We start from the raw sequence: 115,343 nt of genomic DNA on the forward strand, positions 1-115,343 counted from the left end.
CCCAGGAGGGTCAGGGGTATGGCCAGCATCAACAGAACCGGCACCGTGAACGAGCCGGTCTGCACCACCAGCAGTATGAAGATGCCGATCAGCGCCGCTCCGAAGGCCAGGCCCAAATCGCGGAACACGCGTAGGGTGATGTGCCACTCGCCCTCGCCGTCCCAGGCCACCGACACCCCGGGCGGAAGCTTGACCTTTTCCATGCGCTGTTGCAGGTCCAGGATCACCGTGGCCGGCGAGCGCCCGGCCAGCTCGGCGTAGGCCATTACCACGGGCCTGAGGTCCTTGTGCATCACCGGCTGTTCGGTAGGTGCTTGCACGAAACGCCCCAGCTCGCCCAGGGCCACGTGGCCGCCCGAGGCCGTGGCCACGGGAAGCTGGTTCAACTCCTCCAGGCTGCTGCGGCTCACCCGCGGCAGGATCAGGCGTATGGGCAAGGGTTGGCGTTCGTGGGCCAAGTGCACCGTGGCCGGCTGGTCGCCGCCCAGGGCCAGGCGCAGGGTGGCGGTGATGCGCGCCGCGCTGATGCCGTGCAGCGAGGCCTTCTCCTTGTCCACCACGAAGTCCCAGCGCGGGCGCTCTGCCTCGGAGGAATCGTCGATGTCCACCACCTTGTCCTCGGCGTGCATCACCCCGCGCACCTGGCCCGCGGCCTTCACCAGGTCCGCGTAGGGCGTGCCCGGCTCGCCGTAGACCTCGGCCACCACCGTGGCCAACACCGGCGGGCCGGGCGGCAACTCCACCAGCTTCAGGTTGGCCCCGTGGCGGCCGGCGATTTTCTCCAGGTCGCGGCGGAGGCGCAGGAGAATCTCGTGGCTTTGCTGCTCGCGCCGGTCCTTGGGGGCCAAGTTCACCCGGATGTCGGCCACGTTGCCTCCCTGCCGGAGGTAGTAGTGGCGCACCATGCCGTTGAAGTCCATGGGCGAGGAACCGCCCACATGGGAGGTGTAGTTCACCACCTCGGGCACCCCGGCCAGATAACGCTCCAGGGCCCGCACCGCCCGGTCGGTGGTCTCCAGGGTGGTGCCTTCGGGCAGGTCCAAGACGAGCTGGAACTCGTTCTTGTTGTCAAAGGGCAGCATCTTCACCGGCACCTGGCGCAGGGCCACCAGGGCCACCGAGGCCGCCAGGGCCAGCACGATAGCCCCGGCCAGCCCCCAGCGCAAGGCGCGATGCTCCAGAAAAGGCTTCACCGTGGCCTGGTAGGCCCTTCGCAGGCCGGGCGGGGTCACCTCTTTCGCCTCGCCGGTGATCGTCTCGCCCTGACAGTCAACGGCCGGGGCTCGGTTCTTTAGCAAGCGGTAGCAGAGCCAAGGCACCACGGTAAGGGCCCACACGGTGCTGAAGGTCACGGTCAGGGGCACGTTGATGGCCATGGGGGCCATGTAGGGGCCCATCATGCCGGTGATGAAAAACATCGGCGCGAAGCTGACGATGATGGCCAGGGTGGACATGATCACCGGCGGCATCACCTCGTTGACCCCCACCAGGGTGGCCTCCAGGGGGTTGCGCCGCCCCAGGCGGATATGGCGCTGGATGTTGTCCACGTTGGTTATGGGGTCGTCCACCACCAGGCCCAGGGAAAGGATCAGGGCGAACATGGTCACCCGATTGATGGTGTAGCCGAAAAGGTAGTTGACGAACAGGGCCATGGCAAAGGACAGGGGCACCGCGATGGCCACCACCAGAGCCTCGCGCCAGCCCAGGGTGAAGGCCAACAGGGCCACCACGGTGAGCACCGCGAAGAACAGCGAGTTCATCAGTTCGTCGCTCTTCACCTGGGCGGTCTGGCCGTAGTTGCGGGTCACGGTGAGCCCCACCCCGGCGGGCAATATCTGCCCTTTGAGCTTGTCGGCCCGGGCCAGGATGTCCTCGGCCACGCTCACCGCGTTGGTGCCGCGCTTCTTGGCCAGGGCGATGGTCACCGCGTTGAGGCCCTGACGGTCGGTGGGCAGGCCCTGGCGAGCCAGCCAGCCCCGCCCGAAGCTCATGCGGGTGTAGGCGGTCGCCTCGGCCGGGCCGTCCAGGATGCGGGCCACGTCGCGCAGATATACCGGCCGGCCCTGATGCACCCCGACCACCAAGGTGCCCACCTGCGCCGGGGTCTGCAAATAGGCGTTGCTGGTCACCTGAAACACCCGGTCGGCCTGATCCATGCGCCCGGCCAGGGCGGCGGCGTCGGCCCCGGCCAGGGCCCGCCGCGCAGCCAGGGGGCTTATGCCGTAGGCGGCCAGGCGCTGGGGGTCCAGCTCCACCCGCACCTGGCGGGCGCGGCCACCGTAGATGCCGGTGCGCGAGATGTCGGGCACCCGCGAGAGATGGAAGAGCATCTCCTCGGCCATGCGCCGGAGCTCGTAGTCCGAGTAGCGCGACGAGTGCAGGGTGAGATTGACGATGGGTACGTCGTCGATCTCCACCGGCTTGACCACCCAACCCCGCACCACGGAGGGCACCTGGTCGGCGTTCATGGCGATCTTGTTGTAGAGCTTGATCAGGGAGCGCTCGCGGTCCTCGCCCACGAAGAATCTTACCGTGACCACGGCCTGACCCCGCTGGGCCCGGGAGTAGACGTGCTCCACCCCGTCGATCTGCCAGAGCAGGCGCTCCAGGGGGGTGGTGACCAGGCGCTCCACCTCGGCGGCGCTGGCCCCGGGCGCGCTGACCATCACGTCGGCCAGGGGCACCACGATCTGGGGCTCTTCCTCGCGGGGGGTGAGCATCACCGCCGCTGCCCCCAGGCACACCGCCAGAATCATCAGCAGCAACGATAGCTGCGAAGTGACAAAGGGCCGCACCAGCCGGGCCATGAGGCCCAGGCGCGGCTCGCCGTTTTGGCTGGGATCAGCGGGCATGGCCCTCGGCCGGAATCAGCACCGTCTCGCCGCCCTTGAGGCCTGAAAGCGCCTCGAGCATGTCGCCCTGTCGGCGGCCGGTGGTCACCATCACCTTTTGCCAGCGGCCGTCCTGCTTGACCATGACCATCTCCAGCTGGCCCACCCGGCTCACCGCCGCGGCGGGCACCAGCACCGCCTTGCGCTTGCCCACCGGCACCAGCAGGCGGCCGAACACGCCGGGGTAGAGCCCGGCCTCGGTCGGCAGGCCCACCTTCACGATGAAGGTGCGGGTGGCCGGGTCGGCGGCGGGCACCACCTCGCGCACCTCGCCGCTAAGCACGCGGTCCAGGGAAGGCAGCTCGACCTGGAGCTTCTGGCCGGGATGCACCCGCGCGAAGAGCCCCTCGGGCAACACCGCCTCCAAACGCAGGCCGCCCTTGGCCTCCATGGTGAGCAGCGGCCTCCCGGGCTGGGCGCTGTCGCCGGGCTCGGCCAGGCGTTTGATCACCCGGCCGTCGGTCGGGGCGCTCACCGTGGTATAGCCCAGAGCCACCCGTGCCTCCTGCTCCATTTCGCCCGCGCGGGCCACCTGGGCCTGGGCCCGCTTGAGCCCTTCGGTGGCCATCTCCATCTGGCGGGGAGTGGCGGCCTGGCCCTTCAAGAGCTGGGCCACGCGGCTGTGCTCGGCCTTGGCCCGGGCCAGCACCGCCTGTGCCTCGGCCATGCCTTGCCGGGCCTGGGCCAGGCGGGCGCGGTACTGCCGGTCGTCCAGCTTGACCAGTTCCTGCCCCTGCTTGACCATCTGCCCGGCGCGCGCCTCCACCTTGAGGATGCGCCCCGGCACCTGGGCCTCCACCCGTATCTCGCTCACCGGCTGCACCGTGCCCACGGCCTGGTGGTTCACCGGCAGCTCCACGGCTTTGGTCTGGGCCTCGCGCCCCGCCGGAGCGGCCTTTTCCCGGGCCTCGATGCGCCCAGGCCCGATCTTGCCGAAGTCCAGAAAGCCGCCGGTATAGGCGATGAGCAGGGCCAGGGCCAGGCACCCGGCCACCAGGCCGATGAGGCGGATCGTCTTAGCGGGCATCTTTGGCCTCCTGCCTTGCATAGCGGGCCCACAGCCCCAGGGACCGGGCCAGGTCGGCCTCGGACTTGGCCTGGTCGTAGCGGGCGGCGGCGGAACGCTGCCGGGCCCGGCTCAGGTCCAGCTCGGCCTCCAGATAGCGGGTCACCGTGGCCGCGCCGCCGTCGTATTGCCGCTGCACCAGAGTGAGCGACTCGCTGGCGCTACGCACGCTGGCCGTACTCACCCGGCCCCGCGCCTTGGCCTCCTCCAGGTTCAGGTACGAAGAGCGCACCTCCAGCTGCACCTGGCGGGTGGCCTTGCTGTCCGCGGCCAGGATGCGCTCCAAACGGGCGGATGCCGCGCGCACCTCGGCCGGGGTGGAGAAGCCGGTGAACAGGTCCCAGTTCAGGGTGAGCCCGGCCACCCAGTTGGCCTTGTTGGCCTCGAACTCTCCGGGCGTGGCCGCGTCCATATACAAACGCCCCCGGGCGTCCAGGGTGGGCAGATAGCCCGCTTTGGCCTGGTCCAGGCCCATGCGTGCCTGCTCCACCTGGCGGCGGGCTTTCTTGAGCTCGGGCCGAAGCTCCAGGGCCACGGCCAGGCCGTCGCGGTAGGCGGGCGGAATCTTCACCCCCGGCGATTTGCCTTCCACCGGGGTGAACTCCGCGTCCGGGTCCGCGCCCATGAGGTTGGCCAGGGCGGCCAGGGACAGGCGGTAGTTGTTGCTGGCCCGCACCAGGGACTCGTGGGCCGAGGCCAGGCGCACCTCCAGGGAGAGCACGTCGGACTTGAGCGCCCCGCCCGCCTCGTGGCGCACCCGCATGGCCCTAAGCTGCGCGCCCACCGTCTTTTGGCTGTCCTTGGCGATGGCCGCGAAGTCGCGCGCGGCCAGGGCGTTATAATAGGCCTGGATCACCGAGGCCACCAGGGCGTTCTCCACGCTCTGGCGGTCCAGGCGGCTTATCTCGGTGCCGGTCTCGGCCATGCGCCGGTTCAGCAGGTCGCGGCCGCCGCGATAGAGGTTCCAGCCCGCGTTCAGGCCCGCCTCGAAGTTCTGGAAGGTGCCCGGCTGGTTGAAGTTGACGTTGTTGCCCAGGTCGCGCTGGTCGATGGTCGAGAAGAGATAGGCGCTGGGCGCATCGCCGCGCTGATAGGAGCCGCTCACCCCCAGGCGGGGCCAGAAGGCGGCCTGGGCCCGCGCCACCAATGCCTCGCTCTGGCGGATGCGGGCCAGGGCCATCTGCTGGTCCGGGCTGTGGGCCAGAGCCAGGCCGATGGCCGCGCGCAGGTCCAGCTGGGCGGGCAGCTTCACCTCAGGCGGGACCGTAGGGGCCTCGGCCTTGCTCGGCGTCGCGGCCGGAGCGGCCGGGGCCACCGCCGGAGCTTGCCGCTCCTGCTTGATGGCCTGATAGGTGTACTTGTCCCCCGTGGCGCAGCCAGCCAGCAGCGCGCCGCCCAGGAGAATTAGAAGCAGGGAGCATCCCCGCGTTTTATTAGTGCATCGGCGCATGGGCTATATTCTGGTGTGTGAGGGATCGCCGTTTCAAACCCTGATAAGACTATAGCATTTTCGGCAACCCGCCATTTTGCAAGTAGAAACTAAAATCATTATTCCCCTCGCCCATTTGGGCCCATGCTGGCGGCCCCTTGCCGGCCCACCGGGGCCGCGTTCTCCACGTTGAACGTCGCCACCCCGAAGTTCTCCTCCACCCGGCCATCCAATATATAAGGCCGCGACCAGTCCAGCATCATGGCGAAGCGGCGGTAGGCGCGGGGGAAAAAGGTGGTCTCCACCAGGCCGGTCTCGTCCTCGAAGGTGAGGAACTGCATGGGCTCGTCGCTCTTGGTCCACACCGTCTTGCCGGTGATGAGCCAGCCGGCCAGGCGCATACGGCGGCCCACGTAACGCGCCAGGTCGCGGGCCTTGGCGATGCCCTTGCCCTTGAGCGCCCGGGCGAAGAGCACCATGGGGTGGCGCTCGGGCAAAAAGCCCAGCACCGCGTACTGGCGGCGCAGGCGGGCCAGCTCGTCGCCCGGCGGCAGGGGCGGGGCCACCGGCGGCGGCGCGGCGGGAAACAGGCCCTGGTCGCGGCGGGCCAGGTCGCGCTCCCGGCGGGTCCGGGCCAAACGCCAGAGCAGCTCGGCCGGGTCCGCGCCGGGATGCAATTCCCCGAAGGCCCCGGCGTGGATCAAGGCCCGGGCCTCGTCCTCCTCGGGCCGCGCCCGATGCAGGAAGTCCTCTATGTTGGCGAAGGGCCGCGCCTCCCGCGCCGCCAGGATGCGCCCCATGCTCTCCCGGCCCAGGCCCTTGAGAGCCATGAGTCCCACCCGCAGCCCGCGGCCATGCCCGCTCCAGGCCACGCCGCTCTGGTTCACGCAGGGCGGCAGCACCCTCAGCCCCAGGCGGCGCGCCTCGGAGACATAGGCAAAGGCGGAGTAGAAACCGCCCTGGTTGGAGATCACCGCGGCCATGAACTCGGCCGGGTGGTGCGCCTTGAGGTAAGCCGCCTGGAAGGATACCCGCGCGTAGCTCGCGCTGTGGGGCTTGCAAAAGCTGTATCCCGAGAAGCTCATCATCATGTCCCAGATGGCGTCCAGGCGCTCCCGGCTCACTCCCCTCTTTCGCGCCCCGGCCATGAACTTCTCCTTGTAGTCCAGAAGGGTGCGCCCCTTGTCCTTCCAGGACATCACCTTGCGCAGGCGGTCGCCCTCCGCGTGGCTGAACCCGGCCAGGGCCACCGCCGCCTGGGAGACCTGCTCTTGGTAAACCATGATGCCGTAGGTCTCGTTCAATATCGGCTCCAGCAGGGGATGGATGGGCTCCCAGGACGCGCCGTGCAGACGGTGCAGATACTCCTGGATGTAGTCGTTGGCGGCAGGACGGATGATGCTGGAGTGGATCACCAAATGCTCGTAGTCCCCGCGCGCCGCCTTTTCCTGCAACAGGCGGGTGGCCGGGCTCTCGATGTAAAAGCAGCCCATGGTGCGGCCCCGGGCCACCAGGGCCTGGGTGGCCGGGTCGTCCTCGGGCTGCCAGCCCGCCTCGTGGAAAGCTCCGCCGCCCGCCCGCACCGAGGCCACCGCGTCGCGGATCACGGCCAAAGAGCGGTTGCCCAAGAGGTCTATCTTCACCAGCCCCGCTTCCTCGGCCCCGTCCTTTTCCCACTGGATGATGGGCACGCCCTTGGGCGCGGTTTCCAGGGGGGCGTAGGAGTCGATGGGGCCGGGGGTGATCACCACCCCGCCCACGTGCACGCTGATGTGGCGGGGGATGCCCACGATGGCCTGGGCCGCGGCCAGCACCTCGGGCCAGGGCGCGGCCAGATCGGCCTTGGCGCCCGGCGGCAGTGCCTGGCGCTTGGGGTAAAAGCCGGTGTGCCCCTCCGCCGGCCCACGCAACCAGGGCAGATGGCGCATCACCCGCTTGATCTCCTGCGCGGGCAGGCCGTGGACCTTGGCCACCTCGCGGATGGCCATGCGTCCCTGGAAAAAGATGTGGGTGGCCACCATGGCCGCGCGGCCCGCGTATTGCGCGAGCACCGATTCGATCACCCCGTCGCGCTCGTCCCAGGCGAAGTCCACGTCAATGTCCGGCGGGTCGATGCGCTGGGGATGGATGAAGCGCTCGAAGTAGAGGTTGAACTTAAGGGGGCAGACGTTGGTGATGCCCAGGGAGTAGGCCACCAGCGAAGCCGCGCCCGAGCCCCGGCCGCAGATGCGGGGCGAACGCTTAACGATGTCCTCCACCACCAGGAAGTAGGAGGAAAAGCCCTTGCCCGCGATGATGGCCAGCTCGTGCTCCAAGCGGGCCCGGGCCGCGCCGGGCAGAGGCTCGCCGTAGCGTCCGGCGGCCCCGGCATAGGCCCGCGCGCGCAACACCTCGTCCGCGCCGCGTCCCTGGGCGTCCTGCCAGGGCGGCATGATCACCCCCGGCGCGGGCACGAAGGCCAGGCGTTCGGCCAGGGCGGCCGCCCCGTGCAGCGCCTCGGACAAGGGCGCGAAGCGCTCAGCATACTCATCCGGCCCCGCCAGCAGGGCGTCGGGCGGGGCCAGTTCGCCGGGCTCGAGCCGCGACAGAGTGGTGTTGGCCGCGATGGCTTTTAGCACCCGGTGGCGCTCGCGGTCGTTGGGCTCCAAAAAGCAGGCGTCGCTAATGGCCGCCAAAGGCGCGTCCAAGCGGCGGGCCATGCGGCGCAGCTCCAGGGAAGCGCCCGTCGGGCGGCGGGGCAAGGCCGCCCATGCGGGCACGCCCTGCCCTTGCCAAGCGGCCAGCAGGGCCGGGTGGTCGGTGAGCACCGCCAAACCCTGGCTTTCCTCGGCCACGGCTTGCGCCAGCCTGAAGCCCTCCTCTCTATGCCGCCGGGTGAGCAAACGGCAGAGGCTGGCGAAGCCCGTCGCGTTCTCCACCAGGCACCAGGTCCGCGCCCCGCCGCCGGGTTGCGTCACCTCGGCTCCGATGACGGGCCGCAGGCCCTCCTCTCGGCAAGCCCTGCGGAACTCCCACAGGCCGTAGAGGTTGTCCCGGTCGGCCAGGGCCAGGCAGCCAAAGCCCAAGGCCTTGGCCCGCCTGGCCAGGGCGCGGGGCGAGGCGGTGCCGTGCATGAGCGAATAATGCGAGCGCACCAGAGGCAGCACCATCAGGCCGCCTCCAGGCCGCGCCCCAGGCGGATCTTGTCCGCGCCGTGACGGCCACGGATGGCGTCCAAGGCGGCCAGCAGGGCCTCGCCTTGGGGCGGCGGCGCGTCCTCGGCCGCAAAGGGCAGCTCCATCTGGGCGGGCGGGAAGGTCAGGCGCGCCAGGCTCAGGCGCAGGTGGCGGATGCGCACCCGCCGGGTCCAGGCCGAGGCCAGGCAGTCTCGGGCCAGGCCGAAGAGCACGAAGTCGTTGGCCGTGCCCGGCGCGTGGGCCCGCTGGCGAAAGACCCGCGCCCCGTCGCTGTAGTCCAGGGACAGCACCAGCCGCCGGGCCACCCTGCCCTGCCTGCGCAGGGCGGCCCCGCCCCGCTCCACCAGCCGCCACAGGGCCGCCTCCACCGGCCGCACCCGGTTGGTGTCCTCGCCGAACTCATGTCCCAGACGCACCACGGGCGGCTTGTGCCCCAGGGGCAGCACGGGCGAATCGTCGCGGCCGCGCAGGATGCCCTCCACCTGCCCGGCCCGTGGGCCGAAGACCACGGCCAGGTGCTCCCGGCTCCAGGCCAGGGCCTGCTGCACCCGGTGCAAATGGTAATCGCCCAGGGCCAGCAGATCGCCGCGCTCCAGGCCGGGCAGCAAAAACAGGGGCAAAGGCCGCAGGAAGCTTTCCTCATCGCCGTGAGCCACGATGTGCTCGCCGCGAGGCTTGACCACCCGGGTGGCCACCTTGGCCACCAGCTTGTTGGCCGCCAGCCCCCAGATGGGGTCCAGGCCCAGCTCGCCGCGCACCGCCCGCCGGATGCGCTGGGCCACGTCCTGGGGCGGGCCGAAGAGCCGTCCCGTGCCGGTGAGGTCCAGAAACAGATGCCCGCTGTCCTCCTCGGCCTCCACCAGGGGCGAGAAGGGCGCGGCCCGGGCCAGCAGCTCGGCCATGGCCCGCTCGTAGCGGTGGGGCCGGGGCGCGGCTACACGAGCCTCGCGGCACAGGCGCGAGGCCCGAGCCAGGGGCATGTGCTTGCGCACCCCGGCCTGAAAGGCCTCCTCGCTCATATCGAACACCCGCGCCCGGGCCGCACCCTGGGGGGCCACGATCACCGGACGCTCGCGCAGCGAGGCGTCCTCCAGGCGCTCCACGGCCACGGCGAAATCGGCCACGTTTAGGTGGATCACCGCGCGGGGGCGGTCGGCTGACCATACGGGCGGCATGGCAGGCTCCGGCGGAAGAGAGTCACATGAGGTCTGGGTTATGACTCCAGGTTACCGCCGGGCGAACAATTAGTCAACACGTGTATAGTTTGTATTGCGAGGCGGAACCCGCCTCCGGGGGGCCTCCCCTGGCGGGGGGTACTCAGGTTAAGGAGTGGTAATAATTAGATGTTACCGAAAGGCCTCGCCGCCGGGGCCTCACTGCGCCGCGCCAAAGGTGCGCTTGGCCGTGCCGTCGCTGGGCCAAGGCTGATCGGTGAGGCGCACCGGGCCCAGTCCCAAGCCGCCGGCGGCCATCTCGGGCAAGGCGGCCAGGGCCTCGCGCGCCCGTTCCGCCAGGGTGGAAGCCGCGCTTGGCGATGCCCGCAGGATCAACTCCAGACGGCGCTCTGCCCCCTCCCCCACCAAGGCGGCGCGGTAGTCCAGCAGCCCGGGCAGGGCGAAGAGCGCCTCGTCCAAGCGCCACAAGGGCAGGCGCGCCCCGTTCCCCAGATCAAGCACGTTGCCCAGGCGGCCGGGTACCCGGGCCAGGCGGGGCGTGAAGCCGCCGCAAGGGCAGGGCTCGTCCAGCAGGCGGCCCAGGTCGCCGGTGCGGTAGCGCAACAGCGGCATGGCCTCTCGGGTCAGGGTGGTCAGGACCAGCTCGCCCTCCTCGCCCGGCGGCAGCGCCTCGCCGCTGTCCGGATCGATCACCTCGTAGTAGAGGTCCGCGCCGCGCAGGTGATAGCCCTGGTGGGCCGCGCACTCCACCCCGCCGCCCAGGCCGCTCTCGGTCATGCCGTAGTGCTCGAAAACCTCGCATCCCCAGGCCTCATGCACCCTGCGGGCCAAGGCTTGGGGCACGTAGTCGGTGGTGAGCAATACATTGCGCAGCACGCCCCGCAGGCAAGCGGCCTCGGGATGCTCGGCCATGGCCAAGACCTGCACCGGGATGCCCACCATGCAAGCGGCCCGCGCCTCGGCCGCAGCGCGCAGGGCCTGGCCCGCGTCGCCCACCGGGCCATGGTGTACCCCTCGTGCACCCAGAAGGCTCAGGCCCCGGGCCAACAGATCGCCCACGCTGTCCGGAGTGCGCCCGGGCAGGAGTATCAACACGCTGTCCCCCGGCCCCACCATGGTGCTCATGCCGTGGTGAAAAAAGTCCACGGTCAGCTCCAGGTCAGCGTCGCTGAAATAGACCCGCTTGGGCGCGGCGGTGGTGCCCGAAGTGCTCAGGGTCACCACCCGGGCCACCTGGCCCTGAGACACGCAGAGCATGGCCAAATGATGCTCGCGCAAATCCGCCGCCGTGGTGAAGGGCAGAGCGGCCCAGTCCTCCAGGCGCGGCGGGATGCTCATGGGCAGGTGGGCCAGGCGCTCCCGTTGCCAGGGGCTGTGTTCACGCGCGTGGGCCAGCACCGCGCGCAATTTGGCGAGCTGATATTCTTCCAGCGCGGCCGGGTCTGGATCGCGCCCCTCCGGCAGGCCCAGCTTGGCGGCCAGCCAAGGGTGCAGCGGAGTGCGGGCCACGGTCATGGCCGGTAGAGCCGTTGCCCGCGGGCGCTGGTCAGGTTGTACAGGCAAAAGGGCACCCGGCGTCCGTCCGGGGCAATCTGGTGAATGCAGCAATCACGCACCCGCTCCAGGTCCAGGTTCCAGACGTCCTGAAAGGCCATGGCCGATACGGACAAGGTGCGCTGCCGGGCCAGGGAGATGAAATCGTCCAGGGCAATGGGGCCGTCGCAAGCTGCGGGCTCCGACGCGGCCTGGGGCGACAGAGGGCCGGCGGGCGCGGCCCAGTTGCGCGAGACCCGGGCGATGGTGCGCAGCGCCCCCTGCTCCGCCGGCTCGGGGCGGGGGCAACAGGCCGGGTCATGCCCTTGGCTGAGCGCCTGCACCCGGCCGTCGGGGTGCAACAGGAAGTTGCCCTGAAAAGAGCACAGAGAGTTTTCGCAGCCCGGCGGCCGGAAGCTCTCCACCGGAAAGCATCCTTCGCTCTGCTGGTCAATGGCCCGCATCAGCTCGGGCAGGGTGAGGCGCTCGCCGCCCTGCAGGCCGCCGGGGTAGCGCCCGAAGCGGCTCATAGGCTGGAAGTGCACCGCCCGCACCACTGGCGTGCGCTCCTGGGCCAGGGTCAGGATGGGCCCCACCTGGTCCAAGTTGATGCCCGGCACGATGGTGGGCACCAAGACCACGCCCAGACCCAGCTGAGCGCAGGCATCCAGGGCGGCCAGCTTTTCAGCTAGCAAGGGCCGCCCGCGCAGCTTCTGGTAGGCCGCGTCGTCCACGGCGTCGAACTGCAAAAACACCGAGGCCAGCCCGGCGTCGGCCAAGGCCTGGCCATAGGCGCGGTCCCGGGCCAGGCGCAGGCCGTGGGTGTTCAATTGGATGAAGCCGAAGCCCAGCTCACGGCCCAGGGCCACGATGGCGGGCAGGTCGTCGCGGGTGGTGGGCTCGCCGCCCGAAAGCTGGATGTTGCAACCGCCGCCGCTCTTCAGCAAGGCCCGGTACCAACTCTCGATCAGCTCCAGGCTGGGCTCGGGGCCCTTGGCCGGGGCGTCGGCGTAGCACACCGGGCAGCCCAGGTCGCAGCCCGTGGCCACGTCCATGACCGCGGTGCAGGTTCGCTGGCGATGCTCGGGGCACAGGCCGCAGTCAAAGGGGCAGCCCGCGTCCACTCGGGTCTCGCTGTAGGCCAGAGGGGCCGGGGTCTTGGGGCGTTGCCAGGTGGCGAACTCCGGCGGGCCGCGCCAGATCAGGGTGCGAAACTCGCCGTGCTCGGGGCATTGCTTGACCTGGTAGACATCCTGCCCCGCGAACTCGCGGCGGGCCGGGATGCGGGCCAGGCACTCCGGGCACAGGCTTTGGCCCTCGGCGGGGTCAGTATTCATCCACATGCCCCGGGTCGGCTGGGTCGAAGCCATGGGCCACGAGCAGCTCCATCACCTTGGCAAAGGCCTCGGCCACCATTTCGCCGCATTTCTGCTGGGGCTGGCGAGGGGCGTCAGCCCCCAGGATGGCCTCGCAGGTGGTGCCGCCGTTTTCGCCTTGGGCACGCGCGGCGAACCACTCGCCCAGCTCTTGCAGCATGGGCATGAAGGCGGGCGACTCCTCCTCGCCTTGGCCCCCCTTGCCCGCATACAAGGCCAGCACGCAGGCCCCGCCGCTGAGCACCCCGCAGGTGCCCGCGCCCATGCCGCAGCCAAAGGCCAGCCCGGCCAGGGCGCGAATCATATCCGGGTTCTCGCGCCCCTGGGTCTCCAGGGCCAGAGCCATCATGATCTGGCTGCAATAGAGGCCTTGCGCGGCCAGGCGCATCACCCTGAGCATGGTGTCGTCCATGTCTAATCCTTTCGCCGGGCAATGAGCAGGAAGTAGCCGGGCCGTAGGGCTCTGGCGCGGGCGGCCAAGTCGCAGCCCGCCTCGCATTCGCCCCAAAGGGCGGCGGCCGAGCCGTGGGCCCAGGCCAGCTGGGCGGCCAGGCGGGTCAGCAAGGGGGAATGGTCCTCCCAGATGACCGGCTCCAGGCCTGCCTCCTGGAGCAGACTCTCCAGATGCCCTGGTGTCATGGCCCCTCCCAGGCAGCCGGGCAGGGGCGCGGCGGTGGCGTCTTGGGGCTCCCCGCGCAAATAGAGGTCGCTCAGGGCCAGGCGGCCGTTGGGGCGCAACACGCGGCGGCACTCGGCCAGCGCCGCGCCGGGATCGGGGCACAGGGAGAGCACGCATTCGCAGAGCAGGCCGTCCAGGCTGGCCGGCGCGACGGGCAGGGCCTGGGCATGGCCCCGCAGCAGGGTCAGCCCGGCGTGGACCTCGCGCGCCTCGCCCAGCAGAGAGCCCGACAAATCCACGCCCAAAACGCGCAGCCCGCGCGAGGCCAGGAAAGCCGCGCTGGCGCCCAGGCCGCAGCCCAGGTCCAACACCCGGCTGCCGGGTGGCCAAGCGGCCAACTCCAGGGCCCGCTCGGTCAGTTCCAAGCCGCCGGGGCGCAGGCACGGCCCGGTGACCGCGCGCAAATCAGGGGATTCAAAAGGAGCGAGCGCCTGGCTCACTTGTCCTCCAGGATCTGCTCCACCTCGGCCATCTTGCCCAGGGCCAACTCCTCGCTGATCAGGACCAGGCCGCAGCGCGGGCAGCGAGGCAGCTCGGCGGTGAACTCGTTGCCCAGATACTCCACCACCACCGGGGCGGGTTCCAGCTTGCCGCCGCATTTGCAGCAGGTCCACTCCAGGTCGCCGGGGCGGATGTTGTCGGTGTTCATGCTCACGGCCTTGCCCTCCCCTTCACCTGCATGCGGTGGGCATAGGCGTTGTGCACCCTATAGCCCTCGCCTTCTGGGGTGTACTCCACCCAGAAGACCGCCTTGTAGGGCTGATAGGAGGCGAGGAAATGACCGCTCTCGGGATGGCAAAGCTTGTCGCCCTGGGCCTCGGCCTCGAAAATGACTTTCTGAATATCTTCAATGAGGATGCGCCGCTCTTCCAAAAGAGGGGCCACCTCGGGCGGAATGATCAGCTTCACTTGGCGATGAGCCTCCATGGCGGGCGCTTCCTCTCCCCACAAATCTCGCAACAACCCGGCCTTTAGCCGGGCCCGGTTCTCCCGCCGCTGGGACCAGCCCGGATTGGGGCGGGCGGCCGGGTCGTCCTCGCCCTGGGGCGGGAAGAACAAATCCAAGGCATGCAGAGCCCGCTTGCCCACCGAGGCCAGGCGGTCGCGGCACACCGCGCAATAGGCCAGGTAGTCGCGCTCGCTCTGGCCGGCGCGCCGGGTGATCACCTCGCGGGCCAGGGGCGGGTTGGCGGTGCTCATCAGCCCGCCGTAGCCGCAACATTCGGTGAGCTCGCGGCCCAGCTTCAGCTCCTCCAGCTCCACCCCGGCTTTGCCCACCACCCCCCGCACCGCCTGCTGGGCGGCCTTGTCGTGGCGGGTGGTGCAGGGGTCGTGCATGGCCAAGGCCCCGGCGGGCGGGGCTTGCATTGGGGCCCCGGTCTCGGCCAGCACCTCCCACAAAAAGCGCTGCTCCACTTCGGGCAGATGGCGGCGAAACACATCCACGCAGGAGGGGCAGGCCATGATCAGCGGCGGCGAGCCCAGGGCCTGCCAATCCTCTTTCCAGGCGGCCAGAGCCTCGGCCAGCATGGCTTCCTGCCCGCCCCAATAGGCCGGGGCCCCGCAGCAGGCCAACATGAGCCCCACCCCGCCCGGCAGCGAGGCGCAGAGGTGTTCGTACACCGCGCGCACCTGGCCCGGGGCCGAGGCCGGTAGCTGGCAGCCGGGGTAGAACAGATAGGCGCTGGCCGCGTGGCCGGGCTGGTGCTTGGCCAGGCGGAACTCTTGGCCCAAGCTGAAGCGCATGTCCAAGAGGGCGAACTCGTGGGCCGAAGGCGGCATCTTGCCCTTGGCCACCATGCCCTGGCGGGTGGCCAGGCAGAGATCCTGCATGGCGAAGTCCTCGGGGCACACCGCCTCGCACAGGCCGCACAGGGAGCATGAGTTGATCAGCTTGTTGGCCTGGCGCGCGCCCATGACAATGGACTGGTTGTTGTATATTTCGCGGGCGTACTTCTTGGGGTAGGCCCCGAAATTTTCCAGATAAGGGCAGACCTTGACGCATTCCAGGCAGTGGCATTGCAGGCAGCGCGCCGCCTCGGTGGCCGCCGCCTCGTCGCCGTAGCCCTCCGGCCCGGCGGGCACCATGGGCAGGGACTCCACCCCCTCCAGGCTGGTGAACAGGCGGGTTTCCTGGGGGCCGTCGTTCTCGCGACTCATGCCCGGAGCAACTCCCTGCATCAGGCGGTCCAGGGAGGCAGCCCCCCAGCGGCCCTGGGCCGCGGCCCACACCGGCGAGAAACCCTCGGGCCAGGCCAGGCCGCCCGCGAACACGCCCTCGCGCGCGGTGGCCTGCACTGGCCGGGCGGTCACGGGCCGGCCGTCCTCGCCGCGCTCCAGGGGCCAGGCCTCGGGGTCCAGGACATCCACGGAGAGGAACACCCCGTCGTGGTTATCCAGTAAATCATCCAGGATGCCGGGGTCGTCCACTGGAGCCTCGGCCTTCACCTTGAGGCCCAGCTTGTTCAGCAGCTCCAGTTCCTCGTCCCAGGCCTGGTCCGGCACTTGTCCGGCGTAGTGCTCCCTGAGGCCCTGGGCCAGGGCGGCCCCGGGTTCGTACAGCGTGACCTGGTAGCCCTTGCGGAGCAGATCGCCGGCGGCGGTGAGGCCCGCCAGGCCGCTGCCCACCACGGCCAGGCTCTTGGGCTTATTGGGCACCGGGGCGGGCTTGCGGCGGGGGCGGGGGTGGGAGACGCAGGCCCGCTCCAATAGATGAATGGCAATGGGGTCGCCAACCTCGCCGCGCTTGCACTGGTCGCGGCAGGGGGCGTCGCAGATGCGGCCCAGCACGGCGGTCAGCGGCATGGTGCGCAGCAGCACCTGCCAGGCCCCGGCCCAGTCCTGGGCCGCCGCCTTGGCGCAGAGGGCGCGGCCGTCCACGTGCAGGGGGCAGGCGGCAATGCACCAGGGCTGTTTTTCCTCGATGCAGCGCGCCTCCCATTGGCGCAGATCCAATTGCTCCATGGCCGCTCCCCTTGCCTGTAAACCAGCCTCCGGCCCGCCCCGGTCCGCCTATTTCAATGATACAACAACGGGCCGCAAAAAAAGCGCGGCCGGGGCGGCTCGGCCCCGGCCGCGAGGGTGGTTGACGCTAGGCCGGCATGGCGGCCAGCACCTTTTCGGGCCGCGCGGGCAGCTTGGTCACCCGTGCTCCGCAGGCGTTGTAGATGGCGTTGATGATCGCCGCGTGGGGGCAGGTCAGGGGCAGCTCGCCCACCCCGGCCGCGCCGAAGGGACCGGCGGGACGCGGGGTCTCCACGTAGATGATCTCCATATCGTCCGGGATCATCTTGGCGTAGGGGAAGCCCGCGCCCACCATGGTGGAGTGCTTCTGAATGTCCTCGAAGTCCTCGGTGAGGGCCAGGCCCACGCCCTGGGCCAAGCCGCCGTAGATCTGGCCGTCGGTGACCAGGCGGTTGTTCACCTTGCCGATGTCGGCCACCAGGGTCATCTTCTCCACCGTGGTCTTGCCGGTGGCCACTTCCACCGCCACCTCGGCCAGGAACACGCCGTACATGTACACCGAGAAGGGATCGCCCTGGCCGTTCTCATCGCAGTTGGAGGCCGGGGCGGTCCACTTGCCGTCGTACTTCACCGGGATGCCGTCGCCCATCATCTCGTCGAAGCTGCGGTAGGTGCCGTCTTCCTTCTTCATGGCCTCCAACAGAAGCTCACAGCCCACCTTGATGGCCATGCCGGTCATCACCTGGGAGCGGCTGCCGCCGGAAGGCCCGCTGTTGGGGGCCAGGGCGGTGTCGTTCATCACCAGGTGAATCTGTTCCGGGGACAGGCCCAGGGGCCGCAGGGCCTCGTGGGCGGTGCCCAGGGCGCCCATGTCCGCGCCCTGGCCGTGGTCCTGCCAGCAGGAGTACACCGTAACGCTGCCGTCCTGGTTCAGCTCCACCTGCACCTCCGAGGCGTCGGGGCCGTCCAGGCCGCAGCCGTAGACCCCCACGGACACGCCCACCCCGCGCTTTACCTCGGGGGTGGATTCCGCCTCGGCCTTGGCCTTGGCCGCCTCGTACTTGGGCCGGATGAGGTCGATCATCTCGGGCAGGGAGTAGACCTCGGGGTCCTGGCCGGTGGGGGTGGTGGAGCCGGGGCGGTAGACGTTCTTGTAGCGCAGTTCCAGGGGGTCCATGCCCAGCTTCTCGGCCAGCTCGTCCATGAGCACCTCGGAGGCGAACTCGCTCTGGGGCGAGCCGTAGCCCCGGAAGGCCGAGCCCCAGGCGTGGTTGGTGCACACGGTGCGGCCCTCGCCCCGGATGGCCGGGATGTCGTAGCCCGCTCCCATGAACTGGGCCCCGCGCAGGGTGAGGAGGTCACCGAACTCGGAGTAGGGGCCGTGGTCCACGGACCAGTCGGTCTCCAGGCCCAAAAGCTTGCCGTCGTTGTCGGCGGCCAGGCGCAGGTTCATGAAGAAGGGCGAGCGCTTGCCGGTGTAGGTCATCTGTTGGTAGTAGTCGTAGCGCAGGAACACCGGCTGGCCGGTGGCCAGACAGGCCGCGCCCACCAGGGCCTCCATGGTGGGGCTGAACTTGTAGCCAAAGGTGCCGCCGGCCGGGTTTTGCACCATCACCAGGTTGGCCAGGTCCACCCCCATGCCTTCGGCGATCATGGCCGCGTGCAGATGCAGGCCGATGGACTTGGAGTGAATGTAGAGCTTGCCCTCTTTGTTGAGGAAGGCGAAGCCCACGTCCGGCTCGATGGGCATGTGGGGCTGGCGGCCCACGTAGAAGTCGTCTTCCACCACCGCGGCCGCGCCGTCGAAGATGGGCCCGGTGTCCTCGCCCTTGGCGATCTTCTGGATGTAGTAGATGTTGGGGGTGCCGGGGTGGATCTCCATGGCGTCCTCGGCCATGGCCTCGGGCGCGCTCATGTAGGCGGGCAGCTTCTCCAGCTCCACCTTCACCTTTTCCGCCGCCGCCTCGGCCTGGGCCGGGGAATGGGCGCAGACGATGGCGATGGCGTCGCCGTATTGATAGACCTTCTCGTCGCAGAGAATGGGCCGGTCCCAGCCGTCGCCCAGGTTGGTGGGGAAGGTGATCAGGCCGGTGATGCGGTTCTTGCCCTTGATGTCCTTGGCGGTGATGACCTTTTCCACCCCGGGCATGGTCTCGGCCTCGCTGGTGTCCACCGAAAGGATGTTGGCGTGGGACACATCTGCCTGCACCAGGGCCAGGTGCAGGGTGTTGGCCGGCATCTTCAGGCCCAGGTCCGCGCCGTAGTCCAGGGTGCCGGTCACCTTGGCCAGGGCCGAGGGGCGGGGGTATTTCCCGCCCCAGATGCGGCCGTCCTCGGGCAGCTTGTAGGACAGCTCCTTGAGGGTCATCTTGCCGTTCAAGACTTTGGCCGCGTCCATCACCGAATCCACCAGCTGCTTGTAGCCGGTGCAGCGGCAGGCGTTGCGGTGCACCTGGAACCAGGAGCGGATGTCCTCGCGGCTCGGGTCTGGGTTGCTTTCCAGCAGGGCCTTGGCCGAAACGATGAAGCCCGGGGTGCAGAAGCCGCACTGGGCGCCGCCGTGCACCATCCAGGCCACTTGTAGGGCATGGGGATGGCTGGGCGTACCCACGCCTTCGATGGTAAGGACGGAAGCGCCGTCGGGAACCTTGGACATTTTGGTGACGCAGGAGCGCACCAGCTTGCCGTCCAGGATCACGTTGCAGGCGCCGCACTGGCCTTCGCCGCAGCCGACCTTGGTGCCGGTGAGGCCCAGGCCTTCCCTGATCACGTTGGCCAAGGACTCGTCGGCGTAAGCCACCACGGTCTTGGGCTGGCCGTTGATCGTCAGAGTTCTTTTAAGCATTTTTCATCCCCTTTGGTCTAATGTGGGCTTTCCTTTTGGCCTTCTTGGGCAGCGCCCTGAAATAACTAGCAAAACATGCACGCCAACGCATACGCGCCGGCAATTACTCGCCTACACCACGACCGGCGATAATGCGCATCACCATTCCGAAAGCCAATTTTCGTCGGGCAGGTGCGTTGCCGATGAAACCGCGAGTGCGATTCCGTTGAAGCCAAGGTTGTGGTGATGATGTTGCACATTTACCGGATGTGCGCCCCAGGGCCCAGCTGTGGCCGAGCCGCCTGAATTAACTTTTTCGTGCGGGTAGCTTCATGGTGACGCGCCGGGTTCGGCAAAGTCAAGCCGCGTTTTGGCGGCGCACTGGCGGCAGTGCGCCGGGGCGGCCGGCCCGATTATGCTCCGGCCGGCCGGCTGCTCTGGAAGCGCCCGGACAAGCCTTAATATTTGAGCATTTCCAATCAACGGGGCTGACGGGGAAATCGGTCACCAGCTAATTTCATACGATGCGCCCCGCTTGAGCTGGCCCAAAATCACGCCGCCAGCCACGCCTTCCGGCGAGGCTCATTGCTGGGTCAGCTTGCCCAGAGCCTTGCTGAAGGGGTTGTTAAATGGCTGCGGCTTTTCGGGGGCCTTTTTCTTGGCCATGGGCTTCTTGCCGCCCCGCCGCTCCCCGCCGCCTCCCGGCGCCCGGCGCGCCCGCTCGGCAAAGGGGTCCTTTTTCATGGACAGGGAGATGCGGCCCCGGGCCAGGTCCAGGTCGATCACCGTGACCTCCACCTGCTGCTGCACCTTTACCTCCTGGCGGGGGTCCTTTACGAAACGGTCGGCCAAATGGCTGATATGCACCAAGCCGTCGTTGTGCACCCCGATGTCCACGAAGGCCCCGAAGTTGGTCACGTTGGTGACCACCCCGGGCAGCTTCATGCCGATCTGCAAATCCTCGGGCGCATGCACCCCCTCGGCAAAGGAGAAGGCCTCGAAAGCCGAGCGCGGGTCGCGGCCCGGCTTGGCCAGCTCGGCCAGGATGTCGTTCACCGTGGGCAGGCCCACCCGCTCGCTCACATAGTCCTTGGCCTTGATGCGGCCGCGCAGCTCCTGGTCCTTGAGCAGGTCCTCCAGCTGGCAAGCCAAATCCCGGGCCATCTGCTCCACCACGGGGTAAGACTCCGGGTGCACCGCCGAGGCGTCCAGGGGGTTGTCGCCCTGGTTGATGCGCAAGAAGCCCGCCGCCTGCTCAAAGGCCTTGGGCCCCAGGCGGGGCACCTTCAGGAGATCCTGGCGGCTGGCAAAGGGCCCGTTCTCCTCGCGGTGGCGCACTATGTTCTGGGCCAGGGAGGCGCCCACCCCGGAGACCATGGCCAAGAGCTGCGGGCTGGCCGTGTTCAGCTCCACGCCCACCGCGTTGACGCAGCTGACCACCACGTCTTCCAGGCTGCGGGCCAACGAACCCTGGTCCACGTCGTGCTGATACTGCCCCACCCCGATGGCTTTGGGGTCGATCTTGACCAGTTCGGCCAGGGGGTCGACGAGACGGCGGCCGATGGACACGGCCCCGCGCACCGTGAGGTCCAGATCCGGGAACTCCTGGCGGGCCACCTCGGAGGCGGAGTAAACGCTGGCCCCGGACTCGCTGACCATGACCACGGTGACGCCCGCTATACCCAGGCCGCGCACCAGTTCCTCGGTCTCCCGGCTGGCTGTGCCGTTGCCGATGGCCACTGCCTCGATGCCGTAATCCTTGATCAGGCGACGGAGCTTTTCGCCGGCGGCCTTGCGCTGATTGTCGCTCATTAGATTAATCAGATCGTAGTGCTTCAGGTCGCCCTGCTCGTTGAGGCAGGCCACCTTGCAGCCGGTGCGATAACCCGGATCGATGGCCAGCACCCGCTTGGCGCCCAAGGGCGGGGCCATCAACAGCTCACGCAGGTTCTCGGCAAAGACCCTGACCGCCTCTTCCTCGGCCCGCTTGCGCAACACGGTGCGCAGCTCGATCTCCATGGCCCGGCCCAACAGGCGTTTGTAGCTGTCGGTGACCGCCAGGCGCACCTGCTCGGCGCAGGGGCCGTCGTTGCGCACGAACATTTTTTCCAGGATGGCGATGGCCTCTTCCTGGGCAGGCTCCACCCGGAAAATGAGGTGCCCTTCCTTCTCACCCCGGCGGATGGCCAGGATGCGGTGGCCGGCGGCGGCCGCGGCGGGCTCGCTCCACTCGAAGTAGTCCTTGAATTTCTGGCCCTTCTCCTCCTCGCCGCTCATCACCTGGCTGCGCAGCACCGCCTTTTCGGCGTACAGGGCGCGCATGGCCGCGCGGGCCTCGGCGTCCTCGTTGATCTGCTCGGCGATGATGTCCCGCGCCCCGGCCAGGGCGTCCTCCGCGCTCTCCACGCCCTTTTCGGCGTCCACGTACTGGGCCGCCTCCCCGGCGGGGTCGCCCGTGGCGGGCTGGGCCATAACATACTCGGCCAGGGGCTCCAGGCCCTTCTCGCGGGCCATCATGGCCTTGGTGCGGCGCTTGGGCTTGAAGGGCAGGTACACGTCCTCCAGCTCGGCCATGCTGGCCGCTTCGCCCACCTTGGCCTCCAGCTCGGGGCTCAAGAGGTTGCGCTCGGTCAGGGACTTGAGGATGGCCGCGCGCCGGGCGTCCAGCTCCTTGAGCTGGTCCAGGCGGTCGCGGATGGCGATGATGGCCACCTCGTCCAGGGAGCCGGTGACTTCCTTGCGGTAGCGGGCGATGAAAGGGACGGTGCTCCCCTCTTCCAAAAGGGCGGCGGTGGCCCGCACCTGGGGCAGAGAGATGGAGAGTTCCTCGGAAACTTGGGACAGGTTGGCCGCGCTTGCCGGCTGGGTTTCGCTCAAGGTGTAGGCTCCGGAAAGGTTGCTGGTTTTTTTATACGATCGCGTAGGGGTGAATTAGTGGCGGATCATTAGCGGAGAAGGGTTGGTACAAAAACAGAACATTGCTAAGCGAGAATTACCATGCGTTCAAAAAACAAGCAAGCCGGTCATAGTTTATTTGCCATGCACACATACTCAACCAATTGGCCTCCCACCCACGGCCCGAAGGTCAGAGCTTCGCATTGACAATGCGTTTTACCCGTTGCCCTTCCCGGAACTCTTTTTCCGCTATGCCAAGCAGCTCCAAGGCATTTTCCAGGGTTCTGACCACCTTCACCTTAATATCCGCATCACTCATGTAAGCCTCGAAAAGCCGGGCCATGCCAAAGCTGAAATCCGAGGGGGTCACAAAAACGCAATGCTCTCCACCCAGTTCATTTTCATAGAATGAACCCAAGCGGACGAAATCATCCATACTATAGGCAGGCATGGGGGCATCTTCGAGGTCAGTAAAATCCACGATTTTTTTCATGGGTGGGACATAGTGTTCGTCAGCGGCTAACTCTCTTAAATGACAAATCAACTCTTCAATGGAGAGAGCCTTGGACATTTTCACGTAAACCAGACGCAAACTAGGTACTATTTGGTAACTTACAGACATGGTATCAACCTAAAACCATGAGGCAGGGGGAACGATGAGGCGCCATGCGCCCACCGACGGAGATCTCTGCGCGAAATCGGGGACCCAGGTTTAATGATCCCGCGGGTCAGCCGCTCCATGTAACGTTTAGTTTGCTTGCCGTGCAAATGCCGAATTGATCTTTTTGCCTTATATCAAAAGATCAGCATCGCCTGAAAGCCATTTTTCGCTGTCTCTCGCACAATTTGTGCTAAATATCACAAGCCAGCCCCAGGAGCAAGCACTTAGAGCAAACAAAACACTGGCCCGGCATGAGCCCCAAAAGACCAGGGGCGGGGATGACCCCCGCCCCTGGCTGGTTTAGCAAGTAAGAACCTAGGCTTCGCCGTCCTCGAAGGGGTTCTTGGTCTCCCCGTCCCAGGCGGTGACCGCTGGCTGGGGCTTCAAGTTCACGTGCAGCTGGAACACGTCGGGACGGGCGTAGTGGCCCGGGGTGTCCAGGTCGAACTTGCCCCGCACGATCTGGTCCAGGTCCAGGTCCGCGGTGAGAATGCAGGGACCGTCGAACTCCGGCCCGGCCAGCACCTGGCCCAGGGGGTCGATGATGCAGCTTCCCCCACGCATCATCACCGTGGCCGGGTCGTCCTCGGGCATGGGGGTGGAGCATTCGGGGTAATCGCCTAGGTGCACGTATTGGCAGGAGCTGAGCACGAAGCAGCGCCCCTCCAGGGCGATGAAGCGCATGGTGGGCAGGTTGGTCTCGCGGTCGTCGGCCGTGGGGGCCAAATAGAGCTGCACACCCTGGGAGTACATGTACATCCTGAGCATGGGCATGTAGTTCTCCCAGCAGATCACCGAGCCGATCTTGCCCACCTCGGTGTCGATCACCGGCATGGTGGAGCCGTCGCCGAAACCCCACACCAGGCGCTCCATGGCCGTGGGCATGAGCTTGCGGTGCTTGCCCAACATGGAGCCGTCCGGCCCGAAGAAGAGCGCCGTGCAGTAGAGGGTGCCCCCCTCGCGCTCCATGACCCCGATGGTCAGGTAGACCCCCGCCTCCTTGGCCGCCCGCCCCAGAGCCTCGGTGGCCGGTCCGGGCACCTCGATGGAGCCTTCGTAGTACTTGCGGAAGTCCTCACGCCCCTCGGGGAAGCGCATCCCCACCCGGGCCCCGAAGTCCCAGCCCTTGGGGTAGCCCGAGATAAAGGCCTCGGGGAACAGCACCAGGCGCGCTCCCTTGTCCGCCGCCTGCTTGGTCAGATCGGCCACCTTGGCCACCGTGGCCATGGCATCGAAAACCACCGGAGAATCCTGGACCACCGCGACCCGCACCATGCTCATGTGACTATCTCCTTTATGCAACGCACCCGCCCATGGCCGGTGTTGAACTGTCTCACGCGCTCGGGGGCTCCTTGCCGATGCGGCCGCGCCTGGCGGCCAGGACCGCGGCTCATGCCGGCAGGAACCCGCCTGGCTACACCATCAGGTATTTCTCTTTGATCTGCGGCCGGCTTTCCAGCTCGGCCATGCTCCCCTCGAACTTGACCTCTCCTCCTTCGATCACATAGGCCCGGTCAGCTATGGAGGTGGCGAAGGCCAGGTTCTGCTCGGCGAAGAGTATCGCCAGGCCCAGGGATTTCAGGTACTTGATCTGGCGGGAAAGCTCCTGGACCACCACCGGGGCCAGCCCCTCCACGGGCTCGTCCAATAATAGCAAAGTGGGGTTGCCCATGAGGGTGCGGCCGCAGGAAAGCATCTGCTGCTCCCCGCCGCTGAGATATCCCGCGTGATTGCCCGCCAGGGGCTCCAGCTCGGGGAAAAGCTCGTAGATGCCCTCCAGGGTCCATTTTTTCATAGCGTCGGAAATGGGCGGCTTGGCGCCGATCTCCAGGTTCTCCCGCACGGTGAGGTCCGGAAAAACCAGGCGCTCGTCGGGCACGTAGCCGATACCCAGGCGGGCGATGCGAAAAGGCGCCAGGCCCAGCAGCTCCGTCCCGCCGTAGGTCACCGAGCCCTGTTTGGCGGGCACGATGCCCATGATGGTTTTGAGAGTTGTGGTCTTGCCCACCCCGTTGCGGCCCAGCAGGCAGACGCACTCGCCGTCATTCACCTCCAGGGACACCCCGAACAGGATGTGGCTGGTGTCGTAGAAGGTGTGGATGTCTTTTACGATAAGTTTGGCCATCAGCTGTGCTCGCCCAGATAGATCTTTTGGACCAGGGGATTCTCCCGCACCTCCTGGGGGCTGCCGGTGAACAGCAGCTCGCCCCGGTGCAGCAGGGAAACCTTGCGCGCGTGGCGAAACACCACGGACATGTCGTGCTCGGTGAACAGGATGGTCACCTTCAGCTCCTGGTTGAGCCGGTCCACCAGGGCCATGGCCTCGCGGGTCTCGTCCAGGGACATGCCCGCAGTGGGCTCGTCCAGGAGCAGGAGCTTGGGCTTGCCCGCCAAGGCGATGGCCAGCTCCAGCTTTTTCTTGTCGCCCTGGGAAAGCTCGCCGGCCACCACCTTGCGCCGCTCGGTGAGGGCGCACCGCTCCAGGATCTCGCCGGTCTCGCGGTTGCCCACCCGGCGGGCCAGCTTGTAGAGGTTGAACTCCAGGCCGCGCCGCGCCTGCACCGCCGAGCGCACGTTCTCCCACACCGTGAGCTGGGTGAAGATGTTGCTCACCTGAAAGGCCCGGGTGATGCCGTCCATGGCGATGCGGTGGGGCGCCCGCCGGGTTATGTCCCGGCCCATGAACTTCACCTGCCCCGAGTCGGGCACGTGGTAGCCGGTGATGAGGTTGAACAGGGTGCTCTTGCCCGCGCCGTTGGGCCCGATTATGGCCGACTGCTCGCCGGGCTCCAGACGCAGGCTAAGGTTGTTGGTGGCGTGCAGGCCGCCGAAGCTCTTGTTGAGTCCCTCTATCTCCAGGATGCCTTGGCTCATGAGGATTCTCCGGACCGCGCGGCCTCTGGCGCCGCGTCCTCGGGGAGGTAGTCATGGTGCTTGAGCGGGGACAGGCGCTTGTCCAGCAGGGAGAGCACCCCGCCGGGCAGATAGAGCACCAGGAAGAGAATGATGAGCCCGATGGTCAGGGGCCAGTACACCGTGAACTGGGTTATGTAGGCGTTCAGGAAGGTGTAGATGGCCGAGCCCACCAGGGGGCCGGTGAGAAAGCCCGCCCCGCCGATGAGCGACATGAACACCGCCATGCCCGACTGCACCCAGCCCAGGAGGAAAGGCGACACGCTGCGCTGGAAGGGCCCCCACAGCGCCCCGGCCACCCCGGCGAAGGCCCCGGCCAACACGAAGTTGGCCAGCATGACCAGGCGCACGTTGATGCCCAGGAACACCGCGCGCCGCTGGTTGTCGCGGATCATGCGCAGGGTGTAGCCGAAGGGCGAGTTGGTGATGCGCCAGAGCAGCACGGTGCACCCGGCCACCACGATCAGCACCAAATAGTAGTAGTTGACCACCTCGCTGAAGATGCCCGGCGGCATGATGCCCTGGATGCCGTCGTCGCCCTTGGTGAAGCTGTACCAGGAGAAGACCAGGTAGTAGAGCAGCTCGCCGAAGGCCAGGCTGAGCAGGGCGAAGTAGATGCCCGTGAGGCGCACGCAGAAATAGCCCACGACAAGGGCACACAGGGCCGATACCGGCATGGCGATGAGCAGGGACAGGAAAAAGTCCAAGTAGCCCACCTGCCCCACCGGGGATTGCAGGGCCCGCATCAAGAGGGCGGTGGAATAGGCCCCCACCCCGAAAAAGGCGGCGTGGCCGAAGGTGATCTGGCCCATGTAGCCGTAGATCAGGTTGAAGCTCATGGCGAACAGGCCCAGGATGAGTATCTCGGCGGCCACGATGGTCGGAAACTCCCCGGGCAGCAGGGGCACCAGCAAAAAGGCCACCCCCAGCACCAGGGACACCGGGCCGGTGAGGCCGTAGGTTTGGTACAGGCGGAGCCAGAAGCCTCTCTTGGTTGCGTTATTCATTGCAGCACCTCGAAATTTTCTAGAAACGCATCTCGGTTCCGAAGAGGCCCCAGGGCCGCCAGATGAGCACCCCCACCAGGATCAGGAAGATGATGGCCAGGGAGCCGTCGGGCCAGACCAGGATGGAGAAGGCGTAGACCACCCCCACGATGATGGAGGCCACGAAAGTGCCCAGGATGCTGCCGAACCCGCCGATGACCACCACCGCGAAGCACTGGATGATCATGTCCATGTCCACCCCCAGGCCGATGGGCATGATGCCCAGGAACAGCCCGGCGCAGAAGGCGGCGATGGCCACGCCCATGCCGAAGACCCCGGCGTAGATGTTGGGGATGTTGATGCCCAGGGCGCTGACCATCTCCCGGCTGAAAACCGCCGCCCGCACGATGCGGCCGTAGCGGGTGCGTTGCAAAAACCACCACAGCCCGCCCGCCACCACCATGCCCGAGATGATGATCACGAACAAATAGGGGCTCACGTAGGAGCCCATGATCTCCATGGGCTCGATGGGCAGGAAGATGCGCCGGTTCTCCACCCCCCACCCCAGCTTGATCACGTCGCTGATGATCAGGATCAGCGCGAAGGTGAGCAGCACCTGCTCGGGCAGCTCGCGCTGGTACATGCGCCGGATGATGAAGCGCTCCAGCATCCAGCCCACCCCGAACATCACCGCCGTGGCGGCCACGATGGCCGGGACCAGGAGCAGACCGAAGGGCCCGGCGATCCCGGTGAGGAAGCTGTAGAAGGAGTAGGTCACATAGCCCGCCAGCAGCCAGAGGGTGGCATGGGCGAAGTTCAGGATGTTCATCACCCCGAAGATGAGCGACAGCCCGGCCGAGAGCAGGAAAAGCATCATGGCCCGGGACAGCCCGCTGAAGAGCTGGATCAACAGGGCGCTGGCGTCAAACGGCATGTGAAAAACCTCCTGGTGCGAATCCCTCCGAGCGCCCCCACGCGGGGCAAGGCGGAAAGGCTCCGGGGAGAGCGCGCCCCCCGGAGCCTTGGGGATCAGCTACGTTTCTTCTGCACCTTTTGAACCTCGTCGCAGCTGGGCATCCAGACCTTGTCGCCGGGCACCACGATCAGGGTCTTGGGATCGAACACCGGGATGGGCCATTCCTTGCTGTTGGCCACCTCGCCCACGTAGGAGGGGCAGTCGAGCTGGTTGTTGCACTCGCGGAACTTCAGCTTGCCCCGGCAGGTGTCGATGGTGGCGCCGGTGAGGGCCTTGCGCATGGCCTCGTTGTTCACCGAGCCGGCCTTGGCGGCCGCCTGATCCAGGCCGTTGAGCGCGTCGAAGTACATGCAGGCGAAGTCGTCGGGGAAGTCATCCTTGCCGAACTTGGCCTGATAGATCTTCATGTACTCCTGCATCATGGGGTACTGCATGTTGGCGAAGAAGGGGCAGCGGTTGATGCCGATGATGCCCCTCGGCAGGGTCTTGGCCTGCTGGATCAGCTCGGTGACCGGCAGGAACACGCCGGGATAGGCCACCTTCTTCAAAAGGCCCATGGCCTTGGCCTGCTGCAGGAAGGTCTCGTTGTCCTTGCCCGCGATGGCCCCGAACATGAAGTCCGGCTTCATGGCCATGATGGCGGTGATGTAGGAGCTGAAGTCGGTCTCGCCCAGGCGGCACCACAGGGCCTTGATCAGCTTGGCCTCGGGCGCGGCCTTGGCCAGCTCGCTCACGAACACCCGCTGGGAGTCGCGGCCCCACTCGTAGTCCTGGCCCAGGGTGACGAACTTGTTCCAGCCGCGCTTCTTGATCATCTCGGCCACGGCCACCACGGTGGCCCCGGACTGCATGCGGCTGTTGGGGCCGAACATGAAGGAATACGGAGTGTAGTTCTCGTTGACGATCTTGGAGCTGTTGCTGGTGGCGGCCAGGTGCAGCACCTTGTGCTCGTGGATGATCTCCTGGATGGCCATGGCCACGGCGCTGCTCCAAGTGCCGATGATGCACTGGACCTTCTCGTTGAGGATCAGCGAACGGGCCTCGCGGGCGCCCACGTCGGGCTTGGTCTGGGTGTCGCGGAAGTAGAGCTCGATGGGATGCTTGCCCAAGAGGCCGCCGCGCTTATTGATCTGGGCGGCAATGAGGGGCAGGCCCTTGATGGGCCGGGCAGAGTAGTTGGCCCCCGGTCCGGTGGTGGGCAGGCACACCCCGATGCGGTAGGGCTCGGCCGAACCGGCCCGCACCCAGCGGGGCAGCAGGGCGATGGTCCCGGCCGCCACGGAGGTGACCAGGAAGTCGCGCCTGCTTATGCCGTGCAGTTTCTTTGTAAGGTCGTCCTTCGCGCCGCTCATGATTCCTTCTCCTCCTCGCTTTGCTGCGATGGTGCGCCGCTCGTCAATCCCCCCGGTCTCATGGCGCCGGGCAAAATCCTTGAATGCGGCTATGGTTCTTCATAACCTTGCAAAATGCAGTTCAACGCCGTCTGCCAGTGCTCCTTGGCGATCTTCTTGGCCTTGCGGGCGTCCTTGGCCTTGATGGCGTCGTATAGGTCTTGGTGGAAATCACGGAACCCCGGGATCTGGGGGGTGAGATAGGCCACCTGAAGCCCCACCCAGGCCGTCTCGTAGAAGTTGACCAGCATGTCGGTGAGAAAATCGTTCTTGCCCATCTTGGCGATGGCCAGGTGGAAGCCAATGTCCAGTTGGAAGCGCTTTCCGTCGTAGACGATGTTGGCGTAGTCCAGGTAATCCTGGTGCGCCTGCTCAAGCTGGGCCAGCCCCTCTTCGTCGCCGTTGCTCACGGCATAGTCGATGGCGATGGCCTCCAACTTGTCGCGCAGGTCGTACATCTGCACCACTTCTTCAATGGTGAGCTGCCGCACGAAGTAGCCACGGTTCACGTGGTAGATGACCAGCCCCTCGTTTTCCAGCTTGTTCAAGGCGTTGATGATGGGGGTCTTGCTCATGCCGAGCTGCTTGGCCAGGTCGCTGTAGATGATCTTCTGCCCGGGTGAGAGCTTGCGGGCAAAGAGCAATTGCTTGATGCCTACCAGTGCCTGGTGGTCCTTGGACACGGTGGGTGGGTTGGGCATGGAGCTTCCTTACAATTATGTGATCTTTTATTTGATCCTAAATGTGATCACATTTTAAGTGGCACCCCTGGCGGCGTCAAGCAAAAAACGCCCCGCCCCGCCACGGCCGGCGCCCGGCGTGGCGGCTGCGGGTCAGTTGCACGGAGTTTTCGGGATTAAATCAGGCGCTTACCAAAAATGCCAAGCCAAGCCCCCCAAGAGCTTGGCTTGGCCGCATTGAAAAGGATGCCGTGTTCAGGTCCGAGCCGTGACCGTCTTCACCGCCGAGCCCAGCTTGTCCAACAGCAGGGCCATCTCCTGCTCGTCGATGACAAAGGGCGGCGCCACCATAAAGGCGTCGCCCTGCCCCTTTGCAAAGCCCACCGCCTTGTACACGATGACTCCGTCGTGGAACAGATGCTCCCACAGGCGCTCGGCCATGCGCTCGTTGCGGGGATATGGCTCGAGAGTCTCGCGGTCTTGCACCAGCTCCACGCCCCAGAGCATGCCCAAGCCGCGCACCTGGGCCACGTGGGGCAGGCCGCCCAGTTGTTGGCCCAGGGCCTGGCCCAGCCTGGCGCCCATGTCCGCCGCCCGCTCCACCAGGCCTTCGCGCTCCAGTATGCCCACCGCGGCCAGAGCGGCGGACGCGCCCACCGGGTGGTGTGAGAAGGTGCCGCCGTGCACAAAGCCGCCGCCCTTGACCACGGCCTCGTAGTGTTCGGTCCGCGTGCCCACCGCCGACAGGGGCAGCGCCCCGCCGGTGAGGCCCTTGCCCAGGGTCACCAGGTCCGGGGCGATGTCCCAGTGCTCGCAGGCGAACCAGCGCCCGGTGCGGCCCATGCCGGTCATCACTTCGTCGGCGATGAGGAGCACACCATATTGGCGGCATATCTCCTGGATGCGATCCCAATAGCCATCCGGCGGCACCACGGCGGCCAGGGTGGCCCCGCTCACCGGCTCGGCCAAGAAGGCGCTCACCGTGTCCAGCCCCAGTTCCTCGATGGTCTCGGCCAGGGCGTCGGCGCAGCGCAGCCCGCAGGCGGGATGCTCCAGGCCGTAGGCGCAGCGCAGGCAGAACGGCGGCGGGATGTGGGCGGCCTGGGGCAGCATGGGCTCGAAAGGACCGCGCTCGGCCGGGCGGCCGGTGGCGGCCAGGGCGCCCAGGGTCAGGCCGTGATAAGAGCCCCAGCGCGCGATGAGCTTGTGGCGGCTGTCGCGGCCATGGACCAGGTGAATCTGGCGGGCCAGCTTCACCGCCGTCTCCACCGCCTCGGAGCCGGTGGTCATGTAGTAAAAGCGCTCGATCCCCGCCGGGGCGTGGGCGGCCAGGGCGGCGGAGAGCTCCTCCACCGGCTTGGTGCTGAACATGGTGGGGTGGGCGTAGTAGCCCAGGCGGATCTGCTCGGCCACCGCCTGGGCGATCTCCTCCCGGGCGTGGCCCAGGTTCACCACCACCGCTCCGCCGCTGGCGTCCAGATAGCACTTGCCGTCGCTGTCCACGATGCGGCAGCCCTGGGAGCGCTGCAACAGGGGCAGCTCTCCCTTGAGCTTGCGATGGAACACGTAGCTATGGCGCTGATCGACCATGGACATTTTCCACGCGGGCCTAAGCCTCGCGGCCTGGCTCAGGCTATTTCAAGCAGGTCCTTGACCCTCTGCACCTTGTCTTCCAGACCGGCCTGGCGGCTGATCATGATGCGCTGGGCGGTGGGCGGCCCGGCCCCGTGCATGGACTCGATGAGATAGCCCACCGCGCCGGCCCCGGCCACCAGGTTCTCGATGAGCCGGAGCACCTTCATGCGGTCCACCACCGGGTAGTCCGGGTTAGCGGCCAAATACTTCTGGATGTAGGGCCCGGCCACCGGGTCGTTCAGGTCCGCGGCCGAAGGCAGGGTGCCCAGCAGGCCGCCGGCCACGTCGGTGGCCAGGCGGGCCAGCTCATAGGGGAAGCGGGTCACGTTGAGCTTGCACACGTTGGCCAAGAGCAGGTTCACCAGGTAGTTGCCCGAGGCGGTGGCCTGGCCCTCGTGGGAGCAGGCCAGGCCACAGGAGTAGATCGTCTCGTTGAGATGGATCATCTCCACGATCTTCTCCTTGATGTGGCTGGCTTTTGCCACTCCGTTCATCTGGGCGATGAGCGCGGTGGCCCCGATGAGCGCGTCGCCCACGCCCACCTTGCAGCCGCCGTAGGACTGGCGGTGGTAGGAGGCGAAGCGCTCCACCAGGATTCCGGAGAAATCCACCTCGCCGTCCAGGAACACCCGCTCGTCGGGCACGAACACGTCCTCGAAGACGGTCATGACCTCCTGGCCGCCGAAGCTGTTGCCCACGTCCAAGAGGTCGGCCTCCAGCTTGCGGGTGTCGCTGGCCTGGCGGCCGTAGATGTAGCGCACGTTGGGGTCGTTGGTGGGCACCGCGCAGCACACCGCCCAGGCTTCCTCGCCGGGCCGCATGGTCAGGGTGGGCATCACCAATATCTCGTGCGAGTTGAGCATGCCGGTCTGGTGCAGCTTGGCCCCGGAGATGACGATGCCGCCGGGACGCCGCTCCTTTACGCGCAAGAACAAATCAGGATCGAGCTGGTCCTTGGGCCGCTTGCCCCGGTCGCCCTTGGGGTCAGTCATGGCCCCGTCCACCACCAGGTCGTTCTGCTGAATCCAGGTCCAGTAGGCCCGGAAGCGCTGGTGATAGTCGGTGCCGTGCTTCTGGTCGCAGTCATAGGTGGTGCTGAAGATGGCGTTGGCCGCGTCCATGCCCACGCAGCGCTGGAAGCAGCAGGCCGTGCCCAGGCCGCAGTGACGCTGCATCTTCACCTTGTTCACCAAGTCCTGGGGGCTCTGGTGCAGATGGGCGAAGCGGTTGATCACGTCGCCACACAGCGAGGACTCCACGCAGAAGAGCTCCTGGGTGGCGGGATCGTGGGCCGCGTCATAGGTGAAGGCCACCGCCTTCTGGGAAGGCTTGACCAGGCCGTGCTGGTCCAGGCCGCCCTGCTTCTTGCCCAGGACGTGGGCCTCCAGGCCCAGCTCCTCCATGGATTGCAGATATTGTTTTCCGGTCTTGAGCGCCACGGCTCTCCCCTTTCCTCGGCCCTAGGCCGTTTCCCGTTCCACCACCAGGGCCGTGCCCATGCCTCCACCGGCGCACAGAGCGGCCAGGCCCAACTTTAACCCTCGCTTGGCCATCTCGTAAAGCAGGGTGGTGGTGATGCGCGCCCCGGTGCAGCCCACCGGATGGCCCAGGGAGACGCCGCTGCCGTTGACGTTGGTGATCTCCCGGTCGAGGCCCATGGCCTTTTCGCAGGCCAGATACTGGGCCGCAAAGGCCTCGTTGAGCTCGATCAGCTGCATGTCCTCCAGGCTCAGCCCCGCCTTGGCCAGGGCGCGGGCAGTGGCCTCCACCGGGCCGATGCCCATGACCTCGGGCTCCACCCCGCTGGTGGCGGTGCCCCGAATGACGGCCATGATCGGCGCACCCAGCTCCTGGGCCTTGGCGCGGGACATAAGCAGGAGCCCGGCCGCCCCGTCGTTGATGCCCGAAGCGTTGCCCGCGGTCACGGTGCCGTCTTTCTTGAAGGCGGGCCCCAGCCCGGCCAGGCTCTCCAGGGTGGTGTCGGGCCGAGGATGCTCGTCAGTGTCGAAGACCACGCTCTTTTTCTTTTGCTTGATCTCCAGGGGCAGTATCTCGTCCTTGAAGCGGCCCTCGGCTATGGCCTTGGCCGCCCGCTGCTGGCTGGTGAAGGCCAGCTGGTCCTGCTCCTCGCGGCTGATGCCGTAGCGCTCGGCCAGGTTCTCGGCGGTGATGCCCATGGCCGGCCCCACCCCCAGCTCGGTGAGCGAGTCCCACATGGAGTCGCGCACCTCGGCGTGGCCCAGACGAGAGCCCCAGCGCAGCTTGTCGATGGTGTAGGAGGCGTTGCTCATGCTGTCGGCCCCGCCGGCCATGATCACCTCCGCCTCGCCCGCCTTGATCTGGTAGTAGCCCAGCTGGATGGAGGACATGGAGGAGGTGCAGTTGCGGTGCACGGTGATGCCCGGCACGCTCACCGGCAGGCCGGCCTTTACCGCCGCCACCCGGGCCAGGTTGTTCTCGCGGAAGGTCTTCTGGTAGTTGCAGCCCCAGATAACGTCCTCGATCAGGGCCGGGTCCACCCCCGCCCGGCGCACCACCTCCTGCATCACCGGGATGCTCAGGTCCAGGGCGCTCATGCTTTTGAGTCCCCCGCCGTGGCGGCCGATGGCCGTGCGGCAGGCGCTGACGATAACCACGTCTTGGCTCATGATGCTTCCTTTTTCAGAATGGCCAATGGGATGGCCTCGAGAGCCCGCTACTTCACGAAAGCGGCCAGACGCTTTTTGGTGTCCGGCGAGTCGAAGCAAAGGCTGATGAGTTCGTTTTCGTATTCATAGGCCGCGTCCAGGTCCACCCGCTCGGCCATCTTCTTGAGGGCCTTGCTCAGGCGCACCGCGATCTCCGAGCGGCTGATGATCTCTTGGGCGTAGCCCATGACCGTGGCGTCGACCTCCTCGGCGGGCAGAGCCCGGGTGATCAGCCCGATGCGCTCGGCCTCGGCCGCGTCGATCACCCGGCCGGTGACCACCATGTCCCAGGCGCGGCGCGCCCCGATGAGGTAGATCAGGCGCGGCAGGCCGCCCAGGATGCCGAAGTCCACCTCCTGCTGGCCAAAGCGCGACTTTTCGCTGGCGAAAACGAAGTCGCAGTTCATGGCCAGGATGTTGCCTCCGCCGAAGGTCACGCCCTTGACTGCGGCGATGTATACCTTCTCGCCGCCGGTCATCACCTTGGCCAGGCGGCGCAGATAGCCGGTGTAGCCCCGGAAGTCCAGGGGACCCATGCCCGCCATCTGGGCGATGTCCGCCCCGGCGATGAAGGCCTTGTCCCCGGCGCTGTCCATGATGATCACCCGCACCTCGGGCTGGAGGTCGAGCGCCTCCAGGCAGGCGCAGAGCTCCTCCAGGACCTCCAGGCTCAGGGCGTTGTATTTCTCGGCCCGGTCCAGGGTGACCTTTACGATCCCCTCTCCCGGCCGGTCCACTTTCAGATGCTGATATGCGGCGGACAAGGATGTCTCCTCTGGATGATGAGCCAAGCGGGCCCTAGACCCCCAGGTACTTCTGCTTGGCGTGTTCGTCGGCGTCCAGCTCCTGGGCGGTGCCTTCCAGCACCACCGCGCCCTGGTCGATGATGTAGCCGTAGTCGATGAGGTCCAGGACGAAGCGCAGGTTCTGCTCGGCCAGGAGGATGGTGGTGGTCTTGCGCACCTCCTGGATCAGGTTCTTGATCTCGCGCACGATGAGCGGAGCCAGGCCCTCGGTGGGTTCGTCCAACAGCAGCACCGAGGGGTTGATCATCAGGGTGCGGGCGATGGTGACCATCTGCTGCTCCCCGCCGCTCAGGTCCATGCCCCGGTTGTCTTTCAGCTGGGCCAGCTTGGGGAACAGGTCGAATATCTTCTCCACGGTCCAGCCGCCTTCGGACTTGGGGTTCACCTTCTGCATGATCTCCAGGTTGTCCAGCACGGTCAGGTCCGAAAATACCCGGCGGTCCTCGGGCACGAAGCCCACGCCCAATTTGGCGATGCGGTGGCTGGGCATGCCGCAGATGTTTTGGCCCCGGTAGGTGACGCTTCCCTGGCGGGGTTGCACCAGGCCGATGATGCTCTTGAGGGTGGTGGACTTGCCGGCGCCGTTGCGGCCGATGAGGCCCACCACCTGGCCCGGCGCCACCGCCAGCGACACCCCGAAGAGGATGTGGCTCTTGCCGTAGTAGGAGTTGATGTCCTTGACTTCGAGCTCGTTCATGCCTCTTCTCCCAGATAGGCTTCCTTGACCTTGGGGTTGGCCCGAATCTCCTCCACCGAGCCATCGGCGATGACCATGCCGGTCTGCAACACCAGCACCCGGGTGGATATGTTGAAAACCATGTCCAGGTCATGCTCGGTGAACACGATGGTCACGCCGGTCTTCTTCCACACGTCCTTGATCAGCGCGATGGACTGGGCGGTCTCCTCGGGCCCCATGCCTGCGGTGGGCTCGTCCAGAAGCAGCAAGGCCGGGTGGTTGGTCAGGGCCATGCCCATCTCCAGGCACTTCTGGTCGCCGTGGGAAAGGGTGGTGGCCACCACGTCGGCCTCGGCCTCCAGGTGCACCAGGCCCAGGATGCGCTCCACCTCCTGGTCCACCTGGGGCATCTTGTCCACATTCTTGAACAGGCGCAGGGTCTGTTTCTGGTGGGCCAACACCCCGATGCGCACGTTGGCGGCCACGGTGAGGTCGGGGAAGAGGTTGACCACCTGGAAGGAGCGGCCGATGCCCTTGTTGATGATCTCCGGCCGGGAGAGCCCGTCGATGCGTTCGCCCTTGAAGAACACCTGCCCCTTGCTGGGCTTGTACTTGCCGGTGATCACGTTGAAGAAGGTGGTCTTGCCCGCGCCGTTGGGGCCTATCACCGCCAAAAGCTCCTGGGGCTCCACCGTGCAATTGACTTCGTGCAAGGCGTTCATCTTGCCGAAGCTCATGGTCACGTTGTCGATGCGCAGTATCTCCATCTGTCAGGCCTTTCTTCCTTGCCGCGCCCTAGGAGGCCTTGAAGGACAGGATGAATTTTTTGGCGTAGCCGGTTATGCCCATGGGGAAGAGCATCACCACCAGGATCAGGATGGAGCCCATGACCAGCTGCCAATACTCGGTGATGGACACGATGTAGCTGTGCAGCACGTAGTAGAACAGGGTGCCCACCCCCGGGCCGATGAGGGTGCTGATGCCGCCGATGAGGCTCATGAAAATGGGCTCGCCGGACTTGGACCAGTGGGAGGCCAGGGCGTCGATGGTGCCCGCGAAGGGCGCGAAGAGCGACCCGGCCACTCCGGTGAACACCCCCGCGATGATGAAGGCGATGAGCTTGTACTTCTTCACCGGCAGGCCCAGGAACTCGGTGCGGGTGGGGTTCTCGCGAATGGCCAGGAGCACCTGTCCGAAGGGCGAGTTCATGATGGTGCGCAGGATGAAGTAGCACAAGGCCACCACCACCAGGATGAAGTAGTAGTTGGCCAGAGGACTGAGTATCTCCAGCTCGGTGAAGCCGAACTTGAGCACCGGGCTGGGGATGCCCGAAAGGCCGTCCGCCCCGCCGGTGAGCGAGTTCCACTTGTAAATGATGCTGTAGAAGAGCATGGCAAAGGCCATGGTGAGCATACCGAAATATATCTCGCTGCGGTGGATGCTCATCAGGCCGATGACCACCGCCACTCCGGTGGAGATGGCCAGGGCAGCCGCGAAGGCCAGCCACCAGTTGGTGGTCACGTGGATGAGCATCAGGGCGATGGCGTAGGCCCCGGCCCCGAAGATGGAGGCCTGGCCGAAGGAGAGCATGCCCGTGAAGCCGAAGAGCACGTTAAAGCTGATGGAGAACAGGGCGAAGATCATGATCTCGGCCAGGAGATAGGTCCAGTACTTGGGCAGGGCCAGAGGCGCGAAGGCCAGCAGGGCCACTACCACCAGGGAGCTGAAAAGAGATAGCTGGGTGGCTGATAGTTTTTTGAAGGCGCTGGCCACCGTGCCCAGGTAGGGCACCACCGGCACGTGCATGGTCTCTATCTCGCGGCCGAACATGCCCCGGGGGTAGAGGGTGAGGAACACCACCAGGAGCACGAAGATCAGGCTCATGGACAGCTCGGGCAAGAACACCCCGCCCAGGACGCTCATCTCGCCCACGATCAGCGAGGCCAAGAGAGTGCCCCGGAAGCTGCCCACCCCACCGATGACCACGATGGCGAAGCTGTAGATCAGAAACTCCGCATCCACTCCCGCGGCGATGGAGAGCTTGAGCGAGCCCAAGACCCCGGCCAGCCCGGCCAAAAGCGCCCCCAGGCCGAAGGCCAGGGTGCCGCGCCGGGCTACGTTGAAGCCAAGGGCCTCGGAGATTTGGCGGTCCAGGGAGATGGCGGTCAAAATTTTCCCGAAGGTCGTCTTCTTGAACAGGAACCACAGCCCCCCCGCGGTTAGCAAACCCACCAGGATTATGAATAAGGAGGTGATGGGGATGATCTCGCCGAACAGGCTGATGCTTCCCTGGAGCAGAGGCGGCGTCACCACGGTCTTGACGTCGGAGCCCCAGATTATTTTGATAATGTCGTAAATGACCAGGATGAGGCCGAAGGTGAGAAGAATCGTGTAAACATGATGCCGCTTGTACAGGGGGCGCAGGAATACGAACTCGATGACCATGCCGAACAGCCCCACCACCAGCGGCGCGATCAGCAGGCCGAGCCAGAAGTCGCCCAGGCCCTGGGCCACCGAGTAGGTCACGTAGGCCCCCAGGATGAACAGGGCCCCGTGCGCGAAGTTGAGCACGCCCAAGAATCCTAAAATGATGTTCAAGCCCGCCGACAATACGAAAAGCATCATCGCGAAAGTCAGGCCGTTGATGACATAGGCCATCGGTCGCTCCCAGGTGTTGAGTCAGGGGTCGCCGGCGCCCGGCCGAAGCCGGGCGCCGGAGGCTGCCTGAGAAATCAGGACTTGAAGGGAATGGGCATGCCGTAGAGATCCTTGGCCTCGCCGTCGGTGACCATGACCTCGCCGTAGGGGATGGTCACGATCTCGGTGGCCAGCCAGTAGGGAGCCTTGGGCACCGGGCCCATGTAGCCCATGTGGTAGGCCTTCTTGATGGGCAGATGCGACATCTCGCGGATCTTGAGCCAACCGGCGTAGCCCGAGTACTCCAGGCCCTCCATGGCCTTGGCCATGTCCATGGGCTTGGTGCTCTTGGCCTTCTCGATGGCCTTCTTGAGGATCATCAGGGAGTCGTAGTAACAGGCCGCCGTGTCCTCGCTCACCCACTCGCCGTAGGCCTTGACGTAGAGCTCGTTGAACTTCTTACCCGGAGGCAGGGAGGGATGGCCCTGGTCCATGCCGCTCCACAGGGGCTCCATCTGGTCGCCCATGGCCTTGCAGATGCCCACCGAGTTGCCGTAGTGGAAGCCCACGGTCTTCTCATAGAGCTTGTAGGGCTTCTGCTGGCGCAGGAAGGTGACCATGTCGCCGGCCCAGGAGATGGTGACCAGGCCGTCGGGCTGGTAGTCGGAGATCTGCTGGATGATGCCGGAGAAGTCGGCCTCGCCGAACTTGTGCAGGAAGGGCTTCACCTCGCCGCCCTTGAGCTTGGAGTTGGCCAGGGCGTACTGGAAGTCCTTGAGGCAGTCATGGCCCCAGGCGTAGTCGGGCACCAGGACGGCCCACTTCTTGAAATTGGGATACTTGCGCTCGGCCAGGCGCACCACGCCGCGCATCTGGGTGGGGCCGTCGTCGCCCAGGCGGAAGTCCAGCTCGTGCATCTCCTTGTAGGCCGAAGTGCCGTCCACCTCGTAGTCCCAGTGCAGGATGCCGTACTTCCTGGCCACCTGGGAGAGCACCTTGGTCACGCTGGTGCAGGTCTCGCCGTGCAGGGCCACGATGCCCTCTTCCAGGATGAGGCGCTTGGCCACGCGGGCCGCGTCCTGGGCCTTGCACTGGGTGTCCTCGTAGATCACCTTGAGCGGGCGGCCCATGATGCCGCCGTTGGCGTTGATGTGCTTCTCGGCCAGCATGGCGCCCTTCTGCTCGGCGGTGCCGATGCCCGCGAACAGGCCGCTGAGCACCTCGCAGAACCCGACCTTGATGGGCTCCTTGGTCTTGGCGTGGATGAAAGGCGTGCCCAGGGGGCTGAACAAGGTGGCCCCCACGGTGCCGGCGGTGATGAGGCCGGATTTCTTAAAAAATCCGCGGCGGTCGATGCTGCCGCCCATCAAAGAGCTATTTTTGTCCTTCTTGGCCATTTGTCCCTCCTGTTAGATCGTCATTATGATCAGCGGGGCCGAGCCATGGGCCGGGCCCTGATTACTAGGCGTGGTTGTGTTTCCCCGAACGGCGCGAACCGCATACGCGCCGCCCTAGGCCTTGGCCTCCTCCGCCTCCCGCAGGATGCGCCGGAGCAGCTTGCCGGTGGTGCCCTTGGGAAGCTCGTCCCGGAACTCGATGACCCGGGGGTACTTGTAGGCGGCCATCTTGTCCTTGGCCCAGTCGATGAGCTCCTGCTCGCTTATCTTGCCCTTGTACTCCGAGGCCAGCACGATGAAGGCCTTCACCGACTCGCCGCGCTTGGGGTCGGGGACGGGAATGCAGGCTGCCTGGTTCACCGCGGGGTGGCGCATCATGAAGCCCTCCACCTCCTCCGGAGCGATGGCGTAGCCCGAGGCCTTGATCATTTCCTTCTTGCGGCCTTGGAAGTACACGTAGCCGTCCTCGTCGAAGCGGCCCATGTCGCCGGTGTAGAGGCGGCCGTCGCGCAGCACCTCGGCGGTGGCCTCCTCGCGGCCCCAGTAGCCCTTGAACACCGCCGGGCTCTTGACCGTGATCTCGCCCACCTCGCCCGGACCCAGCTCGCGCTCCGGGTCGTCGAAATCCATGATCTTGAGGTCCGTGCCGGTGTGGGGGATGCCCACCGAGCCGAAGCGCGGCTTGTCCAGGGGGCTGAAGGTGTCGCCGGTGTGGGTCTCGCTGAGGCCGTAGGCCGCCTCCACGATCACCCCGCCCTTGGTGATCTCGCCCCATTGCCGGGCCACCTCTTCGGTGAGGAAGATGCCGAAGCTGGTGGCCGGGTTGATGCGCACCGAGCTCAGGTCGTAGTCGGCGATGTTGGGCAGGGCCATCATCTCGGTGTTCATGGACACCGTGCCGTAGAGCTTGGTGACCTTGAGGTTGTTGATGGCCGCGGCCATGGCCGCCGGGTCGAAGCGCGACATGATGACCATGGTGCAGCCGGCCAGCACCGGGGTGGTGAGCCCCCAGAGCATGCCCGCGATGTGGTAGATGGGCATGGCGGTGAGCATCACGTCGTCGGCCTGGTACTGGTACATCTGGGCCTGGGCGGCGGATTTGTACAGCTGGTTGCCGTGGGAGAGCATGGCCCCCTTGGGCAGGCCGGTGGTGCCGCTGGTGAACTGCAACAGGCACACGTCGTCCAGGGTGATCTCCGGGGAGGCGTAGTCCGCCTGGCCCTCGGCCAGGGCGTCCAGGAGCTCCACCGCGCCGGCGCAGGCCAGCCGGGGCGCGGTCATGGACTCGTGCAGGGGATAGGCCGGCTCGGTGGGCAGGTAGTCCGCGAAGCCGGTGACGATGATCCGGTCAAAGGCGCACTTGGGATTGGCCTCGTCCACGTTGGGGAACAGCTCGTCCTGGCACACGATGATCTTGGTGCCGGTCTGGGTCAGCTCCTCTTCCAGTTCCCATGCCTTGAACATGGGGCCGCAGGGCACCACGATGAGCCCGGCCTTGTGGGCCCCGAGCTGGCAGATGACGTACTGGGGGCAGTTCTGCATGTACAGGGCGATGCGGTCGCCCTTTTTGGCGCCCTGCCCTTCCAGGTACGACGCGAAGCGGTTGGTGAGCTGGTCCAGCTCCGCGTAGCTGATCTCGCGGCCGTAGAAGTTGATGGCCACCCGCGAGGGGTTCTCGGCGGCGTGGATGCGCAGGTGTTCGCAGATGGGCTTGTTGCCTTGAGGATAGCTCAACTCAACCGGTATGCCCTCGGGCCAATTTTTCATCCAAATTTTGTCCAACTTCCCGTTCTCCCTATGCTGACTTAATCCGGTGCCTATCCTAGAGGTCGCCTCCCCGCAGGCCGTTGACCACGAAGTGAAAGAAGAACTCGCCCACCTGGTCGGGGTTCAAGCCGCCCCGGGGCGAATACCAAACGCGGCTACGGGCAACCATGGAGGCGATGCCGTAGGCGGCCAGCTTGGCGTTGGCCGTCTGGAAGATGCCCTTGTCCGCGCCCGCCTGGATTATGCGGACCAGGATGCGGTCGTATTGCCGGCGTTGGTCCACGATGATCTTGCGTTTGGCCGGGGACAAATGGCCCAGCTCGGTGTCGAAGAGCATCTTGGCGCTGCGGCGGTAGCCCAGGGTGACCCGGGCATGGTTCTGCATGAAGAAAAGGAGCTGCTCCAGGGGGTCGTCGATGGGTTCGAACTCCAGATGGGCCACCGGGTCGACGATCTGCTCCATCTCCTCGTGCAGCACCTCGAAGAGCAGGTCTTCCTTGCTGGCGAAATAATTGTAGATGTTGGCGGGCTTGCAGCCGAAGGCCTCGGCCAGGTTTTTCATGCTGGCCCCGGAATAGCCCAGGCGGGTGAAAAGCACCCGGGCCTTGTCCATCATTTGCTTCTTTTTGATCTTGCTGTCAGCCATGCAATCATCTGCCCCCAGAATCGAAATGCGCCGCCGCCCGCCCGCATACCGGCGCGCCCTCGGGCGGGCTGAGCCGGGCAGGTGGACTGTTTCTCATAGACCATCCCTTTGCGTGGGACTCGAGGCGGCGAGACAAGCGCGGCGGAAGCCGAATCCATACACCCCCAAGTAATCCGCCAATCGCTGTCGGTTAATGAACGTTCATTAATCTAGGAAATCGGGGGAAGCAAAGTCAAGCCCAAATTTGGCCGCCCCGGAGCGCCCCCCAAGAAAGCGGCCGCCCCGCCCTGGCGAATGGCCAGGGACCGGGCGGCCGGAAAAAAGCGGGAGCACGGACGGCTCTCGGCGCTTGGAGCTGCCGCTAGGCTTGCGGTTCTATCCAGGCTTGGATCTGCTCGCGCATGTACAGGGGCACGTAGTAGTAGCCGCCCGCGTTCTTACCCGAAGAGCCGGAGCCCTTCCAGCCGCCAAAGGGCTGGTAGCCGGGCCAGGCCCCGGTGGTGGCCCCGGTGGGCCGGTTGGCATAGGTCACGCCGCCGTTGATGTTCTGGAAGAACCAGGGCACCTCCTCGGGCGCGCCGTAGAAACCAGCGGTGAGGCCGTAGGCGGTGTCGTTGGCCAGGGCCATGCCCTCTTCCAGGTCGGCCACCGCGTGCACCATGGTGATGGGCACGAACATCTCGTGCTTCCACAGGCGGTGGTCCAGGGGCACCTTGGCCGCGATGGTGGGCGCGCAGAAATAGCCCTTGGCCAGATCGCCCTGGGTGAGCGCCTCTCCGCCGCAGAGCAGCTCGCCGGCTTGCTTGAGCTCATCGGCAAAGCCCTGGTAGCTCTCATAGGCCTTTTGGTTGATCACCGGGCCCAGGTACACATCGGCCCGGGAGGGGTCTCCCGCCACGATCTTCTGGGTCAGCGCCTGGAACTTGGCCATGAACTCGTCGTAGGCCCCGGCCTCGACGTAGACCCGAGAGCCGGCCGAGCACTTTTGTCCTTGCGCGCCGAAGGCCGAGCGCATCACCCCCAGGGCGGCCAGGTCCAGGTCGGCCTTGCTGGAGACGACGGTGGGGTTCTTGCCGCCCATCTCCAGAATCACCGGCCGCACGTAGTCGAAGTTCAGAGCGCGCTTTTTGATGCTCATGCCCACCCCGAAGGAGCCGGTGAAGGTGATACCGTCCACCAGGGGCGAGTCCACCAAATAGTCGCCGATGGCCCCGCCGGAGCCGGTGACGAAGTTGACCACCCCCTCGGGCAGCCCGGCGTCGCGGAAGCAGTCCACCAGCAGGCGCACCGTCCAGGGGGTGTCCGAAGAGGCCTTGATCACCACGGTGTTGCCCGCCACCAGCGCCGCCCCGGCCGGGCCGCCGCTGAGCGCCTGGGGGAAGTTGAAGGGCACGATGACCAGCCACACCCCGTAGGGCTTGAGCACCGACATGTTCTTGGCCACCAGGTCCGGGAAGGGGTCCGAGCCCAGGGGCTTGATGTAGCCGCCGTTGGCCTCCATCTGGTCGCAGGAGTAGCGCACCAGGTCCGCGGTCTCGGTGACCTCGCCCAGGCACTCCATGCGGTTCTTGCCCACGCTCATGGTCATGGCCGCGCTCATTTCGAAGGTGCGCTGGTCGATCAGGTCGGCCGCCTTGCGCACCAGGGCCACGCGCTCCTGCCAGGGCATGGCCGCCCAGGGGCCGGACGCCTTCTTGGCCGCCTCCAGGGCCGCCTGGGCCTCGGCTTGGCCGCCCGACTGGAACACGGCCAGCTCCAGACCGGTGTTGCTGGGCGAGGTCTCGGTGATCTTTTTGTCGCAATAGACCTCGCGGCCCCCGATCAACAGGCCGTACTCCTGCCCCAGGCCCGCCTTGACCTTTTCCAAGGACTTGTCGAAACCGTCGTGCAACTCCTGGGGCGGGTTGAACATGGTGCCGTAAGTGAGCTTGAATTTTTTTTCAGTCATGGGGCAATTCCTCAATTCAGACCGGACAATGGTCATGGATAGTGTTGCGGGGTGGGTCGGCCGGGGGGCTTCCCTGGCGGGTGGCTTTTGCTGTCTTCATGCCGCTGTATCGCTCAGTTGTGCCATAAAGGGGCCCCAATATACCTTGTCCGGCGCCGAGCCGTCCAGAATGGAGTAACGCGAGCCTGCATTTCGCCCGTTTTCGGGCCTTGGGGCGGCCCCCGGCTCCCGCCTTACCGCGCCCGGCAGGGGGCCCTTCCTGGCCTTACTTCTGGTTGACGGCCGACGCGCCCGTTCGGCCGGAACCATGGCCTAGGCTTCAAGCCGCTCCAGGCTCCGCACCGGGGCGCACACTGTCCGCATGATTAATATGGTATCGATGGAGCTATCCACATGGGCGCAGCGCCATCGGAACAACCTATTTGACTGCCCGTCTATTTCCGATAAGTAATTTAAGGTAGTTAGCCCTCGGGCCTTCGGGCTGACCCTGTGTTCACGGTTGCTCCAGGGCAGGGGCGAGTCCCGCCTCGCCGGCCCCTCCCGGCGATCAGCGATCACATTAAATTCAATTTGGCGCCGGCGCACAGCCGTCGGCAGCCAGGCAAGGGATGGGGCGGCCCATGGACGCATCCAAGGAGATAAATCGCCTGCTGGACGGTTTCGCCGCCCTGCCCGAGCAGAGCTTGGCCCGCCTGGAAGAAGCCAAGGAGGCGGGCGTCAAGGTGGCGGGGGTGTACTGCATCTTCGCCCCCTTGGAGCTGATCCGGGCGGCCGGGGCCCTGCCTGTGGGCCTGTGCGGCAAGCGCCAGGAGCCCATCGCCGCGGCCGAGGCCGAGCTGCCCGCCAACCTGTGCCCCTTGGTCAAATCCTCCTACGGCTACGCCCTTACCAATACTTGCCCCTTTTTCGCCGCCTCGGACGTGGTCTTGGGCGAGACCACCTGCGACGGCAAGAAGAAGATGTACGAGGCCATGGAAAAGCTCCGGCCGGTGCATCTGATGCACCTGCCCCACACCGCCGGGCTGCCTCACGCCCTGGCCTATTGGCGGGCGGAGATCGACCGGCTCACGGATTTTTTGCAGGAGCTGACCGGCCAGGAGATAACCCCCGAGGCCCTGCGCGCGGAGATAGCGCTACAAAACCGGGCGCGGCGGCTGTTGGTGGAGCTGCACCGGGTCAACGCCGCCTCGAACCGCCCGGCCATCAGCGGCGCGGCCATGCTGCCCATCCTGGAGAGCAAGAACTTCTGGCCCGACCTGGCCGACTACGCCGCGCGCCTGGAGGCGCTCATCGAAGCGGTGGAGGCCTACAACACCGCCGGCCTGGGCGACGGCCCCCGGCCGCCCCGGGTGCTCTTGACCGGCACGCCCATCGGCAAGGGCTCGGACAAGGTGCTCAAGCTCATCGAGGAGTCCGGCGGCGTGGTGATCGCCATGGAGAACTGCACCGGCCTCAAGAGCGCCTGGACCCAGGTGGACGAGACCGCCGCCGACCCCCTGGAGGCCTTGGCCCGGCGCTATTTGACCCTACCCTGCTCCTGCATGACCCCCAACCAGGGGCGCTACGCGCTCTTGGAGGAGTTGGTTCCCCTGTTCGGAGCGGACGGCGTGGTGGACCTGAGCTGGCACGCCTGCCACACCTACATCATCGAATCCAATCCCCTGGGCCGCCACCTGGAGGAGCGCCTCTCCCTGCCGGTGACCCGCCTGACCACCGATTACGGCGAAAGCGACCTGGAGACCCTGCGCACCCGCGTGGAGGCCTTCCTGGAAATGCTTTCCTAAAATAACTCCCGCAACCTGAATTTCCGGAGACGACACCATGAAGAAGATCACCCGCCGCGATTTCATGAAGACCACCGGCGCCGCCACCCTGGGCGCCGCCGCCGTGGGCACCGGCCTCATGAGCCCCCGCAAGGCCTTTTCCGCCGTGCCCATGGTGCGCATGGCCTATATCCTCTCGGACCACCACGCCCCCCTGATCGTGGCCGCCAGCGAGGGCGAGCGCTTCCAGCAGGACTACGGCCTGTGGCTAAAGCCCCTGAACCAGGGCAAGCTCTACGAACTCAGCGACAAGGGCGGCCGCCTGGCCCGGGTGCAGCTCATCCCCACCAAGAAGGGCCCGGACGTGGAGAGGCTGGTGGCCCAGGGTAGCGTGGACATCGCCATCAGCGGCACCCAGGCCATCCTGATGACCGTGGACCGCGGCGTGGACAGCCGCATCGTCTCGCCATTGCAGACCGCGGGCAACGTCTTCGTGGTGGACAAGAAGCTGGAAATCAACGACTGGGCCTCCTTCGTGAGCTACGTCAAGGGCCAGGGCCGCCAATTCAAGATCGGCTTCCCCGGCCCCCAAACCGTAGCCGCCATCATCTTCCGCTCCGCTTTGGAATATGAGGGCGTGAGCTACACCGAGAACGCCGCCGACCGGAAGGCCGACGTGCTGTTCGTCAACATGAAGGGCCACGGCAACCTGGTGGCCGCGCTGAGCAACAACATCACCCAGGCCATCATCGGGGCCCAGCCCTTCCCGGCGGTGACCATCGACCGGGGCGTGGGCCGCATGATCCTCGACCTGCAAGACGTGCCGCCCAACCAACGTTGGTATGGCCATGCCTGCTGCAGCCTGGAGGCCACCGGGCCCTTCATGAAGAACCAGGCCCAGCTGGCTCAGAAAATGCTCACCCTCATGGCCCTGGGCAGCGACCTGTGCCAGAAGCACAAGGAAGTCACCGCCAAGGCCTGCTCCGCCTGGCTGGGGGTGCCGGTGTCGGTGGAAACGGTGGCCATGGAGACCCTCACCTACACCACCGATCCCACCAAGCATTGGCAGCGCAGCGTGGACCTCTACGCCCAGACCATGGACAGCATGAAGATGTTCAACGGCAAGCTCAAAGGCGCCCAGGGCGATGCCCTGGCCAACAAGGCCTTTGACTTCACGGCCATGAACCAGGTTCGCCAGGAGCTCAAGGCGGCGGGTCGGATTTCCTAGAGCCACATGAAAAAATTCCTGCGCCGCAACGCCTATCGCCTGCTGCTGCCCCTGCTCCTGGCCGGGGGGTGGCAGGCGATGGCGATGTGGCTGGACAAGCCCACCGTGCTGCCCCGGCTCGACGCCGTGGCCACGGTGTTGTTCAGCCCCACGGTAAACATACTCAACACCGGCAGCCTGCTGGACAACATGGCCATCAGCCTGATCCGGGTGGTGCTGGGCTTTTTGGCCGCCGTGGTCACCGCCGTGCCCCTGGGCCTGGCCATGGGCTTTTTCAAGCCCTTCAACCGCTTCATGGACTCCACGGTGGAGATGCTCCGGCCCATCCCTCCCCTGGCCTGGGTGCCCTTGGTGCTGGCCTGGCTGGGCATCCGGGGCCTGTCGGACTGGATGCCCTTTCTGGCGCTAAGCCCTATCTGGTCGGGCATCCAGTTTTCCACCTTGGTGATCATCTTTATCGGAGCCTTTTTCCCCATCCTGCTCAACACCATCCAGGGAGTGCGCGGCATCCCCACCGAGTACATCGAGTCGGCCCGCACCCTGGGGGCGCGGGGAGTGCCCCTGTTGATCAAGGTGATCATTCCGGCCAGCCTGCCGCTGATCGTCACCGGCCTGCGCATCAGCCTGGGCATCGGCTGGATGTGCCTGGTGGCGGCGGAGATGATGCCCGGCTCCAGCTCGGGGCTGGGCTACCTCATCTGGTACGCCTACGAGCTGATGCGCGCGGACATCATCGTGGCAGGCATGGCCGCCATCGGCCTGATCGGATTCATCATGGACCGCGGCTTCCGCAAGCTGGAGTCCCGCCTCTACTGGGGAGCCTTGGGTTAGGCCATGCTTAAGCTAGAAAACGTAAGCAAGCGCTTTCACAACGCCAACGGCGAGCCCATCCAGGCGGTGCAAGACGTATCACTGCAAATAGACGAAGGCGAGTTTGTCTGCCTGGTGGGCCGCTCCGGCTGCGGCAAGACCACCACCCTGCGCCTCATCGCGGGCCTGGAAAAGGCGGGGCAAGGCGACATTCGCCTGAACGGGGAGCGGGTGGCGGGACCGGCGGCCGAGCGCTGCGTGGTCTTCCAGCGCTACACCCTGTTCCCCTGGCGCACCGTTTTGGCCAACGTGGCCTTTGGCCTGGAGATACAAGGGGTGCCCAAGGCCCGGCGGGAGCAGGCGGCTCTCAAGTACCTGGCCTTGGTGGGCCTGGCCGACCAGGCGGGGGCCCACCCCACCGAGCTTTCCGGCGGGATGCAGCAGCGGGTGGCCGTGGCCCGGGCCCTGGCCACCGAGCCCAAGGTGCTGCTCATGGACGAGCCCTTCGGCGCCCTGGACGCCCAGACCCGGGGCGTGTTGCAGCAGGAGCTGGTGCGCATCTGGAAGGCGGACCGCAAGACCATCGTCTTCGTGACCCACGACATACCCGAGGCGGTGCTCTTGGCCGACCGGGTGGTGGTGATGCAGGGCCCGCCGGGGCACATCAAGGCCGAGCTCAACTGCGGCCTGCCCCGCCCCCGCGACAAGGCCTCGCCGGAGTTCATGGCTCTGTGCGAGCGCATCACCACCCTCTTGGAAGGAAGCGACTAGATGCACGCCCCCGCCGCGCCCTGGCGGGCATCCGGGTTTTCCCCATCAACGCCATCAAGGGCGTTGGATTTGGCCTCGTTGCCGGGGATTGAGCAGGCCGCTATGGGGTGCGGGGACCCGAAGCCGGCATTTCACTCCAAAGCCTGAAAGCCCAACACGGTTGACCCGGCGCCTTGCGGGTTCGCCTCGATGAAAACCACCTCCATGGGCCGGCCCAGGGCCGCCAGATCGGGTTTCTCAAGATCCAGCCCGAGCAAGCGGGCGACCACCCGGGGGCCCTCCTCCAGCTCCACCACGCCCACCGCATAGGGGTTGCCCCGCCCGAAGCCTTCCCGCTTCAGGGAGGGAGGCGGCACGGTGATGGCCGTGAAGGCCTGCAAGCGTCCCTTGCCGGACATGGGCTCCCACTCCATGTCAGACAGCCGGCAGGCCGGGCACATGGGCCGGGGCGGGATGCTAAGCGTACGGCAGCCTTTGCAGCGGCAGCCCATCAAGCGGCCCTGGTCGAGATATTTTTGAAACGAGACTTCGCTGAAAGGCATCTCGGCCATGCTCTACATCCTCTCAAAAATGGTGAAGGTGCAGGTGCCGCCGGTGCCCCCCAGGTTGTGCGTCGCCCCCACCCTCAGATCCGGGATGGGCACTTGGCGGGGGCCCGCCTCGCCGCGCAGCTGCTGCCAAATCTCCACCATCTGGGAAACGCCGGTGGCTCCCACCGGGTGCCCCTTGCACTTGAGTCCGCCGGAGGTGTTGATGGGCATGTCTCCCCGTAGGCTGGTCCGGCCCTCGGCCGTGGCTCGGCAGCCGTGTCCCGGCGGGAAAAACCCCAGGTCCTCCAGATGGATGAGCTCCGCGATGGAAAAGCAGTCGTGGACCTCGCATAGCTGGATATCCTTGGGCTCCAGGCGGGACATGGCATAGGCCTCCGCCGCCGCGGCCCGGGTGGCCTCGAAAGAGGCCAGGTCCTTTTTGGCGTTCAGGCCGTGCCCGCTTCCCTGGCCCAAGCCCGCCACCAGCAAGGGGTGGTCGGAGAACTTTTTGGCCATGTCGGCCGAGGCCAAGAGCACGCAGGAGGCTCCATCGCTGATCGGGCAGCAATCAAAAAGGTGCAGAGGCCAAGCCACCATGGGGTTGGCGCGGGGATCGCCCAGAAAGGCCTTTTCATCGGCCCATTCCGGCTGCGGCACGCCGGTGGCCTGGGCCTTTTCGCGCTTTTTCCCCATGATGTCGGCGATGGTGTCGCGGTACTGGGCCTTGGGATTGAGCTTGCCGTTTTTATGGCTCTTGATGGTCACATCCATCAAGTGGGAGCGCGTGGCTCCGAATTTATGAAAATAGGCCGAGGCGGTGACCCCGAACACGCCGGGGAAGGTGAAGCCGACCTGCCCCTCGCAGGGCATGGTGGCCAAGGCCAGCCCTTCGGCCACCTCTTCGGTGCTCCGCCGAGACATGACCTCCACCCCCCCCACCAGCACCAAATCATAGAGCCCGGCGGCTATGGCCAGAACGCCTTCGCGGAAGGCCAGGGCGCTGCTGGCGCAGGCCCCCTCGGTGCGGGTGGCCGGCTTGGGGACCAGCCCCACCGCGTCCGCAATTATGGGCCCCCAATGAGCCTGGTGCACAAAGAAGTCGTTGCTGAAGTTGCCCAGGTAGAGGGCCTGGATGGCGTCGGGGTCGAAAGGCTTGTCCACCGAGGCCAGCATGGACCCGAATGCCTCCACGAACAGATCCTTGCTGTCCTTTTCGGGAAACGCCCCGAAGCGGGACATGCCGGCCCCCACCATGGCCACCTGCCGCGCCAATCCAGGTTTTTTGGGCATACTCTCTATCCTTTTGTCAGACATGGCGGCCGCGCCCGTCCCAGTACTTGGCGCGCAGCTCCCGCTTGAGGATCTTGCCGTAGTTGTTTTTAGGAATGTCATCCACGAAGTCCACGGACTTGGGCTTCTTGTAGGAGGCAATGTTGTCCTTGCAAAAGGCGATCAGCTCCTCTTGGCTGGCCTGCCGGCCGGGGAACAAGGCCACGACTGCCTTCATGGCCTCGCCCCACTGGGGATCGGGCACTCCGATGACCGCCGCCTCCCGCACGCAAGGGTGGCGCAGCAGCACCTCTTCCACCTCGCGGGGATAGATGTTCTCGCCCCCGCTGATGATCATGTCCTTGGAGCGGTCCAGTATGAACAGGTAGCCGTTTTCGTCCAGGGAGCCCACGTCCCCGGTATGCAGCCAGCCGTTGCGCAGGGTCTCGGCCGTGGCCCTGGGGTTGCGCCAATAGCCCTTCATGACCAGATCCGATCGGGTGACGATCTCCCCGGGCTCTCCCGGGGGCAGGGGCCGGTCGTTCTGGTCCACCACGGCCACCTCCACGTTGGTGCGGGCGATGCCCGCCGAGGCCAGGCGGCGCAGTTGCTCCTCGCTTCCCTGAGCGCAGTGGTCCCGCTTGGGCAGGTAGGTGATGGTCATGGGCGCTTCGCCCTGGCCGTAGAGCTGCACCAAACAGGGGCCCATGACCTCGATGGCCTTTTGCAGGTCCGCCACGTACATGGGCGCGCCGCCGTAGTTGAGGCAGGTCATGGAGCTGTGATCGCATTTGGCGGCGGCGGGGCTCTCCACCATGCGCTTGACCATGGTGGGCGCCGCGAACATGTTGGTGATGCGTTCCCGTTCGATGGTGCGGAAGACCAGCTCCGGGTTGAAGGTCTTGCTCTCCAAAATGACGTTGGCCGCTCCCTTGGCGATATTGGGCAGCGCGTACATGCCGCTGCCGTGCGACAAGGGCGCGGCGTGCAGCACCGCGTCCTCCGGCCCCAGGGGCGACATGTCCGCGTAGAAGTTCATGATCATGGCCAGCAGGTTGCGGTGGGTCAGGGCGGCTCCCTTGGGCTGGCCCGTGGTGCCCGAGGTGTAGAAGAGCCAGGCCAACTGATCAGGGTCCACCAGGGCGTCTTCGCGTTCCGGCGAAGCGGCGGCCAGAAGCTCTTCGTAATCTCTCAGCTCACCCGCGCCCCCCTCCAGGGTGATGAAATGCTCCACGTCAGGGACTTCCCGGCGCACGTCCATTATCGGCTGGTTGAATTCCGGCGAAAGCAGCACGGCGCGAGCCTGGGAGTGGTCGATGATGAAGGCGCACTCCTTGGGATGCAGGCGGAAGTTAATGGGCACCGCGCCGCAGCCGGCCTTGAAACAGGCGAACATGGCCTCGAGGGTTTGGGGGTAGTTGTATTGCAGCAAGGCCACGTTGTCGCCGGGGCGCACCCCCAGGCCCAAAAGCGCATTGGCCAGGCGGTTGGCCCTTTGGTTGAACTGGGCAAAGGTTGCCTTTTTGCCGCCGTGCACCAGCGCCGTCCGGCGTGGGAAGGTGCGGGCGGCCTTGCTTAACAGGGACCCGATATTCATTGGCTATCCCCAAACAGTGCGAATTGTTCCCACGGCTGGTGCCGAGCCGTCGCTCAACCACTGCTCGTGACGAGTGGCCGCCGGGCCACCTGGGCTCTGGCGCCGGGGAAAGGCAAGCCGGACCAGGTTGCCGCGCCCCTATCTCCGGCATGAGAAATGAGGGGCACGGCCGTCATGCGGCCATGCCCCCGGTATCTAGATGGAGCCGACAAAGGAGCGCAGGTCGGCGTTGTAGCGCTCCGGGGTCTCCCAGAATGGAGCGTGGCCGGCCTCGGGCACGGCCGCGAGCCGCGCCTTTTCGATCACCTTGTCGTGATGCTCGGCCATGGACATCAAGACCAGCGCGTCGGCCTCCCCTTGGCTGATCAAAGCCGGCTTGGAGAGCTTGGCCAGCACGTCGTCGTTGTCCTGGCTGCGGCCAAAGGCCCCGCCCCGCACGTAGGGAGGGACCACGCTGTTGTATCCCAGGAAGAAGTAGAACTCTTCCAGGGGGAGCTCCCGATAGAACCACAACCGTATGAGCTGGCCCAGCGCGTCGGTGCTTTCCGCCGCGACGTCGGAAAAGAGACCTCCCGCCATGGCGATGAACTCCGGCGAGAGGAAGGGATAGATCGAATCGCCTATCTTGGAGATGGCTCCGATGAAGTTGATCCCGGCGATGTCCTTGTCGCCGTAGTGGCGAAGATAATCGCTGATTATCAAGCCGGCGTAGGACCAGCCGATCAACACCGGCTGGTCGAGCCCCAGCTGGGTGATGACGCCGTTGACGTCATCCGCCCAGAGCTGGGTGTCGCCGTAGGCGTCCTGGGGCTTTTCGGACAGGCCGTGGCCTCGGGCGTCAATGGCGACCAGGCGGAAATCGTCCGCCAGGTCGGACTCCATTTGCTTCTTCCAGCAAAGGCCGCACTGGGAAAGCCCATGAATAAACAGAAGGGGCCGTCCCTGCTTGTTGCCGGTTTCCCTGACATGGAGCTTGGTGCCCCCACCACCCGTAATAGTGTGCTCCTCCATTGCCCGAACCTCCTTTGTGGAAGAAAAATCACCCGGTCAAATCATCTGGCCGTTCGGCGCGCGCCGCCGCGCCGCCTGTTACCCCGGGGCGTAAAGCCCAAAAACTGGCTGCAAATCTCGCGGCCGGCAAGCGCGCCCGCGCCCCATACACTCCTTGCACGGCCGGGCCGGGCAAGCCGGAGGGTGCGCCATGGCATACGCCTTAAGTCTTGTACAACTTGGCGCTTAAAGAGGTAAATCACCCAAAAGGGTGAAAAGCCTTAACCTGTATGGGTGATGCATCCAAAATTGGATTGTGCTAGCTTGGAATCCTGCCGGGCCGGCTCGGATAACCGGCAGGCCGCCCCGAGGGTTGCAAGGTTTTTTCCATGCGTTGGCTAACGCGTTATCCTGGTGGGCCAAACTTCCCGGCATCTTCTTGCTCCGCCCCACGGGGGGCTCCACTTTCGGGAATGCGGCGGCCCGCGGCCGAATATGGACCTTCAGCAAATTGCCACACACCAAATACGACCCCCGGGAGATTTCCCATCGCACTCTGGTCGACGTACCGGTGGCCAGAGAGCAGCTCGTTCTGAGCACCCTTCTGAGCGGGAATAGAGAAAAGCTTTTACAAGAGCTGCGGCGGCGGCTGGAAAAGTTTCTGCCTTCGGATTACTACTCCATGATTTTGTTCGACCCCAAGGGCCGCGAACGCACGGAGCGGTACGTTGACGCCTTTTTGATGGCCTTGAGTGGAGACCTGGAATACTTCATCAAGGACCAGCAAATGATCGGCTACAAAAGGGCCATTGAAGGCTACCCCTTGGAGGCCGTCCTCAGCTTCGCCATTACCTTTAAAAACGTTGTCCAGGATTTCATAAGCCAGCACAATGCGCGGGCCGGGGAGGATGACCGGCGCATTTCAATGGACGAGGTGTTTTACCTGCACAGCATTCTAGACCATTCATATTATCTGCTGAGCCGCTCCTACCTAATCACCCGCGACGAAATCATAGATGAACGGCGCAGGCAATTGCATGACCTGCAAGCCTTTGCCGGCGACGTGGTCCCCGTCCTGGAAGACGAGATGCTCTGGAATCCGCTGTTAGACGGGGTGGAGAACATCTTCCATCTCAAGGCCCGGCTGATCAGGGAGCCGGGGGGCTCCGAATTATTTACGGGTCCCCGGGTTTCCAAAGCTCTCGGCTCGCTATCCGAGAAGCATCCCGCCCGGGAGATACTGGAGCTGGCCCGCAAGAGCAACGAGCCCATGGCCCAGACTCCGGAGGGGGAGATTCAGCCTTTCGGTGACCAGCCGGACCAGAAAGATTTTTTGTACATATGCCTTCCCTTGGCCAGCCGCCCCAGGCAGGGAAAGGTCTTTCTGTTGCTCCACGATCAAGGGAGGCTCTTCCCCTTTGAACGCTTCGACAAGAATCTGTTGTCCCAACTGGTCTACTTCGCCGGTTCGGTGCTGGTCAACTGCGGCATGGTTTCGGAGCTGGCGGAAAAGCGGGAATACCTGTCCAACTTGACCGGCATCCTGTTTGACATTCAGGAGAAGGAACGCAAGCGCATCGCGGCGGACATTCACGATGTAATCACCCAGGCCCTCAGCGGCATCGGGTTCAAGCTGATCCTGTGCCAGGAGTTGCTGGAGAAGCAGCCGCGGCGCCTGGAAGAGGAACTGAACCGCCTGGTCGACAACGTGAACGAGGCGCTGCACCATTCCCGCCATATCGTCAGCGATCTGCGCCCCACCATCCTGGACAACCTCGGCCTGGTGGCCGCGCTGAAAAAAATAGCCAATGCCTTTGAAGAGAACAGCGGGGTGGAGATAGAGTTCATTTCGCCGCCGCACCTCGAGCTGGCTCCCGGCGCGAGCATCGCCATCTTCCGCATACTGCAAGAGTCGTTGCACAACATAAGAAAGCACGCCGCGGCCAGTCACGTTTGGGCCAAGCTGGAGTTGCCGCCGGATGGCAGGCTGGAGATGACCATCGAGGACGACGGCAAAGGGTTCGAGCCCCGCCAGCGCACCCAAGGCTTGGGGTTGATGCTCATCCGGGAAAGAGCCGAGAATCTGGGCGGGCAGCTGCTCCTTAGATCATCCCCCGGAGACGGAACCACGGTGAAGGTCATGCTGCCTTTGGCTGGAGAAAAGCGCAATGGGCCCAATTAGAGTTCTGGTAGTCGACGACCACGGCATCGTACGCGAGGGACTGAAAGCGCTCCTGGAGCTGGAGCCGGAGATTTGCGTGGTGGAGGAATCCAACAGCGCCCTGGACGCGCTTGCGCAAGTCGAGCGCTGCGCCCCGGATCTGGTGCTGATGGACCTGAAGATGCCGGGGCTATCGGGCCTGGAGGGCTGCCGCCTTATCAAGCAAAGCCATCCCAAGGTCAAAGTGGTGCTGCTGACCAATTATGAGGATGAGGAGTTCGTCCACGAGGCGGTCAACGTCAAGGCCGATGGCTACGTTCTCAAGAACGTAAAAAAGGGAGACCTGGCCCGCATCATCAAAACCGTCATGGAGGGGGGAGCCTATCTGGACCCCATGGTGACCCGCAAGGCCTTGGGCCATTTCACAGCCCAGGCGGACGGCGAAACGGCCCCCTCCAGGCATCCCCGCTTGACTCCACGGGAGCTGCAGATACTGCTGGAGGTGTTCGCCGGGGCAAGCAACAAGGAAATCGCCAACAACAGCAACCTTTCCTTGGACACCGTCAAAACCCACCTGAAGAACATATACGCCAAGCTGGGGGTGCGCAGCCGCGCCCAGGCCATGAAAGCGGCCATTGAGCAGAAGCTGGTGACCTTGCCGATTTAGAGGGACCTGCTGGGACCGATCCTGCCCAGTTTTGCCGGACACCTTGCTAAGCGAGCAAATTTTGCTAGAGCGTAGACAAGCGAGGAGGCTCCAGCTAAGGCCGGCTTAAGGGGGAGCAGGCCGCAAAGCGCTTGATTGCTTTAGCCGCCCAGGTAGGCCCTTCGCACCGCCTCGCTGTCTTTGAGTTCGTCCATGGGGCCTTGCTGAATCACCTTGCCCAGATGCAGCACGTAGCCCTGCTGGGCGATCTTGAGGGCCAGGGGCACGTTCTGCTCCACCAGGATGATGCCAGCCCCCAGAGTGCGGTTGATGTTCTTGATCACCGGGGCCAGCTCCTCCACGATCAGGGGGGCCAGGCCCAGGGAGGGCTCGTCCAGCAGCAGCAGCTTGGGGCGGCCCATGATGGCTCGGGCGATGGCCAGCATCTGCTGTTCGCCGCCGCTCATGGTGCCCGCCTTTTGGTTGCGCCTCTCTTGCAGGCGGGGGAACTGCTCGAACATTTGCTCCACGTCGCGGTCTATGGCCCGCTTGTCCTTGCGGGGGTAGGCGCCCAGGCGCAGGTTGGACTGCACCGTGAGATCCGGGAACAGCCGCCGGCCCTCGGGCACCTGGATGAGCCCCTGCTTTACGATGTCGTGGATCTTCAAGCCGTCTATGCGCCGCCCCTGGAACCAGATCTTCCCCGCGCTGATGGGGTGCATGCCGGACAGGGCGCGCAGGATGGTGGTCTTGCCCGCGCCGTTGCTGCCGATAAAGGCCACCCGCGAGCCTTCGGCCACCTCGATGGACACGTTGTCCACCGCCGTGGCCTTGGCGTAGCGCACCGTGATGTTCTCGGCTCTAAGCAGCATATTCCCCACCAAAGTAGGCGCGCATGACCTCCGGGTTGGCCCTCACCTCCTCGGGCACGCCCTCGGCGATCTTGCGGCCGTAGTTGATAACCACGATGTGCCGGCAGATATCCATGACAATGGATACGTTGTGCTCCACCAACAAGATGGCGGTGCCCTGCTGATTCACTTTCCTGATGGCGTTGAGGGCCAGCTCGGCCTCCTCGCGGCTCATGCCGCCGATGGGCTCATCCAAGAGCAGCAGCTTGGGCTTGATGGCCAGGGCCGCGGCCAGGTCCAGCACCTTTTGGTGGCCGTGGGGCAGGTTCTTGGCCAGCTCGTCGCGCACCTTGTCCAGACCCACGAAGGCCATGTTTTCCTCGGCCAGATGGCGAATCTCTTCTTCCTTGGCGCGGTAGCGGGGCGTGTGCAGGAGCGAGCCCCACAGGCTGCGGTCGGCGGAGAGGTAATAGGAAGCCACGATATTGTCAAAGGTGGTCAGCTCGCCAAAAATGGGGGTTATCTGAAAAGTGCTCCCCATGCCCATGCGGGCCCTTACGTGGGGCTTCTTGCGGGTTATGTCCACCCCGTCGAAGATGATGGAACCCCGGCTGGGGCGCAGGAAGCCGTTGATGAGGCTGACCAGGGTGGTCTTGCCCGCCCCGTTGGGCCCGATGAGCCCCACGGTCTGACCGGCCTCGATGCCCAGGTCAACGTCGCCCACCGCGGCCAGCCCGCCGAAGTTTTTGGTCAGTCCCTTGGTTTGCAGCAGCATTGGGGGCCCTTTTCCGCTATTGGCCGCGCTCGCGCAGCCAGGTTCGCACCTGGCCGGGCAGGCTGATCATGCCTTGGGGGATGAAGAACACCACGGCGATGAGGGCCGCTGCCTGGAAAAATGGCGCGTAGCCCTCGAAGCCGCCCATGACGTAGGGGATCAGATAGAGGATGGCCGTGCCCACGATGGGCCCGGCGAAGCTGCTCTTGCCCCCGGCCAACAGATAGACGATCAGCAGGATGCTGGGCATCACCCCGAAGGTGTCCGGCGCGACGAACCCGGCGTAGTGGGCATAGCCAGCTCCGGCCACCCCCGCGAAAAAGGAGCCCAGGCAGATGGCCAGTATGCGCATGCCTGCTTCGTTGACCCCACGGCTGGAGGCGGCCCGGTGGGCCTGGGCCACGCACTTGAAGGTCAGCCCCAGGCGGGAGCACTCCACCCGGTGCATGACCCACAGGCAGGCCAGCATCAACAGCAGGAAGAAGTAATAGTAGGGCGCCTTGCTGTAGCCGAACAACTTGGGGATGCCGAACAGGCCGGTGTAGCTGCCGGTGAGCTTGGGGGCCAAGCCCACTGAGCTGGTGACCATGATCCCGAAAAACAGGCTGGCCATGGAAAAATAGATGGCCCTGAGCCGGGAAAAGGGGAAGCCGATTCCCGCCCCCACCAGGGCGGCGGCCAGGCCGCCCAAGGGGATGCACAGCCAAGGGCTCATGGCCAGGTTCTTGGCGAGGATGGCCGACACATAGGCTCCGATGGCCATGAAGGAGGCATGGCCCAGGGAGAGCTGACCGGAGATGTAGATGGTGCGCAGGCTGCTGGTCAGGATGATGTAGATGAAGGTAAGCAGGGCCAGGTGCTGGTAGTAGTTGCCCACCAGCAAGGGGCCGGCCAGGAGCAAGGCCAGCAGGGCGGCCACGCTCCACGTCTTGATTTGAGGCTTGGCTGCCAATTTTTGCTAAGCCTCCTGTCCGAAGAGGCCCTGCGGCCGGATTACCAGGATCATCACTACCAAAGCCAGGCTAAGGGGGTCCGAGACCACGTTGGGCAGGAAATAAGGCCCCAGGGTGTCCAGAATGCCCATGGCCAGCCCGCCGGCCCAAATGCCGCCGATGCTGCCGATGCCCGCTATGATGATCACCGCGATGATCTTGACCAGCATGGTGTCGGCTATGCACACGTGCAAAACCAGCACCGAGCCCACCAAGCCGCCGGCCAGCCCGGCCAGGGCGCATCCCATGGCGCAGACCAGGGCGGAGATGCGGTCGGTGTTGATGCCCATCAAGGAGGCCCCGTCCGGGTCTTGAGCGATGGCCAGCATGGCCTGGCCCACCCGGGTCTTTTTTATGAAGAGCATCATGCCGATAAGCAGGGCGCTGGCGATCAGGGCCACGGTGATGCGGTCGAAGCTCAGGGTAAAGCCGCCCAGGCCCAGGCCGCCGGCGATGATGGGAGGCATGCTTTTGCTGTGCGCGCCCACGGTCAGGTCCGCCCCGGTCTTGAGGATGATCACCAGGGCGATGGCCATGATGGTGGCCTTTTCAAAGTCCTTGCGGAAGGGGCGAAAACAAACCCTCTCCAAAAACAGCCCGAACCCGCCGATGACCACCATGGTGGCCAATAGGGAGAGCCAAGGGCCCAGGCCCATGGGCACCCAGAAGCTGTAGCACACGAACCCGCCGATCATGTAGATGGCGCCGTGGGCGAAGTTCATGATGCGCATGATGCTGAAGACCAGAGCGAAACCCAGAGCTACCAGTATGTAGATCGATGAAAGCATGAGCACGTTGACCACATGCCCGATAATCTCGATAGCCACGCTTGTTTCCTCTTGGTTCCCGCCGGGGCGCCCCCATCAAGAGGGCGCCCGTGGGCGGGGTTGATATACAGGGGCGTTAGTGGCGCGAAGCTTACGGCGTCTCGGCCGTGACCCACTCCACGAAGGCCGGCTTGCCGTCCTTGGCCACGAAGATGGCCTGGGGCGCGCAGATGGCCGCTTTGGCTCCCAGGGTCTTCTGGCCGGATACGATGGCCGTGCCGAACAAGGTCTGGAGGTCCTTGGCGTCGTTGCGCAGATACTTGGCCACTACCGTGGGATCGAGGCTTTGCGACTTTTCTATGGCTTGGGTCAGCACCCAAAGGGTGTTCCAGCCCCAGGCCATCCAGGCGTTGTTCTTGCCGGCCTTCTTGGCGTAGGCCAGGAAGTCCTTTTTGAACACCGGCTTCATCTCCGGGCTGTTCATGTCCCAGGAGGCGGCGGCATAGCCCTCGGTGATCTTGGGGCCGGAGACTTCCAGCACCTCGGCCACGATCTCCGAGTCGGTGGACACGGCCGGGCCCTTGAAGCCCAGGGCCCTGAGAGCCTTGAGCTGGGAGCCCACGTGATATGCCCAGGCATCGGTGAACACAAAAGCGTCGGGCTTGGTCTGCAGAGCCTTGCGCACGAAGGGGGTGAAGTCCACGGTGGTGCCGGGCCATTCGCCGCTGAACACGATGGTCATCCCCAGCTCATTGGCGATGGGCTCCAGGTGCTTGCGGCGGTTCTCGCCGCCACCGTCGCCGGGGTGGGACAGGGCGAGGGTCTTGACGTTGGGATAGTTCTTCTTCAGGTAGGTCAGCATGGCCCGCGCGCCCTGCACGTTGCTGTTCATGAAGAAGGTCAGGGGGAACTGGGGGCCTGATTCCTCGGGGGTGGCGCAAGTGTAATTGGACAGGCGCAACACGCCGGCCGGCTCGGTGATGGAGCTGGCCGCGGTGTTCTGGACCGGGTTCACACCGCCGATGATGAACTTGACGCCCTCCTTCTCCACCAGCTTGGTCACCGCGGCGGCCATGCCCTGGGGAGTGCTTTTGGAGTCCTCGCTGATCAGCTCGATCTTGTAGTTGACCCCCTTGACCTTGATGCCGCCATTGTCGTTGATCCAAGCGGCGGCCAGTTTGGCCCCGTCGTTGGTGGGCTGCTCGCCCGCCGCCATCCAGCCGGTGAGGGAATCCACCGCGCCGATCTTCAGGATCTTGGCCTCCCCGGCCAGGGCCGGCTGCACCGCCAGGGCCAGCATCAGGATCAGGAACCCGATGACGCCTCGCATCGTCTTTTTAATCATTCCCTTAATCTCCCTTCCCTTGCGTTTAAAGCAATACCATTTAGAGCATTATGCTTATATTTATAATCCAGCCTTATCGTGGCTTAGAATAGCTTTATCCAACCGTTTTTAACCCTGCCTGTTTTCGCTGTATCTCTTTCATTATTGCTCCGCGTTAATAATTTAGCAGCGCATTTATCCGGAGTTGCATTTACATATTGGCGGCTTTTTGTTTCCTTGGCTTGAGTGGCATTTTGTACAGCATCCTTAATTTGAGGCCTGCAATAATAACCTTATCCGGCGGCATCCCTTTGCGGGCCAGTAGCCAGTATGCACATTAATGATGTTATAGTTTCGGCTTCTATGTCTATTATCCGAAAGTATAAATCTCATTGGCCGTTGTCTTTGATTGGCCAAATCGGTGCAAATCCCGGCTCTTAGCGGGCTTTTCCGGGATGATTGGGATGGCTTTAAGGAAGGGCGAATTGGGTTGGTTATCGGTGCTAAAAGGCACCGGGCCCAACCGCGCAGAATTTCCACAATGTGTAAACCGGACCTGTTTTGGGCTCAGGGGATGAGCTGCTTTTTGATCTCGCGCTTGAGTATCTTGCCCGAAGGGCTTTTGGGTAGGTCGTCCCTGACGAGAATCTCCTTGGGGACCTTGAAGCTGCTGAGCTTGGCCTTGAGCGCGGCGCGCAGGGCCTCGGGCTCTATGCTTCGGCCAGGGGCGGGCACGCACACCGCCGTCACCCGCTCGCCGTACTCCGCGTCGGGCAGGCCGATCACCGAGCACTCGGCCACCTCGGGATACTCCACCAGGACCTCCTCCACCTCGCGGGGGTACACGTTCTCCCCGCCGGTGATGATCAGGTCCTTGAGCCGGTCCACGATGAACAGATAGTCGTCCTCATCCAGATAGCCCACGTCGCCCGAGCGCAGCCAAGGGCCATGGAAGGCCTCGGCCGTGGCCTGGGGCAGGCCCAGGTAACCCTTCATCACCCCCCGCCCCCGAATGCAGATCTCGCCCTCCTGGCCTTGGGGCAGAGGGGTGCCCTGGGAGTCGCGGATGCTGACCTCGGTGGCGCCGGCTGCCTGGCCCACCGAGCCCACCACGTGGCGGCTGAAATGATTGTAGGTGACCATGGAGGCGGTCTCGGTCATGCCGTAGGCCTCGTGGATGGCCAGGCCGGTGAGCTCCTGCCAGCGGCGCACCACCTCGCGGGCCATGGAGGCGGCCGCGCTGAAGCAGTAGCGCACCTGCCCCAGCTTGGCCTTGAGGTCCTCGAGCTGCAACAGGCGCACGTACACCGTGGGCACCGCGTAGAGCTTGGTCACCGCGTGTTGGTTGATGGCGGCGAGCACCTGATCCAGGTCGAACTTGGGCAGCAGCACCAGGCCGCCGCCGGTCATCACCGTGGCGTTCATGATGTGCATCTGGCCGAACACGTGGTTGAAGGGCAAAAAGCAGATGGCCCGGTCCGTGTCCGTGGAGCGCTCCATGTGGGCCACCTGGTTGATGGCCGTGTTGATGTTCTCGTGGCTGAGCTCCACGCCCTTGGGGATGCCGGTGGTGCCGCCGGTGTAAAGCACGCAGGCGGTGTCCTCGCGGTCGCGCTCCACGGCTTTCAACGGCGCGCCCATTGCTTCCAGCTTGCTCAAGGGAAGCTGGTCGTCGGGGCCGATGACGAACTCCAGGCCGGCATCGCCGCGCACCTGATCCACGAAGGCGGCGCGCTCGGAGGCGCAAAACAGGGCCCGGGGCTTGGCGTGGGTGAGCAGCAGCTCCAGCTCGCGGTCGGTGAGCTGCACCGCCAGGGTGACCGCCACCCCGCCCAGCTTTAGCGCGCCGAAGTAGAAGGCCAGCCACTCGGCCGAGTTGGGCGCGCACAAGGCGATGAGGTCGCCGGGCTTCAGGCCCAGGGCGGCCAGGCCGCCGGCTATGCGCGAAGCCCAGGCGTCGAGTTCGGCGTAGCTCACCTGCCGGTCGCCTTGAATCATGGCGATGTTGTCGGGATAGAGACGGGCGGAACGTTCCAGATTGCGTGCCAGGTTCATAGTTGTCGCGAGCTCCTGCTGCCGGTGATCCCCAGGTCTTTCCTAAAGCCCCAGGTAAGCCTTTTTGATGGTTTCGTCGCCCAACAGATCCTGGCCCTTGCCTTTCAGGATCATCCGGCCGTTCTCGATGACATAGCCTCGATCGGCGATCTCCAGGCTGTGGCGCACGTTCTGCTCGATGAGCAGGATGGTCATGCCCTGGTCGCGCAGGGATTTCACGATGCGGAAGATCTCGGCGATGAGGATGGGCGCCAGTCCGGAGGAGGGCTCGTCGATCATGCACAGCTTGGGGTTGGACATCATGCCCCGGCCCATGACCAACATCTGCTGCTCTCCGCCGCTCAGGGTGCGGGCCAGGTAGTTTTGTTTCTTATGGAGCACCGGGAAGGTCTCGAAAATCTGGTCCAGGGCCTGGTTTTTATTTTTCCAGACCCTCGGCAGGTAGGCTCCCATCTCCAGGTTCTCGCGCACCGACATGTCCGGGAAGGGCCGGCGGCCCTCGGGGATGTGGGAGATGCCCCGCTCCACGATGGAAAAGGTCTTGAGGCCGGTGAGCCTGGAGCCCATGAACTCCACGCTGCCCGAGGCGGGGCGCAGCAGGCCGGAGATGGCGTTGAGGGTGGTGGTCTTACCCGCGCCGTTGGAGCCGATCAGGGCCACGATCTCGCCCTCGTTGACCGTAAGCGACACGTCGTACAAGGCCTGGGTCTTGCCGTAAAAGGCGTTGATGTTCTTTACCTCCAGCATGGCCTCACTCCCCCAGATAGACCTTGATCACGTTTTCGTCGCCGGCCACTTCGGTGGGCGTGCCCTCGGCGATCTTCTGGCCGTAGTGCAAGACCACGATGCGCTCGCACACGTTCATGATCGCCTTCATCACGTGCTCGATCATGATCACCGTGACCCCGCGTTTCTGGATGTTGGTCACCAGCTCCATGGCCTGATCCACCTCGGTGTGGTTCAGGCCCTCCATGACCTCGTCCAGGAGCAGCAACTCCGGCTTGGTGGCCAGGGCCCGGGCAACCTCCAGGCGCTTTTGGTTGGCCAGGGTCAGGCTCTCGGCCGGGGTGTCGGCCATCTCGCCCAAGCCCACGAAATCCAGAAGCTCGGAGGCGTGATCGGCCGCGGCGTCGCGGGTCACCTTACACTTCTTGCCGAAGTAGCAGCCCAGCACCACGTTCTGCAGCACCGAGAGGTCGCGGAATATCTTGACCGACTGGAAGGTGCGGGCCATGCCCATGCGGCAGATCTTGTAGGGCTTGAGGCTGGTGACGTTCTTGCCCTTGAAATGCACCTGCCCCGACTTGGCGGGAAAAGCAGCGGAGATCACGTTGAACAGGGTGGTTTTCCCCGCGCCATTGGGGCCGATAAGGCCCAGCACCTCGCCCTGCTCCACCTGAAAAGAGACGTTGGTAAGGGCGGCCAGGCCGCCGAAATGCTTGCTTACCTCGTGGCACTCAAGAATCGGCATGCTGCCTCCTTAAGAAATACTTGCGGATGTCCTGGGCCATGCCCACCAGCCCGCCGGGCATGTAGAGGATGGCCACCACCAGGATGACCCCGAAGATGAGCATGTAGTAGTAGGGGAACTTGGTGATGAGGAACTCGCCGAGGTAGCTGAAGATGGCCGCGCCGATGATGGGGCCGTAAGGACGCCCCAGCCCACCGAAGATAGCCATGAGCACCGGCATGAAGGAGACCACCGGGTTGAAGGCGATCTTGGGGTCGATGTAGGTCCATTTGGTGGCCATTATCGCCCCGGCCAGGCCCATGAAAAAGGCGCTAAGCCCGAAGACCGTGATCTTGAGCACCGTGACGTTGACGCCGATGTGGGCGGCGGCCTCCTCGTTTTCGCCCACGCCCTTGAGAGCCATGCCGAACTTGGAGCCTTGCAGGGCATAGACCGTGACCATCAGCAGGCTGAAGACCGCGAGCATCAGGTAATACACCGTGGAGTTGTCGATGGAGGGCACCACCCGGCCGGTGGTGTCGTTGATGTTCAGCTCGAACCAGAGCAGGAAGTGCATCAACAGCTCCACCAGCCCGAAGGTGAACATCACGAAGTAAATGCCCCGCAGGCGCAGGGTAAGCGCCCCCACCAAAACCGCCAGGCAGAAGCTGACCGCCCCGCCGATGAGGATCACCACCAGCAAGGGCAGCGAGGAGCCCAGAACCGCGGCGGAGTAGATGCCCGCTCCGAAGAAAGCCGCCGGGGCCAGGGATATGTACTTGGTGGGGCCGGAGAACATGGCCCAGCTCACCGAGAGCACCACGTACATGAGGATGGTGGAAAGCAGGATTATGGCGTAGCGCGAGGCGTAATGGGGCGCCAGGGCCATGGCCGCCATCACCAGCAGCCACACCACCAGGGATTTGCCGTCAATGTAGCGCGCACTAGTCATGGTCTTACTTCCCGAAGAGGCCGGTGGGCCGGGCCAAGAGCAGCAACATGAAGATGAGGTAATAGGCCACCATGGACAGTCCCGGCTCGATGTAGGTAACGATGCTGCCGATCAGCCCCAGGATGAGCCCGCCCACCAGGCTGCCGGTTATGCTGCCCAGGCCGCCCAGCACGATCACGATGAGCGCGATCATGGTGTACTCCAGGCCCATGGTGGGCTGGACGTTGTAGGACATGCTGATAAGGGTGCCGCCCAGGCCGGCCATCAGGGCGCCGAAGCCGAAGCAGATGGCCAGCACCTGCTTGATGTTCACGCCCATGAGGCCCGCCGCGTCCGAGTCCTGGGCCGAGGCCCGGATGGCCTTGCCCATGCGGGTGCGCGACAGGAACAGATAGAAAGCGACACAAAAGACCAGGGCGAAGCCCAGGGTCACCAGACGGTTGGCCGCGAACTTGGCCCCCGCGAAATCCACCGGCACGGCCAGGTAGGAATAACCCTTCATGTCCGCGCCCCAGATGATGATGGCTACGTTTTGAATAATGAACAACAGGCCGAAGCAGGCCAGCATGGAGCTGCCCTCGAAGGCTTCGGGCGTGGGCGATATGCGCCTGAGGCGGGTGAACAGAGTCCGATAAAGTATGAAACCGATGACGAATATGGTGGGACCGGTGATCAGCAGCGAGGCGATGGGGTTGATCCCCAGGTAGGTGTACACGGTCCAGGTAATGAATGCGCCAAGCATGATGAACTCGCCGTGGGCGATGTTCAGCACCCTGGCTACGCCGTATTGCATGCTCAGGCCCACCGCGATGAGGGCGTAGATGCCGCCCAGGAGCAGTCCGGCTATGAGCACGTCCAGGATGGTTAACAGCATGATGTCTCGGCCCCGGTAGTGGTTTTGATCGACCGCGACTAGGCCGCCCATGCCGCCGCCCGAGATGGGCGGCGCGGGCGGGCGCCGGGCGGGAGAGCCCGCCCGGGCGCGTAGCGTTCAGAGCGGCGCGAGGGGACCTCGGAAGAGGTCTTGTGCCCGTGGGGAGGCCCCCTCGCGCCTGGGATTACGGTTGTGTACGGCCCTCTACTTGGCCTTCTTGGGCCAGTTGGGCTTGGGATACTCGGGCGGCGCGGTGCGCTTGACGCCCGGGTCGATCACCTCGAACACGTCCTTCTGCCACTGGCCGATCTCGCCGGGGTGGTTCACGAAGAAGCGGTCCTTGTCGTACCAGAAGGGCCCCAGGGCCGTTTCGAACTTCTGGGTGGCCATGATGTCCCGGATCTTCTTCTGGTCCAGGGTGCCGGCCTTTTCGATGGCCTTTTGGAAGTGCTGCAGGGAGGCCCAGTAATACAGGCCGCCCCAGTAGTCCGGCTCCTCGCCGAACTTGGCCTTGAACTTCTCCACCAGCTCCTTGGCGCCGGGCGAGGTCTTGGCGTTCCAGGCGCCGCCGCCCATCACGCCCTCGATGGCCTTGCCGAAGGTGCCCTTGAACAGGGGCGGGGAGAAGGGCAGCACGGTGAGGAAGAAGGCGTTGAAGTTGATGTCCAGCTCCATGGCCTGGGCCGTGAAGAGCATGCCGCCCGGGGGATAGCAAGCCACCACCAGGGCGTCGACGCCCAGGGACTTGGCCTCCTTGAGCATGGGGGACACGTCCTTGATGCCGTCGGGATAGCTCTTGTTCATCTTGACCTTGATCCCCTTCTTCTTGAAGTCGGGGATAAGGGACTTGCCGAACTCAATGCCGTGCAGGTCGGCCCGGTAGATAACCGCCACCGACTTGACGCCGACCTCCTTGAAGATGCTGGCCAGCACCGGGGCCTGGGTCTCGGAGAAGTTGAGCACCTGGAAGAAGTAAGGGAGGCTGAGCTCCTTGAGCTTGCCCGCGCCGCCCGGGCCGCCGATGAGGATGTAGCCGTACTTGTTGCAGATGGGTGCGGCGGCGAAGAGCCAGGCGGTCCCCCAAGGCGGGAAGATGAAGTCCACCTTGTCCTCGACGATGAGCTTCTCGATGAGGTTGCTCATGGTGCCGATGTCGCTCTTGTCGTCGTAGCGCTTGAGTTCCACGGGCAGCTTCTTGCCGTACTCGGCCACGTAGATGCCGCCGTTCTTGTTCACCTCCTCGACCCACAACTCGTAGATCTTGCCGCCGGAGATGGCCACTCCACCCGCCAGGGGGCCGGACAGGGAGATGGCCTGCCCGATCACGATTTTGTCCTTGTCTTTTTTGGGCGCGCAGTCGGCGGCGGTGGCGCCCACCAGGAACGCCATCGCCACGCCCAAAACCATTAGCCCTTGCAGCAGCCTGCTCTTCTTGACCATTTTTCCCTCCTGCAAATAGTTAGAAGCTGTTAAGCCGCAATTAATGAATGCCCGGAAAATTTGCCGTGCCTAGACCCCCCAGTTGACGCCCGCGCTGGTCAGGGCCGCGCCGGAAACGTCCACGATGTGCGAGCCGCCGTCGATGAGCAGCACCGAACCGGTCATGAACGTGGAGTCGTCGCTGCCCAGGTAACTGCACAGGCCCGCGATCTCATCCGGCGAGGCCACCCGTCCCAGGGGCACGTTGGACGCGATGACTCCGAAAACGCCGTCAACGTCGGTATTGAGCACTTCGCCCAGAGGCGCCAGCGAGCCTTCCAACATCTCGGTGCGCACCGCGCCGGGGCACACCGCGTTGACCCGCACCTTCTGGCGGCCGTAGTCTAGGGCCGCCTGGCGGGTGAGCATGTTGAGCGCGCCCTTGGCGGTGCAATAGGCGCTCATACCCGGCAGGCAGCGCACCCCGCCCAGGGAGGACATGTTGATGATGGAGCCGCCGCCGCCCTCGATCATGCGGGGGATGGCCGCCCGCATGGCCAGGAACGAGCCGAACAGGTTGATCTCCAGCACCTGGCGCCACTGCTCGATGTCCACGTCGACCACCGTGCCGCCGGGGTCGATGCCCGCATTGTTGACCAGGATGTCCAGCCGGCCGCCCATCTGGAAGGCGGTCTCCACCATGCGCTGCACGTCCTCCAGCTTGGACACGTCGCCCGCGCAGGTGCTGACCATGCCTTGGGGCAGGGCTTCGGCCACCTCGGCCAGAACCGGCTCGCGGCGGCCGGTGATGCACACCTTGGCCCCGTCGGCCACAAACCTCTTGGCTATGGCGGCGCCGATGCCCGTGCCGCCGCCGGTGATGAGAGCCGTTTTTCCTTGCAGGCTCACCTTTATCCCTCCTCGCGAAAATGATGAGACGGCCGGGAAGCTCCGGGAGCGGGCCCCCGGCCGTCGTTGAGCTTAAAACCGCGCTTGGCCTACAGGGGCTGCGCCTCGTCCGTATAGAAGGCCGCCGATAGCTTGCGGATGATGGCGCCGGCCGGGGTGTTTGCGATCTTGCCGTCCTCGCCGATGGCGAAGAACTTGCCGGTCTCCTTCATCTGGTCCCAGTTGTGGAAGAACACGGTGCACACCGGCAGGCCGAACTCCCGCCAAGAGAAGACGTACTGGTTGATGTCGAACTTGTAGGTGGTAACCAGCTCCACGTCCGCCTCGCCCTTGAGGGGCCCCACCAGGCACTGCCAGCAGAAGCGCTTCTCGTTGATGTAGTTGTGCTCGAAGATCTGGTTGGGGTTGTAGACGTAGTAGGCCTTGAGGCCGATCAGATCGCGGGTGGGGCCCGGCTTGAAGCCGGTGGGGGGCACCGAGGGGTCGCCCAGCACGCCGGGGGTGAACTCCTGCACCGCGCGCGGCTCGTTGTTGATCTCGCCCTCGCGCATTAGGGTGTCCACGCACAGGGCCTGGCGGGTCTGGGTGTTCACGAAGAAAGTGACGCACTTTCTCTCGTTGTCGGCGAAGGTAAGGTCCACGAAGTAGGTGCTGGGAGCCACCTCCATCACCTCGCACCAGTCGGTGCCGCCGGCCTCGCCGTTGCTCCACTTCACCTCGTTCTTGGCGGTGAACTCCAGGTCATAGGCAACCCCGTTGTCCAGAGTGATCTTCAGGCTCTGGCCGACCATCTCGTCGGTGTTGGGGATGCGGTGAAAGGCCATATCGGCCGCGTAATCTTCATATTTGTAATCGGTTTCGCCTTCTTTTTGCGGCATTGAGCACCTCCGTTGTCAAATTTGATGTCGTAGGGGGAGGCGGTGGGGGTTGCCCCCCTGCCGGCCGCTCCCCTCCGGGCGGCCGCCTAGAAAGGCAGCTGCCGCTTGGTCTTCTGGATGGTGAGCCACTTGAGCTCGGTCATCTCCTCCACGGAGTACTGGCCGCCCTCGCGGCCGTGGCCGCTGCCCTTGCAGCCGCCGAAGGGGCAGCAGGCGTCGGCGTCCACCGAGCCATCGTTGATGTGGACCATGCCCGCTTCCAGGTTCTCGCCAAGGTAGATGGCCTTTTCCAGGTCCTTGGTGATGACCCCGGCGCTGAGGCCATAGGTGGTGTCGTTGGCCACGGCCAGGGCCTCCTCGGCGCTGTCCACGGCGATGATCGAGGCCACCGGGCCGAAGGTCTCCTCGTAGTAGATCTTCATGTCCGGGGTGACGTCGGCCAGCAGGGTGGGCTGGTAGAGGCGGCCCTCATGGCTGCCGCCGGCCAGCAGCTTGGCGCCCTTGGCCACCGCGTCCTTCACGTGGCTGTCGATCTTCTCCACCTGCTTGTCGCTGATCACCGGCCCGATGAAGGTGGTGGGCAGGCTGGGGTCGCCCACCGGCAGATGGGCGGTGAGCCCGGCCAGGTTCTGGGTGAAGGGCTCCAGGATGGAGCGCTCCACGATGATGCGGTCGGTGGACATGCAGATTTCGCCTTGATGCAAGAAGGCGCTGAAGGCGGCCGACTTGACCGCGTACTCTATATCCGCGTCGCCCAGGACGATCAGCGGGTTCTTGCCGCCCAGCTCCAGGCTGTAGGGCTTGAGCTGGGCCGCGGCCCGCTGGGCCACGTGGCGGCCGGTCACCGTCTCGCCGGTGATGGCCACGAAGGAGCAGTAGGGGTTGTCGATGAGGGCATCGCCCAACACCGCGCCCGGGCCGGTGAGCACGTTGAGAGCGCCGGCGGGAAGGCCGGCCTTCTCGAAGAGCTCGCCGATCTTCAGGCCGAGCACCGGCGACTCGGAGGCGGGCTTGAGCACCACGGTGTTGCCCGTGGCCAGGCCGTAGGCCACCTTGTACATGGACAGCACCAGGGGGAAGTTCCAGGGGCTGATGGCCAGCACCGTGCCCCGGGGACGCCGCATGGTCATGGAGATCTTGGTGGGGTCGTAGTGGTAGACCTCGCCCATGATGCGTTTGCCGTCGGCCGCCGCGGTCTCGATCAGGTCCACGGTCTGGGATATCTCGAACATAGCTTTGCCTACCGAGCCGCCGCCCTCCTGAATGAGGACATCCGCGAACTCCTGCATGCTTGCTTCCAGGATCTGGGCCGCCTTGTTAAGGATCTTAGCCCGGTCGATGGCCGGAGTGGCCGCCCATCCCTGGCGGGCCTCAAAGGCCGCGGTCATGGCGCGGTCCGCGTCCTCCACCCCCGCCTTGGCCACCTTGGCGTAGACCTCCCCGTCGTAGGGGTTGTAATCATCGAAGGTTTCACCCGAGAGGGCGTCTACCCATTGGCCGTCAATGAACAACTGATACGTCTTCATGGCACCTCGCTTCGCTTGATAGACCCGCTTTAGGGATATTTCTCGACCCTGGCCGCCCCCCGGCAGAGCCGGCCGGCGGGGCTTCGGGTCTGTCGTCTTATTTGCCCAGCTTCAGAACCGGCTTGATGACCAGGCCCTTTTCCATGTCTTCCACCGCCTTGTTGATTTCCTCGAAGGGGTAGAAGGTGATCATGCGGTCAAAGGGGAAGCGGCCCTGGCGGTAGAGCTCGATGAGCTGGGGAATGAACAGGTCGGGGATGGCGTCGCCCTCGATGATGCCCCGCACGGTGCGGCCGTTCATGATCAGGTCCATGTTCAGGGTGACTTCGGTGCCCGGGGGCACCACGCCGCAGAGGCCGCACACGCCCAACAGGGGCAGCACGTCCACCGCCTGGCGGAACACCGCCGGGTTGCCCACGCACTCCAGGCTGTAGTTGGGGCCTCCGCCGGTGATGTCCAGAATGGTCTGCACCGGGTCGGTCTCGCCGGGGTTGATGGTGTGGGTGGCGCCCAGCTCCTCGGCCATCTTGAGGCGCTCGGGGCTCAGGTCCACCGCGATGATGGTGGTGCAGCCGCAGACCACCGCGGCCAGCACCGCGCTCATGCCCACCGGACCCACGCCGAAGACGGCGATGGAGCTGCCGGGCCGGGCCTCGAGGGCGTTGATCACCGCGCCCGCGCCGGTCTGGATGCCGCAGCCCATGGGCCCCAGGATCTCCAGGGGCACGTCGTCAGGCACCTTGACCACGTTGCACTCTTCGGCCAGGGCGTACTCGGCAAAGGTGGACTGCCCGAAGAAGTTGCCGTGGATGACCGTGTCGCCCTGATTGAGGGTGGTGGTCCCGTTGGACCGGGCGCCGCCGAAGTTGAGCCCCAGGAAGTTGTGGCAGTAGGGGTCTTGGCCGGACTGGCAGGAGGGGCAGCCCCCGCAGCTCATCCAGGAAATGGCCACGTGGTCGCCGGGCTTGACCTTGGTCACCCGCGCGCCCACCTTTTCCACCACGCCGGCACCCTCGTGCCCCAGCACCGAGGGCAGCGGGATGGGCAGGTGCTGGTCCCGGGCGGCCAGGTCGGTGTGGCAGATTCCGACCGCGGCTATGCGCACCAGGACTTCGTTGTCTTGAGGATCACTGAGCTCTACTTGCTCGATCTTGAATTCCGACGATGGTTCATACGTGACAGCGGCCCTGATTTCCATGTCTCCCTCCTACCGTTGGCGGATTGCTTACCAACCGCGAGAACCCCTGGCATGGCCGGGCGCGCCCGATAAGGCGGCGGGAACGGCCATGGCGCGGGGGCTTCGCGCGATGTTGGGTTACGGTAGTAAATCGAAATCAGGCGCGTCTATTATACGAAAGGTGAATTCTGGGGCCCGGTGGAAAAGGCACCGCGGAATTTGACGATATATATGCGGTAAACTGGAAATGACCGCCGGAATGGCGCAAAAGGTCCGCACCGGGGCCGTGCGGGAGAAGAAGCCGGAATCAAAGGCTAATAGGCTGAAAAGCCCCGAAAGGGGCGAGGGGCAACCGGGAGGCCGGACGAGGCGCGGCGGGGCGGCCTAGGAGGCCAGGATACGGTTGACCAGGGTGGTGCGGTTGTTGACGCCCACCTTCTCGTAGATGTTCTGCAAGTGCTTTTTGACCGTCACCTCGCTGACGAACAGCTTCTCGGCGATCTCGGCGTTTTTCAGCCCCAGGAAGACTAGCTCCACCACCTCTATCTCCCTACGGCTCAGGTGAAGCTCTTTTTGCAGATGATCTGGATCGATCTTGGCCGCGAGCTTTTCTTCCGCTGACTGTTCTTCCTCTATGGAGACCATGAGCAGACGGGAGTCTTCCCAGCCCAACCTTTGATCCAGGAGCCTGATGGTCACGGAGAAGTTGCTCCCGTCGCACCCCTGAATGGTGCTCTGCTTGACCGGCGGCGCGCCGCCTTCCCGGCGGTTGTCCATTATGGGCTTGATCTCTCGGCAGACCTTTAGCAGTTGGGGCGGGAGTTGCAGGTTGCGCCTGAAGACCGGCCGCGACAGGGTCAGGTTGCCCACCGCCTCTTCCGCCTTTTCGTTGCTGTAGACGATTTGCAGGCTTTCATCCAGCAGAAGCATTCCGATGGAGGACTGCTTCTCGATGTATTCCAGCACGGTGCCCTTGAGCTTAATCTTGCGGCGCAGGTTGTTGTGGGCCAGGGCGTGGGCCAGATAGGGAACGATGGTCCTGACCGTGAGGATTTCCTTGCTGGTGAAGCTGTTGGAGCGGCGGGGCCTGGTCAGGACAACCCGGCCGAACAATTCTCTTTCCGCGACCAAGTTGACTACGAGCTTGTGGTGGATCTTCTGCGGCCTGAGGAAGTCGTTGTAATATTCGGTGTCCAAGTACGAATCATAACTGAACACTTTTTCTCGGCTGTCAGAGGGATTGGTAATAATCAGGTTTTTGGTGAGATTCAGGGGATCGAACATGTAAAAACGATTTTTATAGTATTCGCAATAATCCTTATCGAGGTTTTTCAGGGTTATGTGGGTGTACCGCCCGTTGCCGTCCGGCAGGAAGAATATGGCGCCTTGCGAACGGATGGTGCGAAAGAGGGCGTCGAGGGTTTTCTCTCTTACCAGCCTTGAATCCAAAGATTCATTCGACGTACTGATCACGTCCAATACGTCGGTCAAAATCGGGACAGGTAAACTATCCATTTGTTGCAACATGTTCCTTGCTCCCGGGGCTGGCGATACGCCGATCCGGATGCAAAGACCCTAGAGGTCTTTCAAGGTGTGTTGTGCGTTTCCATCGCTTGGGGCTCCTTATCTAAGGTGTAAATTCAGTGTGAGTTGGGCCGTGCAAGGAGGATTATGCCTGCTTTAATCGGGCACCGGGCCCGATCGTTTCCCAGTTGCGGATTCACATGGTCGTCGATCTAGACATCCCGTTGAGTCGTTCAGCGATGCCCCCAACACCCAAGCTCAGCAAGTGCCTGAGCTTCATGGACAATCTAGACTTGATGACCAAACAGTCCTCGTAGAGTATTGGCATGGTAAGCCACCGGGCCCGTCCCGGTCAATTACAATTTGGTTTGTCCGTGCGGCGCCCCCTGCCTGGTCCGCCCGTTTTTAGTAATTAATAACAAAAGCTTATTCGAGGCTTCACTTTGATTTCCCCTGTCGGTCCAGCCGCTTGGCCTTGATCGACCCCCCGACCCCCAACCCGGCCCCTAGTACATAATTTGAAAGGACGGCCATCCCTCAAATCCGACATTGAGGTAAGAGATGGGGGCGAGGACGCTGCGGTGGATCCCCACGGATTTTTCCCGTGGCCAATGGACTTTCTCAGAGAGGCTGGCTTTGCAAAGAGTAGCCGGCAGATTAAATTGACCGCATGTTTTGATGACAAACTAAGGTAGCGCGGGCCGGGGTTTTTGCCTCACTCCACCCTCAGGATGATCTTGCCGGTGTTGAGGTTGGCTTCTATGCGCCGGTGGGCTTGTGACACCTGCTCCCAGGGATAGACCTGGTCGATCACCGGCCGGAGCCGTCCCTGGCTGAAAAGAGGCAGCCAGCGCCGGCTGAAATCGGCGGTAAGCCCGCCGCGATAAGCCAGAGAACGCGCCCGCAGGGTGGAGCCCATCACCTTAAGACGCTTGACCAGGATCAGGCGCAGGTTCACCTTCTCGGCCTCGCCCCCGGCGATGGTGGCCAGCATGACCATGCGCCCGTCCGTGGCCAGGGTCTCCAGGTTGCGCTGAAAATAATCCCCGCCGATGAAGTCGATGGCCACCGCCGGGCCCGCGCCGTCCGTGGCCTCCTTGGCCGCGGCCACGAAGTCCCGCTCCTTATAGTTGATACCCACTTCGGCTCCCAGGGAGCGGCAGGTGGCCAGCTTATCCTCCGAGCTGGCGGTGACCATCACCCGGGCTCCGGCCTCGCGGGCCAGCTGGGTGGCCGCCGTGCCCACCCCCGAGGCCCCGGCGTGCAGGAGCAGCCATTCCCCGGACTCAAGCCCGGCCAGCCAGAACAGGGCCTGGTGAGCGGTGAGGAACACCTCGGCCATGCCCGCGGCTTGCTCAAACTCAAGGCCCTCGGGAATGGGCATGGCCAGGCGCTCGTCCATGGCCGCGTACTGGGCGTAGCCCCCGCCGGGCACGATGCCGAATACCCTCTCGCCCACGGCGCGCTGGGTGCAGCCCGGCCCCAAGGCGGCCACCTTACCTGCCAGCTCCAAGCCCATGATCTCGCTCTCGCCCGGCGGCGGCGGGTACAGGCCCTTGCGTTGCAGGGTGTCGGCCCGGTTGACCCCCGCGGCCCGCACCCTGACCAGCACCTCGCGCTCCTTGAGGGCCGGTTGCGGGGCCTCTCCCAGGCGCATGACCTCCGGCCCGCCGAACTCGCTCAACAGTATGGCTTGCATGCTCAGTCTCCCTTGCTCAGGCCACGGCCACCGGCCGCACCGGCGAGGCGGTCCCGCCCCGTATCTTCAGGGGCGAAACCATGAACAAGAACTCGCTCACCCCGGCGGCGGCCAGCTCGTCCAGGTTCATGGCCTCGATGATGTGAATGCCGTTTTGCACCAAGAGGATCTGATGCACCGGCAGGGAGTGGGCCGGGGTCCGCTCCAGGGCCACGGTGTCGCCCCCGGCGATGGCCGCGCCCTTTTCCACCACCCACGCGGCCCCGCTCTCCACCAGGCCGGGGCAGCCCTCGTGGTGGGCGATGTACTTGCGGGCCTCGGAGAAGTAGCGGATCCAGCCGGTGCGGATGAGCACCGCATCGCCGGGGCGCAGATCCACTCCCTGGCGGGCGCAGGCCTGCTCCAGGTCCTCGCGGCCCACGCCGTGCTCATTGCCCAGGACCTCCACCCCATGCAGCCCGGCGATGTCCAGGCACACCCCCCGGCTCACCACCGGTGCCACCTTGTCGATGCCCGCCTCGCGCAGGCCCTCGTAGTCCTGATGCGGGGTGATGTCTCCCACTCCGTAGACCTGGTGCTCCACCGCGATGTGGCCGTGGGCGTCCATGTGGGTGCCGGTGTGGCCGCCGGTGGAGAACAGGCAGTTGGCCGCGCTGACTCCCTCGGGGTACATCATGTCGCCGTGCACCTTGGTCAGGGAGAAGGTGAAGGGGGGATGGTTGGGGTGGTGGGGCATACCCACGTAGTAGTCCATGCCCAGGTCGTAGACCTTGCCCGTCTTGACCAGCTCTGAAATGGCCTTGGGGTCCATGGTTGGTTCCTTTTTGCTTAGTTGGCCCGCTCGGCCTCGGCCAGCAGATGGTGGGCGATGACCAGCTTTTGCACTTCCGTGGTTCCCTCGTAAATGCGCAGGGCCCTTATCTCGCGGTATAGCCGCTCGGGGATGGAGCCCCGGCTCACCCCCACCCCGCCGTGCAGCTGCACCGCCTGGTCCACCACCCGAAAGGCGGCCTCGGTGGCATAGAGCTTGGCCATGGAGGATTTCTTGGCCGCTCCGGGCAGGCCCCGGTCCTTGGAAATGGCCGCCCGGTAGACCAGGCCCCGGGCCGCGTCGAGCTCGGTGGCCATCTCGGCCAGCTTGAAGCGGCTGCCCTGGAAGTCCGACAGGGCCGAGCCGAACTGGCGGCGCTTGCGGGTGTAGGCCAGGGTGGCGTCCAAGGCCGCCTGGCCGATGCCCAGCGCGGCCGCGCCCACCGTGACCCGCAGCAGCTCCAGAGTCTGCATGGCGATCTTGAAGCCGCCGCCCACCTCGCCCAGCAGGTTCTCCGAAGGCACGAAGACGTTCTCGTAACGCAAGCGGGCCAGGTCGTGGGGGGCGATCACCTGCAAGCGTTCGGCCACGCTCAGGCCATCCATGCCCTTGTCCAGGATAAAGGCCGACAGGGCGCGCGGATTTTCCGGCTGGGGGGTGCGCACGAAGGTCACCAGAAAGTCGGCCGCGTAGCCATTGGAGATAAAGACCTTCTGGCCGTTGAGCCGCCAGCCGCCCTCCACTGGCTCGGCCAGGGATTCGATGCCGTTGACGTCGCTGCCCGCGCCCGGCTCGGTCAGGGCGAAGGTGGCCAGCTTCTCGCCCCGGGCCACGGCGGGCAGATAGCGTTCCCGCTGGGCCGGGGAGCCAGCCAGGGTGATGGGAAAGGAGCCCAGGCCCTGCATGGCCAGTGTAACGTCGGCCGGGCACCACACCCCGGCAAAGGCCTCCCGGGCCAGGCTCAGCGGCAGGGCCTTGACACCCGGCCCGCCCAGGTCCGCGGGCAGGAGCAACTCGAAGAGCCCCGCCTTGGCCATGGCCTCCACCATCTCGCGGGGCACCTCGTCGGTCTCGCCGTATTTTTGGGCCAGGGGGAGCAGCTTTTCGCGGGCGAATTCGCGGCAAGACGCGGCGAAATCTTTTTCCTGGCTGGAAAGCATCAGGTCCATGGGAAACTCCTGTTCGCCGCCGCCGGGCAGCCGAACGGCCCGAAGGGCGGCGGGGATATGGCTGGTCAGCTGATGGGCAGATCCTTTTTCATGATCTTGCCGGTCGGGTTCTTGGGCAACTCATCCATGAAACAGATCACCGGTATCTTGTAGGAAGCCAAGGACCGGCGGCAGTGGGCCAGGATGGCCTCCTCGTCCGGGGACGCGCCCTCCTTGAGAGCCAGGAAGGCCTTGGGCACCTCGCCTTTGCTGGGATGGGGCGCGCCGATCACCGCCGCTTCGTTGACCAGAGGGCAGGCGTAGAGCACCTCCTCGATCTCCCGGGGGTACACGTTGTAACCACCGGTAATGATCAGTTCGGCCTCGCGTCCCACCAGGAAGTAATAGCCATCCTCGTCGCGAAAGGCGTGATCCCCGGTGTAGACCCAGCCGTCCTTGATGCGCTCGGCGGTGACCTCGGGCAGGTTGTGATAGCCCTTGGTGGCGTTGGGCCCCCGGAAGACGAGGTGCCCCACCTGCCCCACCGGCACCTCGGCCCCCTGCTCGTCCACCAGGCGGGCGTCCACCCCGGATACGTTGATGCCGATGGAGCCGGGCTTGCGCCTGCCGTAGACAGGGTTGCCGGTGACCAGGCCGGTGGACTCGGTGAGCCCGTAGACCTCGATGATCTCGGCCCCGAAGCGCTGCTCCCATTGCCGGAGCAGCTCCACCGGCAGCGAGGCCCCGCCGGAAAGCCCCATGCGCAGCGAGCTCACATCGTGCTTGCTCTCGTCCAGGGTATTGAGCAGGTAGGTGAACATGGTGGGCACCCCGGGGAACCAGGTGACCCGGTGCTCCGCGATGGCCGCCAACACCTGATCGCTCTTGAAGCCGTCCACCACCACCACACCGCCGCCGGAGCTAAAGGCGCCCATGAAGGGGCTGGCGATGCAGAAGATATGCACCATGGGCAGGGCGGCCAGGGTGACGTCCTCGGCCCGGAGCCCGTAACTCTGGGCCACGTTGGGCCCGCCGAAAGTGAGGTTGCGGTGGGTGAGCACCACTCCTTTGGGCTTGCCGGTGGTGCCGGAGGTGTAAAAGGTCAGGGCGGGCGTGTCCGGGCTCATGGCCGGCGGGGCCCAGTCGGGCAGCGGCTCGGGGCAGGCCCTGGCCAGGGCCTGCTCCAGGCTTTCCCCGATGCGCCGGATTATGATCGTGCGCACCTCGGGCGCCCCGCCCTCCAGCTCGTCCAGGCGGGCGGCCCAGTCCTGATGGGCTAAAACCATGCGGGCTCCCGAGTCTCCCAGGATGTGGGCGATCTCGCGGGCCGTGTACAAGGGGTTCACCGGCACCACCACCCCGCCGGCCTTGATTATGGCGAAGTAGGCCAGCAGGAGCTGGGGGCTGTTGGGGTGCAGGGTGGCCACCCGCTCGCCCGGCTCCAGGCCCAGCCCGGCCAGGCGAACCGCCAGCCGGTCGGTGACCCGGTCGAACTTGGCGTAGGAGATGGGCCCGCCCTCGCCGAGGAGGTAGGTGCGCTGGCCGAACTTGGCGGCCTGGGCTTTCACGAATTCCGGTATCGCCATGATGCTTGCTTTCTCTCCCGCGCCGTTACAAAACCGTCCGGCCGCCATCGAGGCACAAGGTTTGCCCGGTGATGTAGTCCGAGGCCGAGGAGGCCAGGAACACCGCCGCCCCCACTATGTCCGCCGCCTGGCCCACCCGCCCCATGGGGGTGTTGGCCACGATGCGGGCGTGCACCTCCGGGTCGGCCAGGGGCGCGGCGGTCAGGGGGGTGGCGAAGTAACCGGGCGCCAAGGCGTTGACGTTGATGTTCAGCTCGGCCCACTCGGCGGCCAGAGCCTTGGTGAGCATGACTATGGCCGCCTTGCTCATGGCATAGGGGGACATGGCCAGGCCCTTGCGCACCAAAAAGGCGGCGGCCGAGGCCAGGTTGATTATCTTGCCGCCGCCGCGTTCCGCCATCACCTGGGCGGCGGCCTGGCAGCCGAAGTAGGTCCCCCGCTGGTTAACCGCCATCACCGCGTCGAAGTCAGCGGTGTCCAGCTCCAGGGCGGGCTGGCGCACGTTGATGCCGGCATTGTTGACCATGATGTCCAACCCGCCCAGCTCATCCACCGCTTGGCCCACCACAGAGCGGATGGAGGCCACGTCGGTCACGTCCAAACGGGCCAGGCCCACCTTGCGGCCCAGGTCCTGTATTTGGCGGCGGGTATCCTCGCCGTCCTCGCGGGAGCCCCGATAGGTCACCATCACCGCGGCCCCGGCGTGGGCCAAACCCACGGCCATATAGCGCCCCAGGCCGCGGCTGGAGCCGGTGACCAAGGCCACCTTGCCGGAGAGGTCGAAGTTGGCCGGGTTGATCTCCATTTGGTTCATTATGTTTTCCTCTCGGTAGTTAGCTTTCGGCCCCGTTTTGGGCGACGGCCACGGGCTGCTGCTGACGCCACTCGTTGAACAGCATAACCGCGATGGCGATCACGCCGACCAAGGATAGAAGCAGGCTGGGCCAGAACAATAGAATGGAGGCGGCCACGAAGATGGCCCGCTTGCCCCAACCCAGCCGGTTGAGGAAGAACCCCTGGGCCCCGATGGCCAGGGCGAAAACTCCCACCCCGGCTTGGATGAACACCAGGATGGTCTGGGGAAGGCTCCCGTCGAACAACAGGGCCGGGCTGTACACGAACAAATAGGGAAGCGTGTATAGCACGATGCCGAAGCGCACCGCCTCCAACCCCGTCTTCATGGGGTCGGCCCCGGCGATGGCCGCGGCGGTGAAGGCGGTGGTGCAGATGGGCGGGGTGATCAGCGACAGGGCGCAGAAATAGAAGATGAACAAGTGAGCCGCCATGGGGGCCACCCCCAGGTTCACCAGGGCCGGGGCCTCCAGGGCGGCCAGCACCAGGTAGGAAACCACCGGAGGCAGCCCCATGCCCAGCACGATGGAGATGATCATGATCCAGAACAGGGTCAGGAACAGGCTGCCCTGGGACAGGAAGCTGATCACCTCCGAGAGCTTCATGCCCGCGCCGGTCAGGGTGAGTATGCCCAGGATGATGCCCGCCACCGCGCAGGGCACGGTGATGGGGATCATGCGCACCGCCCCGTCCTTGAGGGCCAGGAACACGCTTTTGAGCGACAGGGTGCGCGAGACGATGGCCACCAGCCACAGGGCCAAAAGGGAGTAGGCGCAGGCGAACATGGCCGAGTACTTTAGCGACATGAGCACGATCAACAGGCCCACCGGCAGCATGAAGGGCGCGCCGGTCTTGAACGCGGGCCAGAAGTGGGGGACTTTCTCTTTGGCCAGGCCGGAGAGCCCCCTCTGTCCGGCGTAGAAGTCCACCATGAGGAACAGTCCAAAGTAGTGAAAAAAGGCCGGCAGGGACGCGGCGATGCACACGTCCACGTAATCCACTCCCAGCATGTTGGCCATGACAAAGGCCACCGCCCCCATGATGGGCGGGGTCTTGTAGCCCCCCGAGGAGGCCACCGCCTCGATGGCCCCGGCCACCACCGGCGACACCCCGGACTTTTTCATCATGGGTATGGTGACCGCGCCCGTGGTGGCGGCGTTGGCCGCCGAGCTGCCCGAGAGCATGCCCATCAGGCCGCTGGCCGCGATGGAGACCTTGGCCGGCCCGCCCCGGTAGCGCCCGGCCACCGAGGTGGCCAGGTTCAATAGCACGTTGGAGGCTCCGGCCCGGTCCAGGAAGGCCCCGAAGATCAGGAACACGATGACGATGGTGGCGCATACCCCGATGGGTATGCCGTAGATGCCCTCGGTGCCCGCGAACACCTGCACCACGATGCGCTCCACCCCATAGCCCCGGTGCCCCAGGAAGCCCGGTATGTAGGCCCCAAAATAGGTGTAGAGCAAAAACAAGATCACGATGACCGCCAGGGACATGCCCACTGCGCGGCGAGTGAGCTCCAGCAGGATGATGATGGCCGCCACGCCCATGAACATGCCGGTGTTGTCCAGGAAGGGCGAGATGTAGAGCTCCTTCCAGTTCAGCAGCAAGTATAGGTTGGCCGCCACGATCAGCGCGGCCAGCGCCGTATTGACCGTCAGGTTGAGCCAGGGCCGCCGGTCCGCCGACTTGAGCTTGTACACGTAGAGAGCGATCACCGCGATGACCGCGAGGTGCATGGTCCTCTGGGTCATGGTCTCGAAGGTCCCGAAAAAAGCGGTGTATAGCGAAACCGCCGACAGGGCCGCCGCCAGAATCATCACGAACCAGTTGATGCCTTTGTTGAGTTTGTCGATCATGACCCGACTATGCCCCTTGTGCATCTAGGGAGGTGTTTGCCCCGCTGGGCCCCGCCGGCCCGGACCGCTGCCCTGGAGGCGGCCGCCCTCCCTCCAGCGGGAAAGGCGGCCCCGCGTTAGGAGCTGTTTAGGGGGTGACGCCCTTTTCCTTGAAGTACTTGGCCGCGCCGGGATGCACGGGGATGGGCATGCCCTTGTAGACATTCGCCAGCTTGGTCTGCTTGAAGTTGGCCGAGGCGCTGGTGATGAAGGGCAAGTTCTCGAACACCGCCTTGGTGGCCTTGTACATGAACTCGTCGCTCAGGAAGGGGCCGCAGGCCAGGGTGTAGGCCATGCCGGCGGCGGCCACGGGGCGGTTCATGCCCTTGTAGGTGCCGGCGGGGATTTCACCGATGAAGTAGGAGGGGTCCTGCTTGAGGATCTTGGCCTGGGCCGCCTGCGGGATGGGCAGGAAGACCACATCGGACGAGTCGGCCAGCTGAACGAAGCCCGGCACGCCGATGCCCATGAAGTAGGAGCAGGCGTCGATGTGGCCGTCGATCATCTTCTGCACCGCGTCCGGGAAGCGGATGTACTCGGGCTTCAGGTCCTTGTCCGCGTCTAGGCCGCAGTTCTTGAAGATGAGCTTAACGTTGTCCATCATGGTCATGGAGCCGGGAGTGCCCAGGGCGACCTTTTTCCCCTTGAGCTGGGAGATGTCGGTGATGCCCAGGCTCTTGCGCACAGCTATGGTGAACAGGCCGGGATAGGCCGCGAACCACCCCAAGACCTTTTGCTTGGCCTTGAAGGGCTCCGCGCCGTTGTAGGCCTTGTAGAGCATGTTGGCCGTGGACCAGCCGAACTCCATTTCCTTACGGTCGATGCGCAGGACGTTCTCCCGCGAGGCCCCCGGAGTGGTCACCCCGGTGACGTTGTATCCGGGCACGTTGTCGTTGATCACCTTGGACATGGCCACGGCCAGGGGATACCAGGACCCCGAGGCGCTGGCCGAGCCAAAGGTGTAGTTCTTGGCCGCCCAGGCCAGACTGGGGATTTGGCCGAGCATCCCCAAAGCGGCGATACCCGCGCCCGCGGTTTTGCAGAATTGCCTACGGGTCAAGTCCTTCTTCGACATGGCATCATCATCCTTTCCGAAACGGTGGTTAAGGCTTCAAGAGACAGGGCGCGTTCCCGGCTCCGGGCCTGCCGCTCCCCGGTTTCCCGCCCCGGCCTTGGCGTACAAGCGAGGCGGACGGGCCAACAGCCAACAGACTTTTAAATGCGACGCATTCAGGATGATGATCAGGGATGTCTGGCGCGCCTGGGATGCAAACGGTCCGGCGCCTCGGGGCACTGGACCGGGATCTCGCTACTCTCCGTTTTCCTCGGGCCCAAAAAAGCGCAGCAGCACCGCTTGGGCCCTCTCCACATGCATTTCCATGACCTCCCCCGCCTTTTGGAACTCCCCCCGGCGCAGATGCTTGATGATCAGGGCATGGTCGGCCACGTAATCGTCAAAGGCCGGCACCATCAGGGAGGTGTAGAGAAAGCGGGTGATGCGGGAGCGAACCTCCTCGGCCAGCCAGTCCATCTTGAGGTTGCCGCAACGCAGCCGGAAAAGATGGTGGAAGTCCCGGTTGTGCCGGACCCAGTCCTCGATGCTGGTCTGGCTGTCCACCTTGATCTCCCGCATGGCCTGGTTGGTCTCCTCCAGGTCGGCCAAGTCCTCTTCGGTCAGGTTGGGGGCGGCCCATTCCACCGCCTTGCGCTCCAGCACCTTGAGTAGGCCGTAATAGTCGAAGACCTCCTGGGGCGAGGTCTTGGTGACCATGACCCCCCGGCGGGGCAGCACCTCCACGAAGCCTTCCTTCTGGAGGCGCAGCAGGGCCTCGCGCACCGGGCTGCGGCTGCAAGAGAACCTCTGGCACAACTGGTTTTCGGTGATTCGCTCGCCGGGCATCAGCTGTCCCAGGATGATTTCCTTGCGCAGGGCTTTGTAGAGACGATCCGGGATGGCTTCCATATCGTGAACACCTAACCGTAAGGGTAAGTAGTTTCAGGTGTATTACCAGATTGTCGACAATCTGGTAGACAAGATACTTGCATACTCATTTTCCCCCTGTCAAGACGGCTTTTGCCGGAACACTGAAAAATGCCGAAAAGCGGCCACGCCCTAGCCGGCCAAACAGGCCCGCGCGGACTCAAACAATAGGCAATTGTGGTTTTTGGGCGGGGAGCCAATGCAGCGGATTGGCATGGAAAGAGGCGAAGTAGTGGCGCGTTGAGACTTACAACTTGGACCTAGTTGTGTGCCAGAAGGCCCACTGGGTTGGTTGCGGGGCGGAAATCAGCTAACAAACCCACGGATAATTTTTGCCGGGAGGAGCAAGGACACGCCTGCCGGCCGGCCACCGTCACTGGGGCGCATTCCCATGCCTTGCGGTTAAGGCAGGCATAGCCATACGTGGCTGCCTGATTTCGCGGGGAAGCGAAGGGGCGCACTCGGGCAATCGCCCCGACCAGGGCGGCTGCCTTCTATTTATCGCGCCTGTCCCTTAGTCCAGGGGTTTGAAGCACTCGCGGGACGGCTCAGGAGACCTCGAGGTACTTGGCCAACATGTCCGGCCGCGCCTCCAGCTCGGCGGTGGTGCCCTCGAACCCGACGAAGCCCTTGCCCAGCAGGTAGCAGCGGTGGGCCAGGGAAAGGGCGACCTTGAGGTTGTGCTCCACCAACAGGATGGACACGCCAGCCTGGTTGATCTGCAACAGTACCTTGCACACCTCGCGCACCAGCTGCGGGGCCAGGCCCTCGCCGGGCTCGTCCACCAGCAGCAGTTGGGGATTGCCCATCAGGGCACGGCCCATGGAGAGCATCTGCTGCTCGCCGCCGGAAAGATGGGCCCCCTTGTTGCCGCTGCGCCGCTCCAGGGATTGGAAGTGCTTGTAGACCCGCTTGAGGTTCCAGGGCTCGCTGCCCGGGGGCGGCGGGCAGCCCGGCTTAACCCCCATCAAGAGGTTCTCCTCCACGGTAAGGGTGGGGAAGATGCGCCGCTCCTGAGGCACCAGGCCGATGCCCGCCCGGGCCACCTTGTGGGGAGGCGCCTTGGCGATGCCCTGGCCCTGGAAGTTAATGGCCCCGGACTGCGGCACCACCAGCCCCATGATGGATTTGAGGATGGTGCTCTTGCCCATGCCGTTGCGCCCCAGCAGGCAGACGATCTCTCCCTGGCCCACGCGCAGCGAGACGTTTTGCAGAGCGTGGATCAGGCCGTAATAAGTGTTGAGTTCGCTCACCTCAAAGAACATGGAAAGACTCCGTGTCGCCCAGATAAGCTTCTTGCACGGTGCGGTTTTCGCGAATCTCCCCGGGAGGGCCGGAGACCAGGATGGAGCCGTGGTAGAGCACGGTGATGCGGTCGGCCAGGGAAAAGACCACGTCCATGTCGTGCTCCACGATCACCATACTCTTGCCCTCGGTCAGCCGCTTGATCAGTTCCACCGTGGTCTGGGTCTCTTCCTTGGACATGCCGGCGGTGGGCTCGTCGAGCATCACCAGATCGGGGTTCATGGACAGGGCCATGGAAAGCTCCAGGGCCCGGTGCTTGCCGTAGGACAGGGTGCCCGCCAGCACGTCCCGGTCCTCCAGAAGCCCGATGCTCTCGAGCACCTCGTCGGTTTCCCGGGCTACCCGGGAAATTCCCCCCACCCTCTGCCAAAAGTCGAACCTGATGCCTAGGCGGGACATCACCCCCATACGAATGTTCTGAAATACGGTTTGTTTTTCAAAGGTGCTGGTGATCTGGAACGAACGCCCCAGCCCCTGGCGGGCCAGTTGATAGGGCGCCAGCCCGGTCACGTCCTGGCCCTTGAAGAAGACCTTGCCGCCGGTGGGGTGGTAGGTGCCGGTGATCACGTTGAACAGGGTGGTCTTGCCTGCCCCGTTGGGCCCGATGATGGCGTGGCGCTCGCCCTGGCGCACCTGCAGCTGCACGTTGGAGAGCACCTGCAGCTCCTTGAAGCTGTGGGACAGGTCCTTGGTTTCCAGGATGTTCATGCTCCGCCACCCATTGCCTTGCGCAGGTAAACCCGCTTGAGCCACCAGGCCCGCAGGCGCGCCCAGGACCAGACCGCGCCGCCGGGGAGGTACATCACCACCAGGATGAAGATGATCCCGCTGATCATGCGGGCCATCTCGGGGTAGGCCTGGGTCACCTGCTCCAGGAGCAGGAGCAGGCCCGAGCCCAGGACCGGGCCGGAGAAGCTGCCGATGCCGCCCACCAGGATGGCCATGAGGGGCTGGAAGGAGACGATCAGGTCCAGCACGCCGCCCACGGAGACCAGGTTATTGAAGATGGCGTAGATGGCCCCGGCCAGGCCGGCGAAAAAGCCGGAGAAGCAGAAGATGACCGCCTTGGTCATCTCCACCCGGTAGCCCAGGTAGTCCACCCGCTTCTGGTTGTCGCGGATGCTGATCATCACGCTGCCCATGGGCGTCTTGGTGAAATACCACATGGCCAGGATGCCCAGCACGGACAGGCCCACCGCGAAGAAGTAGATGCCCATGGGAGTGGTGAGGTCCCAGGTGAACAGCCCCAGCACGTGCATGGGCGGGGTGGCCCAGCCCATGAGGCCGTCCTCGCCGCCGGTCACATCGCGAAACTTGGAGCAGAGCACATACATGAGCTGGCCGAAGGCCAGGGTGAGCATGGCAAAGGCCGTGGCGCGCACCCGGACCAGCAGCGGGCTGAGCACCAGCCCAACCAGGGCGGCGGCCACCCCGCTGAGCAGGGCCGCGGCCAAGACCGGGATGCCTTCCAGGTGGGTGAGCAGCAGCGCGGCGCTGTAGGCGCCCACCCCGAAATAGAGGGCATGGCCAAAGGAAAGGAGCCCGGTGAAGGACAACAGCAGGTTCAGGCTGACCGCAAACAGGGCGTCAATGGCCAGGCGCACCGCCAGGTTGGTGTGCACGGTGTTGGAGACGAAGGGGAAGACCACCAGCACCGCGATGCCGGCCGCCATCCAAAATAGTTTGCGCTTCATTCTCGGTCTCCAAACAGGCCGGTCGGCTTGAAGGCAAGCACCAGAGCCATGAAGGCGAACATCAAGATCGGCGAGAGCTTGGGCAGGAACTGAATCCCAAAGGAGTTGAGCTCCCCGAAGAACAGGGCGGCGACCAGGGCTCCATACAGGCTGCCGAAGCCGCCCACCACCACCACCACGAAGGCCTCCATGCCTATCTGGTCGGCCAGGCCGGGGAAGACGGTGAGGATGGGGGCGGCGGCCACCCCGGCCACCCCGGCCATCCAGGTGCCCAGGCCGAAGACCAGCATGAACACCCTTTCGGTGTTCACCCCCAGGGCGCTGACCATGCCGGGATCGGACACCGCGGCCCGCACGATGGTGCCCAGGCGGGTCTTGAACAGCACCAGGGCCAGCAGCAAGAGCACCGCCAGGGCCAGGCCGATGATGTAGAGGCGGTAGAGCGGGTACTCCAGGCCGTAGATGTTCACCAGCCCGGCCAGGGACGGCGGGGCCATGACCTGCAGGCCCTCGGTGCCCCAGATCAACTTGATGGCCTCGCCGGCGACGATGGCGATGCCCAGGGTCAACAGCAGCTCGGCCACGTGGCCCAGGCCGGACTTCTGCACCCGGCGAAGCATGAAGCGCTCCACCAATATGCCCAGCAAGGCCGTGCCCAGGGGGGCCAGGAGCAGGGAGAGCCAGTAGCTGTGGGTGGCCTGCATCACACTGACGCAGATATAGGCCGAGATCATGAAGAAAGAGGCGTGGGCGATGTTCAATACGCCCATCATGCCGAAGATCAGGGTTAGGCCCGAGGCCACCAGGAACAGGAGCATCCCGTAGGCCAGCCCGTGGATACCCTGGGCCAGATACATTTGCACTTCAGGACTCATAGTGGTTCTCTGAGTTGCGCGAATCCTGTTGATCGGAATCCCCGCCTTCCGCCTCCGGCCCAGCGGCCGGAAGCAGGAAGGCGAGGCGTGGTGAGAGCGCTCAGACGCCTATTTGCAACGGCCCGGGATCTTGGGCGCGGGCAGGGTGACGTACTTGGCGGGGATGGTCTCCACCTTGCCGATGTAGGCGCACTTGTCGTACCAGATGTTGGGCGACACGAACTCGGTGACGTAGGTGTCGCGCACCACGCGGTGGTCGCAGGCCCGCATGGTGAGCTTCTCGCCGAGAAGGCCGGTCCACACGTCGCCCTCCCAGGCCTTGATGACCTTGGGGGCGTCGGTGCTGCCGGCCCGAGCCATCACGTCCAGAAGCCAGTAAAGCGACTCCACGTAGGCCCCGGTGGTGGAGCCCAGCCACTCATAGAGCGGGGTGTTGTAAGGAGCCGGCCAGGTCTTCCAGGAAGCGTGCCACTTGACCTGGAGGGGACCCTGCTTGGCGTCCAGGAACTCGCTGGCGAAGATCAGCCCGGTGGAGCCCTTCACGCCCACCGCCACCAGGGCGTTGACGTCGTCCAGGAAGATGCCGGCGATGGGCAGGTTGACGCCCAGCTGCCGCGACTGCTTGATCAGGTTGGAGGAGTCGGGAATCCAGTCGCCGGTGAAGATCACCTCGGCGCCGGAGGCCTTGACCTTGGTCATGTAGGGGGCGAAGTCCTTGTTGAACAAGGGGTGATAATCCTCGCCCACGATCTTGGCGTCAGGCACGTACTTCTTCAGGCCGGCCTTGAAGGCGTCGGCCAGCTGATGGCCGAAGATGTAGTCCTGATTGAGGATGTAGAACTTGCGCTCCTTGCGGCCCGCGAAGTACTTGCCGAAGGTGTCGCCCACCGAGGTGGTGGTCCAGATGTGCTGGAAGCTGTAGGGCGTGAAGTGCTTGGCGTCCAGCAGGGTGTCGGACAGGGAGCCGGAGTTCAGGTGCAGCTTCTTGTACTTCTTGGCGGCGGCCTGAATGATGGCCGTGAGGTGGCTGCCCGCGGTGCCCCACAGCACGTCCACCTTCTCCTCCAGGCACATCTTGTCGGCCATCTCCTTGGTGGTGGCCGGCTTGCCCATGGTGTCGCCCTTGATCAGGGCGATCTTCATCATCTTGCCGTTGACATTGATGCCGCCGCGGCGGTTGATGTCGGTGGCCACCCAGGTGCCGGTGGCCCAGTATATCTGGCCCACCACGGCGGCGGGGCCGCTGAAGGGCGCCAGCACGCCGATCTTGATCACCGGGCCGGTGGGATTTTCGAACTTGGCCGGATCGAAACCGGCCATATCCGAAACCGCCTTGGCGTCGAAGCCCGCGGCCCGGGCCAGCCCGCCGGCCTGCATGATCACCAATGCCATGGTGATAACCAGGCCCAGGAGCAGATGCCGTTTGATAACTTTCATGATTCCCTCCCCTATTTAGTTATGAGTTCCCCTTATGGTGCAATCCACCAAGCGCCCGCCGGGCTTGTCCTCCCCAGGCCAAACCGGCGGCGCTGACATGCGCTCTATAGCGACTCCATTCCCTTGACGAAAAAGTCCACCGTGGCGTCCAGGACCAGGTCCGGGTCCAACCCCTTGATGGTCCAGCCCTTGAGGGGCAGGAAGCCGAAGAGATAGACCAGCAGGCTGGCGATAACCACCAGGCGCTCCCGGTCGACTTCGTGGTCCAGGGCCTTTTCGATGGTGTCGGCCATGTCCTCAATGAGACGGAGGTCGTTGGACATGACCTCGGATTTGGTTTCGCCGTCCAGGAACCGGGTCTCCTGGTAAGCCAGGGAGATGAGGTCCGGATGGTAGGCCCAGGAATGGAGGAACATCTTGCGGATGTAGGGGCGCATGGCCTCCAGCTCTTTGATCTCTCCATCGGGGGTGAGGGCGGCCCGCGTTTCCGAGTCCTCCCCCATCATCTCCTTGAAGAGCTGGCGCAGGATGTCGTCCTTGCTCTGGACGTAGTCGTAAAGGCTGCCGGGGTTGACCCCCGACTCCTCGCAAAGGTCCTGGACCGTGGTGCCGGTGTAGCCTTTTTTGGTGAAAAGCTTGCGCGCCGCGCTCAGAATCTGGGTCCGGCGCTTCTTGACCAGGTTTTTGTTCTTTATCTGGCGATACCGCAGAATTCCCAAGCCTTCTTCCGACTTGCCGCGGCCCTTGGACGGGGTTTTAGCAGCCAACGGTGTCCCCTCCCCTGACGGCGGGAACGGCCCCAAGCGGGCGATACGCCGGTTCTCCTCCCGCGCCGCGCGGCCCCTGTTGGCCCGCCGCTTCGAGTGGCCGCTTAATCTTTAGTTTTTTCATTTGCTTACCCTTTCCAGCTCCGGCAAGGAAGAGGCGAATGTTAGTAAAATTTGGCATATGTAATTTTGGCTGATGACCATCAACAAAATAGCACTCAGCAATTTTCCTTGTCAAGTTGGATCCCATCTCTCGTTGTTTTTGGTGCGGAATATTGGGGCGCGGGAGCGTTTTTGCGCTCTTTTGGGCGCGCCGGAAGACCGGAGCGCCCAAAAGAGCTTATTTTATGCGGAAGAAGCCTTCCTCGAACTCGGGCCGGTCCTGGAAGCGTTTCATGAAGTTGCCGGGCAAGGTGTCCAGGTTGGCGAAAAAGGCCGGATCGGCCATGATGCCCGCCTGGTGCAGGGCCTTCAAGACCTGCTCCGGTTGGGGGGGGCAACCCTTGACCGGGATCATCTCCTGGATGTCGGGGTTGTCCTTGTGGGCCTGATACATGCATTTGCCCAGCAGGATGGTTTTCTTGGCCCCGGGCCGGGGCTGCATCTTCTTGCCGGTGAGCACCTCCACCTCTCCCCAGGGTTCGCCGCGCCAGGCTGCGAACACCGCCTGGAGCAAGGCGCCGTTGATGGCCGAGCAGTAGGTGCACAGGCTGGTGTCGTATTTGTAGTAATTGATGCCGGCCAGGCCCCGCTTGGCCATGGGCAAAGGCAGGGTGCCTTCCTCGTTGTAGGGGAAGCTCCACTTGTGGGGTTTGGCCAAATCCTCGATGCGCTCGCCCACCACCTCCACGTCGCTCAGGTCGGTGGGGCGGCCGCGCCGCCGGGCGGCATGGGCCAGATAGGGCACCCCGGCCGGATCGTGGCCCAGCAGGCGGCTGCCCACCAGGTCGGCCGAGAGCGCATCCCAGGAGGCGGCCAGGATGTCGCTACGGTGCATCACCCCATCGAAGCCCGGCCCGTACTCGGAGGTGTAGATGCCGTCCAGCACCGCCAGGATGGGAGGCATTTTGTCGGCCAGGCGCGAAATCCAAAAGTGCAGGTCCTTCTCCGGGTCCGCGCTGTGGCAGCGCTTGCGCGACTTAATGTCGATGGTGCCCTTGAGGTTCTTGATGGACAGGCTTACCACGGTCTGGGCATGGGTCTTGAGCACCGGCGCGTCCACCACGAAGTCGCTGTGCAGGATGTCGCGGTTGAAATTGAGCACCACTCCGTCGCCCAGGTCCACCTCGTCGAAGGGGCGCCGGTAGGTGTCGACCACCTGGATGCCGTAACGCTGCTTGAGCTTGTTGTAGCCCAGGGTCTCGAAGGCGTGGCTGGCGGTTTCATCGTCCCCGGGGCGGTTGATCACCATGCCCTCGCCGATGGTGATGTCATCCACCCCATGCTCCTTGAGCAGCACCACCAGGTCCTCGATGACCCGGCTGGTGGTGATGACTCCCCACTTGGGGAACTGGACGGTGGTGCTCCAGAACACGATGTTGGGCTTGATGAAGACCTTGGCCCCGGGGCTGACGCGCTCCAGGCCGCCGCACAGCTCCACCACCCGGCGCACCGACTCCAACGGCTTTTCGTAGCGTCCCAGAGAAACCTTGTGCTCGCTCATGACCTGACTCCCTTGCTGGTCCCCGGCTCTGTCCGCCGGCCGCGCGGCCGCCTTGCCGGGGCGCCGCCGGTTCTATTGGGTGTAGGCTCCCCCGTCCACGTTGATGGTCTGGCCGTTGACAAAGGAGGCGTCCTCCGAGGCCAGAAAGAGCATCACCGAGGCAACCTCCCCGGCCTGGCCCATGCGCCCCAGAGGCACCAGGAAGCGGCGGTACATCTCCAGGGTCTCCTGAGGCACCGTGGAGAGCATGTCGGTCTCGATGAAGCCCGGGGCCACGCAGTTGACCCGCACCCCCTTGGGGCCCAGCTCCTTGGCCGCCGTGCCGGTCATGCTGACCACCCCGCCTTTGGTGGCCGAGTAGTTCAGCTGGCCCGCCGCGCCGTAGCGGCTCACCGACGATACGTTGACGATGGTCCCGGAGCCCTGGGCACGCATGGGGATCATGCAGGCCTGCAGGCAGTTGAAAGCGCCCTTCAGGTTCACCGCCACCACCGAGTCGAACTCGTCTTCGCTCATCTTGTGGCCCATGCGGTCGCGGATGATGCCCGCGTTGTTGATCAGGATGTCCAGGCCGCCCAGTTCGGAGATGGTCCGGGCCACCATGTCATCCACGAAGGGCCGGTCAGTGACGCTGCCCGTGAAGACCAGGCAGCGGCGGCCCAGGCCGCGCGCCTGCGCCGCCATCTCTTCCAAGCGCTCGGAGTTGAGATCGCACAGGGCCAGGTCGGCGCCCTCGGAGGCGAAGCGCAGGGCCGTGGCCGCGCCTATGCCCTGGGCCGCGCCGGTTATGAGGGCCGTTTTGTCTTTGAGCCGCATTGGGCAAATACTCCAGCGCGAAGGCCGCTTCCCAGGGGCAAAAGGGCCTTCGCCGCTCCAGGCGCGGGCCTAGTAGTCCTCGCGCTCGATGATGGTGGCCACGCCCTGGCCGCCGCCCACACAGGCGTTGGCGCAGCCCCAGCGGCCGCCCTTGCTCTCCAGAATGCGGGCCAGGGTGCCCACCAGGCGGTTGCCCGTGGCTCCCAAGGGATGGCCGATGGCCAAGCCGCCGCCCATGACGTTGACCTTGTCCGGGTCCAGGCCCAGCTCCTTGATGCAGTTCAGGGCCACGATGGCGAAGGCTTCGTTGATCTCCCAGAAGTCGATATCGCCCGGCGACATGCCCAGCTTGTCCAGGGCCTTGAGGCTGGCCGGCACCGGGCCGTGACCCATGATTGTGGGGTCCACCCCGGCGAAACCGATGGAGCGGATGGTGGCCAGGGGCTTGATGCCCTTGGCCTTGGCCTTTTCCTTGGACATCAGGATCACCCCGGTGCCGGCGGCGTTGAGCGGAGAGCTGACCCCGGCGGTGATGACCCCGTCTTTCCTGAAGGCGGGCTTGAGGCCGGCCAGGCCCTCCAGGGTGGTGTCTCCCCGCACCGCCTGGTCGCTGTCCACGACCATGGTGCTGCCGTCGGCCTGGGGAGCCTCCACCGGCAGGATCTCGCCGCCGAAGAAGCCGTCCTCCTGGGCCTTGGCGGCCAGCTGGTGGGAGCGCACCGCCCAGCGGTCCATGTCTTGTTTGCTCAGGCCGGTGCGCGCGAAGAGCTTCTCCGCGGTGAGCCCCATGTTGACGGCGGTGGGCATGTCCCAGTGCTTGTACTCCTCGCCATAGAACAGGGAGAGGGGATAAGCCGCCAGCCCGCGGTCCTGGGTGGTGCCGCCCATGGGCACCCGGGTCATGTGCTCCATGCCGCCCACCATGACCACGTCGGCGAAGCCCTGGGCGATCTCCATGAAGCCGATGTGGATGCCGGCCATGGCCGAGCCGCACTGCTGGTCCACGAACTTGGCCGCGATGGTCTCGGGCAGGTTGGCCAGGAAGATGGGATTGCGGCCGCCGTAGGTCCATTGCTCGCCCACGCCGGTGGCGCAGCCCACGATGAAGTCCTCCACCTCTTCCGGGGCGATGCCGGTGCGCTTGATCAGCTCGGGCAGCACCAGGGCCAAAAGCTCATCGGCCCGAAACGCGTGCAGCCAGTCGCGGCCGGGGTCGTTGGGGCGGCAACGGGACTGGGCCGTGCGAAGGTAACCAGCGATGACGACTTCCTGCATGACGATTCTCCTTAAAGTTATTCCGGCTGTCCCGGTTTTTTAGCGTCCTTCGAATCCCCCCCATCGGCAGCCCGCTCGCCGTCAAGGGGCCTGACACCCCGGGCGGGCCAGTGATCCCAACGCGGGGTTGCGCCCGCCGCTTGGGGGGCGTCGTTGACTAGGCCGGTCATAACCAGGTCCATGATGGGGTCCACTAGGTCCAGCAGGCTGTGCTTGCGGTCCGACAAGAGCCAGTTGGTGGCCACGTGGTCCACCGTGCCCATCAGCACCGAGCGAATGACATAGGGGTCGATGTCGGAGCGGAACTCCCCGCTGGCGATACCCTCTTTAATGATTTGGGTGGTCCCCTGAAAGCCTTCGCGGATGAAGCGGTAGCCCTCGGTCCGGCGAAAGTTCTCGTTGCCCTTGAGGATGAGCAGGTTGATAACCGCGTAATCCGGGTATTCCTGCCAAACGTGCAGATAGAGGTAGATGGTGGCCCGCAAGCGGTTGGCCGCGCCGCGAATCAGCTGCAGGTGGAACTTGTTCTGCTCATGCACCTTGTTGCTGAAGGCCTCGGGGATGGTGAAGAGCAGTTTTTCCTTGGTATCGAAATATTCGTAGATGGAGCCTTCGGAGACGTGGGCCTCCTTGGCGATCTCGGCGATGGTGGAGTCGTGATACCCCTTGCGGGCGAAAATGCGCTCCGCCGCCTTGAGAATTTGCTCCTTGCGCGCCTCGGTCTTGCTTTGAACGCTCATAGGGGCCTTCCTTGCTTGGGGTTGGGCAACAAAAAATCCCGGGCTCCGGGGCCGGGCCGGCCTAGGCCTGGTAAAAGCTCCGCTTCCCGGCGGCCATGGTCTTGATCAGCTCTGCCGGGGCGAAGCGCTGGCCATAGGCGGCCTCCAGCTCGGTGAGCTTGGCCAACACCTTGGCCAGGCCCCACTTGTCCGCGTAGCGCAGGATGCCCCCGCGATAGGGCGGGAAGCCGGTGCCGTGGACCATGGCCAGGTCCATGTCCGCCGGACGGTCGCAGATGCCCTGCTCGATCATCAGGGCCGCCTCGTTGACGGCCAAGGCCAGCAGGGTATCCACGATATCCTGGGAGCTCATCTCCTTGGGCGCGATCCCGTTGGCGGTCCGGTAGTCCTCCACCACCTTTTGCAGGCGCGGGTTGGGCACCACCTCCGGGCCGGTGTAGTCGAAGTAGCCCCGCCCGGTCTTGCGGCCATAGTCGCCGAGCTGGTAGATGGCTTCCACCAGGGGGTGCAGGGCGTAGCGCGGGCCCAATTTCTTGGCGAAGGTTTGGCCCACGTGATAGTTGATGTCGATGCCCGTGAGGTCGTAGAGCGCGGCCGGTCCCATGGGCAGGCCGTAGGCGCGCATGGCTTGGTCGATGGCCAGGATGTCCACCCCGTCGGCGATGAGGAAGGCCGAGGCGGCCATGAGCGCGCCCAGCTGGCGGGAGACGTAGAAGCCCGGGCCGTCGTTCACCACCACGGGCACCTTCTTGATGGCCCGGGCAAAGGCCACGCTGCTGGCCAGGGTCTGATCAGAGGTTTGCTCCGCGCAGATGATCTCCAACAGCGGCATGCGCTCGGCGGGGTTGAAGAAGTGCAGGCCGATCATGCGGCCGGGGTCGGCCAGCACGGTAGCCATCTCGCTGATGGGCAGGGCCGAGGTGTTGGTGCCGAAGATGGCCTCCGGCCGGCAGATGCCCTCCAGCTTCCGCCAGATCTCCTGCTTGATCTCCATGTCTTCCACCACCGCCTCGATGATCAGATCGCAATCGGCCAGGCCGGCCAGGTCGGTGGTTTGGGTCAGCTTATCCTTGAACAGGGCATCGAGGCGCTCGGGCTTGATCTGGCGAGTCTTGAGCTTGTAGGCGAAGGTCTTTTGGCTGGCGGCCAGGGCCTTGTCCAGGGCCTCCTGGTTGATCTCCCAGAGCACCGCCTCGAAGCCGTGGGAAAGAAGCAGGTGCACGATGCTCGAGCCCATCACCCCGCCGCCCAACATGCCCACCTTCTTGATGGGCGCGGGCTCGATGCCCTTTATGCGGGGCAGACGGCCGGCGGCGCGTTCGTTAAGGAAAATGCCGATGAGGTTTTTGGCCACGTCGGAGAGCAGGCAGTCGGTGAACAGCTCGGCCTCCAGGGCGATGTCCGCCTGGAAGTCCATGGTCAGGCCCTTTTCCAGGGCCTCCACGATCTTCAGCGGAGCCACCAGACCCCTGCTCTTCTTGGCGGTCTCGGCCTTGATGAAATTGATGAAGTCCTTCTTTTCCATGGCGCTGGGCAGGCGGTCGAAGCGGCGGCTGGCCATGCGGGTGCGCAGGTTCAGCTCCCGCGACAGGAACTTCCTCGCCGCCGCCTTGGCCGCGTCCAGGAGCTGCTCCGCGGGCGCCACCTGGTCGATGCAGCCCAGGGAGAGGCCCTTCTCGGCCTTGATGAAGCGGCCGGTGCTGATCAGGTCGAAGGCGGCGGGCAGGCCGATGAGCCGGGGCATGCGCTGGGTGCCCGCGCTGCCGGGCAGCAGGCCCAGCTTCACCTCGGGCAGGCCCACGCTGGCGCCCGCAACGGCCACGCGGTAGTTGCAGGCCAGGGCCAGCTCCATGCCCCCGCCCAGGCAGGTGCCGTTGATGGCCGCGATGACCGGGGTGGGGTCTTGCTCCAGTGCGTTGAACCACTGGTGGATGTCCATGAGCTTTTGCACGAAGCGGGCCCGGTCGGTCACGGCGAGCAGCTGGGTCACGTCGGCCCCGGCCACGAAGATGTTGCCCGTGCCGGTGAGGATCAGGGCCTTGACCTCGGGATCGGCCAGGGCGGCCAGGGTGGCCTCCTTGAGCTCGGCCATGAAGTGGTCCGACATCTGGTTGACCGGTGGATTGTCCATGGTCAGGACGGCGATTCCGTCCTTCAGCTCGATCTTGAGGGTCTTGTAATCCGCCTGCATGCTTATCTCCCCTGATGATGCCGGTGCGGCCCCAGGCTAGTTCCCGCCGCGTTGCTTGTTCAGTTCCTCGTCCCGGAGCGCCTTGCGCAGGAGCTTGCCCACCGCCGATTTGGGCAGCGAATCGCGGAACTCGATGATCTTGGGCACCTTGTAGCCGGTCAGGCGCGATTTGCAGAAGTCGATGATCTCCTGCGCGTCGGCGCTCTCGCCTGGCTTGAGCACCACGAAGGCCTTCACCGTCTCGCCGCGATAGGGATCGGGCACGCCCAGGGAGATGGCCTCGGAGACCTTGGGGTGCTCAAAGAGCACCTCGTCTATCTCCCGGGGGTAGATGTTGAACCCCCCGGCGATGATCATGTCCTTCTTGCGGTCCACGATGAAGATGTAGCCGTCCTCGTCCTCTACCGCGATGTCGCCGGTGCGGAGCCAACCGTCCTTGAGCTGCTTGGCGGTCTCCTCGGGGTTGTTCCAATAGCCGCTCATCACGTAAGGGGCCTTGATGAGGATCTCGCCGGGCTCGCCCAGGGGCACCTCGTCCTCGCCGCCCTCCAAATCGACCAGCTTGATTTCCGCCCCCACCAGGGGGATGCCGATGCTGCCGTGCTTCTTGAGGCCCACCGCCGGGTTGGAGGCCCCCATGCTGGTGGTCTCGGTCATGCCCCAGCCCTCGGAGTAGGAGATGCCCAGCTCTTCCACCTGCTCGATCAGGGACAGGGGCATGGGCCCGCCCCCGCCGTTGAGCAGCTTGATCTTGCGGTTCAGCCCCAGCTCGGGGGCGCGGGGATGGTTGACCACCGCGTTGATCAGGGTGGCCACCGCCGGGAAGAAGGATATCTCCGGGACCCGCTCCAGGGTGTCCATGAACTTGTCGGCCTCGAAGCGGGGCACCAGGATCATGGTGGCGGCATGGAACACCCCGTAGTGCAGGCAACAGATCTGGGCGTAGACGTGGAACAGGGGCAGCACGGTCATCACCGCGCGCCGCTCCACCGGGATCATGCGCATGGTGGATTCGAACCACAGGCCGGCGGCGGTAAAGGATGCCACAAAGTTGCCGTGGGTGAGCACCGCGCCCTTGGGGGTGCCGGTGGTGCCGCCGGTGAAGATGATCACCGCCGGGTCCTGGCTGCTCACCGTAACCCGGGGCGGCCGGGGAGAGGCGGCTCCCTCCAGCAGTTGGGTGAAGTTCAGCCAACCCTCGGGCGAGTCCAGCTCCGGGAGCGCGGCATCCGCCTCCCGGGGGGCGTAGTCCATCAGGCCGGTGACCACCACTGTGAAGGGCTCCACCATTTCCAACAGGGTCTGCAAGGGAGCCATGGCCCCGTCGTAGGAGAAGATGAGCTTGGGGCCGGTTTCCTCGATGATGTGCTTGAGTTCGCTGGGGGTGTACTGCGGGTTCAGGTTGACCACGATGGCTCCCAAGTGGAGCACCGCGAAATAGGCTATGACGTACTGCGGACAGTTGGGCAGGTGCATGGCCACCCGGTCGCCCTTGCCCAGGCCCAGCTCGGCCAGGGCCGCGGCCAGGCGCAAAGAGGCCTGATTCAGCTCCTCAAAGGTGGTCAGGCTGCCGAAGTAATCCATGGCCGCCTTGTCCGGGGTCAAGCTGGCCGCCATGCGCAGGAATTCCTGGATCGGCACCTGGGGGTATCGGAGTTCGGTGGGGGTGAAGGTGTCGTAGTGTTTGGTCCAGGGCCGGTTCTCCATAATTCCCTCCCAAGGCCGGCGGCCGACGTTCCAGGTCGTCACAAGAGGACCCCAAGCGCGGAACAATCTGTATTACTATTTGAATTTATTTGGTTTATTTATATTTTACTTATAACCCTTGGCGGGTTCGTTGCCGGACATGATGTGCAAGGATAGGGAAGCGGCCATCTCTCGTCAAGAAAAATTATAGACCAACTTTATAAATTACGTAGTTTGCGATGCAACACTCCAATTTTGGGCTACCAGCGTAGCGCTACTGTTTATTTTAGTTGGTTTAAAAACTAACTGATTATTTTTCAGGCATATTCCCGCCTGAAGGGTCGAGGGCTTCCCCGAGGAAGGGGTCAGAAGCCCCATGCCGATGGGTAGTGCGCCGCAAAATATGGCGAGGCCGGCCGGCTTCGCGGCGGTTCTTGAATAGGGGCGAGAAAATGGAATCAACAATAGTTCGGGCCGGCCATGACGGCCGGCCCGAATTATTGCCGTATTCAAGCCACGGTCCCTCGCCAAAGAGAGCGGCCGCTGGGCGGAGCGACTAGTCCAGCTTGTAGCTGAAGATGCCCCAGGACAGATAGCCCTTTTCGCCGCCGTCCATCCAGTGGCGCAGGCCTTTCTTCATGTTGTCGATATATTCCTGGCTGACCGTCTCGCGCAGTTCTTCCTCGCGCCTTTCGGTTTCCTGCAAGACCCGGGTGTAGTGGGCGACCAGCTGCTTGGTGTGGTCGTCAAAACCGCGGTCCCGCAAGCCGCGCTCCCCCAGCGCCTGCTGGTAGAAGCCGGGCGATCCCAGGTTCTCCAGATGGATGCGGTCCAGGATGGGCTGCAACACCTCCTGGGGGCAGTCGTCGGCGGCCATGGGGTCGGTGAACACTAGTTGGCCGCCCGGTTTGAGCACCCGGCGGATCTCATCCAAAACCCGGGTGCGGTCGGAGCTGTGCAGGATGGCGTCCTGGGACCAGACCACGTCATAGGCGCCGTCCGGCCGGGGCACGTCCTCGAAGCTAGCGTCCACCACTTCCACCAGGTGGTCCAAGCCCTGCTCCTGGTTCATCTGCCGGTCGCGCTGGTTCTGCACCTCCGAAAGGTTCAGGGCGGTGACCCGGCAGCCGAAGTTCTGGGCCAGCCAGCGGGCGGCCCCGCCAAAGCCGGACCCCAGGTCCAGCACCCGGATGTCCTCGCCCAGGCCATCCAGGCGCGAGGCCATGGTGCGCACCGTGCGCCGGCTGGCCGTGGCTATGTCTTCTTCCGGGTCTAGGTAGAGCCCGATGTGAATGTCCTCGCCGCCCCAGATGGAGTAGTAGAAGTTGTCCGCGTCCCCGCTGTTGTAATAATCGCGGGCCACCTCCACCGCGCCGGAATGTTCAGTCTGCTCCATGCCTACTGCTCCATCTCCTCGATGTACTCCTTTTCGGCCACGTGCACGAAAAAGTCGGGCTCGTTCTCCCGGTAGGTCTCCAGGAAGTCGCCGTAGGTGGTTATCTGCTGGAAGCCTACCTCGCCCAGCAGGCGGCGCAAATACTCCTTGCGCAGGGGGTACATGTTCAGGTGGAACTTGCAGCCGTCCTTGAAGCGGTACACGAAACGGGCCAGGCCTTCGTCCACGTGCTCCGGCTCGGCCACCACCCCGTCGCCGCAGTAGTAGAACTTGTGTTTGCTGCTGAAGCCGTTGTCCAGCATGCTGTCGTAATTGCGCTGGTCGATGATCAGCACCCCGTCGTGGGCCAGCATGGCGTAGTACTCGGCCAGGGCCTTGCGGCGGTCCCTCTCCCGGAACAGGTGGGTGAAGGAGTTGCCCAAGCAGATGATGGCGTCGAACTCGCCATGCACGTCGCGGTTCAAAAAGCGCCAGTCAGCGCAGCAGGCGTTCAGGATAAAGCCGTGGCGCTTGGCGTTTTCAAAGGCTTTGGTCAGCATCTGGGGGCTGCCGTCCACGCTGGTCACGTCAAAGCCCTCCGTAAGCAGGCGCACCGAATGGAAGCCGGTGCCGGTGGCCACGTCCAGGATCTTCTGGGCGCCGCGCTCCTTGAGGGCGCGGATGAAAAAGTCGCCCTCGCTCTGGGCACGGGCCTCCCAGTCGATGAGTTCGTCCCATTTGTCGGCCAGGGTGGTCACGTACTCTTCTTGGTAATGGTCGCTTTCGCGGACCTTAACGGGTTCCAGTCCAAAATTTTGGGTAGTCGCGAATGACATATCTGCTCCTTTTTTGGGCAGTCGGGCGCTCTTAGTAGCGGTAGTGCTCGGGCTTGAAGGGGCCCTCCACGGGCACGCCGATGTACTCGGCCTGCTTGGGCTCCAGCTTGGTCAGCTTGGCTCCCAGCTTGTCCAGGTGCAGGCGGGCCACCTCCTCGTCCAGCTCCTTGGACAGGGTGGTCACGCCCACCGGATGCTCATTGGTCCACAGGTCGATCTGGGCCAGGGTCTGGTTGGTGAAGGAGTTGGACATCACGAAGCTGGGGTGCCCGGTGGCGCAGCCCAGGTTGACCAGGCGCCCGTCGGCCAGCAGATAGATGCTGTGGCCGTCCTCGAAGGTGTATTTGTCCACCTGGGGCTTGATGTTGGTCTTGACCACCCCGGGCCATGCGGCCAGCCGGTCCACCTGGATCTCGTTGTCAAAGTGGCCGATGTTGCACACGATGGCCTGGTCTTTCATGCCGGCCATGTGCTCGGCGGTGATCACGTCGCAGTTGCCGGTGGTGGTGACGAATATGTCCGCCTCGGCCAGGGCGTCGTCCATGGTGACCACCTTGTGGCCGGCCATGAGCGCTTGCAGGGCGCAGATGGGGTCGATCTCGCTGATCAGCACCCGCGCCTTGTGGCTGGCCAGGGCCTCGGCCGAGCCCTTGCCCACGTCGCCGTAGCCGCAGACCATGGCCGTCTTGCCAGCCACCATCACGTCGGTGGCCCGCTTGATGCCGTCCACCAGGGACTCGCGGCAACCGTAGATGTTGTCGAACTTGCTCTTGGTCACCGAGTCGTTGACGTTGATGGCCGGCACCAGCAGCTCGCCCCGCTCCTGCATCTGGTAGAGCCGGTGCACGCCGGTGGTGGTCTCCTCGCTCACGCCCTTCCAGTCCTTGACCACCCGGTGCCAGAAGCCGTTGTCGTCGGCCAGCGCCTGCTTGAGGGTGGCGTTGACGATCTTAAGCTCCTTGTTGTCGGTGGGCTGGTCCAGTATGGACGGATCGTCCTCCGCGGCGTGGCCCCGGTGGATGAGCAAGGTGGCGTCGCCGCCATCGTCCACCACCAGGTTGGGGCCCTGGTTGCCCGGGAAGGTCAGGGCTTGCAGGGTGCACCACCAGTACTCTTCCAGGGTTTCGCCCTTCCAGGCGAAGACCGGCACGCCGGTCTCGGCGATGGCCGCGGCGGCATGGTCCTGGGTGGAGAAGATGTTGCACGAAGCCCAGCGCACCTCGGCCCCCAGGGCCACCAGGGTCTCGATGAGCACCGCGGTCTGGATGGTCATGTGCAAGGAGCCGGAGATGCGCGCCCCGGCCAAGGGCTTGTCCTTGCCGTATTTCTCGCGGGTGGCCATGAGGCCGGGCATTTCTTTTTCCGCGATCTCGATCTCGCGGCGGCCCCATCCGGCCAGGCCGATGTCGGCGACCTTGTAGCCGGTGGTTTCGGCGGCCGGGGCGGCCTGTTTGCTTGGCATGTCTTGGGCTGTTTTGGCGCTCATGTCTAGGCGGCATCCTTCACTTTGGCGGCTTCGGCCAACTGGTGGACCTTGGGAGTCTGCTCCCAGGGGAAGATGTTGCGGCCGAAGTGGCCGTACACCGCGGTCTGCTGGTAGGACCAGCCGCGCGGCTGGGTCAGGTTCAACTGGTCGATGATGGCGGCGGGGCGGAAATCGAAGATATCGCCGGACTCCAGAATTTTCTGCAGATCAGCGTCTTCCAGCTTGCCGGTGCCGTAGGTGTCAACGTTGATGGACAGGGGTTCGGCCACGCCGATGGCGTAGGCCACTTGAATCTCGCAGCGGCCGGCCAGGCCGGCCTGCACGATGGTCTTGGCCGCGTAACGGGCGTAGTAGGCGGCCGAGCGGTCCACCTTGGAGGGGTCCTTGCCCGAGAAGGCGCCACCGCCATGGGCTCCCACTCCGCCGTAGGTGTCCACGATGATCTTGCGGCCGGTGAGGCCGGCGTCGGCATAGGGTCCGCCCAGCACAAAGGCGCCGGTGGGGTTGATGTAGAACTTGGTCTTCTTGGTCAGCAGGCCGGTGGGCTCCAAAACATCCTTGGCCGCCGCGACCAGGTCCTTTTTGATCAGCTCGTGGTCCACCTCGTCGGTTTGGTGGGAAATCACCACCGTGGTCACCTCGCGGGGCTCGCCCTTCACGTAGCGCACCGACACCTGGCTCTTGGCGTCCGGGCGCAGGTAGGGGATGCTGCCGTTTTTGCGCAGCAGGGTCAGGTGGTGCAGGATGCGGTGGCTGAAGGCGATGGGCGCGGGCATCAGCTCATTGGTCTCGTCGGTGGCGTAGCCGAACATCATGCCCTGGTCGCCGGCGCCCTGCTCGTTGTAGAGGCCCTCCCCCTCGCTTACTCCCTGGCTGATGTCCGGGGACTGGCCGTGCAGGCGCGAGAGGTAGTTGAACGACTTGTCCCAGAACAGCAGATCCTCGCGGTCGTAGCCGATCTCCTTGATCACCCGGCGGGCAATGCCCTCGGTGTCGATGTCCTCCCAGGAGTCGCAGGTGATCTCGCCCAGGTTGACCACGGTGTCGTGGGCAACCGCGGTCTCGCAGGCCACCCGCGCGGTGGGGTCCTTTTTCAGGCAGGCATCGAGCACTGCGTCCGATATCTGGTCGCAGACCTTGTCTGGATGGCCTTCGCCCACGGACTCGGAGGTGAACACATGGTCAGCGCGTATCTTGCTCATGCTTGCAATTCCTTTCTCTTGCCGGGTTTCAGCTTCAACGGCAGTCGATGGGTAAAGGGTCTTAAACCCGGTAACCACACACAGGCTCTTCTAATCAGCTTGTGATTTAAAAATCAGGCTTGGAGAGTCGTTCCCCTAAACGGTTTTGACGTGAGGCATTGACGATCCGGTCGGTTTTCAATAAGCAAGCGCCGTTCCAAGTTCAGGCCCGGCAAAACAAGGCACTGCAATCATTGAATAAATTATTTTCTACTTTCTATCGGGCGCCGTATAGACGGAGCAAATGGGCACGGCATCCCAAAATACGGGCAATATCTGCACATAATGTGGCATGGCTGTGTCAATGGTGTGCAGATATGTCCCTTGAGGCAACTGGGCGGGGACACAAAGACTAAGCTGTAAAACTTATTATTATCTGAGACTGAAATCCATTACCGACCATGCACATGAATAAGCTGCCATAATTTGAGTCCTCTTGTCTTGGGAAATTGATTTTGCCTGGCCAGGGGCCTTGTGTGCATATTTTATACATAATATTGCTTGCAATAAGTCTTCTTTTCCTATACCAGAAGGGTTGAATTTAAATACCCTCCCCCGCAACCTGTCACCTGTTTCCTCCGGCGGAGCGCATGCCTCATCTAGACGACCCCATAAAAATTCTGTGCGTCGACCCGGGCCGCGAGATTTTCCGCCAATTACAGGAGGTCTTTTCCAGCGACACCCATAGGGTGATGCTCGAGCTGAACATCGGGCGGGTGCTGGAGAGGTTTGAAAAAGAAGGTTTCGCGGTGCTGGTGATCTCCAGCGCCGCTTTGCGCTCCAACCAAGGGGTGGGCATCGAGCTGCTGGAGGTGGTCTCGGCCAAGAGCCCAGGCACCCGCATCCTGTTTTTGATCAACCCCAAGGAGATCAGGCTGGCCGCCTCGGCCCTCAAGGCGGGCAGCTATCATTACTCCAAGCTGCCGGTGAGCAGCGAGGAGCTGAAGCTGCTGGTGGAGTCCGCCCTGGATCAGCGCCCGCACTACGCCCCCAACCTGCTGCTGAAATCCAGCGAAAAGCCCCCCACCTTCGAGAGCATGGTGGGCGGATCGCAGGCCATGCTGGAAACCTTTCGCCATATACGTCAGGCGGCGGCCACCGATATTCCCGTGCTGCTTTCCGGTGAGACCGGCACCGGCAAGGACCTGGCCAGCCAAGCCATCCATCAGCTCTCCAGCCGCAGCGAGGGAGCCTACGTCCCGGTGCATCTGGGGGCCTTGCCCGAGGATCTGGTGGCCGGTGAGCTGTTCGGACACGAGAAGGGCGCCTTTACCGGGGCCTGGGAGCAACGCCTGGGCTGCTTCGAGCTTGCCGACAAGGGCACGGTGTTTCTGGACGAGATTTCCACCATGGAGGAGAAGATCCAGATCAGCCTGCTGCGGCTATTGGAGGACAGCACCCTGCACCGCATCGGGGGGAACAAGGACCGCAAGGTCGACACCCGGGTCATCGCGGCGACCAATGATGATTTGGAGGACGCGGTGGAGCGGGGCGTGTTTCGGGAGGACCTATTCTTCCGGTTGGATGTGCTGCATATCCACATGCCGCCCCTGAGGCAACGCGACGGCGACGTGCCCCTGCTCATCGATCATTTTCTCAAGGAGTTCAACGAGGCCTACGACAAGAACGTGGTGGGCATCTCCCCGGAATGCGTCTCCCGGCTGCACGCCTACGACTGGCCGGGCAACGTGCGCGAGCTCAAGAACGTGATCAACCGGGCCATGGTGGTGTGCGTGGGCGACGTTCTCTTGCCGGAGCATCTGCCCGGACGCCTGCGCGCCAAGCAGAGCGGCCGAGCCATGGTGAGCCTGCCCGTGGGCTCGACCATTGAAGAGATGGAACGCGAGCTGCTCAAGCGCACCCTGGACTACACCGGCGGCAACCGCTCCCGGGCGGCGGAGCTTTTAGGCATCAGCCGGCGCACCCTTTACAACAAGATGGACCGCTTCAATCTGTAAGGCACTTTCCGGGAACTCGTCATGAACCCGAAACAATGCCTTTTAGGGCAGTAACGCTCTTTTCTGGCGCCAATGAGTAATCTGGCCGCAGGTTGATACCGGTCCTGGCCTCGGCAGCCAAATCAACAAACACTTTTTGGGCCTGCAAGGAAAAGTCCTGATAGCCAGGGCTATAGCGTCTGGTGGTTTTTACGCCTTGCGCGCCCAAGTCTTCCGTTATCTGGCGGTCCAGGCTGGACATGCACCATTCCGCCAGATAGCTGCCCATGCGGTCCAGGAGGAAACCGGCGAAGATTTCATTGCGCGCTAAAAGTTCACGCGACTGCTCTTCAACTCCCGCCCCCAGACTCACCGCCATGAGCACAACCCTGTCGCTGCCGACTAAAAGACGCTGCACGGCCTGGCTGGCTTGGGCGTAAGGCTCGAACAGACCATTGAACTCTTCAAGCGATATGATCTGATGCCAAGTGCGGTGCTGGCACAGATTCAGGGCCTCTCGCCATAGTTTGCCACCCCGCTTTTCAGCCTCTTGTTCCCCCTCGAGTTGCAGATAACGCTTGATCTTATGATCCCAGGCTGGGGGCCAGGCCGACAACGACATGCGCTTAAGCTCTTTCCTTTAATACATCTTGCAACAGCCTTACCGCGGCCACCGCGTCCCTGGCATATCCCCTGGCCCCCGCTTGGGAGGCCAAATGCTGGTTTACCGCCGCTCCGCCCGCCACCATGTCCACGTTGTCCAGGCCAGCCGCGGCCAAGGCCTGCATCACCTCGCCCAGCTGCTTGCGCGCCGAGGTGATAAAGGCGCTAAGGCCCACCACTTGGCAGCCGTGCTCGCGGCAGGCGGCCACGAAGCTCTGGGGCGGCACGTTGACGCCCAGGTCCACGACCGCGATACCGTGGGCTTTGAGCATGATAGCCACCAGGTTCTTGCCGATCTCGTGGAAATCGCCCTGCACCGTGCCCAGGGCCACGGCCGGCCCGGACTCCCCAGGCTTGGCCAACTCCGGCTCCAGGGCCTGGTAGGCGCTATAAAAAGCGTCCACCGTGAGCAGCACGGTGGGCAAGTGGCGGCGTTTGGTTTCGTAGAGGGCGCTGCTTTTCTTGATGGCCCGCATCAGCCCGGCGCGCATGACTTCCATGGCCCCCAGACCATCCGCGCGCAGTCGGCGCACCTGGTTTTCCAGATCGCCGCGGTCACCGGCCAGGATCCCGGCACTGAGCTCGGCCAGATCGGCTGCATGGGGGGAGAGCAGGTCCAGGGCCCGCCGCCCGCTCTCTAGAAAGGCCCGCATGTTGGCCACCGGCGCGGAGGTGGGTGGCGCGCAGCCGGGGCAGAGGGCGAAGTTCGGCGCCGCGCCCAGGCCCATGACCAGTTCCTCCGTGGCCTGGGCCACCGCGTCCGGGGTTGCCTGCTCCAAGACCTCCACCGGGTCAATGTTGCCTATGATGGCCACCTCCGGGGGAACCTGTTCCTCCAAGGCCAAAAGGTCCAGGCACTGGTCGAAACTGATGCCGCCCGCGCCGGTCTTAACCATGCTGGTCACGATTTGGGCGGTGTCGCCGCAGATGTGCAGGGCGGTCTCGCGGTCTCCCTTGATTGCGAACAGCCGGGCCAGAGGCTCCCCGGCGAAGTCCCAGAAGCTATCCGGCGCCAACAGGGCGGCCAGGGGATCGGAGACCCAGAGCACCTCGGCCCCGGCCTCCAAAAGCAGGCGGGCGTAGTCCATGGCCATGGCGAGGGATTTTTCCAGCAACTCGCGCACCTGGTCCGGACGCTCCACCACCCCGCGCAGCAGGGTCTGCTCGCCGGCCACCTGCCCGGCCACGGTGAACGGCCCGTAGACCATGGCCGCCCGGGGCAAGCCGGGAAACTCCGCGCCCAAATCTTTCAGCACCCGGGCGTTGACGCGCATGCGGGGCATGTCGGCCGCCCGGGGCAACCGCACCAGATCGGCCGGAGCCGCCACGCTGGGCATGGAGTCCGGCCCGAAGCTGAGCGGCGCGCCCATGGCCTCGGCCTGGATGGCTATGTCGCTGAAGAAGAACAGCAGGTCCGTGGGCACCTGGGCGAAGTAGCGCAGCACGGCCCGGCTCTTCAGCCTGGCCGAGTGGCTTAGTTCATCGATGCCCTCCCCCGCCAACTGGGCGGCGGGGAGGGCATTCATGGGAAAGGTTTTATGAAAAAAGCGTTGCATCCCTAGGGCTTTTGTCCTTGAGCCTTTTTAGTGAAGGAGTTGTCCACGATGGTCTCGAAAGCCACCGGCTTTTTCAACAGGCCCGCAGCCAGCCAAACCTTGATCACCGCGTCGTGGGAATCGCGCGAGACCAGGCCGGTGGAGGTGAAGGCGGGCAGGTCCTCCTGGATGGAGGCCTTGAGCACCGCCGGGTCCATGCCGGGGAAGTAGGGCTGGGCGGCCTGGACCAGGTCGTCCACGCTTTGCTCGGCGATCCACTTTTCGGCCCGCACCATGGCGTTGACGAACTTCTGCACCGTCTCGGGGTTGTTTTCCAGGTATTCGTCGGTCACCTCGATGATGGTGAAGGAATAGTCCGGTGAACCGAAGTGCTTCTGGCTGCCCTCCTTGGTGTTCAGGGTGGCCAGTATGTTGGCCTTCCCCTCTTTGACGAACTTATCGGTGAGGGGCTGCCATCCTATGACCGCCTGGCAGCGGTCGTTGGCCAGGGCGCTGGCCGTGGTGCCCATGCCACCCACCCCCACCAGGGTGACGTCCTTATCCGGGTCCAGCCCGGCGTTGGCCAGTATGGCCCGGGCGATGGCGTAGCTTTCGGCCCCGATCTTGGTGCAGCCCACGCTCTTGCCCTTGAGGTCGGCGATGCTCTTGATCTCCGGCCGACCCAGCAGGTAGAAGGTGCAGCGTGGTTGCATCTGATTGACGATCTTGGTGCGCTTGCCCTTGGCGTAGAGGTTGGCGATCAGGCCGTGGCCGGTGGCGCAGAACTGCACCTGGCCGGCCAAGAGGGCCTGCATTGCCAGGGGCCCGGCCTGGGTGGTCAACAGTTCCACGTCCAGGCCCTGATCCTTGAAGAACCCCTTGCCGTGGGCCACGTACAGGGGCAGGAAGAAGATGCCGTGGATGGCCTCGGACACCTTGACTTCGGTGAGTTTGTCTCCAGAGGCGGCCGCCGGGAGAGGAGCGGCCAGGCTCAGGGTCAGCAACGCGAGCGCGATGAGCTTCAGCAGTTTGGACATAATATCCTCATCTGTGGTGCGAGTAGAAAATGTATGGGCGCCGGCTACTGGGCCTGCCGTGAAAAACTATTGTCCACAATGGCCTGGAAGGGCACCGGCTTGGTTATGACCTTGGCCTCGGTGAAGACCTTCACCGCAGTCTGGTGGCCCTTCTCGCTGACCAGGCCGTTCTTGGAGAAGGCTTCCTTGTCCATCTCCAGGGAGGCCTTGATGGTGGCCGGGTTCATGCCCTGGAAGTAAGGCGTCACCACCTTGGTTAGTTCATCCGGGCTGGCCTTGGCGATCCACCGCTCGGCCGCCACCATGGCGTTGACGAACTTCTGCACCAACTCAGGCTGGTTTTTGATGGTCTCGTCGGTCACCTGGAGCACCGAGAAAGAGTAGTCCGGAGAGCCGAAGTACTTCTCGCTGTCCCTGGCGGTGTTCAGCCGGGCCAGCATGCGGGCCTTTTTCTCGGCCAAAAGCTTGGTCACCAGGGGCTGCCAGGCCATGGTGGCCTGGATGCGGTCGTTGACCAGGGCGCTGGCCATGGGGCCCATGCCGCCCACGCCCACCATGGTGATGCCCTTGACCGGGTCCAGACCCGCCTTGGCGGCCAGGTAGCGGCCCACCGCGAAGGTTTCGGCCCCGATTTTGGTGCAACCCACGTTCTTGCCCTTAAGCTGGGCGATGCCGGTGATCTCCGGCCTGCCGATCATGTAGAAGGTGCATTTGTCCTGCATCTGGTTGACGATCTTGGTGGACTTGCCCTTGGTCCACATGTTGGCCACCTGGCCGTGACCAGTGGCGCAAAACTTGACCTGGCCGGCCAACAGGGCCTGCATGGCCAGGGGGCCGCCCTGGGCCGAGACGATCTCCATGTCCAGGCCCTGCTCCTTGAAGAAGCCCTTGCCGTCGGCCACGTACAGGGGCACGAAGAAGAAGCCCCGCACCGCTTCGGAAACCAGCACCTTTTGCAGCTCTTTGGCCGAGGCGGAGCCCAGCAGGCTCAGGCTGAGCAGAGTCGCCAGCAACGCCGCCAATATTTTTTTACTCATTACGTCGTCCCTTTTGCAGTGGTTCATTACATGAGGCCGGTCTTGGGCCGCCACTTGAGCAGCCGCGCCTCCAGCCAGTTGAGGATTTGGTTCACCCCCAGCACCAGCAGGCCCAGGGCCAACAGGGCCGAGAACACCCGTGTGGTCTCAAAGAGCCCGGCCGCCGAGTTGATCATCCAGCCCAGCCCGGCGTTGCCGCCCACGTATTCCCCCACGATGGCCCCCAACAGGCTCATGCCCACGCCGGACTTGAGGCCGGCCATGACCCAGGGCGAGATGGCTGGGAATATCACCTTGCGCAATAACTGCCCCCGGCTGGCCCCCATCACCTTGATGGCGTCGACCATGTCCCGGTCCACGCCCTTGAGCCCGGCGAAGGTGTTGAAAAACACCAAAAACAGCACCAGCACGAAGGCGAAGACCACCTTGGAGGCGATGCCCAGGCCGAACCAAAGTATGAACAGCGGGGCCAGCGCGATGCGGGGGATGCCGTAGAGCAAGAAAATGATCGGGTCCAGCACCTGGGCCCAAAAGGGGCTGGCGGCCAGGGCGAAGGCCAGGATCACGCCCAGCACCGCCCCCAGGCCGAAGCCTATCAACGACTCCTCAAGAGTGACCCAGGCGTGATAAAACATTTCGCCGCTGACCACCATCTTGCCGAAGTCCCAGAAAATGGCGCTGGGCCGGCCGAAGAAAATCGGGTCCAGCCAGCCGGCCCGGGAACCCAGCTCCCACAGGCCGAAAAAGCAAACCACCAGAAGCACTCTGACCAGTTGAACACGGTTGCGCATGGGGACTTTCTATAAAGGATCGGCGTTGCCGCCCGGAGGAGCCTCATCCAAAAGGTTTTGGCGCAGGCGCCGGTGCAGATCTTGGAATTCTTCGCTGAACTGAATTTCCTGACTCAGGCGCGGCCGGGGCAGATCCACGCCGTACTCGCGCTTGATGCGGGCCGGCCGGCTGCCCAACAGTAGAATGCGGTCCGAGAGGGTGATGGCCTCCACCAGGTCGTGGGTGACGAAGATCACGGTGCGCTTGAAATCGCGCCACAGGTCCAGCAAGTCGGCCTGTAGGCGCTCGCGGGTCTGGGCATCCAAGGCGGCGAAGGGCTCGTCCAGGAGCAGCACCTGGGGCTCGTAGGCCAGCATGCGGATCAGGCCCAGCCGCTTTTTCATGCCGCCGGAGAGCTCGCCGGGGTACTTGTCCTCGAAGCCGGCCAGGCCCACCCGTTCCACCAGGCCGGCCACCCGGCGGCGGCGCTCGGCCTTGGCCACGCCGCGAATCTCCAGCCCGATGGCCGCGTTTTCCAACACCGTGCGCCAAGGCAACAGGGTGTCTGTCTGCGACATGTAGCCCGCCCAGCCGAACTGGCCGCCTTGGGTGAGGTTGCCGTGCCGCACTTGGCCGCTGCTGGGCTTTTCCAGCCCGGCGATGATCTCCAATAGGGTGGTTTTGCCGCAGCCGCTGGGGCCTACCAAGCTGACGAACTGGCCGCTCTGCACCTCCAGGGAGATGTCTTTGAGGGCGGCCACGCTGGAGCCATCGCGGGCGCTGAAGGTTTTACTGATGCCTTGCAGGCTGATCACGAACCTACCTGTTTGCCTTCCCTCCCCCAATTATCGTCAGGCAGCTCCTCGATCAGTACCGTGGCCCGGTGCTGAAATTCCTCGTGGCCTACCACCCGGGCAAAGGTCGCGGCCATTTCCTCGATTAGGCGGGCCTTCATTTGCTTATCGCGCAAAACGCCTTGCCGGGCTTTAACGATGATGACAGGCATTGTGAGCCTTTCTCGAAGAGGTTGATTCCGGCAATTGTAGTTGGTCTTAATATATTGAACTTATCTATCATTACCAATAGATAATAATTATAGACAGGTGGCTTTTGCCTCGCCTTTTGCGATATGTCTTGCGCGGTCCACGCGAATGGGCAAGGCATAAAAAAGCAAATCAGGACCGGCTGGTTGGAGGCCGGCAAGGCTTATTTTTAATCGTCCGGCCTTGCATGGGAGACGGATGCCGAGGGGTGGCATCTGTGCTGACATGGCGTTTTTGGTCAAGTTCCATGAAACCGCGGCTGAAGGTATTGAAGAGTAAAAGTAGGTTGTCGTTTTTAGCGCCGATACAGTTGTAACTTTTGCTAAGTATGGTGCGCTGCCCCGGCGGCACCCCGAAATTAGCTAGGAAATCCTAGCCGGTCTTGGACACGATGGAGCAGATGGCCTGCCCCTGGGACGGGTACTCATCCTGGTGCTCCAGGAGCATCCGTACTGCCCGCTCTTTGACCTCTGGGAAAAATCTGATTCGCTTGCTCATGACTCCATCCTCTCTGGTAATGGAGCCTCCGGTAATCACGGGGCGGTTCAGAAAGCCAAACCCACTCATCCCCTAGGGCCCTTATCTTGGGAAAGGCCGTTAGGAGCTTAGGCGCGGATTTGGGCCCCCTGGGCCAGGTCGGCTGGGGAGATGTTGTACAAGGCGTCCAGCATGTTTACCTGGAGACTTCCAGGGCCGGGGGAGACGGCCGCAGCCCTTTCGCCGGCCAGGCCCACGTAGGCCAGGGCAGCTGCGGAGGCCACCAAGTAATCCGGCTCCACGGCTAAAAACGCCCCAATGATGGCGCTGGCCAGGCAGCCGGTGCCGGTGACCTTGGTCATCATGGGATGGCCGTTGGCCACACGCAGGGTGCGTTTACCATCAGTGATCAGGTCCACCGCGCCGGTGATGGCCACCGGGGTGTCGATGGCCAGGGCCAAATCCCGCGCGGCCTGGGAGGCCTCGTCAACGCTGTGCGCCGAATCCACCCCCTTGGTCCGGCTGGCGCTGTCGGTCAATGAAAGCACCTCCGAGGCGTTGCCGCGCACCACGCTTACCCCGGCCTGGTTGATGATGCGGCGGCTGGATTCGGTGCGAAGCGCGGTGGCGCCGGAGCCCACCGGGTCCAGGATCGCCGGCACTCCCAGTGCGCGGGCCTTTTTAGCGGCCAGCAGCATGGACTCGACCCAAGGCGGGGTCAGGGTCCCAATGTTGAGCACCAGCGCCCCGGCGAACGATACCATCTGTTCCACCTCTTCGAGAGCGTGGGCCATCACCGGAGAGGCGCCGCAGGCAAGCAAGGCGTTGGCCGTGGAATTCATGACCACGAAATTGGTGATGTTGTGGATCAGGGGTTGCTTCTCGCGAATTTCGGCCAGGCATTCCGCCGCCCTTTGGGCCAAGCCCTCCATGATGTCTCCCCTCTAAAAATATCAGCAACAGATATGAAAACGGCTGCGCCCGGCCTGGCTCTAACCCAGCATGGCCAGCAGCAACTCGGCGGCAGCCGCTTGGGGGTCCGCCTGGCAACATACGGCCGAGATAACCGCCATGCCGTGGGCTCCCGCCCTTATCACTTCACTTGCGCGGGCGGCGTCGATGCCGCCTATGGCGATCACCGGCAGCCCGAACTCACGCGATACCCGGCGCACCAGCTCCAACCCGCCAGCCGGCCCGGCATCGTCCTTGGAGGTGGTGGGAAAGACCGGACCCAGACCAATGTAATCCACCCCTTCCGCCAGGCAAAGCCCTGCCTCTTCCATAGTAGAGGCCGAACCGCCAATGATCTTGTCCGGTCCCAGGATTTGCCGAGCCAAGGCCATGGGGAAGTCATCTTGGCCCAGATGGACTCCATCGGCCCCGGCGGCCAGGGCCACGTCCAATCGGTCGTTGATGATGAGCTTGGCGTTTCGGCGGCGGCAGATGGCCTGCATATGGCGAGCCGTCTCGATCATCTGCCGGGTAGAGCCATGCTTTTGGCGGAACTGGATCACACCCGCACCGCCGGCGATGGCCAATTCGGTCAACTCCTCATGCGAGTAGCGGCTTTGCAACTCGGTGTCCGTCAGGACATGTAAGCGATCAATGTCTCTCAAGCAACTTCTTCCTTGCCTCTTGCCTGCCTTGCGCCCCGACAACACCTTGATCGGCTCGCCTGCTAGCCTTAGCCTTTGTTCTCTTTGGCTCCGACGGCCCGCAGCACCGCCAGGCAATCCATTTTAACGATTATATTTCATTTTGCGCTGTGTCGTCTCGATGGGGTACAGCCGGCCCCCAAAAAGATGAGAACCAAGGCCATCTAAACCACCCCGGGGTTCCCGAATAAGTCATTAATTGGGCGAAGGAGATCATGCTCGCGCAGGTAATGGGGTGTGTCACTTTTGTGCTCTTTCGCTGCTCAAAACGCCCCAAATGCACCAAATGCATTGTCAAGCAGCGCTGCTGGCAAAAAGACCAATTACGCTGTCTATTTATTTTTATTGGTGCCTGGGGCGGGATTCGAACTCGCACGGGGGTTTGCCCCTGGGGATTTTAAGTCGGGCAGGATATGTTTCACGCTACATCACATATCATAATTAACAAGTTGTAATTATTGACTTAAGGCCTATATGTGTTTGGCGTCAGACCCCCTGAGACAGATTTGAAGTTTTCTGATGGAGACTCCTGGGTAAGGTCTCCCGTCAAAGGATCGAATAATTTTTTTAAAACCGCAAAGTCGCCCTGACCTATAACCGAAATGGAAGGCAGGGGCGCAAGCGGCGCCCTACCACCGCTTGCTTGGACGTACCGTCCTTGTCACCCAGCCGCGCCCACTATCTCCTTGCACAGCCGCACCCCCTGCACCGCGTCCGGAGCCCAGTAGTCCGCGCCCACGAAATCACTGACCTTCTTGTCGGACATGCCCCCGCCGATCACCACCGGCACCTTGAGGCCCTGCTCGGCCATGGCCTCGCTCAGCATGGTGATGGTCTCGCGCAGGTTATCGTAGGAAGAGGTGAGCAGGGAGGAGATGCCGATGATGTCCGGTTCGCATTTTTTCACCGCGTTCAGGAAGTCCTTGGGCTGCACGTCCACCCCCAGGTCCAACACCGAAAAGCCGTAGCATTCCAGCAACACCTTGAACAGGTTCTTGCCGATGTCGTGGATGTCGCCCTTTACGGTGCCCAGCAGGACCACGCCCAGTTTTTTGCTGCCCAACTCCTTTTTGAAGGCCGGGGCGATCATCAGGGCCACTCGGCGCATTATCTCCCCGGCCATGATCAGGCCGGAGATGAAGTATTCGCCGTTGCTGTAGTGTCGCCCCACCTCGCGCATGCCTGCCTGGCAGGTTTCCAAAATATGATACGGCGAGACCCCCTGACCCAACAGGTTGTCAACTTCGCGGCTGACCTCCTTTTCCCGCAGGTCGGCCAGCAAGGCCAATAGCACGCCGTGGTCATTTTGGGGCTGCATTGCTCTCCTCCCCTCTAATCCTCGAAATGCCCTATGTGCGCCGTGAAGTGGAGCTTGTCCGCCGGGCAGATGAACCAGCCGGAACTGAGGGGCCGGTCTTCGAAGTCGTAAAAGGTGTGCTCGAAACGGAAGCATGGCCCGTTGACCGAGCGATCAAGCACCTCGGCCCATCGGCTCTTTAACAGGGCGGCGCGGACGGTGAGCTCGCCATTTTTTATGTCGGTCTCGCCGCAGCCGGTGAAAAAGCCCTTCAGCGAGGTAGCGTCCAACTCGCCCTCCACCAGGGGACGCCGGGGGTCGTAGATCAAATGCTCGCTGTGGAACAAGACGGGGTCTTCGTTCTGGAGGATAAGCCGTTTCACGAGGATGACGTATTCACCGGGTTCGATTTCCAGGCGGGCGGCGGAGGCCGCGTCGGCCACCGCGATGCTGGTTTCCAGCATCTTCACCCTGGTCTCGCGGCCGCCGTTGATCAGATCGGTAAGCGCGTCCAGGGAAAAGGAAGATCCGCTGATCTCCACTCCCTTGACAAAGGTGCCCCGGCCCCTGGTGGTGGTGACCACCCCCCGGTCCAGCAAAATGCCAATGGCCCGGCGCACGGTCATGGGGCTCAGATCATATTTTTGGCAGATTTCGGCCTCGGCCGGCAGCTTGCTGCCGGGGCGGTATTGTCCGGAGGCTATTTGCTTTTTGAAAAGGTTGGCCAACTGCTGATAGGCAGGCTCATAGCTGTTCTTGTCGATGTTCATGTCCGAATCTTTGAGCGCCACCTTGCGTTCCCCCGTAGTTGGCCGCACCGCGTCAATATCCATTTATCTATATAGCACGAAAAGCGTCTCCCCAGCCAGTATATTAGTTAACCAACCTATAAGACACGACAATATTTAGTTCATTTTTGTAATTGACATTTATCTATATATATGTGTAAATTGTTTTCGTGAGATGGCAACACTCCTTGGAGAAAAAGCAATGCGCCTCATCCTGGTTTCAGGTTTTCTGGGCTCCGGCAAGACCACCCTCATCTTGCAACTGGGCAAGGCCCTGGCGGCCCAAGGCCGCAAAGCGGCGATTATCGTCAATGAAATCGGTGATATCGGTTTGGACAACCAGCTGATGATCCGTCTGGGCCTCAATGTTTATGAAATCCTGGGGGGCTGCGTCTGCTGCACCCTGGCGGGCGATCTGCCCAACACCCTCCGCCAATTGCAAGAAAGCTACGCCCCCGACCTGGTGCTCATGGAGCCCTCGGGCGCGGCCGACCCGCAGGGGGTGATGAACGCTCTCGAAGGCATCCCCCAGGACCTGGTGGATCAAGTCAAGCGCATTACCATACTGGACCCCCTGCGCCTGGAAGGGCTTTGGGCGGTGTTGCAGCCGCTCATCCAGTCCACCGTGGAAAATTGCGACCTGGCCCTTATCAACAAGTCCGACGCCGCCTCCGCCTCGGAGATGGCATATG

At 64.4% G+C, this 115,343-nt stretch carries 95 protein-coding genes (2 of these 95 running past the window's edge); 8 read left to right on the plus strand and 87 right to left on the minus strand.

The window, feature by feature from the left end; genetic code table 11:
• From KQH53_13665 to KQH53_13820, 32 genes are all read right to left on the minus strand, one after another.
• On the minus strand, positions 1 to 2,852 hold the 5' portion of the coding sequence (locus tag KQH53_13665) for an efflux RND transporter permease subunit (GenBank protein MCB2227721.1). The gene continues 415 nt to the left of window position 1, outside the view; only the first 2,852 of its 3,267 coding nucleotides appear in the window; its start codon is at positions 2,850 to 2,852; its stop codon lies off the left edge, out of view.
• Entirely contained in the window at positions 2,842 to 3,918 is a 1,077-nt protein-coding gene (locus KQH53_13670; protein ID MCB2227722.1) for an efflux RND transporter periplasmic adaptor subunit, read from the minus strand. The genes KQH53_13665 and KQH53_13670 overlap by 11 nt, the downstream gene beginning before the upstream one ends.
• Positions 3,908 to 5,407 carry a TolC family protein gene (locus KQH53_13675; GenBank protein ID MCB2227723.1) on the minus strand — a complete coding sequence of 500 codons (1,500 nt, stop codon included), beginning with the start codon at positions 5,405 to 5,407 and terminating at the stop codon, positions 3,908 to 3,910. Before KQH53_13675 ends, KQH53_13670 begins: the two co-directional genes overlap by 11 nt.
• A 98-nt stretch (positions 5,408 to 5,505) precedes the next feature.
• A complete protein-coding gene (locus KQH53_13680) occupies positions 5,506 to 8,535 on the minus strand; it encodes a DNA polymerase III subunit alpha (GenBank protein ID MCB2227724.1) in 3,030 nt (1,009 codons plus the stop codon).
• Positions 8,535 to 9,737: a hypothetical protein gene (locus KQH53_13685; protein ID MCB2227725.1), complete on the minus strand. Its 1,203-nt coding sequence runs from the start codon at positions 9,735 to 9,737 to the stop codon at positions 8,535 to 8,537. Before KQH53_13685 ends, KQH53_13680 begins: the two co-directional genes overlap by 1 nt.
• Before the next feature lie 198 nt (positions 9,738 to 9,935).
• Positions 9,936 to 11,252, minus strand: a complete 1,317-nt coding sequence (locus KQH53_13690) for an AMP-binding protein (protein MCB2227726.1) — start codon at positions 11,250 to 11,252, stop codon at positions 9,936 to 9,938.
• Positions 11,249 to 12,607: a radical SAM protein gene (locus tag KQH53_13695; protein ID MCB2227727.1), complete on the minus strand. Its 1,359-nt coding sequence runs from the start codon at positions 12,605 to 12,607 to the stop codon at positions 11,249 to 11,251. The genes KQH53_13690 and KQH53_13695 overlap by 4 nt, the downstream gene beginning before the upstream one ends.
• Positions 12,597 to 13,058: a C-GCAxxG-C-C family protein gene (locus tag KQH53_13700; protein ID MCB2227728.1), complete on the minus strand. Its 462-nt coding sequence runs from the start codon at positions 13,056 to 13,058 to the stop codon at positions 12,597 to 12,599. The genes KQH53_13695 and KQH53_13700 overlap by 11 nt, the downstream gene beginning before the upstream one ends.
• Positions 13,059 to 13,060: 2 nt before the next feature.
• Positions 13,061 to 13,765 (minus strand): methyltransferase domain-containing protein, encoded by a 705-nt coding sequence (locus KQH53_13705; protein MCB2227729.1) that lies wholly within the window; start codon positions 13,763 to 13,765, stop codon positions 13,061 to 13,063.
• Entirely contained in the window at positions 13,762 to 13,980 is a 219-nt protein-coding gene (locus KQH53_13710) for a hypothetical protein (GenBank protein ID MCB2227730.1), read from the minus strand. Before KQH53_13710 ends, KQH53_13705 begins: the two co-directional genes overlap by 4 nt.
• Positions 13,977 to 16,289 (minus strand): 4Fe-4S dicluster domain-containing protein, encoded by a 2,313-nt coding sequence (locus tag KQH53_13715; GenBank protein MCB2227731.1) that lies wholly within the window; start codon positions 16,287 to 16,289, stop codon positions 13,977 to 13,979. Before KQH53_13715 ends, KQH53_13710 begins: the two co-directional genes overlap by 4 nt.
• Before the next feature lie 127 nt (positions 16,290 to 16,416).
• Positions 16,417 to 19,134 (minus strand): molybdopterin-dependent oxidoreductase, encoded by a 2,718-nt coding sequence (locus tag KQH53_13720; GenBank protein MCB2227732.1) that lies wholly within the window; start codon positions 19,132 to 19,134, stop codon positions 16,417 to 16,419.
• Positions 19,135 to 19,695: 561 nt separating this feature from the next.
• Positions 19,696 to 21,957 carry an RNA-binding transcriptional accessory protein gene (locus tag KQH53_13725; protein ID MCB2227733.1) on the minus strand — a complete coding sequence of 754 codons (2,262 nt, stop codon included), beginning with the start codon at positions 21,955 to 21,957 and terminating at the stop codon, positions 19,696 to 19,698.
• Positions 21,958 to 22,198: 241 nt separating this feature from the next.
• Positions 22,199 to 22,579: a hypothetical protein gene (locus tag KQH53_13730; protein MCB2227734.1), complete on the minus strand. Its 381-nt coding sequence runs from the start codon at positions 22,577 to 22,579 to the stop codon at positions 22,199 to 22,201.
• A gap of 405 nt (positions 22,580 to 22,984) precedes the next feature.
• On the minus strand, positions 22,985 to 23,950 hold the full coding sequence (locus KQH53_13735; protein ID MCB2227735.1) for a carbon-nitrogen hydrolase family protein: 966 nt from the start codon (positions 23,948 to 23,950) through the stop codon (positions 22,985 to 22,987).
• A 133-nt stretch (positions 23,951 to 24,083) separates the two neighbouring features.
• Complete coding sequence (locus KQH53_13740; GenBank protein MCB2227736.1) at positions 24,084 to 24,794, minus strand: ABC transporter ATP-binding protein; 711 nt, start codon at positions 24,792 to 24,794, stop codon at positions 24,084 to 24,086.
• A complete protein-coding gene (locus tag KQH53_13745) occupies positions 24,794 to 25,543 on the minus strand; it encodes an ABC transporter ATP-binding protein (protein ID MCB2227737.1) in 750 nt (249 codons plus the stop codon). The genes KQH53_13740 and KQH53_13745 overlap by 1 nt, the downstream gene beginning before the upstream one ends.
• A complete protein-coding gene (locus tag KQH53_13750; GenBank protein MCB2227738.1) occupies positions 25,540 to 26,589 on the minus strand; it encodes a branched-chain amino acid ABC transporter permease in 1,050 nt (349 codons plus the stop codon). The genes KQH53_13745 and KQH53_13750 overlap by 4 nt, the downstream gene beginning before the upstream one ends.
• Positions 26,590 to 26,608: 19 nt before the next feature.
• A complete protein-coding gene (locus KQH53_13755) occupies positions 26,609 to 27,502 on the minus strand; it encodes a branched-chain amino acid ABC transporter permease (protein ID MCB2227739.1) in 894 nt (297 codons plus the stop codon).
• A 95-nt stretch (positions 27,503 to 27,597) separates the two neighbouring features.
• The gene (locus KQH53_13760) at positions 27,598 to 28,896 is read right to left on the minus strand and encodes an ABC transporter substrate-binding protein (protein ID MCB2227740.1); all 1,299 of its coding nucleotides are present in this window, start codon (positions 28,894 to 28,896) and stop codon (positions 27,598 to 27,600) included.
• An 89-nt stretch (positions 28,897 to 28,985) separates the two neighbouring features.
• Positions 28,986 to 29,636, minus strand: a complete 651-nt coding sequence (locus KQH53_13765) for a GntR family transcriptional regulator (protein MCB2227741.1) — start codon at positions 29,634 to 29,636, stop codon at positions 28,986 to 28,988.
• Between the two features lie 234 nt (positions 29,637 to 29,870).
• The gene (locus KQH53_13770) at positions 29,871 to 31,205 is read right to left on the minus strand and encodes an aspartate aminotransferase family protein (GenBank protein MCB2227742.1); all 1,335 of its coding nucleotides are present in this window, start codon (positions 31,203 to 31,205) and stop codon (positions 29,871 to 29,873) included.
• 38 nt (positions 31,206 to 31,243) lie between these two features.
• Positions 31,244 to 32,689 carry a 4-hydroxybutyryl-CoA dehydratase gene (locus KQH53_13775; GenBank protein ID MCB2227743.1) on the minus strand — a complete coding sequence of 482 codons (1,446 nt, stop codon included), beginning with the start codon at positions 32,687 to 32,689 and terminating at the stop codon, positions 31,244 to 31,246.
• Between the two features lie 21 nt (positions 32,690 to 32,710).
• Positions 32,711 to 33,898 carry a thiolase family protein gene (locus KQH53_13780; GenBank protein ID MCB2227744.1) on the minus strand — a complete coding sequence of 396 codons (1,188 nt, stop codon included), beginning with the start codon at positions 33,896 to 33,898 and terminating at the stop codon, positions 32,711 to 32,713.
• 47 nt (positions 33,899 to 33,945) lie between these two features.
• On the minus strand, positions 33,946 to 34,701 hold the full coding sequence (locus KQH53_13785) for an enoyl-CoA hydratase/isomerase family protein (GenBank protein ID MCB2227745.1): 756 nt from the start codon (positions 34,699 to 34,701) through the stop codon (positions 33,946 to 33,948).
• A gap of 34 nt (positions 34,702 to 34,735) precedes the next feature.
• Positions 34,736 to 35,440 carry an ABC transporter ATP-binding protein gene (locus KQH53_13790; GenBank protein MCB2227746.1) on the minus strand — a complete coding sequence of 235 codons (705 nt, stop codon included), beginning with the start codon at positions 35,438 to 35,440 and terminating at the stop codon, positions 34,736 to 34,738.
• The gene (locus KQH53_13795) at positions 35,437 to 36,186 is read right to left on the minus strand and encodes an ABC transporter ATP-binding protein (protein MCB2227747.1); all 750 of its coding nucleotides are present in this window, start codon (positions 36,184 to 36,186) and stop codon (positions 35,437 to 35,439) included. The genes KQH53_13790 and KQH53_13795 overlap by 4 nt, the downstream gene beginning before the upstream one ends.
• A 28-nt stretch (positions 36,187 to 36,214) precedes the next feature.
• A complete protein-coding gene (locus tag KQH53_13800; protein MCB2227748.1) occupies positions 36,215 to 38,077 on the minus strand; it encodes an ABC transporter permease in 1,863 nt (620 codons plus the stop codon).
• Between the two features lie 74 nt (positions 38,078 to 38,151).
• Complete coding sequence (locus tag KQH53_13805; protein ID MCB2227749.1) at positions 38,152 to 39,453, minus strand: ABC transporter substrate-binding protein; 1,302 nt, start codon at positions 39,451 to 39,453, stop codon at positions 38,152 to 38,154.
• A gap of 114 nt (positions 39,454 to 39,567) precedes the next feature.
• A complete protein-coding gene (locus tag KQH53_13810; GenBank protein ID MCB2227750.1) occupies positions 39,568 to 41,235 on the minus strand; it encodes an AMP-binding protein in 1,668 nt (555 codons plus the stop codon).
• Between the two features lie 40 nt (positions 41,236 to 41,275).
• Positions 41,276 to 41,866 (minus strand): TetR/AcrR family transcriptional regulator, encoded by a 591-nt coding sequence (locus KQH53_13815; GenBank protein MCB2227751.1) that lies wholly within the window; start codon positions 41,864 to 41,866, stop codon positions 41,276 to 41,278.
• Between the two features lie 361 nt (positions 41,867 to 42,227).
• A complete protein-coding gene (locus tag KQH53_13820; protein MCB2227752.1) occupies positions 42,228 to 43,814 on the minus strand; it encodes an aldehyde dehydrogenase family protein in 1,587 nt (528 codons plus the stop codon).
• 620 nt (positions 43,815 to 44,434) lie between these two features.
• Here KQH53_13820 and KQH53_13825 point away from each other — a divergent pair.
• The 4 genes from KQH53_13825 to KQH53_13840 are packed head-to-tail and all read left to right on the plus strand — an operon-like array spanning position 44,435 to position 48,386.
• A complete protein-coding gene (locus KQH53_13825) occupies positions 44,435 to 45,598 on the plus strand; it encodes a 2-hydroxyacyl-CoA dehydratase family protein (GenBank protein ID MCB2227753.1) in 1,164 nt (387 codons plus the stop codon).
• Positions 45,599 to 45,635: 37 nt separating this feature from the next.
• Positions 45,636 to 46,805: an ABC transporter substrate-binding protein gene (locus KQH53_13830; GenBank protein MCB2227754.1), complete on the plus strand. Its 1,170-nt coding sequence runs from the start codon at positions 45,636 to 45,638 to the stop codon at positions 46,803 to 46,805.
• Between the two features lie 6 nt (positions 46,806 to 46,811).
• Positions 46,812 to 47,636: an ABC transporter permease gene (locus tag KQH53_13835; protein ID MCB2227755.1), complete on the plus strand. Its 825-nt coding sequence runs from the start codon at positions 46,812 to 46,814 to the stop codon at positions 47,634 to 47,636.
• Positions 47,637 to 47,639: 3 nt separating this feature from the next.
• Complete coding sequence (locus KQH53_13840) at positions 47,640 to 48,386, plus strand: ABC transporter ATP-binding protein (protein MCB2227756.1); 747 nt, start codon at positions 47,640 to 47,642, stop codon at positions 48,384 to 48,386.
• A gap of 131 nt (positions 48,387 to 48,517) precedes the next feature.
• Here the strand turns inward: KQH53_13840 and KQH53_13845 are convergent, their stop codons facing one another.
• The 4 genes from KQH53_13845 to KQH53_13860 all read right to left on the minus strand — a co-directional run bounded on the left by KQH53_13845 (position 48,518) and on the right by KQH53_13860 (position 52,793).
• Entirely contained in the window at positions 48,518 to 48,937 is a 420-nt protein-coding gene (locus tag KQH53_13845; protein ID MCB2227757.1) for a Zn-ribbon domain-containing OB-fold protein, read from the minus strand.
• A 3-nt stretch (positions 48,938 to 48,940) separates the two neighbouring features.
• Positions 48,941 to 50,206 (minus strand): propanoyl-CoA acyltransferase, encoded by a 1,266-nt coding sequence (locus KQH53_13850; GenBank protein MCB2227758.1) that lies wholly within the window; start codon positions 50,204 to 50,206, stop codon positions 48,941 to 48,943.
• 16 nt (positions 50,207 to 50,222) lie between these two features.
• A complete protein-coding gene (locus KQH53_13855) occupies positions 50,223 to 51,782 on the minus strand; it encodes a long-chain fatty acid--CoA ligase (GenBank protein ID MCB2227759.1) in 1,560 nt (519 codons plus the stop codon).
• Positions 51,783 to 51,977: 195 nt separating this feature from the next.
• The gene (locus tag KQH53_13860) at positions 51,978 to 52,793 is read right to left on the minus strand and encodes an alpha/beta hydrolase (protein ID MCB2227760.1); all 816 of its coding nucleotides are present in this window, start codon (positions 52,791 to 52,793) and stop codon (positions 51,978 to 51,980) included.
• 490 nt (positions 52,794 to 53,283) lie between these two features.
• Here KQH53_13860 and KQH53_13865 point away from each other — a divergent pair, with 490 nt between their 5' ends.
• Both KQH53_13865 and KQH53_13870 read left to right on the plus strand, forming a co-directional pair.
• A complete protein-coding gene (locus tag KQH53_13865) occupies positions 53,284 to 54,954 on the plus strand; it encodes a sensor histidine kinase (protein MCB2227761.1) in 1,671 nt (556 codons plus the stop codon).
• Positions 54,941 to 55,600 (plus strand): response regulator transcription factor, encoded by a 660-nt coding sequence (locus KQH53_13870; protein MCB2227762.1) that lies wholly within the window; start codon positions 54,941 to 54,943, stop codon positions 55,598 to 55,600. The genes KQH53_13865 and KQH53_13870 overlap by 14 nt, the downstream gene beginning before the upstream one ends.
• 140 nt (positions 55,601 to 55,740) lie before the next feature.
• Here the strand turns inward: KQH53_13870 and KQH53_13875 are convergent, their stop codons facing one another.
• The 40 genes from KQH53_13875 to metK all read right to left on the minus strand — a co-directional run bounded on the left by KQH53_13875 (position 55,741) and on the right by metK (position 102,372).
• Positions 55,741 to 56,451: an ABC transporter ATP-binding protein gene (locus KQH53_13875; GenBank protein MCB2227763.1), complete on the minus strand. Its 711-nt coding sequence runs from the start codon at positions 56,449 to 56,451 to the stop codon at positions 55,741 to 55,743.
• A complete protein-coding gene (locus KQH53_13880; protein MCB2227764.1) occupies positions 56,441 to 57,205 on the minus strand; it encodes an ABC transporter ATP-binding protein in 765 nt (254 codons plus the stop codon). The genes KQH53_13875 and KQH53_13880 overlap by 11 nt, the downstream gene beginning before the upstream one ends.
• A 16-nt stretch (positions 57,206 to 57,221) precedes the next feature.
• Positions 57,222 to 58,157, minus strand: a complete 936-nt coding sequence (locus KQH53_13885) for a branched-chain amino acid ABC transporter permease (GenBank protein ID MCB2227765.1) — start codon at positions 58,155 to 58,157, stop codon at positions 57,222 to 57,224.
• A 6-nt stretch (positions 58,158 to 58,163) separates the two neighbouring features.
• Positions 58,164 to 59,024 (minus strand): branched-chain amino acid ABC transporter permease, encoded by an 861-nt coding sequence (locus KQH53_13890; protein ID MCB2227766.1) that lies wholly within the window; start codon positions 59,022 to 59,024, stop codon positions 58,164 to 58,166.
• A gap of 91 nt (positions 59,025 to 59,115) precedes the next feature.
• On the minus strand, positions 59,116 to 60,309 hold the full coding sequence (locus tag KQH53_13895; protein MCB2227767.1) for an ABC transporter substrate-binding protein: 1,194 nt from the start codon (positions 60,307 to 60,309) through the stop codon (positions 59,116 to 59,118).
• A gap of 546 nt (positions 60,310 to 60,855) precedes the next feature.
• The gene (locus tag KQH53_13900) at positions 60,856 to 62,343 is read right to left on the minus strand and encodes an AMP-binding protein (protein MCB2227768.1); all 1,488 of its coding nucleotides are present in this window, start codon (positions 62,341 to 62,343) and stop codon (positions 60,856 to 60,858) included.
• Between the two features lie 42 nt (positions 62,344 to 62,385).
• Positions 62,386 to 63,090 (minus strand): ABC transporter ATP-binding protein, encoded by a 705-nt coding sequence (locus KQH53_13905; protein ID MCB2227769.1) that lies wholly within the window; start codon positions 63,088 to 63,090, stop codon positions 62,386 to 62,388.
• A gap of 4 nt (positions 63,091 to 63,094) precedes the next feature.
• Positions 63,095 to 63,814, minus strand: a complete 720-nt coding sequence (locus tag KQH53_13910; protein MCB2227770.1) for an ABC transporter ATP-binding protein — start codon at positions 63,812 to 63,814, stop codon at positions 63,095 to 63,097.
• Positions 63,801 to 64,745, minus strand: coding sequence for a branched-chain amino acid ABC transporter permease (locus tag KQH53_13915; GenBank protein ID MCB2227771.1), 945 nt, complete (start codon positions 64,743 to 64,745; stop codon positions 63,801 to 63,803). Before KQH53_13915 ends, KQH53_13910 begins: the two co-directional genes overlap by 14 nt.
• Positions 64,746 to 64,749: 4 nt before the next feature.
• The gene (locus tag KQH53_13920; GenBank protein ID MCB2227772.1) at positions 64,750 to 65,619 is read right to left on the minus strand and encodes a branched-chain amino acid ABC transporter permease; all 870 of its coding nucleotides are present in this window, start codon (positions 65,617 to 65,619) and stop codon (positions 64,750 to 64,752) included.
• A 204-nt stretch (positions 65,620 to 65,823) separates the two neighbouring features.
• Positions 65,824 to 67,059 (minus strand): amino acid ABC transporter substrate-binding protein, encoded by a 1,236-nt coding sequence (locus KQH53_13925; GenBank protein ID MCB2227773.1) that lies wholly within the window; start codon positions 67,057 to 67,059, stop codon positions 65,824 to 65,826.
• A 69-nt stretch (positions 67,060 to 67,128) separates the two neighbouring features.
• Positions 67,129 to 67,947: an SDR family oxidoreductase gene (locus tag KQH53_13930; GenBank protein ID MCB2227774.1), complete on the minus strand. Its 819-nt coding sequence runs from the start codon at positions 67,945 to 67,947 to the stop codon at positions 67,129 to 67,131.
• Positions 67,948 to 68,036: 89 nt separating this feature from the next.
• Positions 68,037 to 68,825, minus strand: coding sequence for a molybdenum cofactor biosynthesis F family protein (locus KQH53_13935; protein ID MCB2227775.1), 789 nt, complete (start codon positions 68,823 to 68,825; stop codon positions 68,037 to 68,039).
• 86 nt (positions 68,826 to 68,911) lie between these two features.
• Positions 68,912 to 70,351, minus strand: a complete 1,440-nt coding sequence (locus tag KQH53_13940; GenBank protein ID MCB2227776.1) for an aldehyde dehydrogenase family protein — start codon at positions 70,349 to 70,351, stop codon at positions 68,912 to 68,914.
• Positions 70,352 to 70,448: 97 nt separating this feature from the next.
• Positions 70,449 to 71,549: an NAD(P)-dependent alcohol dehydrogenase gene (locus tag KQH53_13945; protein ID MCB2227777.1), complete on the minus strand. Its 1,101-nt coding sequence runs from the start codon at positions 71,547 to 71,549 to the stop codon at positions 70,449 to 70,451.
• Between the two features lie 363 nt (positions 71,550 to 71,912).
• Positions 71,913 to 72,725, minus strand: coding sequence for a helix-turn-helix transcriptional regulator (locus tag KQH53_13950; protein ID MCB2227778.1), 813 nt, complete (start codon positions 72,723 to 72,725; stop codon positions 71,913 to 71,915).
• A 1,042-nt stretch (positions 72,726 to 73,767) separates the two neighbouring features.
• Positions 73,768 to 74,751: an NAD(P)H-quinone oxidoreductase gene (locus KQH53_13955; protein ID MCB2227779.1), complete on the minus strand. Its 984-nt coding sequence runs from the start codon at positions 74,749 to 74,751 to the stop codon at positions 73,768 to 73,770.
• Between the two features lie 16 nt (positions 74,752 to 74,767).
• Positions 74,768 to 75,562: a cyclase family protein gene (locus tag KQH53_13960; protein MCB2227780.1), complete on the minus strand. Its 795-nt coding sequence runs from the start codon at positions 75,560 to 75,562 to the stop codon at positions 74,768 to 74,770.
• A 17-nt stretch (positions 75,563 to 75,579) separates the two neighbouring features.
• The gene (locus KQH53_13965) at positions 75,580 to 76,731 is read right to left on the minus strand and encodes an acyl-CoA dehydrogenase family protein (GenBank protein MCB2227781.1); all 1,152 of its coding nucleotides are present in this window, start codon (positions 76,729 to 76,731) and stop codon (positions 75,580 to 75,582) included.
• A gap of 65 nt (positions 76,732 to 76,796) precedes the next feature.
• A complete protein-coding gene (locus KQH53_13970; GenBank protein MCB2227782.1) occupies positions 76,797 to 78,296 on the minus strand; it encodes a long-chain fatty acid--CoA ligase in 1,500 nt (499 codons plus the stop codon).
• A 25-nt stretch (positions 78,297 to 78,321) separates the two neighbouring features.
• A complete protein-coding gene (locus KQH53_13975; protein ID MCB2227783.1) occupies positions 78,322 to 79,110 on the minus strand; it encodes a glucose 1-dehydrogenase in 789 nt (262 codons plus the stop codon).
• 19 nt (positions 79,111 to 79,129) lie between these two features.
• Complete coding sequence (locus tag KQH53_13980; GenBank protein ID MCB2227784.1) at positions 79,130 to 81,004, minus strand: TRAP transporter fused permease subunit; 1,875 nt, start codon at positions 81,002 to 81,004, stop codon at positions 79,130 to 79,132.
• Positions 81,005 to 81,131: 127 nt separating this feature from the next.
• Positions 81,132 to 82,118, minus strand: a complete 987-nt coding sequence (locus KQH53_13985; GenBank protein MCB2227785.1) for a TAXI family TRAP transporter solute-binding subunit — start codon at positions 82,116 to 82,118, stop codon at positions 81,132 to 81,134.
• Between the two features lie 234 nt (positions 82,119 to 82,352).
• The gene (locus tag KQH53_13990) at positions 82,353 to 83,006 is read right to left on the minus strand and encodes a GntR family transcriptional regulator (GenBank protein ID MCB2227786.1); all 654 of its coding nucleotides are present in this window, start codon (positions 83,004 to 83,006) and stop codon (positions 82,353 to 82,355) included.
• Positions 83,007 to 83,572: 566 nt separating this feature from the next.
• Positions 83,573 to 84,289: an ABC transporter ATP-binding protein gene (locus KQH53_13995; protein ID MCB2227787.1), complete on the minus strand. Its 717-nt coding sequence runs from the start codon at positions 84,287 to 84,289 to the stop codon at positions 83,573 to 83,575.
• Positions 84,279 to 85,037 carry an ABC transporter ATP-binding protein gene (locus KQH53_14000; GenBank protein MCB2227788.1) on the minus strand — a complete coding sequence of 253 codons (759 nt, stop codon included), beginning with the start codon at positions 85,035 to 85,037 and terminating at the stop codon, positions 84,279 to 84,281. The genes KQH53_13995 and KQH53_14000 overlap by 11 nt, the downstream gene beginning before the upstream one ends.
• Entirely contained in the window at positions 85,034 to 86,023 is a 990-nt protein-coding gene (locus KQH53_14005) for a branched-chain amino acid ABC transporter permease (protein ID MCB2227789.1), read from the minus strand. Before KQH53_14005 ends, KQH53_14000 begins: the two co-directional genes overlap by 4 nt.
• Entirely contained in the window at positions 86,020 to 86,898 is an 879-nt protein-coding gene (locus tag KQH53_14010) for a branched-chain amino acid ABC transporter permease (protein ID MCB2227790.1), read from the minus strand. Before KQH53_14010 ends, KQH53_14005 begins: the two co-directional genes overlap by 4 nt.
• A 108-nt stretch (positions 86,899 to 87,006) precedes the next feature.
• Positions 87,007 to 88,335 (minus strand): ABC transporter substrate-binding protein, encoded by a 1,329-nt coding sequence (locus KQH53_14015; protein ID MCB2227791.1) that lies wholly within the window; start codon positions 88,333 to 88,335, stop codon positions 87,007 to 87,009.
• Between the two features lie 104 nt (positions 88,336 to 88,439).
• Positions 88,440 to 89,054: a TetR/AcrR family transcriptional regulator gene (locus KQH53_14020; protein ID MCB2227792.1), complete on the minus strand. Its 615-nt coding sequence runs from the start codon at positions 89,052 to 89,054 to the stop codon at positions 88,440 to 88,442.
• 388 nt (positions 89,055 to 89,442) lie between these two features.
• The gene (locus KQH53_14025; GenBank protein MCB2227793.1) at positions 89,443 to 90,765 is read right to left on the minus strand and encodes a DUF362 domain-containing protein; all 1,323 of its coding nucleotides are present in this window, start codon (positions 90,763 to 90,765) and stop codon (positions 89,443 to 89,445) included.
• Between the two features lie 72 nt (positions 90,766 to 90,837).
• The gene (locus KQH53_14030; protein ID MCB2227794.1) at positions 90,838 to 91,581 is read right to left on the minus strand and encodes an SDR family oxidoreductase; all 744 of its coding nucleotides are present in this window, start codon (positions 91,579 to 91,581) and stop codon (positions 90,838 to 90,840) included.
• A 69-nt stretch (positions 91,582 to 91,650) separates the two neighbouring features.
• Entirely contained in the window at positions 91,651 to 92,856 is a 1,206-nt protein-coding gene (locus KQH53_14035) for an acetyl-CoA C-acetyltransferase (protein MCB2227795.1), read from the minus strand.
• Positions 92,857 to 92,873: 17 nt separating this feature from the next.
• The gene (locus tag KQH53_14040; protein ID MCB2227796.1) at positions 92,874 to 93,596 is read right to left on the minus strand and encodes a TetR/AcrR family transcriptional regulator; all 723 of its coding nucleotides are present in this window, start codon (positions 93,594 to 93,596) and stop codon (positions 92,874 to 92,876) included.
• 61 nt (positions 93,597 to 93,657) lie between these two features.
• Positions 93,658 to 95,787 carry an enoyl-CoA hydratase/isomerase family protein gene (locus tag KQH53_14045; GenBank protein MCB2227797.1) on the minus strand — a complete coding sequence of 710 codons (2,130 nt, stop codon included), beginning with the start codon at positions 95,785 to 95,787 and terminating at the stop codon, positions 93,658 to 93,660.
• A gap of 36 nt (positions 95,788 to 95,823) precedes the next feature.
• Positions 95,824 to 97,494, minus strand: coding sequence for an AMP-binding protein (locus KQH53_14050; GenBank protein MCB2227798.1), 1,671 nt, complete (start codon positions 97,492 to 97,494; stop codon positions 95,824 to 95,826).
• A 535-nt stretch (positions 97,495 to 98,029) separates the two neighbouring features.
• On the minus strand, positions 98,030 to 98,869 hold the full coding sequence (locus KQH53_14055) for a methyltransferase domain-containing protein (protein ID MCB2227799.1): 840 nt from the start codon (positions 98,867 to 98,869) through the stop codon (positions 98,030 to 98,032).
• A gap of 2 nt (positions 98,870 to 98,871) precedes the next feature.
• Complete coding sequence (locus tag KQH53_14060) at positions 98,872 to 99,684, minus strand: class I SAM-dependent methyltransferase (GenBank protein MCB2227800.1); 813 nt, start codon at positions 99,682 to 99,684, stop codon at positions 98,872 to 98,874.
• A 31-nt stretch (positions 99,685 to 99,715) separates the two neighbouring features.
• Positions 99,716 to 101,170: an adenosylhomocysteinase gene (gene ahcY / locus KQH53_14065; protein MCB2227801.1), complete on the minus strand. Its 1,455-nt coding sequence runs from the start codon at positions 101,168 to 101,170 to the stop codon at positions 99,716 to 99,718.
• Positions 101,171 to 101,172: 2 nt separating this feature from the next.
• Positions 101,173 to 102,372, minus strand: a complete 1,200-nt coding sequence (metK, locus tag KQH53_14070) for a methionine adenosyltransferase (GenBank protein ID MCB2227802.1) — start codon at positions 102,370 to 102,372, stop codon at positions 101,173 to 101,175.
• Positions 102,373 to 103,001: 629 nt separating this feature from the next.
• On the opposite strand from metK, the gene KQH53_14075 reads away from it, so the two are divergent.
• Complete coding sequence (locus tag KQH53_14075; protein ID MCB2227803.1) at positions 103,002 to 104,369, plus strand: sigma-54 dependent transcriptional regulator; 1,368 nt, start codon at positions 103,002 to 103,004, stop codon at positions 104,367 to 104,369.
• 19 nt (positions 104,370 to 104,388) lie between these two features.
• On the opposite strand, the gene KQH53_14080 is transcribed toward KQH53_14075, so the two are convergent.
• The 11 genes from KQH53_14080 to KQH53_14130 all read right to left on the minus strand — a co-directional run bounded on the left by KQH53_14080 (position 104,389) and on the right by KQH53_14130 (position 114,654).
• Positions 104,389 to 104,970 (minus strand): hypothetical protein, encoded by a 582-nt coding sequence (locus KQH53_14080; GenBank protein ID MCB2227804.1) that lies wholly within the window; start codon positions 104,968 to 104,970, stop codon positions 104,389 to 104,391.
• A 4-nt stretch (positions 104,971 to 104,974) separates the two neighbouring features.
• Positions 104,975 to 106,537 carry a cobalamin-dependent protein gene (locus tag KQH53_14085; protein ID MCB2227805.1) on the minus strand — a complete coding sequence of 521 codons (1,563 nt, stop codon included), beginning with the start codon at positions 106,535 to 106,537 and terminating at the stop codon, positions 104,975 to 104,977.
• 32 nt (positions 106,538 to 106,569) lie between these two features.
• Positions 106,570 to 107,583, minus strand: a complete 1,014-nt coding sequence (locus tag KQH53_14090) for an ABC transporter substrate-binding protein (protein ID MCB2227806.1) — start codon at positions 107,581 to 107,583, stop codon at positions 106,570 to 106,572.
• Between the two features lie 44 nt (positions 107,584 to 107,627).
• Positions 107,628 to 108,620: an ABC transporter substrate-binding protein gene (locus KQH53_14095; protein MCB2227807.1), complete on the minus strand. Its 993-nt coding sequence runs from the start codon at positions 108,618 to 108,620 to the stop codon at positions 107,628 to 107,630.
• 26 nt (positions 108,621 to 108,646) lie between these two features.
• Positions 108,647 to 109,411, minus strand: coding sequence for an ABC transporter permease (locus KQH53_14100; protein MCB2227808.1), 765 nt, complete (start codon positions 109,409 to 109,411; stop codon positions 108,647 to 108,649).
• A gap of 9 nt (positions 109,412 to 109,420) precedes the next feature.
• Positions 109,421 to 110,206, minus strand: a complete 786-nt coding sequence (locus KQH53_14105) for an ABC transporter ATP-binding protein (protein ID MCB2227809.1) — start codon at positions 110,204 to 110,206, stop codon at positions 109,421 to 109,423.
• Positions 110,203 to 110,397: a 4-oxalocrotonate tautomerase family protein gene (locus KQH53_14110; GenBank protein ID MCB2227810.1), complete on the minus strand. Its 195-nt coding sequence runs from the start codon at positions 110,395 to 110,397 to the stop codon at positions 110,203 to 110,205. Before KQH53_14110 ends, KQH53_14105 begins: the two co-directional genes overlap by 4 nt.
• 642 nt (positions 110,398 to 111,039) lie before the next feature.
• Positions 111,040 to 111,843 (minus strand): hydroxyethylthiazole kinase, encoded by an 804-nt coding sequence (thiM, locus tag KQH53_14115; protein MCB2227811.1) that lies wholly within the window; start codon positions 111,841 to 111,843, stop codon positions 111,040 to 111,042.
• A gap of 60 nt (positions 111,844 to 111,903) precedes the next feature.
• On the minus strand, positions 111,904 to 112,527 hold the full coding sequence (gene thiE / locus KQH53_14120; protein ID MCB2227812.1) for a thiamine phosphate synthase: 624 nt from the start codon (positions 112,525 to 112,527) through the stop codon (positions 111,904 to 111,906).
• 700 nt (positions 112,528 to 113,227) lie between these two features.
• Entirely contained in the window at positions 113,228 to 113,884 is a 657-nt protein-coding gene (locus KQH53_14125) for a cobalamin-dependent protein (GenBank protein ID MCB2227813.1), read from the minus strand.
• Between the two features lie 14 nt (positions 113,885 to 113,898).
• Positions 113,899 to 114,654 (minus strand): GntR family transcriptional regulator, encoded by a 756-nt coding sequence (locus tag KQH53_14130; GenBank protein MCB2227814.1) that lies wholly within the window; start codon positions 114,652 to 114,654, stop codon positions 113,899 to 113,901.
• Between the two features lie 199 nt (positions 114,655 to 114,853).
• On the opposite strand from KQH53_14130, the gene KQH53_14135 reads away from it, so the two are divergent.
• Positions 114,854 to 115,343, plus strand: partial view of a hypothetical protein gene (locus KQH53_14135; protein ID MCB2227815.1) — the 5' portion only. 101 nt of this gene lie beyond the right edge of the window; only the first 490 of its 591 coding nucleotides appear in the window; the start codon lies at positions 114,854 to 114,856; its stop codon lies beyond the right edge, outside the window.

It is taken from the genome of Desulfarculaceae bacterium (assembly GCA_020444545.1).
Lineage (GTDB): Bacteria > Desulfobacterota > Desulfarculia > Desulfarculales > Desulfarculaceae > Desulfoferula.

What these genes read in the sequence shown, in the direction of transcription:
- KQH53_13805 (MCB2227749.1), bottom strand. Translation starts at nt 39,453, where the DNA reads ATGGCCAAGAAGGACAAAAATAGCTCTTTGATGGGCGGCAGCATCGAC.
- KQH53_13835 (MCB2227755.1), top strand. Translation starts at nt 46,812, where the DNA reads ATGAAAAAATTCCTGCGCCGCAACGCCTATCGCCTGCTGCTGCCCCTG.
- KQH53_14035 (MCB2227795.1), bottom strand. Translation starts at nt 92,856, where the DNA reads ATGCAGGAAGTCGTCATCGCTGGTTACCTTCGCACGGCCCAGTCCCGT.
- KQH53_13985 (MCB2227785.1), bottom strand. Translation starts at nt 82,118, where the DNA reads ATGTCGAAGAAGGACTTGACCCGTAGGCAATTCTGCAAAACCGCGGGC.
- KQH53_13815 (MCB2227751.1), bottom strand. Translation starts at nt 41,866, where the DNA reads ATGGCTGACAGCAAGATCAAAAAGAAGCAAATGATGGACAAGGCCCGG.
- KQH53_13800 (MCB2227748.1), bottom strand. Translation starts at nt 38,077, where the DNA reads ATGGCCTATGTCATCAACGGCCTGACTTTCGCGATGATGCTTTTCGTA.
- KQH53_13925 (MCB2227773.1), bottom strand. Translation starts at nt 67,059, where the DNA reads ATGGTCAAGAAGAGCAGGCTGCTGCAAGGGCTAATGGTTTTGGGCGTG.
- KQH53_13995 (MCB2227787.1), bottom strand. Translation starts at nt 84,289, where the DNA reads ATGTTCTTTGAGGTGAGCGAACTCAACACTTATTACGGCCTGATCCAC.
- KQH53_13910 (MCB2227770.1), bottom strand. Translation starts at nt 63,814, where the DNA reads ATGCCGATTCTTGAGTGCCACGAGGTAAGCAAGCATTTCGGCGGCCTG.
- KQH53_13875 (MCB2227763.1), bottom strand. Translation starts at nt 56,451, where the DNA reads ATGCTGCTTAGAGCCGAGAACATCACGGTGCGCTACGCCAAGGCCACG.
- KQH53_13780 (MCB2227744.1), bottom strand. Translation starts at nt 33,898, where the DNA reads ATGAGCCAAGACGTGGTTATCGTCAGCGCCTGCCGCACGGCCATCGGC.
- KQH53_13700 (MCB2227728.1), bottom strand. Translation starts at nt 13,058, where the DNA reads ATGGACGACACCATGCTCAGGGTGATGCGCCTGGCCGCGCAAGGCCTC.
- KQH53_13820 (MCB2227752.1), bottom strand. Translation starts at nt 43,814, where the DNA reads ATGACTGAAAAAAAATTCAAGCTCACTTACGGCACCATGTTCAACCCG.
- KQH53_13760 (MCB2227740.1), bottom strand. Translation starts at nt 28,896, where the DNA reads ATGAGCGGCGCGAAGGACGACCTTACAAAGAAACTGCACGGCATAAGC.
- KQH53_13915 (MCB2227771.1), bottom strand. Translation starts at nt 64,745, where the DNA reads ATGACTAGTGCGCGCTACATTGACGGCAAATCCCTGGTGGTGTGGCTG.
- KQH53_13695 (MCB2227727.1), bottom strand. Translation starts at nt 12,607, where the DNA reads ATGAATACTGACCCCGCCGAGGGCCAAAGCCTGTGCCCGGAGTGCCTG.
- KQH53_14125 (MCB2227813.1), bottom strand. Translation starts at nt 113,884, where the DNA reads ATGCAGCCCCAAAATGACCACGGCGTGCTATTGGCCTTGCTGGCCGAC.
- KQH53_13765 (MCB2227741.1), bottom strand. Translation starts at nt 29,636, where the DNA reads ATGCCCAACCCACCCACCGTGTCCAAGGACCACCAGGCACTGGTAGGC.
- KQH53_13935 (MCB2227775.1), bottom strand. Translation starts at nt 68,825, where the DNA reads ATGCCGCAAAAAGAAGGCGAAACCGATTACAAATATGAAGATTACGCG.
- KQH53_14085 (MCB2227805.1), bottom strand. Translation starts at nt 106,537, where the DNA reads ATGAATGCCCTCCCCGCCGCCCAGTTGGCGGGGGAGGGCATCGATGAA.
- KQH53_13825 (MCB2227753.1), top strand. Translation starts at nt 44,435, where the DNA reads ATGGACGCATCCAAGGAGATAAATCGCCTGCTGGACGGTTTCGCCGCC.
- KQH53_13720 (MCB2227732.1), bottom strand. Translation starts at nt 19,134, where the DNA reads ATGCTTAAAAGAACTCTGACGATCAACGGCCAGCCCAAGACCGTGGTG.
- KQH53_13845 (MCB2227757.1), bottom strand. Translation starts at nt 48,937, where the DNA reads ATGGCCGAGATGCCTTTCAGCGAAGTCTCGTTTCAAAAATATCTCGAC.
- KQH53_13795 (MCB2227747.1), bottom strand. Translation starts at nt 36,186, where the DNA reads ATGGAGATACTGCGCATCGACAACGTGACCATGAGCTTCGGCAAGATG.
- KQH53_13850 (MCB2227758.1), bottom strand. Translation starts at nt 50,206, where the DNA reads ATGCCCAAAAAACCTGGATTGGCGCGGCAGGTGGCCATGGTGGGGGCC.
- KQH53_14045 (MCB2227797.1), bottom strand. Translation starts at nt 95,787, where the DNA reads ATGCAGGCGGATTACAAGACCCTCAAGATCGAGCTGAAGGACGGAATC.
- KQH53_14005 (MCB2227789.1), bottom strand. Translation starts at nt 86,023, where the DNA reads ATGAAGCGCAAACTATTTTGGATGGCGGCCGGCATCGCGGTGCTGGTG.
- KQH53_13830 (MCB2227754.1), top strand. Translation starts at nt 45,636, where the DNA reads ATGAAGAAGATCACCCGCCGCGATTTCATGAAGACCACCGGCGCCGCC.
- KQH53_13970 (MCB2227782.1), bottom strand. Translation starts at nt 78,296, where the DNA reads ATGGCGATACCGGAATTCGTGAAAGCCCAGGCCGCCAAGTTCGGCCAG.
- KQH53_14050 (MCB2227798.1), bottom strand. Translation starts at nt 97,494, where the DNA reads ATGGAGAACCGGCCCTGGACCAAACACTACGACACCTTCACCCCCACC.
- KQH53_13900 (MCB2227768.1), bottom strand. Translation starts at nt 62,343, where the DNA reads ATGAACCTGGCACGCAATCTGGAACGTTCCGCCCGTCTCTATCCCGAC.
- KQH53_13715 (MCB2227731.1), bottom strand. Translation starts at nt 16,289, where the DNA reads ATGGAGCAATTGGATCTGCGCCAATGGGAGGCGCGCTGCATCGAGGAA.
- KQH53_13790 (MCB2227746.1), bottom strand. Translation starts at nt 35,440, where the DNA reads ATGAACGAGCTCGAAGTCAAGGACATCAACTCCTACTACGGCAAGAGC.
- KQH53_13680 (MCB2227724.1), bottom strand. Translation starts at nt 8,535, where the DNA reads ATGGTGCTGCCTCTGGTGCGCTCGCATTATTCGCTCATGCACGGCACC.
- KQH53_14090 (MCB2227806.1), bottom strand. Translation starts at nt 107,583, where the DNA reads ATGTCCAAACTGCTGAAGCTCATCGCGCTCGCGTTGCTGACCCTGAGC.
- KQH53_14015 (MCB2227791.1), bottom strand. Translation starts at nt 88,335, where the DNA reads ATGAAAGTTATCAAACGGCATCTGCTCCTGGGCCTGGTTATCACCATG.
- KQH53_13960 (MCB2227780.1), bottom strand. Translation starts at nt 75,562, where the DNA reads ATGGACCCCAAGGCCATTTCAGAGCTGGTCAAGACGGGCAAGGTCTAC.
- KQH53_14080 (MCB2227804.1), bottom strand. Translation starts at nt 104,970, where the DNA reads ATGTCGTTGTCGGCCTGGCCCCCAGCCTGGGATCATAAGATCAAGCGT.
- KQH53_14030 (MCB2227794.1), bottom strand. Translation starts at nt 91,581, where the DNA reads ATGCGGCTCAAAGACAAAACGGCCCTCATAACCGGCGCGGCCCAGGGC.
- KQH53_14060 (MCB2227800.1), bottom strand. Translation starts at nt 99,684, where the DNA reads ATGTCATTCGCGACTACCCAAAATTTTGGACTGGAACCCGTTAAGGTC.
- KQH53_13840 (MCB2227756.1), top strand. Translation starts at nt 47,640, where the DNA reads ATGCTTAAGCTAGAAAACGTAAGCAAGCGCTTTCACAACGCCAACGGC.
- KQH53_13735 (MCB2227735.1), bottom strand. Translation starts at nt 23,950, where the DNA reads ATGAGCATGGTGCGGGTCGCGGTGGTCCAGGATTCTCCGGTGGTTTTC.
- KQH53_14040 (MCB2227796.1), bottom strand. Translation starts at nt 93,596, where the DNA reads ATGAGCGTTCAAAGCAAGACCGAGGCGCGCAAGGAGCAAATTCTCAAG.
- KQH53_13670 (MCB2227722.1), bottom strand. Translation starts at nt 3,918, where the DNA reads ATGCCCGCTAAGACGATCCGCCTCATCGGCCTGGTGGCCGGGTGCCTG.
- KQH53_14025 (MCB2227793.1), bottom strand. Translation starts at nt 90,765, where the DNA reads ATGAGCGAGCACAAGGTTTCTCTGGGACGCTACGAAAAGCCGTTGGAG.
- KQH53_14100 (MCB2227808.1), bottom strand. Translation starts at nt 109,411, where the DNA reads ATGCGCAACCGTGTTCAACTGGTCAGAGTGCTTCTGGTGGTTTGCTTT.
- KQH53_13770 (MCB2227742.1), bottom strand. Translation starts at nt 31,205, where the DNA reads ATGGTCGATCAGCGCCATAGCTACGTGTTCCATCGCAAGCTCAAGGGA.
- KQH53_13990 (MCB2227786.1), bottom strand. Translation starts at nt 83,006, where the DNA reads ATGGAAGCCATCCCGGATCGTCTCTACAAAGCCCTGCGCAAGGAAATC.
- KQH53_13740 (MCB2227736.1), bottom strand. Translation starts at nt 24,794, where the DNA reads ATGGCCAAACTTATCGTAAAAGACATCCACACCTTCTACGACACCAGC.
- KQH53_13870 (MCB2227762.1), top strand. Translation starts at nt 54,941, where the DNA reads ATGGGCCCAATTAGAGTTCTGGTAGTCGACGACCACGGCATCGTACGC.
- KQH53_13745 (MCB2227737.1), bottom strand. Translation starts at nt 25,543, where the DNA reads ATGAGCCAAGGCATCCTGGAGATAGAGGGACTCAACAAGAGCTTCGGC.
- KQH53_13880 (MCB2227764.1), bottom strand. Translation starts at nt 57,205, where the DNA reads ATGCTGCTGCAAACCAAGGGACTGACCAAAAACTTCGGCGGGCTGGCC.
- KQH53_14010 (MCB2227790.1), bottom strand. Translation starts at nt 86,898, where the DNA reads ATGAGTCCTGAAGTGCAAATGTATCTGGCCCAGGGTATCCACGGGCTG.
- KQH53_13945 (MCB2227777.1), bottom strand. Translation starts at nt 71,549, where the DNA reads ATGGAAATCAGGGCCGCTGTCACGTATGAACCATCGTCGGAATTCAAG.
- KQH53_13855 (MCB2227759.1), bottom strand. Translation starts at nt 51,782, where the DNA reads ATGAATATCGGGTCCCTGTTAAGCAAGGCCGCCCGCACCTTCCCACGC.
- KQH53_13755 (MCB2227739.1), bottom strand. Translation starts at nt 27,502, where the DNA reads ATGCCGTTTGACGCCAGCGCCCTGTTGATCCAGCTCTTCAGCGGGCTG.
- KQH53_14075 (MCB2227803.1), top strand. Translation starts at nt 103,002, where the DNA reads ATGCCTCATCTAGACGACCCCATAAAAATTCTGTGCGTCGACCCGGGC.
- KQH53_13920 (MCB2227772.1), bottom strand. Translation starts at nt 65,619, where the DNA reads ATGCTGTTAACCATCCTGGACGTGCTCATAGCCGGACTGCTCCTGGGC.
- KQH53_14055 (MCB2227799.1), bottom strand. Translation starts at nt 98,869, where the DNA reads ATGGAGCAGACTGAACATTCCGGCGCGGTGGAGGTGGCCCGCGATTAT.
- KQH53_13940 (MCB2227776.1), bottom strand. Translation starts at nt 70,351, where the DNA reads ATGAAGACGTATCAGTTGTTCATTGACGGCCAATGGGTAGACGCCCTC.
- KQH53_13980 (MCB2227784.1), bottom strand. Translation starts at nt 81,004, where the DNA reads ATGATCGACAAACTCAACAAAGGCATCAACTGGTTCGTGATGATTCTG.
- KQH53_13955 (MCB2227779.1), bottom strand. Translation starts at nt 74,751, where the DNA reads ATGCAAGCCATACTGTTGAGCGAGTTCGGCGGGCCGGAGGTCATGCGC.
- metK (MCB2227802.1), bottom strand. Translation starts at nt 102,372, where the DNA reads ATGAGCAAGATACGCGCTGACCATGTGTTCACCTCCGAGTCCGTGGGC.
- KQH53_14000 (MCB2227788.1), bottom strand. Translation starts at nt 85,037, where the DNA reads ATGAACATCCTGGAAACCAAGGACCTGTCCCACAGCTTCAAGGAGCTG.
- KQH53_13675 (MCB2227723.1), bottom strand. Translation starts at nt 5,407, where the DNA reads ATGCGCCGATGCACTAATAAAACGCGGGGATGCTCCCTGCTTCTAATT.
- KQH53_13750 (MCB2227738.1), bottom strand. Translation starts at nt 26,589, where the DNA reads ATGAATAACGCAACCAAGAGAGGCTTCTGGCTCCGCCTGTACCAAACC.
- KQH53_13975 (MCB2227783.1), bottom strand. Translation starts at nt 79,110, where the DNA reads ATGAACCAAATGGAGATCAACCCGGCCAACTTCGACCTCTCCGGCAAG.
- KQH53_13895 (MCB2227767.1), bottom strand. Translation starts at nt 60,309, where the DNA reads ATGATTAAAAAGACGATGCGAGGCGTCATCGGGTTCCTGATCCTGATG.
- KQH53_13685 (MCB2227725.1), bottom strand. Translation starts at nt 9,737, where the DNA reads ATGCCGCCCGTATGGTCAGCCGACCGCCCCCGCGCGGTGATCCACCTA.
- KQH53_13730 (MCB2227734.1), bottom strand. Translation starts at nt 22,579, where the DNA reads ATGTCCAAGGCTCTCTCCATTGAAGAGTTGATTTGTCATTTAAGAGAG.
- KQH53_14110 (MCB2227810.1), bottom strand. Translation starts at nt 110,397, where the DNA reads ATGCCTGTCATCATCGTTAAAGCCCGGCAAGGCGTTTTGCGCGATAAG.
- KQH53_13905 (MCB2227769.1), bottom strand. Translation starts at nt 63,090, where the DNA reads ATGCTGGAGGTAAAGAACATCAACGCCTTTTACGGCAAGACCCAGGCC.
- ahcY (MCB2227801.1), bottom strand. Translation starts at nt 101,170, where the DNA reads ATGAGCGCCAAAACAGCCCAAGACATGCCAAGCAAACAGGCCGCCCCG.
- KQH53_13690 (MCB2227726.1), bottom strand. Translation starts at nt 11,252, where the DNA reads ATGACCGTGGCCCGCACTCCGCTGCACCCTTGGCTGGCCGCCAAGCTG.
- KQH53_13965 (MCB2227781.1), bottom strand. Translation starts at nt 76,731, where the DNA reads ATGGACCTGATGCTTTCCAGCCAGGAAAAAGATTTCGCCGCGTCTTGC.
- KQH53_14095 (MCB2227807.1), bottom strand. Translation starts at nt 108,620, where the DNA reads ATGAGTAAAAAAATATTGGCGGCGTTGCTGGCGACTCTGCTCAGCCTG.
- KQH53_13860 (MCB2227760.1), bottom strand. Translation starts at nt 52,793, where the DNA reads ATGGAGGAGCACACTATTACGGGTGGTGGGGGCACCAAGCTCCATGTC.
- thiM (MCB2227811.1), bottom strand. Translation starts at nt 111,843, where the DNA reads ATGGAGGGCTTGGCCCAAAGGGCGGCGGAATGCCTGGCCGAAATTCGC.